The organism is Mucilaginibacter sp. FW306-07-L, assembly GCF_058782065.1.
This window is the reverse complement of sequence record NZ_JBYSXI010000001.1, coordinates 1,151,499-1,266,841: the sequence shown is the minus strand read 5'-3', so window position 1 is coordinate 1,266,841 and position 115,343 is coordinate 1,151,499. Positions and strand designations below refer to the sequence as shown.

The window sequence follows — 115,343 nt, the reverse complement described above, 5'->3', positions numbered from 1 at the left end:
TAAGCGGGTTGAAATGGTTTCGGCACCTATCATACGTAAAATATAAGGCACCTTTTGCTCATTGGTCAAGTCCTTAATATTATTGGGGTCAAGGCCGTCGGCCAAACCGTGCAGCACCGGCCTGTTTGGTTCCAGGTCAAAACGTTCCACATCAAGCATGCCACGGTCATTGGTATCCATTACCACCGGTATGTTCAGCTCGCGGGCTTTGTAGCGGCTTTGTATCTTAATGTCTAAGCCATCGCAAACCTCAATAAACAAATCGAGCTTTTGGTTGCCGATAAAAAAAGCATCCATATTACCCGCGTGCAGGCCATCGTTAAATATTTCTACCTTTAAAAACGGGTCGATCTCGGCAATCTCACGCGCGGCTATTACCGTTTTGTTGATGCCGAGGTTAAATAACGGCGTGCGTAGCCGGTTAAGGTTACTCAGTTCAGCCGTATCAAAATCAGCCAAACGTAACTCACCGCAAATGCGCTCCATGGCAATAGTAAGGGCTATGGAATGCCCTACCGATAAGCCCACAATACCAATTACTTTCTGTTGTAAGCTATGCTGCTCATCTAATGTAATTTTATAACGGTTACGGTTGGTACGTACTTCTATAAATTCTTCCTCATCCAACAGGTGGATCAGTTTTTTATTCCACGGAAAATACACCCATACCCCTTCCTCGTCCGGGTTTTTACCGGCATGGCGCTCGGCTATCAGGCGCTGGTAATCAGCCGGCATCAGCTTAATTGTTGGGTGCTGCATTTTAAGCAACTCCTTTAGCTGTTCCTCATAATTATCATGAACGTTGCTTACACTACCGCTTGCTACCAGTTCCGCAAGTTGTTGCTGATCCTGCGTGTTTTTTAAGCGGTAAAAAATCGGTTTACAGATCAACCGGAGTTCGGTAGTGGCTTGTAATAGTGGCAATAAATGGTTCATATAGATATGGGTAGCTGTTTTACGAATAAATGGTATTTAATGTTGGTTTAAAGGAAACTTATATCCTTTTCATCAACCTTTCCCTGTAAAAAATTCTTGCTGGTATGGGCTATGGCCTGCTCAAGGCTCCAGTTGCCCAGTGTTGGTATCTGTGTTTCATAATGTATGATGATCCTTTTACCACGAAGCTCTTCCTCGCGCACGGCATCAAAGCTGCCGCGAATTTGAAAAACGGCTTTTTTATCTTCTTCATAAGCCAAACTCATTTCGGGTACATCCTTTAACAGCATGGTAGTAGCTACCAGGTCAAGCTTGGGGTAATAAAATGTGCCGTTATTGCCAATGGTTGGCACCAGTTCCATGCCGATCCCCTTAACCGGTTTTACGGTATACGGGGCACATAAAGCGAATAACGATTGCAACCCTAACTGGTACGCTATAGCAGCCGATACACGTATCAAAAAAATGCTACCTACGCCATAGCCCGCTATCTCCCGCGAGTTCCAGAGGCCGCAAAGTTCGCCGGTGCCTTGTTGCGCGTAATGATAGACGGTTTCAAATATTTTGGCATCCATACCACCTGTGGCCTGCTCAATGGGTAGCGGCTGATGGCCGCCTGCAACGTGCACACGGGCCCCGCCATAAACACGCGAACCATCAAGCGATTCTACAACCATCACAAACGCGTCGGGGTTTTGGGTCCACTCATGTCTTGATGAAGTTACTTTGGTGACACCAATAGATGTTAACACATGGGTATGCCCCTCAATAAATGCCTCACAGGTTTTGAGGTCGTCAACCGCTCTGAAAGCCCTGAGCCTCACTTCGGGCCGCTCTTTGTTAATTGTAGATTCCATTACGTATGCAGATGGCAATAAAGAAATGCCCTTACCTATTATCTACTATCCTAACCCGCCGCGCTTTTATTGCTCAACAAATGTAGCAAAAGCAAGTTTAATGCTGCCCATGGCCAGTAATTGGCTTAAATATTACAACCAGATTATTGAGGTGGTATGAAACTGAGCTTATACGTTTTACAGTTAATCATCAGGCTTAAAGTTTTAATTGATTCACTTGTTATTAAACTTAAAATTTATTTAGCTTTATACCCTCGAATTTATAGCGCCAATTAGCAAACCGGTTTTGCATTTATTTACAATGTTTCAAGCAACGCAGCATCAATTGTGGCCTGACGGCAAGTTATTAGAGTTGATAAAACTTGATGACAAGGGCGCGTTTGAGATGTTGTACAACCGCTATTCGGCTAAGGTTTTCCATGTGGCCTATAACCTGTTTAGGGATAAGTATGTGTGCGAAGATTTAGTGCAGGAATTATTTACCGACCTGTGGTTTAAGCGGCATAACCTGCATATCAGCAGCTTGCCCGGCTATTTAAAAGTAGCCATTAAAAACAGGGTACTGATTTATATACGTACCCAAAAGGCAACCATTGATGTTGATACTATTGACACCATAATGGAGCAATACAGCACAGACAGCAAACTGGTGCAGAATGATATTGCCCGCCTGCTTGATGAGGGCATTGCCGGATTGCCCGAAAAATGCCGACAGGTATTTTTGCTCAGCCGTAAGGAATACCTTTCTAACAAAGAAATTGCTGAGCGGCTCAACATTTCAGTTAAAACGGTTGAAAACCAAATGACCATTGCCCTGCGCTACCTGCGTACCGGCTTAACCGATTACCTGCCGATAGCTGTATTGGTAGTACTATTGCAGGATAAGTTATAATCAAATAATTTTTTTTAATTCTCTTAGGGGGTAGATGCTTTTTATGCATCCTACTATATGTAAACCCAATGAGAAGATTTAATAAACCTAATGAACCCGGAAGGGTAAATGACGGCCGTTTGCAGGAAAAACTGGTGGAGAAGTACTTTCAAAACCTTGACCTTGATGATATGCAAACTGGCGCGCACGATGCTGAATTTGACAGCACAGGGGTTTACAATAATATTCTTAACGCTATTGATGCCGTACCCGAAGCGCCTAAACGCCGCTCATATACCGGCTGGATGGTAGCCGCGTCAATAATAGCTGGATTCATTTCTCTCTCCTACTTTTTCCGTTACGATATATTGAATTACGTATCACCTATTCATACCATGCAGGTGGCGGCTACCCGTGGCAGTGTTACCAGTATTGTTTTGGGCGATGGCACCAAGGTTTGGCTCAATGGCGGCAGCAAGATCAGCTACCCGGAAACATTCAGGGGTGAAAAGCGTGAGGTAACCATTACCGGCGAAGCCTTTTTTGATGTGGCGCATAAGGCCGGCCAACCTTTTATTGTACATACCGGCAACATTGCCATCCATGTATTGGGCACCAGCTTTAACATTAAAGCTTATGATGACGACCAGTTATTGCACGTTGATGTGGTAAGCGGCAAGGTTGGCGTTGTGCCGACCGAAGGAAGTGCCCTGTCATTCAGCACCATATACCTTACACCGGCACAGGGCATTACTTATAACAAAAAGGATAATTCCATATCAAAAACCGCCGAGGTTGATGTTGCTGCCCTGGCTAACTGGAAGGTAGGAAAACTCATATTTAAAAATACCGCCCTGCCCGAAGTTATAAAAACCCTTAACCGGGAGTTTGAAGTAAGCATTCGTGCGGATGCGAACCTGACGGCCTGCAATATATCGGCTGATTTTACCAACGTGCCTATTAAAGATATTATGGCTGTTATTGCCCGCCTGGTTAAAGGCAAGGCCACATTAAGCGGCACCGTGTACCACCTGAAGGGCAAAGGCTGTTAGTACTAACCAATAAATTATACTGTATATAAACCAGTTGTAAACTTAAAACTAAATTATGAATCAAGGATCTACTTAATTAAAACAAAAAACCCTGTACAAAAGGATTTGAACAGGGCAAAATTCAAAATGCAGGTTAATAAAAAGTGTGTTTGCGTCTGAGCTGCAATTCGTAGCAAATCACTTTAGTTTCTAACACTTTAATTTTCTCAAAATTATGAATAAATCTCTGTTTTATAATGGAGTGATTCGTCATGTGCTAATTCTAATGAAAATTACCTCGCTTGTTTGTTTTGTTGTTTGCCTGATGTGCTTTACAGCCATTGCAGGCAATACTTATGGGCAGCAGTTTTTAGAATCGCCGGTAACGCTCAAACTAAACAATATTAAGCTTACCAACGCGCTCGAAAAAATCGCCGCCGATAATAAGGTCCGTTTCGCGTATACCGATAATGTGCTTAAACAAAGCTACCGGGTAACGTTTAACGTACAGGGCAAAACCGTGCGTGAGGTATTAGATCAGCTATTGACGCCGTTTAACTTAACCTATAAAGTTATAGGCGATGTTATTGTGATCAGTGAACCATCGGCACAAACCATTACCTTCAGCGCGCAGGAAGCATCCGCGAAACAGGCTAAAGTAACCGGTAAAGTAACTGATGATACCAACTTTCCGCTGCCTGGTGTAACCGTAAAGGTAAAAGGCACTACCATAGCCGCCGTTACCGATGCCAACGGTGTGTTTACCATTGATGCACCTGCTGATGCCATCCTGGTGTTCTCGTATATCGGTTATACCCAGCAGGAAATAGCCGTAAGCGGGCAAACATCTATCAACGTAAAGTTAGTGCCGGCTCAAACCGCCCTTAATGAGGTAGTTGTTGTGGGTTATGGTACGCAAAAACGCTCGAGCGTGGTTGGCGCTATCGACCAGGTAACCTCTGAAGCCATAGAGGGTAAACCCGCAGTAAGCGCCATTCAGGCTTTACAGGGTACCTTACCAAACTTAACCATCCAGCAAAAAAACCTGGAGCCTGGGCAAACGCCTAACATCAACATCCGTGGTTTGGGTACGCTTAACAACAACTCGCCGCTGCTGGTTATTGACGGTATCATCAGTGAGGATGTTGGCGCTATCAACAACCTGAACCCGTCTGACATTGAAACGGCTACCGTGCTGAAAGACGCGGGCAGCGCGGCCATTTATGGTTCACGCTCGGCCAATGGTGTTATATTGATCACTACCAAAAAAGGCAAAAAGGACAGTAAAGCAACCGTTGCTTACAACGGCCTTGTTGGTACACAAGTGCCGCGCATAACGTACAGGCCGGTACACTCGTACGAAAATGCCATATTACGTAACGAGGCCGCCATGAATGCTAATCTGCCTGCGGTATACTCGCCTGCGCAGGTACGCCAGTTTCAGCAAGAGGGTGACCACGAGTGGTTTCTGGATGCTATCCTGAAAAACGCTTTACAGCAAAACCATAACGTAAGCATTACCGGTGGCAACGCTACCACAAGCTACCTGGTATCTGCCGGATTGTTAGATCAGCGGAGCAACCTGGTTGGGCCTGATTATGGTGCAAGACGTTATAATTACCGTATAAATTTAACTAACGAGATAGGCAAATTAAAGCTGACCAGCATATTGACGTACGCCCGAACCGAGCGTAAAGAACACTCGTACAGTACAGGTACCTTAATTGTGGATGCCGGCCGTACGCCTACTTATTATGACATAAAAGACGCTCAGGGTAATTACCTGACCAACGATGTACTATCAGAATTTAACCCGCTGGGTATTTTAGAAAAAGGCGGCTACCGTAAGTTTGATGATGATGTGATCACAGCTAACCTTAGCGCGGAATTCGCCGTTACCAAGGAGTTAAAATTACGCGGTGTTTTTGGTGCTAACCTGGGCAGCTATCACACGCTTGAACGTGTACAGCGTGTTAACTATCTGCCTAAAGGTATTTACGGTGCCGATGCCAATACAAATGACATCAGCTCAAAAAACCTGTTTCTGAACACCCAGTTGATAGCCGAATACAACAAGGTATTGGCCAAAAAACACTCAATCGGTATTCTTGCAGGTGTTGCCAACGAATCTGTTACCAACCGTGGTACCGCTTTGCGTTACAAATTGACCGATCCCGACTTAGGTACGCCTATGGATGGTACCATCATAGATGAAGCCAACACCAACGGTACATTAGGCAATACTAACGAAAGCAGCCTGAACTCTGTATTCGGCCGTGTATCGTATGATTACGATAACAAATATTATGGCGAGTTCAATTTTAGGATTGATGCTTCGTCAAAATTCGCCAAACAAAACCGTAACGCGTTTTTTCCTTCCATTTCAGCAGGTTATCGCATTAGTCAGGAAGACTTTATGGAAGACTACCGCGAACGTTTCGGTGATTTGAAGATCCGTGGTTCGTACGGTGTATTGGGTAACCAGAGTGTTGGCAATTACCAGTACTTAACTACTTACTTTAATATCCCGAACAATTACGTATTCAACAACCAGGCAACTTCGGGCACAGGCTTTAATATTGCCAATCCTGATATCCGTTGGGAAAGAGCGGCATCATTCAACATAGGCTTTGAGGCAACCTTGTTTAAAAATGCCCTTAGTTTAACGGCAGATTACTTTAACAAAACCACACGCGATATACTGGTACCACCGGCGGTGCCCGGCGCATTTGGTTCAGGCCTACCATCATTTAATGCCGGCGAGGTAAACAATAAGGGCTGGGAGTTTACAGCAACCTACCGTAAAAGCACCAAAAACTTTAAACATGTATTGAGCTTTAACATTGCCGACTCTAAAAACAAGGTTTTACAATTTGAAGGTAACCAGCAAATATCAAGCTATGATGAAATGCAGGTGTTGCTGAAAGTTGGCTTACCAATTAACTCCTACGTAGGCTACAAACGCGATGGTTATTTCCAAAATCTCCACGAAGTAAATAATGGCCCTAAGCCTACAGGCCTTAGCGTATTACCCGGTGATATACGTTATGTTGACGTAAATAAAGACGGTATAATTGATGAAAACGACAAGTTTGTTTTAGGCAACCCGTTGCCTCGTTATACCTTCGGTTTAACTTACGATATAACTTACAAGCAATTTGATGTTAATATCTTTTTGCAAGGTGTAGGTAAGCGCAGCATGTTTTTACGTGGTGAGCTGATCGAGCCTTTCCACTTTAACTACTCGCAGGTAATGTACCAGCACCAGTTAGATTACTGGACACCTCAAAACCCTAATGCCGAATTTCCGCGCCTTGCGGCAAACGGAAGCCAGTCAAACACCAACAACTTCCGTCGCGGATCCGACCTTTATTTGTACAATGCCGCTTATGTGCGCCTAAAAAATGTGCAGTTTGGTTATACCCTGCCAGTTAACATAGCTAAAAAGATAGGCATGAAAAAAGCACGTGCCTACTTCTCAGGCCAAAACCTGCTTACGCTGTCAGGTATCAGCTTTGTTGATCCGGAATCAACTGAGTTTGATAACGGACGCGGTGTTGGCGGTGCTAATAGCGGCCGCAGCTATCCGCTGCCGGTTTATTATGGTTTAGGTATTGATTTAACTCTTTAATAGTACCAATATGAAAAGATCGCAATTAACAAAAACCGCATTTTTGATCATACTGGTAAGTGTATTATCAGCATGTAAAAAGCTCGACCTGGTGCCTACCAATAATTTTACCGATACAAATTACTGGACCAGTGCATCTAAAGCAAACAGCGTATTAAATACGGCTTACTCGCAATTGTTTAACAGCAGCGTGTTCTTTTACAACGAGGGCTTGTCTGACAATGCTTACAATGGCCGCGGGGATAATGAAGGCGCGGCATCTTTAGCTGCCGGCACCTATGATTCATCACTGCCCCGACTTAAAAGCGAATGGGGAATGCACTATTCGGGCATAAAAACCAGCAATATTTTGTTAGAAAATATTGACCGTGTTGCCGGTATGGATGAAAATCTGAAAAATCGCATGAAGGCTGAGGCCCGCGTATTACGTGCATGGCATTACTTTTACCTTACCACTTGGTTTGGTGATGTGCCGTTTTTCACTAAAGACCCAAGCGTTGAGGAAACCAAAACCATTAGCCGTACACCAAAGGATCAGATAATTGATTTTATCCTGAAAGAGCTTGATGAATGTGCGGCTATTTTACCGGTAAACACCGCTTACCCGGCAGCAGATAAGGGCCGCCTGACCAAAGGTGCCGCTATCGCTTTAAAAGCCCGTGTGTTGCTTTACCAAAACCGCTGGGCCGATGTGGTTACCGAATGCGAAAAGCTGATGAACAGCAACGCTAACGGCACTTACAGTTTATTCCCTTCGTATGAGGGATTGTTCCTGCCCGACAATGAATACAATAGCGAAGTTATATATGATATTGGCTATGTTACCGGCGATAGAGAATATCAAACTTTTTATGACTTGGCACCACTATCAGTTGGTGGCCGCTTGAACGCCCTTGCGCCTACTCAGGAGTTGGTTGACAGCTACCTGATGCTAAACGGCCGTAAAATAGGCGATGCTGGTTCAGGGTATGATGAGAACAACCCTTACAACAACCGTGATCCGCGCCTTACTAATACGGTGGTTTACCATGAGTATAACTGGAAACTACCAAACGGAAGCACCAAGGTGATCTATACTAAACCAGGTACTGATCCGGTTCAGTTTCAAAATCCGCCGCTTGATCCGGTTGATGAATACAAATCAGGCAGTATTGCGTCGCCAACCGGTTACTATACGCGCAAGTATTATGACCCTAAATCACGCGAGAACTTCCAGGCAGCGCTTAACCTGATCATGATACGTTATGCCGATGTATTGCTGATGTATGCCGAAGCTAAAACCGAGCTGAACCAGATGGACGCTTCTGTTTGGGACAAAACCATCAAGCTTTTACGCCAGCGCGCGGGCTTTACAGCCCCTGAAGCTATCAACTTTAACGCCTCGGCCAATCAGCGCGAGGTGGTGCGTAACGAGCGCCGTACTGAACTGGCTATGGAAGGCCTGCGCATATTCGATATCCGCCGCTGGCGTATTGCCGAAGATGTGCTTAACGGTTGGGCACATGGTGCCAAATTCGGTCCGGCCAATGTGGACAATGGCTACATCCGTGCTAACGAACGCCGCTTTGACGCGGGCCGTAATTACCTGTGGCCTGTACCGCTTGATGAAAGGCTGCTTAACCCTAACCTTGGTCAAAACCCGGGCTGGTAATCTAATTTAGTTTGAAAATCAATTAAAGGATCAATCAACATGAAAAAAAATATATTCTGCATACTACTTGCAGGCATCGTAGCAATTATTTTTTCCGGCTGCAAAAAAGATAAGGAGCTTAGCCATACCAATGTAACACCGGTACAAGCACTGTACTTTCCGGAGAATGACAAATTTATTAAGCTTGACGGAAGCGGCACCGTAACCTTTGAATGGCAACAGGCAAAGGCCGCGGACAACGGTTATGTAAGTTATGAGGTAGCTTTCGCTAAGCCCGACGGAGATTTCAAAAACCCCATTTACACTGTAGCATCAGGCCGTAACGGTTTTGACAATACTATTGTAATGACCTACTCTGACCTTAACCGTGTAGCCACACTGGCCGGTATTAAACCTGCCGAAACCGGCAAACTTAAATGGACGGTAATATCCTCAAAAGGTATCAACCCCAATATCCCAACTGTATCAAACGTTATCGAGGTTGAAAGGCCCGACTCGTTTGTTACCCCTAATGACCTGTACATTACCGGTGCGGCTACCGAAGGTGGTACAGATTTAGCCGGCGGCAGGCATTTTAAAAACCTTGGGAATGGTAAGTTTGAAATTTATACCAAACTGAAAGACGGTGATTATCAATTCGCATCAGACAATAAAGGCACACCTTCTTTATTCTCGATCAACGCGGCAGGTAAACTGGCCGAAAATGGCACAACCGCATTTGCCGGTGAAAAAGTGGTGCGCATTGTGCTTGACTTTACTACCCGCGAATCGCAAATGACAGAGATCTCTTCGGTAGGTTTATGGTTCTCGCCGGAGGGTAAGGTATTGTTTGATTTGCCTTATACCGGTAATGGCACCTGGTTGGCTGCTGATAAACCAATCGTTTTCAGGCAGGAAAGCTGGGGCCGTGATGAGCGTTACAAGTTCCGTTTTACGGTTAAGAACGCTGAAGGAACCTCGGGTATTGAATACTTCGGCAGCAAGAACCGTGATAACAACAGGGCCGACGCGTCAAGCCCGGCATCTTACTTTGATGTGATACCGGTTGATAATTCGCAGTTTGATTATGCCTTTAAATTCAGCACCGGTGCTGATAACCATAATGTAGATATCAAGCTTGATTTTGGCGCTGCTACCTACACCCATTCAGTAACTGTAAAATAACACACCGATCTATCAACTATGGATGCCGCCATTAACCCGGCGGCATCCATAAATAAGATATAATATTTATGAAACTGAATAAACTAACCCTGATAAAGCTTGCCGCGGCAGCGGTGGTAGCGGTATCATTACCCGCCTGTAAGGATAAAGCCTTTCCGCTTTATGGTGCTGATAACCAGCGCCCGGTAGTTACCTACAATTGGGCTTTAACCGCCGATACTCTGCAGGAGAAATTATATAACACTTTCCTCTCTGCAAACGGGCGTTACTTTGTGCAAAATGATGCCGGCAATGCTACCTTTCATTACTGGCCCAATGCCCATGCACTTGATGTATTGGTTGACGGCTACCTGCGTACCGAAGATGATAAGTATGTGCAGCGCATGAAATCGCAACTGAACGGCATTATACAAACCAATGGTAACAGCCTGCTTAATGATTATTATGATGATATGGAATGGCTGGCACTATCAAGCCTGCGTGCTTACGAGGCGACCGACGACGTTGCTTACCTGAATGCGGCCAACACCTTGTGGGCTGATATTAAAACAGGCCTCAACAATAACCAGGGCGGCGGTATAGCATGGCGTAAAAACCAGCTCGACTATAAGAACACGCCGGCTAATGCTCCTGCCATCATTTTTGCGGTAAGGCTGTTTCGTGTAAACAATAACCCGGCAGATCTTGACGTGGCTAAATCCTTGTACACCTGGCTAAAAGGCAAACTGGTTGACCCTGCTACCGGGTTGGTATGGGACGGCATTAACGGCAACGGCGACGGGCAGATCAGCAAAAACCTGTTTACTTATAATCAGGGCGTATTTGTTGGCGCGGCGCTTGAATTGTACCACGCTACCAATGATGTAGCTTATTTAAATGATGCGGTACGCACTGCCAAAGCATCCCTTGCCAGCGGCGATATCACCCCGGGCGGCATACTTAAAGGCGAAGGCCAGGGTGATGGCGGCTTGTTCAAAGGCATCCTGATAAGATACTTTACCCTACTTGCACAAGAGGAAGCAGTGCCTGCTATTGACAGGAATACTCTGGTAAAATTCCTGAAATTTAATGCTGAAACGTTGTATACCAACGGTATTGCGAGGCCTGCACATACGGTTAGTCCGGATTGGAACAAGAAACCATCAGGCAGTACCGACCTTACTACCCAGTTGAGCGGCATGATGCTTATTGAAGCTGCGGCCACGCTGAATGAGGCAAAACTGTTTTAACTAAACCTAAACTTTATCAATATCATCCAAAGCACCGCATCAATTACTGATGAAGTGCTTTGGATTTTTTATTTCTGAGAGTTTATAGGGGTTACGAAATCAGGCTAAATTATTTACCTGATCTTTTGGATACGGGGATGGTAAACCAAAATGTACTCCCCTCGCCTAAAGTACTATCTATACCTACTTTACCATAGTGCCGCCTTACAATCTCGGCAGATATGTACAGGCCTAAGCCCAGGCCCGAAAATTGCTGCGATGATTCCTGCACGCGGTAAAAACGGTCGAATAAATAAGGCTGCTTTTCGGGCGGTATGCCAATGCCAAAATCCTTAACCTCTACCTTAAACATTCCGTTATCCATAGTACAGTTAATTACCACGGTATCGGCTAACGGCGAGTATTTGATGGCGTTAGTTAAAAAGTTATGCACTACCTGCTCTATTCGTGCGGGGTCGGCATTAATAATAATATCTTCTTTAGCGTTTAAAATGAGCTTATGCTTTACACCAGGCGCTTTAACATCATCTATACACTCCTTTACCATGTTCACGGCGTTAAACTCCTGGTAATTCAATATCATTTTGCCTTCCTGAATTTTGGTAACGTCCAGCAGGTCGTCAACAAGGGTGGTAAGCTTTTTGGTTTGATGGCTTGCCTTATCAATAAAACGCACCAGGGTTTCATTTCCGTCCAGTTTCTCCGTCATGCGCTGCACAATCTGCAAGGAACCTTTAATACTGGTTATAGGCGTTTTTAATTCGTGGCTGGCAATGCTCATAAACTCATCCTTACGGCGCATCAGCTCTTCAGTAGCAATGCGGCCAAGCACTATATCAGTTACCTCGAACCCAAAGAACGCGATGCCATCTATTCGGCTGCCATCGTAATTATATACCGGTGTTAAGGTAATATCCATCCAGCATTCGCTATTGCCTTTGTGGGTATCGTTATCCGTGTTTATTTTGATCTGTTTGCCTTCAAAAGTTTTGCCGGTATCAAATACTTCTTTTTCAATGTTTTCAAAATTCAGTTCGCTGTTACTAAATTTTAGTTTTGATGCTTTACCCGCCTGATGCCCGTCACCAAAAAAGGCAACGTAAGCTTCGTTCACAAAATCGTAAATTAATTTTTCACCCCGTTTAATAGCGATCAACGCCGGGGCATGGCTAAATATGTTTGAAAATTCCTGCTGTTGCTGGTTAAGCCTGGTTTGTAGTTCAAGCCGTTTTTGCTCGGCTTCCTTTTGCCTGGTGGTATCAATTATATAGCTAACCGCAGTATTACTTTCGTCCTGCTCCAGCAAAGCCGAACCCATTAAAACAGATACCAGGCTACCGTCACGCTTAATATATTGTTTCTCAAAAGGAGGACAAACGTTATCGTCTTTTAATTTTTGTACTGCCTGGTAACTAACGGGCATATACTCTTCCGGGGTGATCTTTTTCCAGTTAAGTTCTCCGGCCTGCAACTCATCTCGGCTGTAGCCTAACATATTCAAAAAAGCATCGTTAGCTTCCAGTATCGCGCCATCAAGGTCCGAGAAAATCATCCCGATCATGTTTGATTCAAATACCTTCCTGAACCTGGTTTCACTGCTGCTTAATTGCTTCTCGGTTTCAACAAGCTTACTGATGTCAATTATAGAACCTACCAGGCGGTAAGGCGTTTTCAGTTCATCCTCTAATATGCTGCCACGGTCTAAAATCGTAGCGTATTGCCCATCCGCCTTTTTAAAACGGTACTCTGCCGACCAGTTTCCCTGGTGGTTGTTAATAGCCTCGTATACACTTGATTCTACACGCTCCCTATCATCAGGGTGGATGTTATCAAACCAAAAATCAATGGTTTCCGTACCGGCAGACAGCTCATAACCAAACATGCCGGTAAAGTTTTCACTACGCCACATTTTGTTGGTCACCAGGTTCCAGTCCCATATCGTATCGTTGGTGGCCTTTGAAACAAACTTAAACCGCTCCTCGCTTTCGCTCAGTTCCTTGGTACGTTCGGCTACCTTTTCTTCAAGGCTTACGTTTAACTGCTTAAGGCTTTCGCGCACTTTAACCAGTTCGGTATAGTTGTTTTTAAGCTTCTGTTCGGCAAGTTTACGCTTGGTAATGTCGGTAAAGCTCATCACAAAGCCATCCTCCATATTAGCGATCACTAACTGATGCCAAAAGCCTTCGGCTATCTGCAATTCAGTTTGATAGGGCTCCTTATTAGCCCGTATTTTTTCGATGCTGCCTTCCTGGAACAACCTGTTCAATTGCGGGAAGTTCGCCAAACCGGGATGGCCCTGTAGCTCCTCATCCGTTTTATTAAACAGATCTTTAGCCGCGTTATTGTGCGATATACAATGATACCCGGTAACCGTACCTGCCTTGTCTTTCTCCACCCCGAATGCCAGTATAGCGGCTGAACTGGCATTGTATACACCGGATATGATATTGTTTAACCGGGTGATGGCCGTAATATCAATAAAGGTAATAACCACCCCATCAACCTTGCCACCCTTTTTAAGGTATGGCATAATACGCATCAGGTTGTTTGTACCGTTGTGTAAGGCAACTTCCTTTTCAATAACCGTATTGTTGGCTAATACGCTATGGATATCACTATTCAGGTTATCGTACTTAATGTTGTTGGATAAGTGATTGATAGGCCTGCCAATATCCGACTCGATAACGTTGAACATATTAACCGCGGCCGGATTAAACTTACGGATGTTCAGGTTGGCATCAATAAATATCTGCCCAATGGTGGTGCTCCTGAAATAGTTATCCAGATCCTCATTCAACTCCAGCAGTTCACGTATTTTTTGCTGATGCTCAGTATTAAGAGTATGGAGTTCCTCGTTTAAGGATTGTAATTCTTCATTACCGGATTGCAGTTCCTCATTGGCCGACATTAATTCCTCGTTAGAGGATTGCAGCTCTTCATTGGTCGTTTCCATCTCCTCCATGGCCAGTTGCAGGTTTGAGCGGGTTTCCGTCAAAGCTGTTTCCATTTCCATCAGGTATTCTTCCTGCGAGGATAAATGATCTATATCTGCCGATTGTACATTTTTAATTGGCGCATCTAACTGCAATTCGTTAAGCAGTACCAGCGTATAGCCATTAGGCGATTGCTCATCGGGCGGGTTGATGGTCATTTGCAGCACCTTGCCCTCATCCATTTGGCCGGTAATTACTTTTAACTCATTTTCTTTCCAGGCCTTGCGTATGCTGGTGCTCAGCATAATGGAGATCTCCCGGTTAACCATGTTAAGCAGGTTAAGTTCCAGTTTCTTTTTAGGCAGGGTTAAAAAGCGGCTAAAATCACCAATTGTTTCCCTGATGGTAAAGCCTTTATCAATAAACACACCCACATAACCCATTTGCGTGGTTATCAGGTTTTGAAACTCCTCCGCTGTCGACCGGTTGGCATCAGCCTGCTTAATTAAGGTTTTTTTTGTTGATGCCTGTACCGGTAATGGCGCTGCTGAATAACTGTGGTGTAAATTGTATTTAATATTGCCTGAGCGTTTATAGATCTTCAGCTTGCTGCTCACCTCGGTCAGCCCATCCATAATACTATTCGCGTTTTCGCTCGACCCTAAAAACAGGTAGCCGTCAGGCCGCAAAGAATAGTGAAAAGTGGTCAGGATCTTTTGCTGCAATACCGTGTTCATGTAAATGAGCATGTTGCGGCAGGAGATCAGGTCATTTTTTATAAATGGCGGAGATTTAATAACATTATGCACGGCAAACACTACCTTTTTCCTGATCTCAGGAATTACCGAATAGGTATTGTCTGTATTTTTAGTGAAGTATCGTTTCAGTATATCGCTGTCGATCTCCTTTACGCTTGCCGGCGGATAACAGTTTTTTGAAGCAATGCGGATGCTTTCCTCATCAAGGTCGGTAGCGAATATCTTGAGATCGATATCAAACCCGATACCCGCCAGTTTTTGATGGAACGCGATGGCTAATGAATAAGCTTCTTCCCCGGTACTACAGGCACAAACCCAAACCTTAATAGCCTCGCCCTCTTCCTTTGAGGCGATAATTTCGGGGATAGCCGTTTGCTGCACTTTTTCAAACGCGGGTTTATCCCTAAAAAATTTGGTTACCCCTATCAAAAAATCCTTGGCTAAAATTTTTGCCTCACCCGGATTTTTATTGATGTAATCAATATAGGCTTCAAGATTTGTAAGCTCAGTTGCTACCAACCGGCGGGCTATGCGCCTTAAAATAGTAGGGGTTTTATACAGGTTAAAATCCTGGCCGGTTTGTTTGGATACGATCTCGAAGATCTCCGTCAGGTGTTCATCTTCATATAACTCCTTTTCAAGCTCCGGAACATAGCCATGGTTAACATAGTTATAGATCTCCGTATGCATATTTTCAGGAGCCAGCACAAAATCGGTATTGCCGGATGCGATGGCGCTGTTAGGCATGCCATCAAACTTGGCGGTAGATGGATCCTGCGCTATAACCATGCCGCCGCATTCCTTTATCGCTTCAATACCCTTGCTGCCATCGCTGCCTGTGCCCGATAGGATAATGGCGATAGCCTTCTCCTTAACATCATTGGCAAGCGTAAGCAAAAAGGTATCAATTGCCGTATTGGGTGCTTTATCCTTAACCTTATCCGCAAGGCGCAGCTTGCGGTGCTTTATGGTCATTATTTTTTTGCTCGGGATAATGTATACACAGTTTTTTTCCAGCAGCATATCATTTCCGGCTTCCATCACCTTCATGTGGGTATGCTTGGCAACCAGCTCAACTAAAAGGCTTTTATAATCGGGCGATAAATGCTGAATAACAACAAAGGTAAAGCCCGAATTTGGCGGCATGTGATCAAAGAACTCATGGATGGCTTCTAAACCACCGGCGGATGCCCCTATGGTAATGATATAACGATCATTTACCATATTGCTCCGGATATCCTTAACTGCCTTAGTACTCAAAACTTACTTTTTTTTGTATTAAATTCGTAAATAAAACTTCTCAGCGTTTCGGCCGTGGCCAACTCCTGCTCAGTCCATGCGGCCGAAGTTTGATGCACCGTTTGCTGCCAAAGCTTAAATGAATTACGCGGATGGTAATTTTTTCCGTCAAGCTCAAAATTTATAGCCTGATCGGGATTACCGCCCCATTTGATCTCGCGCTTCAATTCACTCCTGAAACAAACGATATAATCACCCTGTTCCGTATCAACAGGCAGCACTAAAATACCACTTGCAATTTCGGCTACCGGTAGGGCATCCTCATACATTTCAGGCAGGCAATCCGTAGCGAAAACACGCTCTATTTGCCTGGTTTGCAGCCACAAAATCAGGTTCTCAACAAAATCCTCGTCCGGAATGTTTTTGATACCAGTAATATTGCCGTTAATAACGGCCACAGCACCGCTCGCGTTAAACAGATCGGCAATGTTAGGCTGTTCAGTGTTAAGTAAACCTTTTATCAGGTCATCTTCGGCATAAACCTGTGCCATAAGCAATGTTTGCCCGGTTTGAAGCTCCGTTTGCACATCAGCCTCTGATTTGTGCAGCAGCGATTCTATCCTTGCCGAAATGATGGACGACAGCAGCTCGCATATTGAGCAAATCTCGAGGCTAAGGTATTTGGATGTAATATTGTGGCAGGCGATCAATCCCCATAGTTCACCGTGATAAATTACCCGGATAGACATGGAAGCGGTTACCTGCATATTTTTTAAATACTCAAGGTGAACGGCGGCTACGCCACGCAAATTACAGTCAGACAGATCGGTAAAAGTACGGGTAACCGGGTTAACTATGGGGTACAGGCTAATGGGCTGATAAGTGCGGTTGGGTATTAAACGGTAAGGGTTTTTAAAGTATAACTGCCTGGCCTGGCGCGGAATGTCTGACGCGGGGAAGGTATGGCTCAGGTAATGTTCCAGTTCCTCTACTTTTTCTTCGGCTATTACCGTACCGTTCCAGTCCTCATCAAACCGGTACATCATCACGCCATCAAAACCCGTGATATTTTTTATTTCGGCTACCCCAACCTCGCTGATCTCCTGCACGGTAGTGGCGGCCTCTAAACGGGCTATGGCTAATTTTACTTCCTCAAAAGCCTGGGTAAATATGCGGTCGGTACCCACCTTTTTTTCCATTTCAAGGATCGCATAATCTTCCTTAACATGAACCAGCATTTCCATTTGATGCACTTGCAGGTCAAAGGTCATGGGTGATTTTGCCTGCACCTGGTCGTTCAAGCGTTGTTTAAGCTTCTCCAACTGGTCGGCAGCGGCAAGTTCAGCCAGGTTTTTACTAACCAGATCCTTAGGCTGTACGGCTAACAGTTCGGCCAGGTTTTCACTGCATTGTATTATCTGTAATGTTTCGGCATTCAGTACCAGCAAAAAGCCGTAATCCTGAATAACATTTATATGATTTAAGGGTAAACTACCGCAAAAATCTGAGTCATAGTTCTTCTTTTGAGCCATAAAAGCTTTAGCGTGTTTAACATAACTGATGATCAGGTGAAAGAAGCAGCGTACTTATCGGCTAAAACAGATCAGGCAGTAGATGCAACTGCTAAAATAGAATAAATACTTTACTATAAGCAATGCTGTTTACGAGGCACAACCTAAAGCTATATTATCAGTTTGAGAGGTAGTGATTTGAGAGGTATTGGCCGGCAATCTGCTCCAGCATTTGTTTTTGCATGGGCTTGCTGATAAACCCTTTAACTGATGCGAACGCTGTGGCGCGTTCTTTATCCTGATGATCAATTGACGAGCTTACGATAAAAATATCAGGCTGTTTGTGCAGGGCGGGCAACAGGCTTTCCAGATCGGCTAAAAACTGCCAGCCACTGTAAGGCATGTTCAGATCAAGAAATATCAGGTCGGGCAACACAGATAAATCATGATGGTTCTCTTCCAAAAAGCTGATGATAAGCGCCCCGTCCTGCGTGTGTATGGTATCCTGAAAAACGTCATAGCTATCGAACATTTTTTGCATAATTAAATGTTCTATGGGGTTATCATCAATCATCAGGGTTTTACACATGGCAGTAAGTTTTGTTTTACTTATGAGCAATAGGCATGCCAAAACACATTTACTGTATTTTAGACATTTATAAGCACTTTCTATTGCGTATCAAATACACTAACTGTCCATTATCGGGGAATTATGAGCAACACCCTACCCCACCTAAAAAGCGAATTACACTAAGTTTTTCAAATCACAAACAAGAGCTGTCTATAAGCAGCTCTTGTTTGGGGTCAGGTAATTACATCATGTTATTGATTAAAATAAGCATCGGAATCCATGTCTGCAAGCAGGCCACGGTGCGTAGGCTCCCAGTTTAGTGCTTCGCGGGTTTGTTGGCTCGCGGCGGGGCAATTTAATGAGGTGAAGTATGCAAACCAGCCGAAGTAGGCGGCAGCTTCTTCCGGAGTTTTACTTACTAACGAGATATTAAGATTTTTACTTATGATACCGGCAATATCAGCAAACGGAATACCCTCCTCACCTACCGCATGATATATAGCCCAGGATGAATTTTTTTCTAACGCCTGTTTGTACAGCAGAGCGGCATCAAGGCGGTGTACAGCCGGCCAACGGTTTTGGCCGTCGCCGTTGTAGGCAGCCTCTCCTTTATCTCGCGCGATATTGATAAGTATAGGCACAAAACCATGATCGCCGGCATCATGTACCGATGGCGGAAGCCGTACGATTGATACGTTCACCCCTTGTTGGGCTAAAGCTTCGGCGGCTTCTTCTGATACCCTTCGGGGATGGGGTGAAGTTTCGGCTGTAGCCCTGTCATCCTCTGTTATCAGGCGGCCGGGGCTTAACAACCCGATACCTGATGTTATGATGAATGGCTTGTTGGTACCCATAAGCACCTCACCTATCGCCTCAATAACCCGACGGTCAGTTTCGCAACTTTTCTCAAAATTACTGAAATCATGAATAAAGCCGGTGTGTATCACCCCATCAGCCTGCAAGGCACCGCTTTTCAGGCTCTCTAAGTTGTCCAGATCGCCCATAAGCACTTCGGCACCGGCGGCGATAATCTTTTCGGCCGATGAACTGGAACGCGCGAGACCAAGTACCTGGTGGCCTGCATTAATTAACTCGTTAACTACGGCCGAGCCGACGAAGCCCGAGGCTCCGGTTACAAATACACGCATGTTTTTCAATTTTGGTGTTTACTTTTTTCACTTCATCATCACATAGATCTGACGATGAAGTGTATTATTTAACTACACAAAATTGATGATCTATCGTGCGGATAAAGAGGACATTTGACGTTGTTTTGTTAGCGCTGAAGCTGCGCCTGCCTTATGCGGCTAAGGGTTTTTAATGATACGCCAAGATACGAGGCCACCATGCGTAATGGCACACGCAATAATATACCCGGATAGGTTTTGATAAAATCCTCATATTTTTCCTCAGTCGTGGCACTAATGGCTTTATACAGGCGGTTACGGCTGGCGTGGAGGTACTGGTTGATCAGGTTATCAGAGAACTTTTTAAGGGATGGAATTTTACTCACCAAAACGGCAAAGCTATCCTTGGTCCACATCATCAGGCGACTATCTTCTAAAGCCTCTATGTTGTAGTTTGATGGTGTACCGTTGCTGTAACTTTCGCCATCGGTGGTCCAGTTGGCAGCGGGCGAAAACTGCATTACATGCTCCTCGCCATCAGCGCCAATACCATAAGTGCGTAGAAACCCGTCCAGAATAAAAATTTTATAGCGACAAACATCGCCTGCCTGCAACAGCAGTTGCTTTTTACGAACATCAGTTACAATAGCCGCCTTAGCTATCATGTCTATTTCATCGTTAGTAAATTCAGCACCCTGCGCTTTTAAATATTCCTGGAAGTTGGTCGTCATCTGCAATACAAAAATAACTATAAACAGGGCAATAGGTACAAGTATTTTGTTCCCCGCAATAATATTATTTAGCGGTTAGCGCCTGGCCCTCAAAGGCTATACCCGCCCAGCCGTTAGCCATAAACTGCCTGATGTTTTGGTGCCCTTCGCCCTGCGGGTCATTCAATACCGATTGATAATGCTCGGCAAACAAATATAAGGTATTCTCCGCGCTTAACTCATTCAATTGAGCAAAGGCAAATACCTTGGCACTGCCCTGATTTTGTGTCGCCTCGTTATATACATCGCCATTTTTAAAAGCGGTTGGCTGATGCTGATAGTAGGTCTCAATAAATTCAATTACTTCTGCAAATGATGAGGTGTTATCCTTTAGTTTTTGCAGCAGTGTAGTCAGTTGATCTTTCATGATTATATACGTTTACCGGAGCCGCAAAACTACTATGGCATACATTATATTTAAAATTAAATAATGATCGTTACACCATGCTTTTTGTTTCTTACTATGTTCTATCATTTACGATTTACCGATGGTACAACCGGCAAGCCCTCATTACCATCAGCACTTACTGATTGTACCGCGAAAAAATAATTGTCTTTAGAGTATGGTAGTTTGATGCTGGTATGAACTGTAAAAATCTTTTTTTGCCAAACGGGACTTGTTGTTTCGCGTACCAGTACATAATAACCTGCTGCTTTACCTTCGGATGCCTGCCAGCTTAATTGCGTTGAATTGCTTAAAGCCACCACACTAATACCAACCTGCCGCGGCACCTGAGGCGATTTTGCAAGGTTTGCCAGGTTACTCAAGTTCATAGCGGTGTTTTTACGGAGGTATACAAAATCCATAAACTCAGGCAAGTCGCCATACTGAATGCCCTTTTCTATACGTACATCCTGGTGCTGGTGGTTAAAGTTCTCATTCATTTCTGTAATGCGTACGGCCGCATAACCCTGCTGCTGATAGGGTAAATGATCGCCCCCGCGCAAAAAGCGGTCAGGCCGGTAAACCATCACTACCTCTAAATTATCTACATAACGTTCGCCCACTTCCTTTACATAGCGGGCCAATTGTCGTGATGCTCCATCATTCTCTAAACCCATAGCGCGTATGGCCATGGCCTTTTGTTCTGTTAGTTCAAAGGCTGATAAACCTTCGCTAAACACCCGTACCCGGGTGTTGTCGGTGATATTGGTTTCGTTACTGTTGTTGCTGCCCATAATATCGTTATTCAGCACAGCTTCAATCTGCCATTTATTCCGTTTGGCATTGGCTGCCATAAAGCCCGCGCCTAACAGCCCTTGCTCCTCGCCGCAAACCGCCACAAACACAATGGTTGCCGAAAACTGATGTTTACTCATAATACGGGCACATTCTATAACCGCTGCAGTGCCGCTGCCATCATCATTAGCGCCGGGGGCAATGCCATTACGGTCCATTACACTGCTGCGCATGTTATCCATGTGCCCGCTGATAATGAATATGCGGTGATCATCCGGATCAGTACCTTTGAGGGTTGCCACAACATTGGTTAATATCACGGTGCTATCAATGCGTTTACCATCAGGCCTGTAAGTGCTTGTATCTAACTTGGCGGCAAGCCTGCCGCCTGATGTACGGGCAAAGCTTTTAAAGCGGCTCAATATCCAGTTGCGGGCAGCGCCTATCCCTTTTTGCGGGTTGGTAGCACTGCTTAATGTATTGCGGGTGCCAAAGCTAACCAGCTTATTAATATAGGTTTTTAACGAATCGGCCGAAACTTCCGTCACCATACCCGCTATCTCGGCATCTTTATGTATGATAATCGGCGATTGTGCCCAAGAAGCTCCGTAGGTAAAAAAAGCAAGTAGCAGGAATAAGATTTTTTTCATAGCATAATGAGTATCCGCTAAAATAAGCACGATAACCTTAGCGAACAATGTGTATGGTACGAAACCCTAATTTTGGCACTGAAAACTGTACCTGCGACCCACCATCAGCCAGTTTTTTTACTATTGCCATGCCTGCATTTCTGCCGTCAAGCTCAACCGATTGTGCTCTTTTAATGGCGAAGTTTAATTTTATAGTTTTTTTGCCGGATGTGCCTTCGGCATTGAAAAAGCGCAGGCGCAATCCTGCATCGTTAGCAATGGCGGAAGTTATGACCAACCCTGTTTGGTTAACATCAATTAAAGATTTACTTGCAGGATGCTTTTCAATACCTGAAACTGATGTAAAAAGCGGTTCGTTCCAACCTGCTGATGCCGACCAAACGCCCGCCTGATGCCATACTCCTTTATGCGGTAACAAGGCATAATGGATTGATGTTGGCCCTTCGGTATAGTAATCCCGTCCCCACAAGCCCATTCCCGAATATTGGGTAACCAAGCCAAGCGGGAAACCACCGCCATGTGTATAACTGGTGGTATGGTCGGTAAATAAGGCCACACCATAACTATTATCGCCCGCCATTACATCAACCCAGTTAAGGACGATGTTATTTTTGATGCTATCCCAACTGTTAAAAAAAGTATTTTTAAGTTTACTAACCGTTACTTCAAAGGGTGCGTTTTTGTAGATCTTTTGGTTTTTTAAGGCTAACGGAAATACGGTTAGTAACTTATTACTATCGTTATAAAACGGCTTTTTATAATCAGTCCATTTGTAATTATTTTTGTCGACAAACTCGCCTACCCTAACATTGCGCTTCCAGTCTATAGCTACCTGCATATCAATTACCGGATCACCGGCCGTAAGGCTTATATGCTGATTTACCTGCGTACCGGCAATATGGGTTACTATTAATAAAGTAGCCCTAACCGGCCCCTGTTCAACAACTGTTATTTCGGCAACACTATTTTTAGTGGTTTTAAAGCCCCCATCTTCATAAAAATTACCCCGTAAGGTATTAAAGCCGTTTGGGTTTTTGTTATCAACCAGTTCTGTTTTGTAGCGCTTATCATATAAACTGATAATGCTGCCGCCTTTGTTAGCGTCAACAACAAGTTTATATAGATCCGATTCGAGTGTGGTTTTATGGTTTAGCTGACTAACAACTTTTACAACTGCCGATGCCTTTGGCGTACCCTTTTCAAAATGATAAGTAGCGTAACCGAACGCCGGTACATTGGCTATAAACAAAGTTTTATCACTGTTTATTTGCGAAGGTATAACCCTACCCTTAGCATCCTTTATCACTATACCCGCAGGTATGGCCACGCTTACAGCTTGTTTACGTGCATACCCCTGCGTATTATAAACTGTAATGATATTATCGGCTTTTCCATTTTTTTTATAAACAGCGGCATTAATAATACTATCACTTTGTTTGATGGTGAAGGCTGTCCACCTTTTTACTTTGTCCGCCCAGGTATCGCCTTTTTCGCCGTTGTAAGGTACAATCCAGCTATCATGGTGTTGTGCAAGCATAAGATTACGCCAGGCTTCATCAAAATTTGCGGCTATCTTGTCGTTACCGGTAAGTGTAGCTATGGCAGTTAATTTTTCGGCCTGTAATACTTTGTTTTCAGCTCTACGTACATGCTGTGCTATTTGCTGCGTTACCTGCGAACCCCAAACCAGGCTTACTAAAATATCTTCCTGGCTAACTTGCCAGTCGATTGCTTTTTCGCCTTTGGCTATGCGCTCAAAATAGTTACACCAGGTAGTGTATTGCCTTTCGTTAGCCGGATTGTTCTTATCTAAAAATGGCCCGCCTTTCCAGCCTGCATCCTGTAAAGTCATTCCAACCGGATGCTTAATACCATGTTTTAAGGCTGCTTTAATATAGTCCGGATTATTGTTCCAGCCGATGGTTTGCCAGGTTGAACCAGGCTCAAGCGCTTCAATTGCATAACGGGGAACGGTTAATATGCTGCTGCCATCCGGGCCTATCCAGTTCGCCAACTCGCCGCCGAAAGCTTTTGTATACCCTCCAAAACAAGTATTTGGATTTTTAAGCGAGGCATACTTAAAACCAAAAGATTTTAATATACCGGGCAGCGCGTTAGTAAAGCAAGGTTCTTCGGACGAGTAAGTACTAAACTGAATGCCCGGAAAGGTTGCCCTCAGTTTTTCAATACCATAACCTAATTGCCTGATAATACTTTCGCCATCAATATTATACATATAGCTTTGGGCATAAGCAGGGTTAACATATTCTATACGCCCGTTAATAGATTGATCAGCCATTAGCGCCTTAAACTCGCTAAATGCCTGCGAATCAACCTTGGCCGCCCGGTCCCAGGTTTCGGGTTCAATCTCCAGGTTTATTTTCCAGTACGGATGCTGTTTAAGCATATCAACCATAAAGCGTGTGTTCCAATCGGGATAATGCCCCCAAACACCGCCATGGTATCCATCAATAAAGTAAGCTGTCTGAGCATGGCATGGCTTTACCTTACCTGACAGGATAATCAAAATGAGTATCACTTTGATAAAAACGCTTTTAAAACGCATTTATAATTTAATTATATTGGTTGGTATTTATAATTAACTCCTATTACTGAGTTGTTGCACCAAAAGTAAAAGAAAAGGTTGTTCCTTTACCCGGCTCACTGCTTACTTCAATAGTTCCGTTATTGGCCTGTATAAATTCGTACGACAGCATTAAACCCAGGCCGGTACCTTTTTCACCTTGCGTACCATGCTGGCTGGTATTCAACCGCCTGAATATAAAATCCACCTGCTCCTGCTCCATGCCTACGCCATTATCTTTTATGTAAAAACTGGGTTTTATCGAAGCGTTTTCGGCAATGCTGCCTATCATAACATAACCGCCGGTAGCGGTAAACTTTATAGCGTTTGATAACAGGTTACGCACTATAAAATCAAAATGATCGGCATCGCCATGTATCATCAAATCATCATCAACCCGGGTATTAATGATGATCTGCTTATCGGCGGCGGCGTTTTTAAATAAGCGTACGTTTTGCGCCACTATATCTGCCGGGTTAAAATTTACCGGATTTACCTTGTTGCCTTTTAGCTGCAATTGCCCCCAGCGCAATAGTTTGTTCAATACATCGAGCGAAACATCGCAGTTATGCTGCAGTTCGTGCACCACCTGGTTACGTTCGCTAACAGTAAGATCATCATCCTCAAGCAACAACAAAAAGTTTTTTACCGTGGCCAGCGGTGCGCGCAGGTCATGCCCTAAAACCGAGAACAGTTTGTCCTTACTTTCATTATTAGCCCGCAGGTCGGCGTTAAATTGCTTTAACTTTTCGTTGTAACTTTTTACACGGGCATAAAATATAATTACAATAACCAATATGATCATAACGCCGAGGGTTATAAAAGCAATCACCCATTTTTGGCCGCGTTGTTCATTGGTTAAGTATTTCAGCCTTTCTACATTGGCTTTTGATTTTTGCAGGTCATAACTTGCCTGTAAGTTGCCTATCTCGGTACTGCTGGCCAGACTGAAGATACTGTCGCTAATAGCCCGTTCACGCTTGGTCACCTTTAGGGCTTCGGCATATTTACCCTGCTGCTCGTACAGTGCAGTCATTTGTTTTAGGGTTTCAATAGCTACTTTGCTGGCGTGCTTTTGGTAAGCAAGCGTTAAAGCTTCTTTAAGATAGGCTAAGGCTTTACCGGGTTCTTGTTTACTGTAGGTACCGGCAAGGCCATTCAGGGTTTGCAGCTCACGCAGGTAATTTTTAATAAGCCTTGCTTTTTTGAGTGAGTTGAGCTGTAATTGAGCGGCATGTTTAATATCACCTTTGCGCGCATAGGCCATGCCGAGGCCGTTAAGCAGGGTTACATTGAGGCCCGCGTATTGGGGCTGATCACTCAATGCAATACCTTTTTCATAATAGGCAATGGCCTTATCAATTTCGCCGGTTTGCGCATATAACAGGCCCAGATTATTATACACATATAAGGTAAGCCCCATTACCGGCAACTTGCGAGATAGAGTCTCCGCAGTTTTAAGGTAGGTTAGCGCTATATCATATTCCGTTTGCCCCAGGTATGCCTCGCCCAATGTGATATTACACTCCATAATACCGCGGGTGTTTTTAGCGGCATCGTGCATGCGCAGCGCCTTGAAGAAGAACGAGGTGGCGGCATCAAAGTTGCCTTGCCGCATTTCAACCACACCCAGCCTGATGGTTTCGTCGGCAACGCCTACTTTATCATTCAGCTCTTCGTAAACCTGTATAGCTTTTAAATACTTTTGGCGCGCACCCGAAAAATTTCCCTGATTTTCATTTATGATGCCTAAGTGGTTCAGCATAACAGCTTCTCCTCTTGGCTGATGCAACTTTCTGCTTAATTCAAGTCCTTTTTTAGCATAAAAAATTCCGGAGTCGGGCATTGAAAACCGGTAATAAATAACCAGTTTTTCATAATCAGCTACTGTTTTGGGTTGTGCCGATACATATAATGCAGCAGATGTTATAAACACAATGGTTGTAACCAAACAACAAACTGCAAACCTCTTTATGGTAGCTATATATCGCATCAACATAATCGTGCTACAAAAATAGTTTTTTAACGCAAACTTTATTTTTCATACACAAAACACATCATAATGAATAATTTTCTATACACAACATATTGTTAACATAGTCAAAACACTGCTTAACATTAACTTAATCTATTGGCATAAATCTTGTATAATTTCAACTACCTATAAAAAATTATGAATGATGTTTTACCTTACATTTTTAATACCGGCTACATTGCTGGTAATGGCCTTTAGGCACTATCAAAATTTTAACGCTAAAATTGGTTCAGGAAAAGTGGTTGAGATCATTAGCGGCCGAAATAACTATCAGTTATACCTATGTTTAGGTTGCTTTTGCACATTGGCACTTATCATGTTCAAACTTTCGCAGTTACCTTCAGTTTATCAGCTTCCCTGATCATACTGAACATTGGAATAACGCCATGGTTAACAAATAACCATGGCGTTTTTATTTAAGCCCTAATTATTTCTAACTACCTCAGTATTTTGCGATTTTGGTGCAATATGAGCTAACAACCGATATAATATTGTTAAAAACAGGCAGTTATTATTAAATTTGCATTGATGACCGATCTGAACGAATACGAATGCGAGTTATTAGATGTTATGCTGGAATCATTCGGTGTACCGGATAGCTTAACCCGCCGGCAGATCTTGAGTCTTTTTGATCAGGATGAAGCTACCGCGTTTGCCATGGTACAGGCGCTGATACGTGAAGACCTGGTAGTAGCCTCGGGCAGTTATGGCGAATTTGAGTTACCCGAAAAGCTGATATTAAAGCCTAAAGGCGAAAAGTTTTTGAAGGACGGCGGTTTTACCCGCCGTTACCAGCAGGAACAACGGCGCACCAATGAGGTGGGCGGCACCCTTGCCAAACTGCAACAGCAAAACATGAAGTTACAGAACGAGCGGCTGGCCAATCAATCACAGGTTATAGATCTTCAAAAAAAAGCAGCGGCCATTCGCATTCAGCTTTACATCAGTTGGGTGCTTATCGTACTCGCTCTGCTAATCGGGTATTTTATAGGCCACAAATAAATAGCACTTTTCAGGCTATTCTCTTTATAAAATCCTGCAGGCTCTGCCCTTCTTCCAGATTTAGTTTTTTACGCAGGCGATAACGGGATATGCGCAAACTATCCTGAGAGATACCCAGCATGGTTGAAATATCCGCCGAGCCTAAATTCATTTTTAACAGGGCCAGCAAACGCATATCGGCGGAGTTTAAACCGGCAGGATGCTGTTTCAGGCTATCGAAAAAGTTTTCGTGCACCTGCTCAAACACCACCCGGAAATCTTCCCAGTTCTTATCATGACTACTGCTGATCTGGATCATGTTCATCAGCTTTTTAAGCTCACGCCGCTGGTCGCGCTTGTCGTCTTTGATCATTACATTGAGCTTCTCCTTCAACTCATCAAGCAGTTGGTTTTTTTGGATGATGTTTAGCGTATGCGTGGTAAGCTCCTTGGTTTTTAATTCGAGGGCGCTTTTAAAGCTTTGCTGGCTTTGCTCATTTAACCGCTGCTCATTTTTTATCTTGAGCCTTTGCCTGCTTATTACACTGGCGGCAAGCAACACCACCAAACCCATAATAACCGTAGCCCCGATAGCGATGATACGGTTGGTGATCTTTTCGCTTTCAAAGCGGCCAATGGCATTATCCTTTTGCTCTATCTCAAACAATGTTTGCAGCAAGGCTAACTGCTTCTCGTTATCCTCGGTATATATTTTAAGGAAGATGGTACGTCCTGCTTCGCTATAATAATAAGCGCTATCGTTTTGATTAAGTAGATTGTAGGCTTTTGAAAGATCACGATAGGCACTCCCCAGTTGATACTGATCGCTATGCTTTTTAGCCAACCCGGCAGCGGCATAGGTGTAGGGTAAGGATTGCCTGTACTTTCCTGATTTACGGTATACATCACCCAGGTTATTGAGCACCTCTATCTGCGCCAGCATATTGTTGCCCGCTTTGTTGATCTGCTCGGCCAGCCTGAAATATTTGAGTGCCGAATCAAGCTGTAACTTATCCTCGTGCAGGCTGCCCAGGTTCTCGTATATTTTAGCGATACCGCTTTTATTGCCAGCCAGCTTAAACTCGCGCAAGGCTAACTGCTGGTAGCTGACTGCCTTGGCATAAGCATTGGTTTTTTCAAAGGTTTGGCCTATAAAACCGTAAGTATTGGCCGTTCCGTTATGATGATTGAGTGCCTTATAGAGCTTTAACGACTCCATAAAAACCTTGGTAGCCGCCGCATACTGCCGGGCATGGTAATAGGTTTCGCCAATGCTGTTCAGGTTGTCGGCAAGTTTTAGCTTATCGCCAAAGGTGCGGAATACCTTATCGGCCTTATAATAATTATCAATAGCCTGCGAATAAGCTGTCTGGTAATAAAACAATTCGCCAATTTGCTGATAACATAATGCGGCACTCATCTGATCGTTAATGGCAAGCGCGTGTGTAAGTTTTGCTTTGATGGCGATAAAAGAGGCCTGCGGATTTTTAACAGATGCTATGCTCTTATTTTGAGGTGTATCATCAGTATGATCCTTACTGTAAGCATCAAAAACATTTATCAGCATAAAAATCAGCATTATGGTATAAGCCGAACTATTAAATACTAACCTGCTGATTTGCTTTTTGTACATTACCTCCGTGAGCGATATTCGCCTAAAGGTAGTTTAGCAGTATTAAGCTAATGTTAACTGTACAGTTTAAGCGTTAAAAACAAGATCATTCAGCGTAAGTAGGTTGTTTACCGCATCGCCAACAGTGTTGTTAAAGTAGGCATACACTGTTTTATCATGATCCAGCCATTCGTTAATATAGGAAGCGTATTCTGCCAGATACGCATCGTTGTAACTCCCCCGGTAACCCCCTTCCGGGCCATGGAAGCGCAGGTACACAAAATCTGTTGCCGGCTCTTGTAAGGGCGTAGCCGAAGCAGGCAGATCATGAATTACCAGGCTTGCGTTAAAGCTATCAAGCAATTCAAAAACGTTATCCGTATACCAAGATTTGTGCCTGAATTCAACCGCTACTTTCCAATCATTACCGCTTTCCTGTAACACACTTAACAGATATTGCAGCCGGTGTGTACTGCCAACCTGAAGTGAGGGCGGAAACTGGATCAGCAGGCACCCTTTTTTTTCACCGGCCTGTTTAATCACATCCATATAACGCACAACATCAGCCGGATCAAATTCCAGGCCTTTATTGTGCGTTATCTGCTTCCACAACTTGTAGGTAAAGCGAAATTCATTAGGTACGTCATCAGCCCATTTACGTACCGTTGAGGGCATAGGCAGCTTATAAAATGTACTGTTCACCTCTACGGTGTTAAACAGGCTGGCATAATAACATAACCGGCTCCTGTCCTTAAAATCGTCAGGAAACTGCAGCTTGTTCTTCACCGGCAATACCACATTACTGGTGCCCGAATAAAAATTTTTAAGCTTATTTGCCTGCATTATTTACGGAGTGCCTTGATGGTTAAAGCGGTAACTATGCCGCCAAACAGGTAGTAAGCTACCGTCATGCCGGTTGTTTTTGGGGTTTTGGTTACCGGCGCATCACTTAACCCTATCTTCTCAGGCAGGGTTACCGCGCCTAAACCCGCGGCAAGGCCTAATGCAGCCCCACGTACAAGCAGGTGTTTCTTTTTACCTAAGCCTATAGTACTGTAGTAAAGCGCATTGCTTATTAAATCACCCCCAAGGGCGGCTGCATAAAGCTTGTCTCCGCTTAATCGTTTGCCGTCTGCCGCTTCAATGGTTTTGTTAATACCTTCTTCGCCAACCAGATCAACGCGTGGTGCATCATGGTCAAAACGCTTTAGTGTTTCGTGTAAAATATTCAGAGCGACTGCGCCTGCTATACCGCCTATAATGTTTTTAATGTTATACATGATTATTTAAATATGGTTTGTGCTTTTTTTAATGTTTTTTCCAGATCAATACCTTTGCCTAACGCGCCTTTAAACAGGTCGCCGGTTTCCTTGAGCCGGTCAACGGCGTTATTAATATGAAAATCGCGCATGGTTAAGCCGGGCTTAACTTCATCCCAACTTAACGGCATAGATACGGTGGCTCCGGGTTTTGGACGTAAAGAATATGGGCAGGCAATGGTAGCGCCCGGCCTGTTCTGTAAAAAATCGAGATACATATTACCTTTCCGGTTGCTTATCATGCGTTCTAGACTGGTGTAATCGGGGATCTGCTCATGCACCAGTTGAACGATCAGCTTGGCAAACATTTGCGACTGATCGTAATCATATTTCGCATTCAGCGGTATATAAATATGTATGCCCGTTGAGCCTGATGTTTTCGGGAACGATGGCACGCCGATAGCGTCCAGCACCTTGTGTACCTCCTGCGCGGCCTCTATTACCTGGTCAAAAGTATTTTTATCCGGATCAAGATCGATCACGCAATAGTCCGGGTTATCGGGCGTTTTCACCCTGCTGAACCAGGGGTTCATTTCGATACATCCTAACGATGCCATCCACAGCAGGTACGATTCATCCGACCCTACCAGGTACTCTTTATGTTCGCCATCACTGGTTGTATACGGGAAAGTTTTGGTCACCCAATCTGGCGCTTTGCCCTTTACATCCTTTTGATAAAAACTTTTGCCATGGATGCCATTCGGGAAACGGTTAAGCGACATCGGCCTGTCAACCAGGTAAGGCAAAATATATTCTGCTACACGATAATAATAGTTAAACATATCGCGCTTGGTAATGCCATCTTCGGGCCAGTACACTTTACTCAGGTGGGTAAACTTAATATCGTGCCCGCAAATTTTGCGCACCTGCGTTTCATCCTTCGGGTTGAGCAGCGTTTTACGATCCTTATCCGCGGGCGGTTTTATAGCTTGATGCGATGACGCTTTAGGCTTATCATCGGTTTGTTCAACAGTTTCCCCGGTATCTTTTGGCATTTCAAGCACAACCTCTTTAGCTTTTTTGTCAACCCGCATACCTTTAAATGATGCCTGGCGAAAAACGCCCTCGCTGGTTACTTCGGCAAAGTTGATCTCGCAAACCAGTTGCGGTTTTAACCAGGTTGGCTTGGCCCCCAATCGTTGTGGCCTGAAACGCGATGGCTTATCTACATCCGGCTCCACATCAAACGGAACCTTGTCTGTTATCAAAGGTTTAAACTGCTCCATCATCTCTTTTTGCAGTTTATCCGAAAAGCCGGTGCCTACCTTGCCCGCATAGCGCAATGTTTTACCATCATATACGCCCAATACCAGTGCGCTAAACGCTTTTGAGGTGCCAGCGTTCTTGGTAAAGCCTGCTATAACCACCTCCTGACGGCGCTGTACTTTTATCTTTAGCCATTCTTTCGAACGAAGGTCAGAAGTATAAACACTGCTGGCTTTTTTGGCGATAATGCCTTCCAGACCGATCTTTTCAGCCGCCTCAAAAAACTCAACCCCATTTGCGGCGAATGATTTACTCTGACGAATGCGGTCATCATCCGCCGGAATAACAGACTGCAAGATAGCCAACCGCTGTTCTAAAGGCAGTTGGGTTAAATCCTTCCCCTCGTACCACAAAATATCAAACACGTAATACACCAGGTTGCCATCCGCCTCGCTGCGCCAGTTTTGAAGCGCGCCAAAATCGGATGTGCCCTTATCGTTCAACACCACTATCTCACCATCAATTACCGCATTGATCTTCCAGTCTTTTAACAGCTTATTGATCGGGTAATATTTATCGAACGGGATATTATTGCGTGATATCAATTCTGCACCCTTATCATCAATTACCGCGATAGCCCGGTAACCGTCCCACTTTACCTCGTACAACCAGTCTGGGTCATCAAACGGTTCATCAACCAGGGTAGCCTTCATGGGCTTGATCTTAACAGGGGCCTTTGATTTGGGGGCTGACTTTAGCAGATCATCAACATTCAGATCCGGCTTGGCACTCTCCTGTGTTTCTTTTTCCAACTTATCATCAGCCATGGCAGGTTGCTGCTTTTTGGCCGTAGACTTTTTGGCGGATTTTTTAGGTTGCTCTACATCTTCCTCATGCCCGTTCTGCCAAACCTTGTCGCTGGTTTTTTCCATCGCAGCTATGGTTTTGCCGGACAGTATCGACTTATCAAGTTTGGTAACATCCTTTTTTGAAGCGAATCCATCCTTATGCTTAATCAGCAACCAACCATTTTCGCCCATGCCATGCGTTTTTACCAGGGCAAACTCACCCTGCAACTTTTCGCCATGCAGTTTTATTTTTAAGGACCCTTCTTTAAGTTGTTTAAGTAAGTGCTTTTCCTGCGCTTTTTTTCCTTTTATTTCTTCAATAGGTTCGTAGGTACCCTCATCCCAAACAATAACAGTACCGCCGCCATATTCACCTTCGGGTATGATGCCCTCAAAGTTCCGGTAATCAAACGGGTGATCCTCCACCATCATGGCCAGCCGCTTGGTTTGCGGATCGGTTGAGGGGCCCTTGGGTACCGCCCAACTTTTGAGCACGCCATCCATCTCCAGCCTGAAATCATAATGCAGACGGCTGGCATCATGCTTTTGTATCACAAACATCAGGTGGTCTTTATCCTTGCTGCGGCCGGCTTTTGGCTCGGCAGTTTTGTTGAAATCCCGTTTTTTGGCGTACTCTTTAAGGCTCATGGCTTATTTACCTTTAATTGATTTATTTTCTGAACAATTAAAAAGGGCGTTAAGTTTTGGCGCATCACAAGGCTTCATTAATTAATACAATTTTTTAACTAGGTATAAATACAGGCACGATTAGTTATTAGTCTGTCTACCCCATAAAACATCGCAAATGTTAAAACTATCCTAACCTACCCTTAACGTAAACTTAATGGCTTGATATTTATATTTATAACATTGAATATCAGGTAATTATTTTGTTTTGTTAACGCTTGTACACGCTTTGTTTACGCACCCAAAAAGCATGTATACGTTTTGTAACATCCATAATATTACAAATGCGCTTTGGGCAGATAATCTTTGCTGCATCAACTCACAGCGATAATTTATGGAATTTAAAAAACTACTATTTTTAGTGCTTTTAATATGCGGCAGCAGCATGGCTATGGCTCAGCGCGGTATTATTAAGGGCAAGATCAGCGGGCAGGCCGGCGAGCCGCTTGCGGGGGCAACGTTACTGGTAAACGGCACAACCAGCAGTGCCGCTGCCGACCTTAATGGCGAATACCAGTTTTATGTAAACTCGGGCAACCTTGCCGTTACCGTTCGCTACCTAGGCTATAAGGATACGGTGGTAAATGTTACCGTAACTGCCGGCCAGTTAAAGGTGCTTAACATTATGATGCAAAGCCGCCAGGCAACCTTGCAGGATGTGGTGGTTACCGGTTATACCGAAGGCCAGGCCAAAGCACTTAACCAGCAAAAAAATGCCGACAATATTAAAAACATCATCGCGGCAGATCAGATAGGCAAATTCCCCGACCCTAACGCCGCCGAGGCCTTGCAGCGTGTACCGGGTGTAAATATCGAGCGCGATCAGGGTGAAGGCCGTTATGTATCCGTACGTGGTTTGGCACCGCAATTTACCAATACCAGCATCAACGGTGAGCAGATCCCTTCGCCGGAGGCTGACGTACGTTATGTTGCGCTGGACGCGATCCCGTCAGATCAACTGGCATCCATCGAGGTTACCAAAGCCCTTACTCCTGATATGGATGGCGACGCGATAGGTGGCTCCATCAACCTGATCACCCGTACCGCCCAAACAAAAGCTCCGGCTATTTCGGGCGTTATTGGCGGTGGTTATAATAACCTGATGAAAAAGGGCAATGTACAGGGCCAGTTGCAATACGGCCAGCGTTTTGGTAAAAACGAAAAGCTGGGCGTGTTGTTCAATGGCAACTATTATCAAAATAACTTAGGCTCGGATGGGATAGAACGTGCCATTAATGACAATGAAGTTGAACTGCGCGATTACGAATTGACACGTACCCGTTTGGGTTTAAGTTCTTCGCTTGACTATCGCTTTAATAATCATCACGAAGCCTATTTCCGCACCATTTACTCACGTTTTACCGATCGTGAGTGGCGCCGCCGTTATGTTTTTAAACCCAGCGACGAGGAAATTGAAAAGCTGACCAAAGACAGGTTCGAGGCGCAATCGGTGCTGTCACTAAACGCCGGTGCGAAGCATACCTTTAAAAACTTTTTGCTGGATTACGAAGCACAATACAGCTATGCTGAACAAAACACCCCCTTTGATAACGAAGCGGCATTTGTAGCAGGCATCCCAAGCACGCTAAACTATACCGATACCCGTTATCCATCCATCAGTACCGATGAGGATTACACCAATAACTCACGCTACGAATTTGACGAACTGGGCATGGGCAACACCCTCGCTAAAGACAAAAACCTGACCGCTAAATTTAATGTAGGCATCCCCTACAAAATTAACAACAGCGCGGGTTTGATAAAATTCGGTGCCAAAGTCCGCTCTAAAGATAAAAGCTACAGCATAGTACAAAACACATTTGAAAACCTGGGCGGTGTACCTAACCTTAATGAATTTGAAGGCAAACCGGTTAAGGATAAATTCGCATCAGGCAGGTACGCGATGGGCAACCCGCTGGATGTTACAAGCCTGATACGCTATTTTAATGCCAACCCATCACAATTTGAATTGCAGATTGCTGACAAGGCGGCTGATGAAGCGCTGGAATCATTCAAAGCATCAGAAGATGTATTTGCCACTTACCTGATGGGCCGCCAGCAGTTCAATAAACTGATGGTGCTGGGCGGTGTGCGTTACGAGCGTACCAAAGTTGGTTACGATTCAAAAGACGTGATCATAGCAGCTAACGGCGATCTGGAAGCGATAAGGCCGGTGACGGGCAGCAGCGTGTACGATTTTATATTGCCGCAGTTACACCTCAAATATGAGCTGGATAAATTCAGCAATCTGCGTGCAGCGGTAACTTACTCGTATGCCCGTCCTAACTTTTCGGAGATCATCCCCTCGCAGGAAATTAACCGCGAAGACCGTTTGGCGACCATTGGTAATGCCGATCTTAAACCCGTTAAGGCCATCAACTATGATCTAATGGGTGAGCATTACTTTGGTTCGGTTGGTATCGTATCGGCCGGCTTGTTCTACAAAAAGCTGGATAACTTTATCTACCGCCGCACCATATTTAATTCGCCTTACCCAACAACCGGTACGCCTATCATCCAGCGTATTGATATTACCCAATCGCAAAACGGTAATGATGCCGATGTGCTGGGTGCCGAGATCGCTTTACAACGCAGGCTCTCGTTTATTCCTTTTCTGCGCGATTTCAGCATATACCTTAACTACACCTATACCCACTCTAAAGCCCGCATCCAAAGCCGTGAGGCTAACGAGGATAATGCCAACGCGCAAGAAGAGATCAGACTGCCGGGGCAGGCAAACCATGTAGGTAACGCCTCGCTGGCCTATGAGGGTAAAAAATTCTCGGCCAGGCTATCAATGAACTTTAACGGTAGTTACCTGTCTGAACTGGGCGGCGTTTCAAGCGAGGATATCTTTATCAACAAACGTATGCAGTTAGATGCTACAGCGGGTTATGCCATCACCAGCAAGTTCCGTTTGTTTGTTGAGGCGCTTAACCTAACCAACCAGCCATTGCAGGCTTACCAGGGCACTCCTAACCAGTACATACAACGCGAGTTTTACTCGTACTGGATGCGTTTTGGCCTCAAGTTCAATTTATAATACAGCTATCATTTTCAATAAATATTACCGATAATGAAAATATTAAGATATTTCATATTGCCTGCGTTTTTAGTAGCATTAAGCGCTTGCGATAAACGTAACGATAACGTGGTTGACCCTAACGTGGGCGATGCCTTTCCGCAGATCATCAACTTTGCCGATGAGGGCGATGGTGGCCTGGAGGACGGAGATAAATTCAGCTTTAAACTGGCGCTGATTGACCGGGTTGACCCCACAGGCGAAAACCTGGATGGCACGGTAGTTCCGCTAAGTAAAGGCGTAAGGGTAAACTTTGAGGTAACCGGCTTTGAGGGTTTCAGCAAATTATCTGATTATATAAAGGATGCTACCGCTTTTTACGAGATTGACGATTGCACCACATCTGAAGATAAGGATATAGACCTTAACCTGACTTTTGATGTGAATACGGGTAAAGGCAGTGTTGATTTTCCGGCGGGCGTTGAGGAAATTGAGATCGAGTTTGAAACCGATGATAAACTATTTGATGATGATGTACTCAACACCACCAACCGTAAAATTGAGATACAACTAACCGGCATTAGCGACGATAGCAAAAAAGTAGTAGTAAACACTGCCAACAAGTTTGAATATATGGTATTGGATGATGAAACGATACACGGCGAATATGAACTTGATGTTGATGATGCCGCGCAATTCGGCAGGTTTGTAGCTTTGTTTGGCCTGATAAACGAGGATGTAAAGGGCCTTAAAGCAGCAGATGTTGATGAGATAACCATTGAGTTTGCCTACGATAAGTTTAAAGCGGTAGTTAAGCTGAAAGAAACAGAAGAAGTTGATGATTGCGGCGAGGTAGAAACCGTTAACAAGGAGATAGAAATTGAAGGCGGCCTGGAAGAACTGGACACCCAAACGCTTGCGGGCGCTATTGAATTTGCCGATGATATGGAGCAGGAAGATGGCTCGGAAGCGGAATTCAAATACAGCGGCGATTTTAAAATAACCGGTAAAACGCTTGCACTTACCTTAACAGGTGAGTACAATGATGAGGAAACCGAAGAGATCACCTTAAACCTGAGCAAATAATATGAAGAGTTATATAAACAGCATAATATTGGCAGGCGGCCTGGTGGCCATAACATCATGTGGAAACAATGCTTCAAAACAAGCTGCCTCGCAAGCAACCGATACAATAATTAAGCCTCTGTATGTAACCGAAAAGGTGATGTATGATACCGACGACCCGGCGATATGGATAAATCCGGCCGACGCGTCGAAATCGCTGATAGTAGGTACCGATAAGGATGAGATAGGCGCGTTGTATGTATTTGACCTGAAAGGAAAGATCATAAAGGACAAAGTAGTAAAAGGCCTCAAGCGCCCTAACAATACGGATATAGCCTATGGGCTGATGCTCAATGGCAAGCTGACAGACATTGCCGTGGTTACCGAAAGAATGACGCATAAGCTGCGCGTATTTTCCCTGCCGGATATGAAACCGGTTGACAATGGCGGCATCCCTGTTTTTGAGGGTGAGGATGAGGCGGCAGGCTTTCGTGATTTGATGGGGATAGCCCTTTACACCAACAAAGCAAAAGAAATTTACGCCATTGCAGGTCGTAAAACAGGCCCCACAACCGGTGGCTATTTGTGGCAGTACCTGCTGACCGATGATGGTACCGGCCATGTTAAGGCTACGCTGAAACGCAAGTTTGGTAAGTACAGCGGTAAAAAGGAAATAGAATCCATAGCGGTAGATAACGAGATGGGCTACATCTACTATTCTGACGAACAATTCGGCGTGCGCAAATATTACGCGGATGCTACCAAAGGCGATCAGGAACTTAACTTGTTTGCCCAACAAGGCTTTACCGAAGACCACGAAGGCATCAGCATTTACAAAACGGGCGATACTACGGGCTACATCCTGGTGTCTGACCAGGCAGCCGGACAGTTCAAGGTGTTTGACCGCGCGGGTAATAATGCCTTTATAAAAAGCCTGCATGTATCAACCAGCAACAGCGATGGGTCTGACGTGGTATCCGTACCCCTGAATGCCGACTTTAAGCATGGCCTGTTTGTAGGCATGAGCGATGATAAAACCTTTCAGCTCTACCGTTGGGAAGATTTGGCGGGGAAGGATTTGAAAGTGAATGATTGATTTTTAGTTTGACCATAATTATGATACTGGTCAAACTCATATAAAAACAAAAAACCCGATCAGTTGATCGGGTTTTTTCATGTATAGGTTTCGACTCAATCTCTTAAACAATGTCGATATTATGCGAGATGCCTGCCATTTAAAAGCGTTTGATAAACACAGAATATCCCAGGGAAAGTCGATCTGGTTTTATTTAGCTTTTGACAATTCACTTGGCGTAAAACCGAATTGTTTTTTAAACGCATGTGAAAAATGTGAGAGATTTTCAAACCCCGTTTCTAAATATATTTCAGAAGGTTTGCGCTTCTTTTCAGCCAATTGATATCGGGCAAGTTCAAGCCTCTTTTGTGTGAGCCATTTTTGAGGCGTGGTGCCATACATTTTTTTAAAATCACGCTTAAATGTTGTCAAGCTTCGCCCCGTTAAATAACTAAATTTTTCGATTGGCATATTAAACATATAGTTACGCTCCATAAACTCAACCAGGTTAATTTTATGTGGCTCAGAAAAATCGGATAAAATATGATCCATATCACTTTTTATGGATCTCAATATGGCTATCGCCTCCTGTATTTTCAACTCCGAAAGTTCGCGCGGCAACTTATACTCCAGGTCAAAGTAAGGAAGCATAGAGGCGAAGAAACTGTTTAATAATGGCCCTTGGGGCAACGGAATAATGGCATCACTTTTAAACACTGTAACAGCATCAATTTTTTTATGCTCGTAAAACACTTTCAAGACATCTTGAGTCAGCTTTACAATAATGGCCCTGTAGGGCAAACCGTCTTTTTCGGTTTTGATAAGCCTGGCCAAGCGGTTTTTAGGGAACAAGAATGTTTCCCCTGCTTCAAAAAGGTAAGCTTTGTTAGATTCGATTACTTTCAATTGGCCTGATAATACCCGAACAATAGAATGCTCCTCCGCAATCAGTTCACTATTTTGGTGTACTGCTTCGCTGCAGGTAAATACAATTTCTGCATAATTATTTATTTGCCGTACTGCCATAATACAAAATTAACAAATAAGGCTCAACAGTATGAGCCCTATTTGTTTTGTTTATTGAATATTAAATTTTGTATCAGTAAGTTCCTCACTCAAAACCCAAAGCTTTTGTGCAGCATCCGGTTCCAGGGCAAAACGTGCCACACCGAACGTACCGCCAGGGCTGCTCTTCCCTACACTATTGTCGTAGGCATCGGGATTGTAATCGGCAACTTCAACATCTTGCAGATAAACACCGCCTATATTTTGCAATAACGGACTTGTAGCAGCCCATACTGTGGTGGCAGCCCCCTGCTCTTTAGTTTTAGACATTTTTTGCATTGCTGCCTGGGCTTCTTCATTGGGTGTGCCGTCAGCATTTACGGCACCTAAAGTAACAAAATCTTCAAAGGTCAGGTGCCTGCTGAGATTGGTCTCCAATATTAAACCGGGATGCAGCGCATATGCACGGACACCGAACGGACGTGCTTTTTTATCTAATTCAACAGTAAACAGCACGTTAGCCGTTTTAGACTGGCCGTACGCCTCAAATTTATTGTATTCCCTTGTCTGATAATTAACATCATCAAAAAGTACAGGAGAATAATGGTGTGCCGAAGAGGAAACCGTCACCACCCTTGCTCCTTCTGTCTTCTTGAGGGCTTCCCAAAGTTCTGCTGTCAGTTGAAAATGCCCCAAGTGGTTGGTAGAAAACTGTGCCTCATATCCACGGTTGTCACGTTGTAAAGGTGTCCACATGAGGCCCGCATTATTGATTAATATATTCAGCGGCCTACCTGATGCCAGGAATTTTTCAGCAAACGAAATAATAGAAGCAGGTTCCATTAAGTTCATTGGCTCCACTTCTACATTAGCAACTCCCTGAAGATTTAATTTTGCTTTTTCAGTATCCCTGGCCGGTACAATTACTGTAGCACCTGCCTTAGATAACGTTTTGGTGATTTCCAGGCCAAGACCTCCGTCGCCGCCTGTGACAATAGCAATTTTTCCATGAAGATCCACTCCTTTTATAACGTCAGATGTTGTAGATGCTGCGTTGAAGCCTGAACCTACCGGTTTTTGTAAAGCTCCATTATAATTGTTTTGTTCCATTTTATTAAAATTTATGAAAGCAAAATTAGCCGGTAAAGCATTAAGGTGTTTTGTTATAAAGACCGAAAAACTTTGTTTTAAAGACCATGGAATTAAGTCAGTGTGGTACTGGAATTGCGATGTATAAAAAAGACTTTTGAACTTTTAATAATTGGCTATCTGAAATCGAGCCCATAAGTTTTTAGAATATATTATTTAAAACCAGAAGCAATTAGATAACCAAATGCTATTAAATTAAAAAACCCTTCAAAAATAATATTGAAGGGTTTTACTTTTAAGTGCGGAAGAAGGGACTCGAACCCCCACGCCTCGCGGCGCCAGATCCTAAGTCTGGTGCGGCTACCAATTACGCCACTTCCGCATTAGGATTTTAACAGGCTGCAAAGATAGCTTTATTTACCTATTATTAAAATACAATTTTAACTTTTACGGTAACTTACTTATTATCTTGCTATTATTTTTTTGTACAAGTTAGTAGGCATTCTCTTCTCCCCTTACCGCATTCCAAAAGGTAAGGAAGATAATCTTCAGATCAAGCAGGAACGACCAATTTTCCAGGTACCATACATCAGCTTCAACACGGGCCATCATATCCTCAGTGGTCTTGGTTTCGCCGCGCAGGCCCCTAACTTGTGCCCAGCCGGTAATACCCGGTTTTAAAAAGTGGCGTACCATAAAACGGTCTATCAGTTCAGAGTATTCTTCGGTATGCTTTAACATGTGCGGGCGTGGCCCTACTACAGACATGTTACCGATCAACACATTGAAAAACTGCGGCAGTTCATCCAAACTGGTTTTGCGCATAAACTTACCAATCTTGGTTATGCGGTCATCATCCTTGGTGGCCTGGCGCTTGTCCGAATCGTTATTCACCTTCATACTGCGGAATTTATAGCAGTTGAATGATTTATTATCACGCCCCGAACGTGCCTGCACAAAAAATACCGGCCCCTTTGATTGCATTTTGATAATGATAGCCAGTATGGGGAACAGCCAGCTAAACACAAACAAAATGATGAATAATGAGAATCCAATATCAAAAAACCGTTTGATAGCCCGGTTCAGGATGTTCTCCAAAGGCTCCGGGCGTATAGATATTACAGGGATATGCCCAAAGCTCTGTATCAGCGTAGGTTTGATACCGTAATCATGATAATCCGGTATAAACTTAAAGCGGATCAGGTTTTTATCGGCCTCGAGCATCAACTTTTCAATTTTTTGCGCTTCGCTGCTGGGCAGGGTACAAAATATCTCGTCGACCTGGTTACTGATGGCGTAGTTTATAGAGTCGTTGGTGCTTCCTAAATACAGTGCTTCGTCACGCAGTTTATTGGGGTTATCATCAAAAAAACCTACCACACGGTAGCCACGGCTTGGGTTGAGGTTAAAAAAGTTAGCCAGATCATTACCGATACGCCCGGCACCTATAATTATGGCACTGCGCGAATCAAGCAGTAAAGCACGATCGCTGCGGCGTATGCTCAAAAATATCAGCTTCCAAAATCCTAATAAAAAGCCAAATAAAGCAAGCGAGTAAAATAAATATTCGCGGGTAATAAAGTAAGCCTTTGTACCGATGAGGATAATGATGGTGAAGCAAATAAAGCTTACAAACAAAAAATAGGTTTTGATCAAGCCTCGGTATGTGCGTATAGAATCCTTGTTTAGCACGTGCTCATACAAGCCGGTTATATTGGCGGAGAGTAACCAGATCAGGTTAAATACCAGTACAATTGGCAGATAATTTTTATTACTGATCCACGAGATGTATGATTTATCCTCTATCAGATATGCGATAACCATACTCAGATTCAATATAATGTAATCAATGGTCAGGTTGATCGCTTTAATAAAAGTAGTATACCTATGAATCATAGAAACGGATAACTGTAAATTAGACAGCTAAAAATTATTAACTTTTTAATATATAAATACTAATATTATGAATTTTTAGCCGTTATGCGAACAAAATTAAGAAAATTAAATTCACGTACTAATAAAATGATAGAAATTAACCTTATCCATATAAGCACAATGTTTAATTAATATTTAATCAACATACACTGCTTTAAACAATTGAATTAATTTACTATAAATATAATTATTTATGAAATAATATAATTAACGCTACAACCTACCACTGATGATATTTCTGTCCAGCAAGCCTTTCAGGTCATACAAAACAGCATGTTCATTCCGTTTCAAATCATTATAATCAAGCGTTAAAAACTCGTTGTGCGCAACGGCCACTATAATGGCATCATATTTTTGTTTTAACTGCTGTTTATCGGCAATGGTTTGTATGCCGTATTCGGCTTTCACGTCAGCCGGGTTGGCCCATGGGTCATACACCTCATAAGCCGTTTCAAACTCATCCAGCACCTTAACAATATCAATTACACGGGTATTGCGTACGTCCGGGCAATTTTCTTTAAACGTAAAGCCTAACACCAAAACATCCGCGTTTTTTACAGGGATATTGTTCTTTACCATCAGTTTGATCACCTCCAGTGCCACGTAAGTACCCATGCCATCGTTGAGCCTGCGACCGGCCAGTATTATTTCAGGATGATAGCCCACCTCCTGTGCTTTTTGAGCCAGGTAATATGGGTCAACACCGGTACAGTGTCCCCCTACCAGCCCGGGTTTAAACTTCAAAAAGTTCCACTTGGTACCGGCGGCTTCAAGCACATCATTGCTATCTATTCCTAATAAATTAAATATTTTAGATAGCTCGTTCACAAAGGCGATGTTGATATCACGCTGGGCATTTTCAATCACCTTACTGGCCTCGGCAACTTTAATGCTGGGTGCTTTGTGCGTACCTGCCGTAATAATGCTGCGGTACAGCTCATCAATAAAATTCGCAACTTGAGGTGTCGAGCCTGATGTTATTTTGAGGATATTGGTCAGCGTATGCACTTTATCGCCCGGATTAATACGCTCCGGCGAATAGCCGGCAAAAAAGTCCTGATTAAATTTCAATCCCGAAACGCGCTCAAGTATCGGCACACAAACCTCTTCGGTTACGCCGGGATAAACGGTTGATTCATAGATCACCACATCACCCTGCTTTAACACCCCTCCAACGGTTTCGCTGGCTTTTTCTATCAGGCTGAGATCCGGGCGGTTATGTTTATCAGTTGGAGTGGGTACGGATACGATATATACGTTGCAGTTACTTATGTTCGCACTATCCGATGTAAGCTGTAAGGCATCATCATCTTTATTTAATACCGATTGAAGCTCATTCGGGTTGATCTCCAACGTACGGTCATGCCCCCTGCGCAGCTCGCTAATGCGCTCGGCACTGATATCAAACCCCCAAACCTCGTATTTTTTAGCAAACTCCACGGCAAGCGGCAACCCTACGTAACCTAAGCCAATAATAGCTATCTGTACCTTTTGCGGGGGCGAAAAAATAGATGCTGTAGTAACGGTATCTGTCATTTACAAAAAAACTATACTGCGATAACAGTATTCAGGTTGAATAAAAAAGTAACTAACCCATAAATACGGGTAGCGTATATTTTGTTTTACTGGTTGTATATTTGGTATACCCCCTCGATAGCGCGGCTTACGGCATCGCCTACCAAAACCGTGGTGATCTTTTTATCGATCATTAACTGCTCGGCATTGCTCATCAGTTCGTCGCTGCTGATGATGATGGGCGATGTTGTCATGATATCCGCTATCTTTAAGGTTGTGGTATCGCTGTTCCTGATCAGCGCACGCCGCAAGTCGCCATCGGTAACAATACCCTCAATAGTCGCGCTGCTGCCTACCATTACCATACCCAAACGCCCTGCCGACATGCGCATCAGCAGATCGGTAAAGGATGCATCCTTATTAATATAAGGCAGGTTATCCGTCCGCATAATGTCTTTTACCTTGGTTAATAACTTTCTCCCCAAGCTACCGCCGGGATGAAAGCGGGCGAAATCCTCATGCTTAAAGTTACGTGCTTCCATCAGCGCTATGGCCAGGGCATCGCCCATAACCAGCATGGCCGTGGTAGATGAGGTTGGTGCCAGTTCAAGCGGACAAGCCTCGCGGGTTATTTTAACGTTAAGGTGATGGTGGCTGTTTTTGGCAATGGTTGATGCAGGGTTACCCGTGATACCTATAATGATATTGTTATGCCATTTCAGGAATGGTATGAGCTTCAGCACCTCGTCCGACTCGCCGGAATAAGAAATCAGCAACACCACATCGTGCTCACTGATCATCCCCAGATCGCCATGAAAAGCCTCTGCCGGGTGCATATAAAAGCTCGGCGTACCTGTGCTGGCCAGCGTAGCCGCTATTTTTTTACCGATGAGGCCGGATTTACCTATGCCGGTAACAATAGTTTTGCCACTGCTGCCGAGTATGGTGGTAATAGCCGCGTCAAAAGCGTCATCAAGCAAACCGCCTACATTCGTAAGCGATTCTATTTCGATATCAAATACTCTTTTGGCGATGTTTTTCATTCGTCTTGAACCAGTCTTGAACCGGAATTTATAGAATTATGGAATTCACAGATTTTGCTTTGCGGATTGTATCTGTATTATTTATACCAGTGTTGACATTACTTTTTCCAGGTCTTGGAGTTTGAGCATGTTGGGGCCGTCGCTTAGGGCATTGTCCGGGTCGGGGTGTACTTCCATAAAGTAACCATCGGCACCAAATGCTTTTGAGGCAAGGGCCATCATGGGTACAAAGGTACGGTCGCCGCCGGTTTTGCCGCCTGCACCGCCCGGGCGCTGTACCGAGTGGGTACAGTCCATACAAACGGGGTGGCCAAAAGCCTTCATGTCATATATATTCCTGAAATCAACCGCGAGGTTATTGTAGCCGTACATATTACCACGCTCGGTCAGTATTACCTGGTTATTACCGGCCTCAATTACTTTTTGGGCAGGATAAAACATATCGGCACCCGAAAGAAACTGTGCTTTTTTAACGTTCACAATTTTACCGGTTTGCGCGGCTGCAACCAGCAGATCGGTTTGGCGGCATAAAAAGGCGGGGATCTGCAATACATCAACTACCTCACCTACTACTGCTGCCTGGTGGCTTTCGTGAATATCGGTCAGTATCGGCAAACCAAAGCGCTCTTTTACATTATTCAGCATCTCCAAACCCTTCTCCAAACCCGGACCACGGTAAGAATGGATGGATGTACGGTTAGCCTTATCAAACGATGATTTGAATATTACTGGTACATTGAATTTTTGCCCTACCTCGGCAACCTTTTCGGCAACGGTATACAGCAGTTCCTGGTTTTCCATAACACAGGGACCTAATATAAAGAACGGCTTTTGCCGTATTTGTTCAAACAACATAATATTATATTAATATTAGCAAAGATGATAAAATTCGGGCCAATTATAAATTTTTGCCAATTTGGCTTACAATGCCTGCGCTATAACAAAACCGCTTGCCCATGCCCACTGAAAATTATAGCCACCCAGCCAGCCGGTTACATCAACACATTCGCCGCCAAAATACAGGCCGGGTACTTTTTTAGCCTCCAGCGTTTTGGATGATAATTCATCGGTTGATACACCGCCGCGCATCACCTCGGCTTTATCATATCCCTTGTCTCCTGCAGGTTTTACCTTGAAATTATGCAGCAGGTTTTCTATCAGATCAAATTCCGCCTTGCTTAACGATGCCAGATTTTTTTGCACCGGCAGCCTGTCGGCCAATGCATCAGCAAACTTGCGGGTAAACAGCCCGGATAGTAAGGCCAGCAAAGTTTTTTTACCGTTGGTTACACGTTCCTGCTGTATCAGTTCTGTTATGTTTTGAGTAGGCAGCAAATCGATATAGATAAACTCACCGGGTTTCCAGTACGATGATATTTGCAGTATAGCCGGGCCACTTAATCCCCAGTGGGTAAACAGAATGTTCTCCTCAAAGCTTGCCTCATCATTCCATACCCGGCAGAAAATACTGTTGCCTGATAGTTTCTCATACCAGGGCTGATCCTTACCGGTAATGGTTAACGGTACCAGCGCGGGTGCCGTTTCAGTTACCATCATGCCAAACTTGCGTGCTACGCGCATCCCGATATCCGTAGCACCCAGCTTAACAACCGGCAAGCCGCCCGAAGCCATAACCACTTTTGATGCGGATATTTTTTGCTCACGCGCATGGCGTTCATAGGTTATTTCAAAGCCACCATCTTTTGTTTGCTCAATGGTTTTTACGGTAGTATCATACCATACCTGCTGCTCTAAATCGGCACAAAGGTTGGCAAACACGTTCACCACATCTCGGGCTTTATCGGTTTCCGGAAATAGCTGGCCAAGCGTTTTTTCTTTTCCGCTGATGCCGTAAGCCTCAAAAAAACTGATAGTATCATCCACCGTCCATTGCGCGAAGGCCGATTTGCAGAAGTGCGGGTTTTGCGAGATGAACTGCTGCGCCGAGGCGTACAGGTTGGTATAATTACACCTGCCGCCGCCGCTGATGAGTATCTTGGCACCGGGGCGGTCGTTTTTTTCCAATATCAATACACGCTTGCCTAAAAAGCCGGCTTGCACGGCACACATTAGTCCGCAGGCGCCCGCTCCAATTATTATAGCGTCAAAATCTGTTTGTTTTATTAAATTTGCTGTCATGCACGAGGTTTCGCAAATATCCGAATTTGGCAAGATACTGATATTTTTAATTGTCGGTTTTTTAGCCGTTGGCTTAACCTTTTTTTTGAACAAGTTGCTGTCAAGGCAAAATCCGAACGATTTAAAGCTGTCATCCTACGAGTGCGGCGAAGAACCAACCGGCAGTGCCTGGCTGCCCTTTAACTCCCGCTTTTACGTTATAGCCCTCATATTTTTGCTGTTTGATGTGGAGATGGTGTTCGTTTTTCCCTGGGCTACGGTATTCGGCAACCATGAGCTGATAGCCGCTGATAGCCGCTGGGGATGGTTCGCGCTTGCTGAAATGTTTATATTTTTAGGCATACTGATATTAGGCCTGGTTTATGTTTGGCGCAAAGGCGACCTGGAATGGATAAAACCCAAAGTCACTCTGCCAAGCAGCGGTGTAAACATCCCTGCCGCTTTGTACGAAAAAATAAACCTTGAACAAAGTGTTTACCAGGTAAAGCCATTTAGTATCGAACCCATAGCTGCCGAACCTGCCATTGTTGCTGCACCGGCCGCTGCTACCGCAACTACTGCCGAAGCCCCTGTACGCAAACCTATGTTTAAACCAACTTTTAAAAAGCCCGGAAATGACGCCTGATTTAACGAACGAAAGTGGTGGTTTAGTAGTAACCAAAATGAACGACCTGCTCAACTGGGCACGTATGTCATCCCTATGGCCGTTGAGTTTTGGTATTGCCTGCTGCGCAATCGAAATGATGGGCTCCATGGCATCAACGTACGATCTGGACAGGTTTGGCGTATTCCCACGCCCATCGGCACGCCAGGCAGATGTAATCATTATTGCGGGCACCGTTACCTTTAAAATGGCCGAGCGCATTAAACGCCTTTATGAGCAAATGCCCGACCCTAAGTATGTTATTTCCATGGGTTCATGCTCCAACTGCGGCGGCCCCTATTGGCAGCATGGCTACCACGTAGTAAAAGGTGTTGACCGTGTGATACCCGTGGATGTTTACGTACAAGGCTGCCCCCCAAGGCCCGAAGCTTTGATTGGCGCTATACTGGAGTTACAGAAGAAGATTGAAACCGAGCAGTTGGTTAGGATATAAAACATTGTTGCTGACCTAAAACCAAATTCGGTTGTAAGGGTTATATGCGATAACATGTATTTAGCTTTAACCATCACAAGTTTTTTGCTTGTATTTATAGTTTTTTTGCCGCTCATTAAACACAGTTACTGGATTTTCCGTTCGCTGGAGTATCCCCGTTTTCAAAAATTCATAATCTGTTTGGCAGTTTTTGTTGGCTGGGGCATTCTGTACTCAACCACCAGGCAAATTAATATTTATGCCTTTGGGGCACTGTGTGTTGCCCTTATCTATCTCATTATAAAAATTTATAACTACACCGTTTTCGCGCCTAAAGAGGTGCGCTCCATAAAAAGCCGCAATCCTAAAAATGAGATCAAGGTATTATCCGCCAATGTATTGCAGGATAATACCGAATACCAAAAACTGCTCGACCAGATAAAGAATGCCGATCCGGACATTATCTTCCTGCTGGAAACCGATGCCAAATGGGAAAAGGCGATGGAAGAACTTGAAACCGGCTATCCGCATACGTTAAAAGCAGCCTTGCCTAATACGTACGGCCTATTATTTTACAGCCGTTTCCCGCTGAGTGATGCTAAAGTAAATTATTTGATCAAAAACGATATTCCATCTATAGAAGCAGTGGCTAATTTGCCTTCGGGGCAAAAGGTTCAGCTATGGGGCTTACACCCCGAGCCACCGGTACGGGGCGAAAGCCTCTACTCTACCGCCAAGGATAAGGAGTTGATGAAAATAGCCTTTAAAGCCCGTGACTGCGAATTACCCATACTGGTTTTTGGTGATTTGAATGATGTGGCCTGGAGCTATACCACCACCCTGTTCGGCAAAGTGAGCGACCTGCTGGATGTGCGCAAGGGGCGCGGCTTTTACAGTACCTTTTCGGCTAAACACTGGTTTCTGCGCTTTCCGCTGGATTATATTTTTTGTTCGGCGGAGTTTGGCCTGGTTGAAATGCGCCGCCTGCCCTATAACGGATCAGACCATTACCCGATATTTACTCACCTGATATTTAACAAGCGCCTTGAACGTGTGCAGGATGGCCCCGATGCCGACAATGAAGACATTGAGGAAGCTAAAGAAATACTCGAGAAGGAAGTAGAAAAAGACTAAACAAAAACGGGGTTAAGCGAATATCACTTAACCCCGTTTTTATATTTATCAGACAGGTATTAATATGCCCTGGCAAACAATACCCTTTGGGTTGATGGCTTGCCGGTCAGTATACATTTACCTTCTTCCTGCGCATTATTTAAAGGTATGCAACGGATGGTTGCTTTGGTTTCTTCCTTAATGCGCTGTTCCGTTTCTGACGTACCATCCCAATGAGCTGACAGGAAACCCGGTTTTTCATCAAGCAAACGCTTAAACTCCTCGTAGGTATCTACCTTGGTAGTATTTTCCTCACGGAAAGTATAGGCTTTACTGTAGATGTTGGTTTGTATTTCTTCCAGTAATCCCTCAATCACGTTAGCCAAACCATCCTGATTAACCGTTTCTTTGGTTTTGGTATCGCGGCGGGCAAGTTCTACGGTACCGTTTTGCATATCGCGGCTGCCTATAGCTACACGCAGCGGCACACCCTTCAACTCATATTCTGCAAATTTAAAGCCGGGGCGCTGCGTATCACGGTTATCAAACTTAACCGAGATGCCTTTTGCCTTTAATTCAGTCGTTAGGGTTTTAACATAGGCACTGATATTTTCCAGCTCTTCATCATGTTTGTAAATAGGCACAATAACCACCTGGATAGGTGCCAGCTTTGGTGGCAATACCAAACCCGCATCGTCAGAGTGCGCCATGATTAACGCACCAATTAAACGGGTTGATACCCCCCATGAGGTAGCCCAAACGTAATCCAGTTTACCTTCTTTATTGGCAAACTTCACATCAAACGCTTTGGCAAAATTTTGCCCTAAAAAGTGTGAGGTACCAGCCTGTAAAGCCTTACCATCCTGCATTAAAGCTTCAATGCAATAGGTATCTAATGCGCCTGCAAAACGCTCGTTAGCCGTTTTACGGCCACGCACTACAGGTAGTGCCAGCCAGTTTTCAGCAAAGTCGGCATATACATCCAGCATTTGCTCAGTTTCGGCAACAGCTTCTTCAGCGGTTGCATGGGCGGTATGCCCCTCCTGCCATAAAAACTCGCTGGTACGTAAAAACATACGGGTACGCATTTCCCAACGCATAACGTTGGCCCATTGATTAACCAGTATGGGCAGATCGCGATATGATTGTATCCAGCCTTTGTAGGTATTCCAGATAATGGTTTCGGATGTCGGGCGGATGATCAGTTCTTCCTCCAGTTTCGCTTCCTCATCTACAACAATTTGTCCGTTCTCATCGTTCTTCAGGCGATAATGAGTTACCACCGCGCATTCTTTGGCAAAGCCTTCAACGTGGCTCGCCTCTTTGGAGAAGAATGATTTTGGGATCAATAGTGGAAAGTAAGCGTTGCTGTGGCCGGTATCTTTAAACATTTTATCGAGCACGGCCTGCATTTTTTCCCAGATCGAATAGCCGTAAGGCTTGATGATCATGCAGCCGCGCACGGGCGAATACTCGGCCATGTCAGCTTTTATTACTAACTCATTAAACCATTGCGAATAATCTTCGTCTTTACTAATAATGCCTTTGCTCATTTTATATTTGTGGAATGAAATTTGACCGTTAGATTAATATATAATGCCGCCAAATTTATACATTTAAAATTTATCCGGGTTCGAACTTTTTACCAAACATATACATGAAACTTCATATAACATTAGGAATTGCCTTGATCAGTGCTGCAGCGCTGAGTTCCTGTTCTACAACCAAGCTAGCCTCCAACCAGAGTATTGCCGACGATGATGTGTATAACACAGTTGCCAAAGCAGGCGACGCGCCGGTATATGCCGCGCGCCCTGTTTACCGTAATGAAGACCCGGGCGTGGGCGGCGATGGATACGAGGATGATTATTACACTACTGATGATGAATATTATTACTATGATGATTATTCGTCACGCATAAACCGCTTCGGTTATTTTTCGCCGTTCGGTTATTACGATAATATGTACTATGGTTATTCGCCTTATACATCAGGCTTTGGTTTTGGCCTGGGCTATGGTTATGGTGGCTGGGGTAGCGGCTGGGGCCTTGGTGCAGGCTATGGCTGGGGTGGCTACGGCTACTCGCCATGGGGTTACGGCGGTTTAGGTTATGGTTACGGCGGCTATGGGTACGGACTTGGTTATGGCGGCTTAGGTTATTCATACTGGGGTACCGGCTGGGGTGGCTCACCATACTGGGGTGTTTATTCGGCCTACCGTTCATCAGGTAATGCCCGCCCTATCAGGGGTTCAGGTAATCCGCGCAGCGGCTTAACCGCTGGCCGTAACAGCATAGGTAATAATGGCAACACCGGTTACTACCCTAACAGGCCAAACAGGCTTAGCGGCACCGGGTCATCAAATAATGGCTCATACACAGGCCGTGGCAATAATGGTGCAGGCCGTGATGTTAGTGGTGACAGCCGCGTTTCAAGGCCAACACGTGATGCACAACCATCTTATCAACCACAACCAACTTCACGCCCATCTTCGTCGCCATCAAGCTTTGGTGGTGGTTCATCAGGCGGCGGCTCACGCGGTGGTGGCGGTGGTGGCCGTCCTTCACGTAACTAATTTTAATCTAACCATCATACAATCTATAACACATGAAATTTAAACATATACTAAGTGCAATGGCTATGGTAGCCATTGCCAAAAGTAGTTTTGCCCAATATTCGCAGGATGCATTACGCTTTTCAACCACACAACCTGGCTCAACCGCCCGTATCAAGGCAATAGGTAATGCTAACGTTGCCGTAGGTGGCGACCTTACCTCGGTAAGTGGCAACCCGGCAGGTCTGGGCTTTTTCACCCGGTCTGAGATCAGCGCTACTCCGGAGTTCAACATGTTTAAATCTAACAGCAGTTACCTGGGCAACACAACAAATGATAGTAAGAATAACGGCAACCTAAACAACGCAGCTGCTGTTTTTTACTCTCAACTAAATACCTCGCGGGGCGCGAGTAAAACCGAAGGATGGTTAAGCTTAAATTTTGGTGTAGGGTATAGCCGTACTAATAACTTTTATGACAATACAACCTTTGGTGGCAACAATAATTCAAGCTCAATAAGTGATTATTATGCAGGCAGGGCGAATGATAGCGGAACAGATTTACTGGCGGATTGGGCGTATGCCCATAAACTCATAGATTTGTATGGACCTACCGGCAATCAGTCTTACCAAAGCAATGTTATCTTAAACAACAGTACTGATGTAGTACAGCGCAATGTTATTACACGTACGGGCGGTCAATCTGAAATCAATCTTGCGCTTGGAGCTAATAATAGCAACAAATTTTACATAGGTGCAAGTTTGGGTATAGCGTCTATAAATTATAATTCCACTCAAATTTTTTCAGAAAGCGGCGATGTATCACTACTCGAAAATAACGCAAACGTCACTCGTGGCTTTCAATCCGCTTTTATGCAGGATCAGGCAACTCGCGGTACGGGTGCAAATGTGAAGTTAGGTATGATATACAAGCCTGTTGAAGCATTACGCTTAGGCTTTAACTTCACCTCACCTACCTGGTACAACATGGAGGACACTTATCGAGAAACTTTGGCAACAGATGTAAGCGGTAATAACAGTTTCCGTAATTCAGAGGTATATACATTAAATTACGACCTGCGTACACCTTTAAAAGTAGCGGGTGGTATAGCTTACTTCTTTAAAAACTATGGTTTTATAACCGGCGATGTGGAGTATGTTGATTACAGCTCGGCCAAGTTAATGAGTAACGACAGCTATGATGCGGATTTTGAAGATAACCCTAACATCCGTACGCTTTACAAAGGCGCGGTAAATACCCGTGTTGGTGCCGAAGCCCGCTTAGGTAAATTTGCTTACCTGCGTGGTGGTTACAACATTTTTGGCAACCCGATGAAAGATAATGGCAGCAACATTAAAACCGCATCAGGTGGTTTAGGTTTCCGCTCAGGCCATTACTCGGTTGATGCTACTTACCTGCACAGCACCGGCTCAAACACTGTATTCCCTTATGAAGTTGGCGACCTAAGCCCATCAGCTTTGGTAAAACGTACCAACGATAATTTATATCTGACGTTGAGCTACAGGTTTTAAATTATTGTCTTGAACCTGAATTTTCAGAATTCGGGAATTAACAGAATTTTGAATTACATTTTTTTTATAAAAAAGAGAAGCCATACTGATCAGCATGGCTTCTCTTTTTTATATTGACTTATGAGTTAGTCTGATAGTTCAAATCTGACAGCTCATATCTAATACTAGTTAGTCTGCGTTCACGAATGAGCGGAGCATCCAAGTGTTTTTCTCTTTGAACTGCATAAAGCGGTTTACCATGTCATTGGTACCATCGTCGCCGGCATCGGCGGTAACATCCAATATCTCGCGCTCAAGCTCTATTAGGGCAGCCATATCCTCAATAATGGCGTGTACCATATCGGTATCTTTCATACCAATGGTGTTTATTTCCTTAATGCTTGATTCTTTAATGTAATTGGCAAAGGTGCTGTGCGGCGGTTTGCCCAGGGTTAATATCCTTTCAGCAAGTTCGTCAATCGTAGTTAATGCCTCGGTGTACAGTTCTTCAAATTTAAGGTGCAGAGTAAAAAAGTTTTGTCCTTTGATATTCCAGTGGCAGCCTCTTAACTTTTGGTAGTGAATGTGGTAGTTAGCCAGCAGATCGTTAAGCAGATCTACCACAGGTTTAACTTTACGTTCCTCGAGGCTTATTTCTTTAGCGTCCATAAGATTTAAATGTTGTTTTGAATTGTTTAACAGGTTTAATAGTTCAATGTTTGTACCAAAGCTAAGCACATTTTTAATAATTATAGGATATTTGCAAACTTATGACAGCGTTACGACCCATCCTGCAAAAAGAGTTTAAAGGCACTATATGGCGCATGGATATTGATGAGGTTACCTCAACCCTCGCACTTGAAATACGAAACGAAGCCGACAGAACGGCGAGCTTTGCTGCGATCAACCTGCCAAAGACGCAAGTAAACTTTGAGGCTTATACCACGGATGAACACTGGCTCACCGGTATGGAAACCGCCCATAATGGGGTGCTGCTGCTGCATTATTTTCAAAGTGAGAGTTCGCCGGTTCATAAAGGCGTGGTAGCTATCAGCCTGGCCAATGCCAACGCGCTATGGAGTAATTACGCCCTGGCCTTTGACCACTTGAGTACATACGGCCCTGTGATGTTTAACACCCAGATGTTGCCTAAAAAACTGTATGTGCACAATATAGAAACCGGCAAGGCTTTAAGTGCTTATAATAGTATTGTTGATGCTGAATTGATAAAAGATATACGTTTGCCCCAATACGTTACAGCACAGCAATTACCTGCCAACCTGCTGCCTGTTGAGCCTGCCGACGATTTGATACATTACATGGAACTCAATAGCTACAGAATTGTATCTTTGCACACCCGTAACAGTCGGGGCTTGCGGCAACAATTGTATGTGCTGAACAACGATGGCATTTGTTACGAAGAAATATTAATGAACGATATACAAAAATTACAACCCGAGGCGTTTGTATTACATAAAAATTGGCTTATCTGCCTGAAAAACAGAACCGAATTGTTGGTTTTGGAATTATAATTTATTGTATTATAAAATATTATGAAATTAAAACTCCCTTTTCTATTGATATCAACCTTTACCTTTTCAGTCCCTGTATTTGCCGGTAACGTAATTGATTCAATAGGCGTTGAAAACCAGAACGGGAAAAAGATCATCCTGCATAAAATAGATCCGAAAGATAATTATTACGCGATAGGCCGCCGTTACAACGTAAAACCAAACACCATCATCAAGTTTAACAACAACGCGCCCATGCGCATAGGTAACGTAGTTAAAGTACCTACCGAAATTGATTATACCGAAGGCCAGCAGCAGGTAGCTACTACTACCGCGCCTGTAACTCAGCAGCAAACACAAACCAAACCGGCCAACCAGCCTGTACAGCAACCCGTAACACGCCCGCAAACAAATACGCCCGTTACCCAACAACCAAACCAGCAACAGCCAACACAACCCGTTGCTGATGCCGGCAATGTGCCCGAGTACCAGGACTATAAAGTTTCGGCAGGTGAAACGTTATTTGCCATTGCACGCCGTTTTAACACCACCGTTGATGACATTGTGAGCATTAACAAACTGACCAAAAAATCGCTTACCGCGGGGCAGATCATTAAAGTACGTGCTAACAAATCAACAACACCCGCACCGGTTATAGCTGCTGTACCAGACAGTACTAAAGTTGCTGCTGTACGCGATTCAACCGAGCCGATGCCGGTTACAACAATTGATTCAGCAAGTGCAGGTGTAAGGCCAAACCGCTATGGCTTGTACGAAAAAAATGAAAAAGGCGTAGCCACCTGGATGGAAGAAGCCGGCCTCGATCCTAATAAAAAACTGGTATTGCATCGCACAGCGCCTATAGGCACTGTAATTAAAATTATTAACCCGATGACCAACCGTACCACCTTTGCAAAAGTGGTTGGCCGCTTTACCGATAACGAATCAACCAAGGACGTTATCATCGTAATGACAAAAAACGTAGCCGAATCATTAGGCGCGCTCGATAAACGCTTTCATGTAAATTTAAGCTACGGTACTACGAATGAATAGACCATATATTGTTGGCATAGCCGGTGGCAGCGGCTCCGGCAAAACTTTATTTTTGAAATGTTTTTTAAAGCATTTCAGCAGTAATGAAGTAGCGCTTGTTTCTCAGGATGATTATTACTTCCCGGTAGCACAAAACATGACGGCCGAAGAGAACAAGCTTTATAACTTTGACCTGCCCGATACCATCGACCATACGCATTTTGAGAATGATATTGAGGATCTGCTGAATAAAAAAAGCATTACCAAGCAGGAATACACGTTTAACAATCCGCTCGCGGTGCCTAAAACCCTCGAAATAAAATCGGCGCCGATACTGATTGTTGAAGGCTTGTTCATTCTGCACTTCCGTAAGATTGCCGACATGCTGGACCTCAAGATATTTATAGATGCCGATGAGGATGTTGCCCTGCAACGCCGCCTAAAACGCGACCTTACCGAGCGGGGCTACTCCAATGATGATGTGCATTACAAATGGGTAAACCATGTGGTGCCTGCTTATAAGGAATATTTATTGCCCTATAAAGATGAGTGCCACAAGGTAATTACCAACAACAGCCACGTAGCCGAAGACATTATTTGCGTAACCGAAGCCATCGCTAAGGAACTGCATGAGAAAGTGCTGTAGTTAGTCGATGGTCGATAGTCCATGGACGATGATAGGGAAAAGCATAAATCTGTATTATGGATTATTGATTAAGACTTTTGGCCGGCCGCTATGGACAATCGTCTATGGGCTATGGACTAAATTCTTAAAACAATTTCATCATACAAGAGCTTATAATACAGTACCAACAGCAAAAATGTTATGACTGCATATAACGATGATGAACTGAAAAACAATGAAGCCGCCAAGCCTAACGCTTATCCGGTTGACGATGATAACTTGAACGAGGAAAGCCTGAAAAAGACCTTTTTAGGTGGCGAAGTTAAAGATGCTGACGCCCCCGGTATGGAAAGCCACGGCGCAGGCGGACATAAATTTGGTGAGGATAATCCAACGCCATCGGGCGATGCACCTAATAACCCGTCACAAAACGCGGGTTACACAAACGCTTATTTCGCACGTACCGAACCGTCTGACGAAAAAAATGATAAGGTTAACTTTAAAAGCGAAGAGCAGAATGGTGAGCCGGATTATGAAGCCTCACGTTCTGATCAGGATGCATCACCGGACGAACCTGCTGACTAAAAAGCATATCTTTATAATAATACAAAAGGGTTACTAGTTGCTGATAACCCTTTTTTGCTTACCCACTAACCTTAGTATTATCAGGCTTACAAATACTATCACGAAGTAGGGTGTCTAATTGATAATGTATTAGTTTCATTTTAATAGAATTAGTGTTTTTAAGATGTGCTTGTTACATTTGGTAATATGAACACCATGAAACGCACTACCCTAACCTTCGGGCTGATGCTTACCGCTGCAATGTGGTTTAGCTGCAACCAAAAAAAAGGCGACACTCAGGCTATAACCGGCCCGATTACCGATAACGATATTCGCGGATATTTATCGGCCCTGGCCGATGATTCGCTTACCGGCCGCAAACCTTTTACCGAGGGCGAAACCAAAACGATAAATTACTTGGCTGCCCAGTTTAAGCAAATAGGTTTGGAGCCGGTTAACAAGGGCAGTTACTTTCAGGATGTGCCTTTGGTTGAAATTACTGGTACCCCAACCGCCTTACAGTTGAGTGGTAAAACATCGGCAACACTTAAAGCGGGTACTGATTTTGTGGCATCTACCCGGCAGGAATTGCCATCCGTAGAAATAAAAAACTCGCCATTGGTATTTGCGGGCTACGGTGTTGTAGCGCCTGAATATGGCTGGAATGATTATAAGGGCTTAGATGTTAAAGGCAAAACGGTGGTGGTGCTGGTAAATGATCCGGGTTTTAAATCAGGCAACCGCACTTTGTTTCATGGCGATACCATGACTTACTACGGCCGTTGGACTTACAAATATGAGGAAGCTGCCCGCCAGGGTGCAGCGGGTGTGCTCATTGTGCATCAAACTGAACCGGCAAGTTATCCGTGGACAGTAATACAAACCAGTTTTTCTGGGTCGAAACTATATTTGCAACAAACCGATAAGCACCTTTCGCGCTGTAAAATGGAGGGTTGGATAAGCGAAGAAACCGCTAAAAAGCTAATGGCCAACGCCGGTATAACTGAGGATATGCGTGCCTACGCCCGTAAAAAGGATTTTAAAGCGGTACCACTTAATACATCGGCAACCATCAGCATCAGCAATAAGTTAAAATACTCTACCTCGCATAACGTGGCGGCGGTTTTAAAAGGTAGCACAACACCTGATGAATACATTATTTACACCGCCCACTGGGATCACCTGGGCATCGGTCAGCCTGATGCCAAAGGCGACAGTATTTATAACGGCGCGGTTGATAATGCCAGCGGCACAGCCGCACTGCTGGCCATGGCCAAGGCTTTTAAAAATGCTAAGGAACAACCTAAAAGGTCGATACTGTTTTTATCTGTTACGGCCGAAGAACAGGGACTGTTAGGTTCGGAGTACTATGCTACGCACCCATTGTTCCCGCTTAATAAAACGGTAGGCAACTTGAATATGGATGCCTTATCGCCAAATGGCGAAAGCAAGGATATCCCGATCACCGGTAAGGGACAAAATGACCTTGAAGATTATGTAGAAGCGATAGCCAAAGAACAGGGCCTTACTGTTGAAGCAGACCCGACACCGGGAGCAGGCGGCTATTACCGGTCGGACCATTTTAACTTTGCCAAGGTTGGTGTACCTGCTTTGGATATGCACACCGGTCCGGACACTAAAGCACACGGCCGTAAATGGGGCGAAGAACAGGATAAAATTTATACCGATGAGCATTACCACCAGGCATCAGATAATTATACGGCTGATATGGATTTGAGCGGCATGACGCAAACCGCAAATATCCTGTACCAGATCGGTACTAAATTGGCCGGCGAAACCACCTTTCCGCAATGGAAAAAGAATTCGGAGTTCAGGGCGATCCGCGAAAAATCAATGGCTGGCAAATAATAGGGTGCATGGAAAACTACAAAACCGTTGCCGCATCACAAACCACCCTTACCGAACTGATGATTCCGGCCTACTCCAACTTTGGCGGTAAGATACACGGCGGCATTATTATGGGGCTGATGGATAAGGTAGCCTATGCCTGCGCCGCTAAACATGCGGGTGCCTATTGCGTTACCGCGTCGGTAGATACGATTGACTTTTTGGCTCCTGTTGAAGTGGGCGAACTGGTCTCCTTACTGGCATCGGTTAATTACGTGGGTAAAACCTCGCTGGTTATCGGCATCAAGGTGATCTCCGAAAGCGTTACAACCCAGCAGGTAAAGCATACCAATACCAGCTACTTGACCATGGTAGCGATGGATGAGCACCGTAACACGCTGCCCGTGCCCGGCCTGATTTTACAAACAGACGATGAAATACGCCGCTTTTACCAGGCCTACCACCGTAAGGAACTGAAAAAGTATTACAAGACCGAAGAAAAGCGCATGAAATCGGTTTATGAAATAGCCGAATCGGAAGAATTGTTAAAGAACGAGCGGTGTATCATTCAAAAGAAAGATTGACACACATAATGCGTAAGAATAAAGCAAGCTACTTATCGGCTTGCTTTATTTTTTTTAATTTTGTCCCGTGCCTCCCCGTAAACTACCTGCAACTACAAAGCCACAAACGGTAAAACGCAAACCATCCCCTAACGCTAAAAAAAAGAAAAAGAAAGGCAGTACCTTTAACTGGTACCCGTACGCTATTGGTTTGGGGCTGATATTACTATCTCCTTTTTATTATGGGTACGTCATTAAATTCTTTTCGTCAACCTGGCGCTGGATGTGGGATAGCGGTAAACCCGCCACGTATCGTACTTATAAAAGCTTCGCTATTGATATCCCTGTAGCTTATAAAATTCATGGCATCGATGTATCGTACGCACAGGGGCAGATAAACTGGCAGCAGGTTAGCAAAATGGAAGAAGACAGCGTGCGCGTCCGATTTGCTTTTATAAAGGCTACCGAAGGCCTACTCACCGCCGACCCATATTTTAAACGCAACTGGCGCGAAGCTCCTAAATTCGGTATCGTTTGTGGCGCGTATCATTACTTTCATCCTAAAAAGGATGGCTTGTGGCAGGCGCGTTTCTTTCTGCAAAATGTAAAACCCGAAAGCGGCGACCTGCCCCCCGTGGTTGATATTGAGGTTACCGATGGCATATCGCCTGAAAAACTGCGCCGGGAACTGAACGCCTTTATTGATCATGTGGAGAAGAAAACACATGTAAAGCCTATCATTTATACCAACATCAGTTTTTATCATCAATACCTGGATGGTTATTATGACGACTATCCGCTATGGATAGCGCATTATTATAAGCATGAGCTTAATCTATCAAAAAGCACCAACTGGTGGTTTTGGCAACATTCAGATAAAGCCAGGGTGAATGGTATTAATCACTCGGTAGACTTTAATGCCTTTAAAGGCGATAGCCTGCAATTTAAACAGCTACTTATACCCTGATCTTGCCGACTTGAGGGTCAGGTTGTGGAGCATTTCCACAATCTCAATTATATACAAAATAAATCAAATAACTGAATATTAGCGTTTTATTTATATACTCATCTGCTGGCACAGTTATGTATCATAGTCTATCATAATTATTAATAACATATATCTATATATTATGAAAAAGATCATTTTGTCAGCAGCCTTTTTAGGCTTAATAGGAGTAGTTAACGCAAACGCCCAAACAACGTCTCCAACGCAACAACCGGCAGCATCGCAACAAACAACCCAGCAAACACAGCAGGATTCAACCAGCGCCGGTGCTGCTAATACTACAGCCGCTACCACTACAGGTACCGCTCAAGAAGTAAAAACTCCGGTAAAAGTTGAAGAATTACCTGAAGCAATTAAAACCACTTTGAAAAGTGATGCGGTAAAAGAGTATACCGCGGTTGATGCTTCATTAGTAAAATCGGGCACCAGCGAATATTACGTTATCAACCTGAAAAAAGGTGATGACCTGCGATTTGTAAAGCTTGATAAAGACGGCAGACCCGTTAAGCAATAAGTAAAGCACTCATAAATCACAATATACCTCAACATCAAAGGCCGGAATTCGTTCCGGCTTTTGTATTTTTACACCTTATTGCAATAATTACCTATGGCAAAAATATTACTGGTTGAGGACGATTTAACTTTTTCGCAAATTTTACAGGGCTTTTTGCCACGAAACGGACATGAAGTAATTGCTGTTAACAACATTAAAACAAGCTTAAAGCAATTAGACGACGATCAGTTTGACCTGCTATTGCTTGATTACCGTTTACCTGATGGTACCGGCCTTGAAGTAATGGCCCACGCGCATGACAAAGGTTTGAAAATTCCGGCCATCATCATGACAAGCTTTAATGATGTACGTACTGCTGTAAAAGCCATACAATCCGGCGCAGCCGATTATATTACCAAACCGGTTAACCCGGATGAATTGCTGATGATCCTGAAATCGGCACTATCAGCCAAAGGCGAACAAAAAACCACAGCATCAAAACAGGACAAACCCGTAGCAACTGCTAACACCAGCTACCCCGGTTTTATAAAAGGCACCAGTGCCGAATCTGATAAACTTTATGAATACATTGACCTTGTAGGGCCAACTGATATGTCGGTTGTGATACAGGGAGAAAGTGGTACCGGTAAAGAACATGCCGCACGCTTTATACACGAGCGCAGCAAACGCGCCGGTAAACCGTTTATAGCTATTGATTGCGGTGCCCTTTCAAAAGATTTGGCAGCCAGCGAACTGTTCGGACATATTAAGGGTGCGTTTACCGGAGCGTTAACCGATAAAAAAGGCCTGTTTGAAGTGGCCGACGGCGGTACCCTATTTATGGATGAGGTCGGCAACCTGAGCTATGATGTACAGGTAAAACTGCTCCGTGCCTTGCAGGAAAATACCATACAGCCGCTGGGCAGCACCAAACAAATTAAGGTGGATGTTCGCATAATTGCCGCTACCAATGATGACCTGCTGAGCAGCGTAAGCAACGGCGATTTCAGGCAGGATTTGTACCATAGGATTAATGAGTTTAAGATACAGCTCCCAGCCTTACGTGAGCGCGGTAAAGACTTACAATTGTTTATAACCCACTTTGTAAAAATAGCCAACGAAGAGTTGGGGCGCAATGTGCAAACCATCTCGCCGGAAGCGATGGAACTGCTTACCCGTTACGATTGGCCGGGCAACCTGCGCGAATTGAAGAATGTGATTAAACGCATGGTATTGCTTACGCCGGGTGAGGAAGCCGGTGCCGAATCATTACCTGATGAAATGCGCACTTATATTACCCACCTGCCAACCGTACCTGCCGATGCCGACCTGAAAGCCATTAACGAGGCAAATGAAAGAACGGTTATTCAGCAAACACTACAAAAGGTAAAGTACAATAAATCAAAGGCGGCCAAGCTTTTAAATATCGACCGCAAAACCTTGTACAGTAAAATAGAACGCTACGGTCTCGATTCCTAAACCTCGGCGCTGTGCAGATATTCGCGCCGAATTTGCTCGCGTAACTGCTGTAAGCGTACAATAAGCGCAAGTAATTTACCGGAGTGTGCATTGGTCAATGTATCTGCCTGGTTCAATTCAAGCTCAGCAGCGCGGAGATCGGCTGCCAGGCCTTTAGCGCCTATTTGCGCTGTGCGGCCTGCCATACGGTGTACAGTAATGGCTACCTGCTCCAAAACATCGTCGTTGTAATTTTCAAGCAGCTCTTTAAGGCTGGTAATATCTTTTAGCGTATCATCAGTAAACAGCTCAAGTATGCGGGCCAGTTGTTCTTTATCGCCAAAGGTCATTTGCTCCAGGCTGCGCAGGTCTATCTCTTCGTATGTGGCTTCATCGGCATCAAAATCAAACAACTCGATCAGTTCATGCTCTTTAAACGGCTTTTTAACAATACCGTTAAAACCGGCAGCCAGTATGCTCTCCCGCTCCTGCGGAATTACCTGTGCTGTAAGGGCGAATAACTGAACATCCTCAGTTAATTTTAATCGCAGTGCTTTACATAACTCAATACCGCTCATACCCGGCATGCGTATATCCATCAGGATGTATTTTACATCTTCCGTCCAGGCGGCATCCAATACCTGCTGTGCCGAATTAAAGCTTCGGTGGCTGATGTTATGCTTGGTCAGCATCAGCGAACACATTTCGAGGATAAAGTTATCGTCATCCACGATCCACACAGTTTCGGTACCGGCATTTAATACCGGCAATGTATTATGCTGATGATGCTTTTCGGGAGCATTGGCCAGCGGGAAACTCAGATGAAAAATAAAATTAGAGCCTTTACCCAATTTGCTGTTTACATGTATGCTGCCCCCCTGAGCCTCAACCAATTGCTTACTGATGGTTAAACCAAGGCCTGTACCTATTTGCGTACGATTATTATCGGCTTGCTCAAACTCGTTGAATATCTTTAACAGGTCGGCCGGAGCCATACCAATACCTGTATCAGCAACCCTGAAAGTAAGGTTAGCCCGTTCGCCCTGGCGTATGCAGGTCACGATCAACCTTACCGATCCCTGCTGTGTAAACTTAATGGCGTTACCTAATAAGTTATATAAAACCTGTTTAAGCCTAAAAGCATCGCCATCTACATAAGTTTGTGGCGAAAAATCAGCTTTAAGTTCAAGCGTCAGCTTCTTTTTTTCTGCCTGAAAACGAACTACTGATGCCACCTCATTCAACACCTCCAATACATTAAACACGGCGTTGGTAAAAGTAAATTTGCCGGATATGATGCGGTTGTAATCCAGCACCTCATCCACGATCTGCATCAAATGCCCCGATGATTGGTAAATGGCCTCGATATGGTTACGCTGCGGATGTTCCTGCTGCCTGATCAGCTCGGCATAACCAATAATGGACTGTAACGGCGTACGGATCTCATGGCTCATGTTAGAGAGGAAGCGCTGCTTGGCCATACCGTGATACTCGGCAATTTCCTTAGCTTCTTCCAGCTCTTTTCGGTAGCGGTTACTGCGCGAAATATCGGTTAATATTAGCGCAACCAGTATCAGCGTAATAAAAAAGAAGGCCAGCATAATCATGCTGATATTTTTCACACTGGTGTTAACCACCGTTTTGGCATGGGTGTTATTATATTCAATTTGCGATACCACCTCATTTTCCACCTGTTTAAGTATAGTGAGTATCTGCGTAATAAGTTTAGTGTTGGCGTTAGCCAGTACGGCCTCCTGGTTAATAAACTGCGCGCTTTTACGTAACTGATTTTTTTCGATACGTGCCACAGCCTGGGTCATGCTTTCCATGATGCTGTCCTTTATGGCTTGCGCAACCGTATCTTTTTCAATATTGAGCTGCTCGCTCACTACCTTATAAGCCGTATCAGCAGGTTGCTTTTTTTTGCCGAAAAGTTTGCCGAAAAATCCACGCTTATCCTCATTGTTTTGCGGATAAATAATCGTGGTGGATGTTTTTTTCTCCGTAGTAATCGCGGCACTATCAGCTTTGGCATTTTTGTCAACCAATTCATTAAGTACTTCAACCTGCGCCGAGAACAGCCTGTTATTCACCAGCTTTTCTCGCACTTGCAGGTAGTTCATAAACAGTTTATCGCGTTCGCGTAACAGCTTACGTAACGATTTTAAACGCCATAGCTGCACCCTGTCATTTAAATAATAGCCCTGTAGGGTATCAATGGATTTATTGATGCGCCGTGTTTCCTTAAAAAAATTGTCGTGCTCGCCGCCGTTACGCAGTACCTGCATCCGCTGCATCTGGTCGAGTTGTGATACCCGGCGCGAAAGATCATTCACAATGCGCAGCTTATTGTTAGGTGCCGAAATATTTTCGACCGCCCCAAGCATCTCATTAAAAGCCACCTTGCTAACACTCCAGGCCAAAAAAAGCGCGATACAGCCCATTAAAAAGGCGAAAACCACCTTTCCTTTAATTGAGCGCATAAAACGTTTCCACTGATTATCAGCCATTCACCTGATCAGATTTTAACAAAACTTTATAACGTACATAATGGCCGCTTAGTTTACCGCGGCATTACAGCACAGCTTTTACATAGATAGCCTAACAACTAATAAGTGTACGCAAATGTTTGTTTGTTAAACAGGGCTTATTTGCGGATGTTTATAAGTAATGCAAATGATAATACCGCGCTGGCTGATTATTTGCTTACTTTGATATGTAAAAATGATTTTTATTGAATGTATTGGTACGAAGAAGACGTTAAGGAATTAGAAAAACGAAGCCAGCAGTTAGCCTACGAGCCCGAAACACTGTTTTACGGCAGTTCATCCATAAGGCTATGGGATAGCTTGTATACTGATTTTGCCGATTTGAAACCTATCAACCTGGGTTTTGGCGGTTCAACACTGGCCGCGTGTGTATGGTTTTTTGAACGTATTATGCTCACCTACAACCCTAAGCGCCTGGTAGTATATGCCGGCGACAATGATCTGGGTGATGGCCGTACGCCCGAAGAAGTATATATATTTTTTATGCAGTTGATGGCCGAGGTAAACCACCGCTTTGGCGATATTGATTGTTATTATATCTCGCTGAAGCCAAGCATCAACCGCCGCAATATTATCGACAGGTTTAAATACACCAATAATTTAATTGAAACTGAAATAGTTAAAAACGCTAAAAACTGGCATTTTATCAATATATTTAGCCATATGGTTGATGGCGGCGACTATCCCAAAGGCAAATACTTTGTTAATGATGGATTGCACCTGAGCAAAGAAGGGTATGAATTGTGGAAGCAGGTAGTGTCTGAACATTTATACGTTCATCATTAATTATTTATTCACAATTAAGTAACATGCGCTGCTGATATTCACTACCTAAACATCTATGCCTCAATGAACAGGGAATATCATAATTGGTATAGTACCAGGTTGCAGCGCAACATGGAACTGTTGGTATTCGGGCATAGCGGCCGGGTAGTGCTCTTCTTCCCCACCCGAATGGCCCGGTTTTATGATTACGAGAACTGGGGTATTATTGAGGTTTTGCGGGATCAGCTTGAAAATGGCCATATCCAGATCTACTGCGTAGACAGCATTGACAGCGAAAGCTTTTATAACCAGCAAATACCTCCCTCAGCACGCATTAGCAGGCATTTACACTACGAAGATTATATTTTGTACGAGGTGATGCCCTTCATCCGGTCAAAAAACAATACTGATTTATTTGAAGTAGCGGGTTGCAGCATGGGTGCCTTTCATGCGGCTAACATCGCGTTAAAACATCCGGGGACCTTTAAAAAGGTAATCTGTATGAGTGGCCGGTATGACCTTACCCGCGTAATCGGCGACTTTAAGGATCTGTTTGATGGCTACCGCGACGATGATATTTACTATAACTCACCGCTGCAATTTATAGGCAACCTGCAACAGGGCGACCTGCTCGATAAAATGCGTGGTTCGGAATACATATTCGCTATTGGCGAAACTGATCCGTTTTTAAGCAACAACTACGAATTTACCCAACTGCTTTGGGCTAAGGGGATAGCGAATAATCTGTACGTTTGGGATAATTACGCCCACCGCCCTCGTTACTGGCGGCAAATGGTACAGCTGTATTTTTAAAAAATACTTACGGGCAGCACAAATTCAAACCGATCGCGGCCAGTACCGCCAAATATATCCGGATCAAGCAAACGGCTGTACCTCAGACCAAAGGATATGGATGTTTCATTAAATACTTTAGTATCAAAAAATACCGCGCCGCCTACACTTTTGAAGTTGGCCTTAAATATATTGCCGGTGGTATAAAAGTCGGACGCGCGGGTGTATTCGTAAAAAGCGTTACCACGTATACGCATCAGGTAAATGGTATTGGCCAGGCCTGCATCCGGGTAAGCGATCGGGAAATGATAGTTGGCCCCCAGCTCATCCATCTTATATAAATTCTCAACCGAGTAACCTTTTGAGAACGGAAAGTTATTAGAGAAGCTTACCGCGTTGTTACGCCCATGCTCCTGGTGGGCTACGTTAATAACCAAACTATGGTTTGGCAATAACCCCGGCAAATAAAACGTACCCGATGCCAGGTATTGATTGGCCGAGAGGCTTACGCCGTTTTTATAGATAAAGGTAAACGATTGCCCCCAACGCGGATTGATATGCTGCCTGGCCTGCTGCACACGTGTAGAGAAGCTGAGGTAATTATTAAGGTAAGTAAAATGCCTGTTCAAAGCCTCAAAGCCGTTTTGATAATTGGTTTGCGCGTAATACAGATCGCTGCCTATGCTTAACCCGGTTATGTGCTTACCACGCGTAAAACTAAACGGCAACTGTACGCCGGCGTGTAAGTTAAACTCATTCCAGTAAATATCACTGCCCCGGTATATGCGGCGGCGCTCATAAATATAATCGGCACCGGCAGATAGGTAAGGGAACAACGCGCCATACACCGCGTTAAAACCGGCTTGCTTATAGCCCTCGTTACGGTTATAATTAAAATAGATTTCAGACTCAAAGGTATTCAATATGTTTTGCCCTGATATGGAGAGGCGGTAATCCGGGTCACTGATCTCGGGGATAAGGCTATGAAAGTTGAACAGGTTATAGCCTTTTTTGTAGGTGGTAACAGGGTAATTGTAAACAGTATCCTCAACCCGCTCAATCAAACCTGAGGCCGTATTTTTATTGAGTGACGCGATTTGGTACGCCGGTAAACTGCCCGGCAAATTACCGGTTGATACGGCTTCCCATTTTACGTTACTTTTATCAACCTGAGTGATCTGATAACCATTTGCTGTAAAACCAACCCAGGCCAGCCTGTTCGCTGATACGGCAGGTTGATAATTACCGATGGTTTTAATGTCACTTTGGAGCCTGAACAGTTTTTTATCCGTTATCGCTAAGGCAAATAATTCATCGTTAATACCCGATGTGGCGGTAAAGTAAACCGTATCCTGCTTAACGGCAAGGTAACCTATCGGCTGATGGCTAAACGGCAGCAGGTTCTCCTGCTGCCCGTTAACGGCATCTATCTTCACCAAAGCCATTTCACCTCGGCTATTACGAACAGCCGCCAGTACCTCATCACCATAAAATTTGGGGTAAGTGTAAAACAGGTGTTGGTTATTGGGCAAGGCTGCTATCATTTTACCGGTTTTAGCATCCAATATATGCAAGGTAGCCTTACCATCCGGGTTTACCTGCACGGCTACAATACGCCTACCATCAGCACTAAATGATGGTGAAAAGTACTTGGTTTTGCGGGTAATAGTACGCTCATGGCCGGTGCTTGTAGCAACTACACGTATTTCATGGTAATTGCGGTAACCCCAGCGCAGGTCGCGGCGGTATGACGCGTATACTATTTTGCCATCGTTATAATCAAAATAGCTATCCTGTGATATCCCACGGGTGGTAATCTTTCTTTCTTTATCGCCTGTACGTACTACAAAGCTCGCTATATGGTTGTAGGGGCTTTTTAGGTAGATGATCGTGCTATCGTTAACATAAGCCGGAAATTCCTCATCAGCAATAAAATGTTTGGCCTGCTTTTGCGGAGCGGCATCATTAAACTGCTGCCTGAAATAGCCTAATGCTTCCGTGCGGAAATTAGTAAAATCAAACCCTGAATGCTTTTTTAAACTGCTTTGAAACGGGTAGAACAAGCTTTTATAAGCGGCTGCGTCATGCGTAACGCCACGCCAAAAATCGTCGCCATATTTTTCACGGCCGTAGGCTACCATCATGTAGCCCAGGGGATAATGGTTAGGCACATAATCAATGTATGAGCCATTGCGCAGTTTCATCCAGCTATAATCTTTCCCGGCCGCCCATAATCCCCTGAAGCCATTATAAAAGTACGGCAAGCGTCCCCTGCCCTGCGCGTTAACCAGGGTTTCGTTATATACGGCATCGCCCTCAAAAAACCAGTTGGGTACGCTAAGCGCATTACCTAAAGCCTGGCCGCCCTCGCCAAACAATACCTTTAGTACATGCGACAAGCCTACATTAAAGTTATTATACTGCTGCACATGCCTGAACTCGTGCACGGCCAGCATATCAGCCCAAGGTATGCTGCCCAGTTCAAAGCTGTTTTGCTGCGGGGTAAGGTAAAATTCGCTGCGAAAGGGTGCCAAACCTACATAGCCATTGCTCTCGGTAGTTTGATTTTGCAGCACAATGTTTACCTGCTTTTGCTTTACGCCGATGGTTGGCTTCACTACGTTATTTATACGATTGATGAGCACGGCTACCCGTGTTCCGGTGCTATCCATCCCGGCAGGAAAGATCACCCTTGCAGCCTGCGTATTGATTTGCTGCCATTTAAGCTCCGGCGGATTACCGCCAAAGGTTTGCGCATCAGCATTTTCACAGGCTGATAAAGTAAGTGTAAGAAATATAATCGCGGGCAGATTTCTTTTTATAAAACGACCTGTGTAACTGATAAAACGCCTGCCCATCCGTAGTTAATAATAGCATGCTAAAAATATAAATAAATACGCACCGGCAATCAGAATTAGAGATTAAAAAGACATTCGGCCTGTTAAATCTTGCTACATTTGCCCTGTTATGGCTAAAGTTTCTATAAACCTGGCAACAGGCTCGTTACAAAAGGAAGAAATTATTGTAGGTATCGATCTGGGTACCACCAATTCGCTGGTGGCCTTTATCAATCCGGATAAAAACGCGCAGGTGATCAACGATGCCGGCAAGGGCGTATTGGTTCCATCAGTAGTTCACTTTGGCCAAACGGGCGATGTTACCGTGGGCAACGATGCCAAAAACTACCTGGTTACCGACCCGCAGAATACCATCTTTTCGGTAAAGCGCCTGCTGGGCCGATCATACCATGATATTGAAAATTATAAAGACTTTTTCTTGTACAAGGTAATTGACGATAATACCGAAAGCCTGGTTAAAATTAAGGTTGGCGATAAGTTTTATACCCCGATAGACTTATCGGCATTGATATTAAAGGAACTGAAAGAGCGTGCCGAACATGCACTTAAAACCCCGGTTAACCGCGCGGTAATTACTGTACCGGCCTATTTTAATGATTCGCAGCGCCAGGCCACTCGGGATGCGGGTAAGCTTGCCGGCTTGGATGTATTGCGCATTGTAAACGAGCCTACAGCAGCGAGCCTTGCATACGGTATAGGCCTCAACCCCGAAGAAACAAAGACCATTGCCGTGTATGACCTGGGCGGCGGCACATTCGACGTATCCATACTGCAAATACAGAACGGCATTTTTGAAGTGCTGGCCACCAATGGCGATACCTTTTTAGGCGGTGACGATTTTGACCGCACCATTATAGACTACTGGATAGAAAAAAACAATATTGACAAAGCCCAACTCGTAGAAAACCGCGAGCTATCGCAGCAATTACGTTTGAAGGCCGAGGAAGCCAAAAAATCATTCGCCCACCAAAGCCTCTTTAATGAGCAACTGGGTGATATATGGTGCACGCTGGATAAGCAAACTTTTGAGCAACTGATATTGCCTAAAGTACAGCAAACCATTACCTGCTGTCAAAACGCCTTAAAGGATGCCAAACTAAGCGTTGAGCAGATTGATGAAGTAGTGATGGTGGGAGGATCAACCCGCACGGCGCTGGTAAAACAAAAGGTGGCCGACTTTTTTGGTCGCCCGGTGCATGATGAGGTTAACCCGGACGAAGTGGTTGCCCTGGGTGCCGCCATTCAGGCTGATATTATGGCCGGTAACCGTAAGGACATTTTGCTGCTGGATGTTACCCCGCTATCGTTGGGTATTGAAACTATGGGCGGTTTAATGGATGTGATCATCCCACGGAACGCTAAGGTGCCTACCAAGGCAGGCAGGCAGTACACTACCTCTGTCGACGGGCAGGTAAACATGAAGGTAGCCGTATATCAAGGCGAACGCGACTTGGTGAAAGAGAACCGCAAACTGGCCGAATTTAACCTGAAAGGCATCCCGGCAATGCCGGCAGGCTTCCCCAAAATAGATATAAACTTTTTGCTTAATGCAGACGGTATATTAAAGGTACAGGCCATTGAGTTACGCTCGGGAGTTAAACAAGAAGTTGAGGTAAAACCTACCTATGGCATTACCGACGATCAGGTTGAACAAATGCTGATGGATAGCATTACACACGCTAAAGACGACGTTAGCCAGCGCATGATCATTGAGGCGCGTACCGAGGGCGAACAGATGATCTACACCGTTGAACGCTTTTTACAAAAACACGGCGCATCAGTAACCGCTGAAGAAACTACGCAAACAAACGGGTACGTTGCAGCACTTAAACAAGCTTTAAATAGCGGCGATAAAGATCTCATCCATAAACGTATTGACGAGCTTAACGAGTTTACCCGCCCCTTTGCCGAGCGCCTCATGGACCAGGCCATAAGCCATGCCATGAAGGGCAAAAGCATCGAATAAGCAAATAAGCCATGAAACTTACCTCTCTGCGCCCGGTATTATGGACTGAAAACATCAATAAAACCATCGCCTTTTATGTTGATGTACTTGGCTTTGCCGTGAGCGAAAAGAACGATGACTGGGGTTGGGCATCTCTCAACAAAGATAAGGTGGCCATTATGCTGGCTAAACCCAACGGGCATTCATCGCACACCAAAATAAGCTTTACAGGCTCTTTTTATTTTAATACCGACGATGTTGAAGCCTTTTGGCTGGCTGTTAAGGATAAGGCAGCCATTTGTTATGGCATTGAAACCTTTGAATGGGGCATGCGCGAGTTTGCCATTTATGATAACAACGGTTATATATTGCAATTTGGCCAGCAGATTAGTGAATAACTAAAGCCCCGTTCGCTGGTGGTAAACGAGACTTATTATCAAACTTAATTCATTACTTGTCCTAAACTTCTTTTGTACGAACAAAAGAAGCAAAAGTCGCCGGCTGTTTAATTTTCTGTGAAAGGCAGTGCATACACTTGCTACCCGAAAATTAAAAGGCCGGAATTATAAGATATTTGAGGTTTGTGCTTTTGCTTGATTTGTTTTTTCAATTACGTCATTGCGAGGGTACGAAGCAATCTCTTTAAGCTAATCATATCGGAATATCCTAAAGAGATTGCTTCGTACCCTCGCAATGACGTATGTTTTATTATTTCCTTTTTAAGCTGTCATCTCGGCGAAGGAGAGATCTGTCTTCGTTTATAATCATGCGAAAGATTTCTCCTCGTACCTCGGTCGAAATGACATATATCTATTAGCGAATGCGTCTGATTATTTGATCGAGACGCCAACACTCGCGCGGGTTTCATCATAAAACAGGTTAAGTGTTTTAGGCTTTGCACCGGCAGGAATGCGGTAAGTGATATCCTCTGATTCGTTAGTTGATTCTGGTTGTACAGAAACATAAGTTCCGTTAGACTCACTGATAGAATTGTTGTTATCCAATACCAACCTAAAGTTGTTTGACGCGATGCCAATTCTATTGCCACCTATTTTTTGCTTGTTGGTAGCACTCAGTTTAAATTTCAGTTCGATACCCTGCGATTTACCATCCGGATCGCTCAGGTCCGTAGCGCTAACAGGAATTACTTTTAAATAAGCTTCTTTGCTTTTACCTAAAATAGCACTATCCGGCGCAAAGGTAACGGTGTACGTTTTGGTTTCGTTTGCGGGCTGTGAGGTTTCGGTAGATGAGGCTGCGGGTGCTTCTCCTGTAGCGGCATTTGCTGATTCAACAGCGGCGGTGCTGTCGGCGGCATCTTTGTCTGCCTTTGATTTGCACGAATAAACTACGGTAGCTACGGCTAAAACAGCCATCAAAGTGATTTTCTTCGTAGTGATATTAGTTGATGTGGGCACTAAATTATAGTATATAAACAAGTTAAGAAATAATTTTTTCGGGTTATTGTTTTCAAACACTTGCTGTTTTTTAAACAATAAGGCAAAAAAATATCCCCGCCTTATGGGGACGGGGATATTTCAATTTCAAATTGTGCTAATTACACATTGTTTATCGCTTCCTGCTCTTTTAGCGCGGCAATGTTATTGCTGTTGCTAAACTGGTCAGTTTGTTGCGCAAAATCATCCAGAATACCTGCAATGGTATCCAGGTTATCGGCTACACGCTGGTGCATATCAGGCAGGTCTTTTTCTAACCTTTTATCGCCAAGTTCAATGTTATCCACTTCAATCTTAGCGATCTTTTGTATCAAAGCCGTTTGGCTGTTTTTTAAATCTTCAAGCTCATGGACAATTTTTTCCATTAGCGCGAACTTCTTTAACTTATCCATAGTTTTTTATTTATGATGTGCAACACATAAAACAATAATGCTGCCAAATTTGGAATTGTCAATATCAACTAATAAATTAGTTGATATGAAAAACCTTTTAACCTTGATATGTATAATGTGCCTTTTAACTACTGTTAAAGCACAAAATGCGGCAAAACATGATGCCACTACCCTGCTTGAATTTTATCAGAATCAGCGTTTTGGGGATGCCTATACTTACCTGCAAGGCATATATGGCGATGATGTAGCAGATATTAAAATACTGTCTGCACTGGCATACACTGCGCAAATGAGCGGTAAGCTACCACAGGCTGAAAAATATTATCTCCGTATACTTGAAACCGATTCGCTGAATGTACCCGTGCTGTTTAACTTAGGTAATATCAATAACCGCCGCGGCAATAATGCCAAAGCTATCATCTACTATTTAAAAATATTAAAAAAGGATAGTACCAACTTTAACGTATACCGGCAGTTGAGCACACTGGCTAAAAATGTAGGCGATATGGGTTCGTCCATTTATTACATGCAGCAGGCTAACAAAATAAATCCGATGGATGGCGATGTTGCCTTTGATCTGAGTACATTTTACCTTGCCATTAAGCAGTTGGATCAGGCTGAAAAAGTACTCTCGCCCGCCTTGGCGGCTGATAGCACCAATCTTACACTGGTATTGGGTAAGGCAAAGATCACCTACCAGCAAGGCAAAACCGCTGAAACCATTGCCTTATGTAATAAATTAATTCAGGAGGGCGATCAGTCTGGCGCGGTGATCAGTATGCTGGGCACCTCGTACTATCTCGAAAAAAAGTATCAGTTATGTATCGACACCTATAAAAAACTAACTGACGATACGCAAACCGAGGCCTCATTTTACTATACCGGCATGGCTTATAAAGGTTTAAAAGATCAGCGTAAGGCTATAAAGTACCTGGAAGACGCGATTGACAAGGCCATCTCTCCTACCGTGGATACTTATTACGGCGAAATAGCCGAAAGCTATAGCAGCCTGAACAAAACCAAGCTATCATTAGCCGCTTACCAAAAGGCGCTGCAATATAACGAGCGGCCTGTAACGCTGTACGCTTTGGCCGTTTTGTATGACGATAAGCTGAAGAATAAGAAACAAGCTATCAGATACTACAAAAAGTACCTGGCATCAAAACCGCCAAAAAACCATCAGCAATATATGGCTTACAGCAGTTCACGCATTGAGGCGCTTAGCCGTTAACGCTGCATCAGGCGGGCAACGTATTTACCGATGATATCAAACTCGAGATTGACGACCGAGCCAACACGTACGTGCTGCAAATTGGTATGCTCGTAAGTATAAGGGATAATAGCTACCGAAAAACTGTTTGCCTTTGAGTTAACTACCGTAAGGCTGATGCCGTTTACACAGATCGAGCCTTTTTCGACCGTTACGTTACCTGTAGCGGCATCGTATTCAAAAGTGTATTCCCAGCTACCGTCGTGTTCGGTAAAGGCGGTGCAGATGGCGGTTTGATCAACATGGCCCTGTACAATGTGGCCATCCAAACGGGCATTCATTTGCATGCAGCGTTCCAGGTTTACCAGGTCGCCGGTTTTAAGGTGGCCGAGGCTGGTTTTGCTCAGCGTTTCGTCAATAGCGGTTACCGTATGCAAGCCATCGGCAACAGCCACAACCGTAAGGCAAACACCGTTATGCGCAACCGACTGATCGATCTTCAACTCATGTGCGATGGCCGACTCAACCGTGATGTGCAGATTGCTTTGCTCTTTTTCGAGCGTTACTATTCTACCAAGCGTTTCAATGATACCTGTAAACATGAGGCAAAACTAAATATAAAAGCAATGGTTTTAATAGCAAATCAAAATATTGACCATGCCACAACAAAGCGCCGGAATTTTATTGTATAAGATGCTGAATAACGAGCCGATGATATTCCTCGTCCATCCCGGCGGGCCGTTCTGGAAAAACAAGGATAAAGGCGCATGGTCTATCCCCAAAGGGGAGCTTGACCCGGATGAAGATACCCTTGTGGCTGCGAAACGTGAATTTGAAGAGGAAACCGGGCAAAAAATTCACGGTGAGTTTATACCCCTGCCACCGGCAAAGCAGCGCAGCGGTAAAATAGTAAATGCCTGGGCTGTTGAGGGTGATGTAGATACCACCAAAATAGTCAGCAATACCTTTGCCTTACCCTGGCCGCCCAAATCAGGGAAAACCATAATAATACCCGAGGTTGATAAGGGTGATTTTTTTACTGTTGATGATGCCCGTATCTATATTAACCCCGGCCAGGTACCTTTAATTGAGGCTTTGCTGGAAATATTGGCCGGTAACAAATAATCCAATTACACATTCCCCCAACCATTAGCCAGTACATCGGCCAGGTGGTACGTTTTTACAGGTAGGTTATTCTTGTTGATATAGGCTTGCAAGTGCAGCAGGCATGAAGCGTCAGTTGAGATAATATAATCGGCCCCCATGGCAAGGGCGTTATCCACCTTTTGCTGGGCCATGGCACTGGCAATGGCCTCAAACTTTACAGCGAATGTACCGCCAAACCCGCAGCAGGTTTCGTTATCTTTAATTTCAACCAGCTCTAAACCATACACCTTTGATAGCAGTTGGCGGGGTTCGTCCTTAATGTGGCATTCGCGTAAACCGCTGCAACTATCATGGTAAACCGCACGGCCATCCAGCTCTGCGCCAAAATGATCAAACTGCAGGATGTTTACCAAAAAATCCGACAGTTCATAAATATTGCCCTGTATATTACGGCATTTATTGTGCTCAATGGTATTGGTGAACAGATCGTTATAGTAATTTTTCACCATACCGGTGCAGGATGCTGATGGGGTTACGATTATGCTGTCCTGATCAAAATCGTTCAGAAACTTGGTGCCTACTTCTTTAGCTTCATCCCAAAATCCGGCGTTAAAGGCGGGTTGCCCGCAACAGGTTTGGTTAGGGTTGAACGCCACATTACAGCCAGCCTTTTCAAGCAGCTTTACGGTGTTAAAAGCCGTTTCGGGGTATAACTGGTCAACAAAACAGGGTACAAAAAGCTCAACCTTCATCAGCACAAATAAAATTAAACGGCGCTAAAATCAACATTTTTACTGTGTTTTTTCTCTGCTGACAGTAAAACAAATAAAAGTATTAGTCCGATAGCGAAGTAAATGCAAAGCGCCAGTGTTGAATTACGCATACTCCCGCTAAGCTCCTCAATGAAACCAAAGCTGAACAAACCGCCTACAATAGCCAGCTTTTCGGTAACATCAAAAAAACTAAAAAACGATGCCGTATCAGGAATGTTTTGCGGCAGGTATTTGGAATAGGTGGACCGCGAAAGGGATTGTATGCCGCCCATTACTAACCCAACCAGTACAGCCAGTATGTAAAACTGTGTTGCCGTAGTAATAAAGTAGGCCGATACACAAACCACTATCCATAGCATAACTACAATAAGTAAAATGCGCACATTGCCAAACTTAACCGCCAGCCGCGACATTAAAATAGCCCCTCCAATGGCCACCAGTTGGATGATAAGGATGATGCCAATCAATGCCTCCTGCGGTAAACCCAACTCTTTGGCACCAAAACTGGTTGCCACCAGCATAACGGTTTGCACGCCCATGGAATAAAAAAAGAATGCCGGCAAAAACTTTTTAAGCAGCGGCATCTGCCCTATCTTTTTCCAAACCTTGCCTAACTCGGCAAAGCCACCTTTGATGATATTTTTATGCTGAGCCGTGGTATTTGGCTCTCCTTTCGGGAGAATGGTAAACGGTATCTGCGCGAAGGCTATCCACCAAACGCCTACCAATAAGAATGATAACCGCGGCGGTAAGGATTCATCAGTTATGCCAAACCAATCGGGCTTTAGTACAAACGCGAAGCAAATGAGTTGCAGCAACACACTGCCGATGTAGCCGTAAGTAAAACCCTTGGCGCTCACCTTATCCTGCATTTCGATACTGGCAATTTGGGGCAGGTATGAATTATAGAACACAAAGCCCCCACAATAACCAATGGCCGCCATCGCGAAGCAGATGATACCCATTTCGATGTTATCTTTATTAAAAAAGAACAACAGCCCGCAGCTTATTGCACCTATCATGGTAAAAAACTGCATGAATACCTTTTTATTACCCCGAAAGTCGGCAATAGCGGTTAGTACCGGCAGCATAAGGGCGATAACGAGGTAGGCCGCTGCAAGGGCATAATCAGCCAGGGCGGTATTGATAAAGGTATGGCCAAAAAAATTAACCTTATGGGTGCCGTTATTGGCGGTAATAGCGGTATAGTAAGCCGGGAAAATGGTTGTAGTGATCACCAGGTTGTAAGCCGAGTTGGCCCAATCAAACATAGCCCACGACCAAATGGTGCGTTTATTGTCTTTCAGTTGCATTGATGAAAATCAACGAAGTTTTTGTTATGGTTCAAAATCTTTCAAATATGCTTTAAATGCTTTTAATATCAATTCTTTTAATTGATTATCATTAACAAACATCAAAAACTTGTGACATCAACACAGAAAGGTAGCTTGCCCTTATATAATCATTTAATAACTCAATAATTCAGTAATTCAGTAATTCTATAATTATCATCAATCATCATCCACATCAATCACCAGCTTGCTCCAGCCTTTGTGGCCGGCGTTGCGCAGTTCTTTCTTTTTGGTTTCCATTACCTTTTTTATGCGCGAACTGTAGGCCCAGCAGGTGCTTTGGCGAATGTCCAGCACTTCAGATAGTTTGTGCGATGATATTTTGCCTTTGGTAGAGTACATCAAAAATATCATATAAAAAGCCTTGTTGATGGGTATACGGGTATTTTGCAGAATGGTATAGGATATCACCGACTCCTCATAACCGCATTTGGAGCAACGCCTGCTGTATGGCAAATGGCCGCCGCTGTAATGGGTGTGTTCGCAACGGCGACAAGCGTAGCCCTTCTCCCATTTCAGCTTAGCTAAAAAGCCAAAGCAGGTTTCACGGTCAGGGTAAATGCGGCTGAACTCCTCAAAATCCACCTCGGCAGACATCACCCTGTCGTGAGTTACTTTTTCAATATCGTTGTGCAGGGTAATATTATCCTTTTCGAGCAATACATTTATGCGTGATATTTCTTCTGCCTGTTCTTTCAGCAACAAGTTCATGGCTTTGAGCTCATCGTTCTGTTGCTCAATCACTTCCGACTTAATAGAGAGTTCACGCGTGCGCTCCTTTACCTGGTGCTCTAACTGGCGGTTAATGTTGTCCTTCAGCTCTTCGTTCTGCTTCATCTGCCTGATGATGCGGCGCTGCACATAGTCCTTTTTCTTTTTAAGCGCACGCACCTTTTCCGCTATCGCGAAGGAAATAAACAGCATCTCCATAATAAAGCAAAAGCTTAAACTGTAATGTGTTACCGGCCCGAACGGCAACCAGGGCACATCAAGAGCTATGAGTAGTTTGATGATAAAACCCACGAACAAAAAGCTGTAGCCCACCACAAAAAACCTTGCCGGCCAGTAGCCTTTCCGCATTACATAAAAGCCGGTATAGCAAGCCATCAACAGCGGAACGATCTCGATGATCTTGTAGTTGAACCAACATTTATCAATAAATAAACAGCCTAAAAAGAAAAACGAGCGCAACGCTATCGCCCAAACAAATATTTTGTACATCTGCGGGGCACGCGCTTTTACGTGCAGCAGGCTTAGCGTAAACAACATGCCCGATACACTTGCAAAATACAGAGCAATACCATAAGCGTACTGATTCCAATTCGGGGAGTTAGGCCATACATACTGGTAGGCAATGCCATCGGTACACATTTCGTAAAAACCGATGCTTACATTATACAGCACATAGTACAGGTATTGCTTTTGCCTGATAGCGAAGAACATCATCAGGTTATACAAGCCGAATACGGTGAGCATACCGTAAAACGCGCCAAAAAACAGGTATTCATCCAGCGCGTAATGAATAAACCAGCTTACCGACCGCAGCACCACAATAACATTTACCGGCTGATGCGAAACAATGCGGATGTAATACGTTTGGGTACCTTGCAGATCGCTGCTGATGTTGTGCGTAAAGTTTTTATGGTGATAAAGCCGCTCGCCGAAGTGATAAGCCGCGCCGAATGAGGTTTTATTATAGCCTCCCTCCTTTCGTGGTGAGTATACCGTAATGCGGTCAATGGTTTGATCCATAAATTCCAGCAGCCAGTTGTTACGGGTATTAGCTGTGTTGCTTATGCGAATACGATACCAGTAAGCCCAGCCCGGTTCACCGGTTTTGGGTGATGACAACTTACTTGGCCTAAATTGTTGTGCGTATTGCTTGTTCAGCACCTGCCCAAAGGTGAGCGACGCGGTTGAGTCGGGCAGTGCTTCTATCTCATTAAAAGTAAAAAAGCGCTGGTTCTGCCCGTCGTTCAGCAGCAGTGGTACCTGGGCCGAAACACGCAGGCACAGCGGCAAAAAAAACGCAATAAAGAAAAAACTCTTTATCCAGGTTTTTGGCATACAGGTCAGTTAAAAGCTTAATCAAGCTTCGCTTGAAAACGAAGCTATGTTTATAATGGTTTACAATACAAACATAGCTTTTTTATCGCCACAATTAAAAACTATTGCCCTGCTGTTAAGCCAAGCGCTTCAATATACCCTTTGTTGGGTTTGGTGTTGATAAACTTACTGTTCTCTAGCACCTTAAACAGTACCTCTTTTATTTTCTTCCGGTCTTCAGGCGTAGCCTTCCTAATGTCCTCAAAGGTCTGGCGGTTTTTCTCGGTATACTCAATTACCTTATCATAACCATCAGGCTGGGCAAACGTGCGGAAACCGCGCTCGTTATCCATCTTTTTATATGGCCAGTAATGCCAGCCAATATTGTTTTTCTCCAGCAGGATACGAAAATCGCGCACCCATTCATCGGTGTTTTCACCGGTTTCGCCAACGTAGATGGGCACGTTGTATTTATCCCTGAAATCAATGTAATCTTTAATTACATCAATAGTAGCAGGCGTCCAGTACTTATGGAAGGTATACACCAACTTGCTATCAAACGGCTGTCCGAAAGGTTTAAAGTTGCTGTCCCACTGTGCGCCGCCTAAAAATATCAGGTGATTCTTGTCAACCGTGCGTACAGCCTGTGTGATCTCTTTATACAGCGGCTCCAGGTAAGGGTTCAGGCTATCTACTTTAAAATAATGCGCAATGGGTTCGTTCAGCAAATCATAACCCAAAATAATGCTTTCATTTTTATAACGAGTGGCAATCTCCTTCCATATCTTCATGGTAAGCAACTGGCTCGGCCTGTTTTCAAACAGAAAGGGGTAGCCATAACCATCATCAATATTATCACCGGTTTGGCCACCGGGCGCGCAGTGCAGATCCAGTATCACATACAGGTTTTCCTTTTTGCACCAGGCAATCACCTTGTCCAAGTACTTGAAACCACGGGTGGCATCGTTATCGCCCATGTAATCCTCGTTGGTAAAAAGCTTGTAGTTAAACGGTATGCGGATGGAGTTCATGCCGGTGGTTTTCAGGTAATGAATATCCTCGGCAGTAATGTAGGTATCTAAAAACTGCTTCCAGAAAACGCGCATATCATCCGGACCGATCATCTCAGCAAAGGCCTGGTTGATCAATCGTGGCGAGTTGATGCCTTTCAGCTTAAACATGTAACCCTCGGGCACAAGCCAGTTGCCCAGGTTGGTTCCGCGTATTAAAAACGGCTTGCCATCGGTACCGATGATCTCTTTGCCTTTAACCGATATAAACTTATTTTGCGCTAATGATGGCACATAAAACAAGGCCCATAGCATAGTAAGGACTAACAATATTTTTCTCATAAATAAGGATATTAACTGGTGCTTAAATATGTAAATTTTATTCGGAATATTAATTCTTGTTTAAGTACGATAATACTTTTTTTACCTCCTGCGGATAGATTGCGATACGGTGCGTACGCACAAAATATGGGGCAGCCCGGCCCTGCGCTGAGGTTTGCACCGCTATAATAGCCGACGGACGTTCGGGCATATGGCAATCCACACAATTATTTTTTATTGAAATACCAATTTTCGACGCCATTTTGCAAAAATTGTGTCCATCAGCCTTATGGCAGTTCATGCAGCGCTGCGAGTACAGGGCTATGTTGCCCCTATCTTTTACATGTGTATTGTGACAGGTACCGCAATCCATTTTACTTTGAATAAAACATTGACTGGCACCCAGCATCTGGCTTTGATTGCCGTGCACATCAAGTTGTGCTGCATCGGTACGTACTGTTGGATAATAATCCGTTTCGATAAAATTTGACAGCGTATCGCCGGGTTTAAAAGCAAACATAGGCCGCACCGTCATACTATTATTACCCGAGTGGCACGAGGCGCACATATCTATTTTTTGTTGCCGGGTGAGTGATGAAACAGCAGTGATATATTGCGCCTTTTTTTGCTCCAGATAATCGGTATGAAAATTAACGTGGTTTGCGGCGGGCCCGTGGCATCTTTCGCAATCAATACCGTTGATCAGCGTGGCCTGATCGAACTTAACTACCGATGCGAGACTTTGCTGTGGCGAGGGCAACTGTTTGATGTATGAACTATGGCACTCAAAACACCGCTTGCCTATCATCCGTCCAAAATCAATACGGGTAGTATCATAACCGGGGCTATTCGTCCAGTTGTGCAGTCGTTTAAAGTACGATATGGGTAGCTGATAGGTAGTACTATCCTTCCAGTATAAATAAGTTTCGGCCTTTACTCCGCCAAAAACTATGTCAAAACGCTGTTCCTGCTGTTTTTTGTTGTTGATATAACCTACCTGGTACAAGCCATCTTTACGCTTTTCCATCACCACCTTCAGGCTATCGTTAAAGGTAAAGCTGTTATGGCCTGCGCTAAAATCGCCCTGAATTACACTATCGGCCGCGTTGCGTGTACTTTGAAAATGCGCGGTGTGCAGGTAGTTTTTTGCCACATCGCTATGGCATTTCATGCATGATGCACTGCCCGCGTACAGGTTGCCGCGCGGGTCGGCCTCCTCCTTGTCAAACAGATTGCTGCATTGCGAGAATATAAAAATGAGGGGCAATAAAAATATCCCCGAAAAAAGAATGATCCTTTTACCCCTCATGTTTATTTTATACGATTTACCGGTTGCTTATAATGGTTATCAAATTTAACGATTATTGTACCACCAGGGTTGTGATAGAATGCGGCAAACTTTTTGTTTTCGCGGCATTGCCGGCTATCCATAATTGGTATGGCATCTCATCATCGCTCAGGTTTAGCACCACCACTACCAACCTGCCCTCCGGACTTACAAAGGCCGTAGTTTGCAATTTATCCCTGTTTGATGAGCTGATGATACGCTTAGCGCTCGGCTTAACAAATTTGGAGAAATGACCGATATAATAGTACGAATTCATGTACGTGATCTCGGCGGTCTTGGTATTGGCATGTACCGGCGCGTAGCAAAAGTTACCTACATGGTTAGGGCCACCGGTCTGATCCAGAAATATGTTCCAATCCGTCCAGCCTACTACGCCGTTATTAAAATCGTTAATCATTGATTTACCATACATTTCGCCCCATTGCCATTCGTTAATGCGCTCGTTGCTGTAGCGTTCGCTGCATCCCTCGGTAAATATCAGGTTCTTGTCAGGGAAGGCTTCCTTAACACGTTTAACGTTATCAAAAACATCATGCACATACCAGTGAAAGCCTGTGCCCCAAACATACTTAGCCGCTTCCGGGTCAGAAAGGATAGTGCTGGCGCGCTGGTATAACAAATCGCGATTATGATCCCACACGATCAGGTTTTTATTGGCCATGCCGCTTTTATGCAGGGTCGGTCCTAAAAAATTCTTCACAAAGTCGCGCTCCTCCTCGGCCGTGTACATGCACGATTCCCAGGTTTGTTTGGCCATTGGCTCGTTCTGTACTGATAGGCCCCATACCGGGATGCCCTCTTTTTCGTAGGCGTTGATGAACTTCACATACATATTAGCCCAGGGCTGGTAAAACTCCGCTTTGAGCTTTCCGCCTTGAAGCATGTTGTTATTATCCTTCATAAACGCGGGCGGGCTCCACGGACTAACATACATGGTCAACTTACCACCCGCCGCAGCAATAGCTTGTTTTATGAAAGGTATACGGTATTTTTTATCATGCTGTATGCTGAAGGTTTTAAGCTCTGCATCACCCTCTTTTACGTAGCTATAGCTCCCGCTCGAAAAATCGCAGCTTTGTATGTTGGTACGGGCAATGGTATAGCCAATGCCCTTTTCAGGATCATAAAAATCAGTCAGCAGTTGTTGCTGCTTGTCTTTCGGTAGCTTGTAAAAAGTTTCTGCCGAGGCATCGGTAAGTGCCGCACCTATCCCCAATACCGACTGGAATGTTTTACCCGGATCAACAAAAATGCAAGCCTCGGTTTCAAAAGGCTGCGGATTCGGGGTGAAATTCAGCGTTTCCGTTTCGGAAAGGCGGAACTTGGTATCCTTGGCCGTGGTATAAACCTTTACCGTTTTTCCCGCCACCGGCGATGCCGCCGTTTGCGCCAACGCTTGCTGCCATAACTGTTGCGATATAAGCAGCATGGCGGCTAATTTATGTATCTTATGCATGTATAAATGTTTTTATAGTATTTGTTTACCAGACGTAAGTACCAACCGAACCACCTGCAAGTGTGCTGGCAGCTATTTTGTTATTGTACTTGATGTTGAATGTTAGTGTGCTACCGGTATTGTTAAGTACGATCAGCACCTTTTTGCCTGATGGCGTTTTATAAGCCACGCTTTGCAGATCATTTATAGAAGTTGAACCGATACGCACCGAGCCCGGCCTCACAAATTTGGAGGCGTGCGCTATAATGTAATACGACACATTGCGCGCCACCGAATTACCTACAGTTATAGCTCCCTGGCAGGCATCGCAGCCGCCAACGGTATGCGGGTCGAATTTTGGATCGGAGGCCAGGTTCCATTCTATTACGTTGCGGCTCCAGTTGCGCATAGCACCGATAATAAGGTTACTGGTATGCCACTTCAGGTCGCCATCAAAACTACCGTTGCCAAAGGTGGCCTGCTCGGTAAAGTACACGTTCTTGTTGGGCGCGGCATCATGTACCCCACTCATGGCGTTGATGTTACCGCCATATAGGTGAAATGCCGAGCCATCAATGTATTTAGCCGCGGCGGCATCCTTTAAAATATCGGTAGCATACTCCGGGTGATCGAGGTTATGGTCGTAGATCAGTATTTTGGTACTGATGCCTGCCGATTCGAACGCCGGGCCCAGGTTATCGCGCACAAATATTTTCTGATCTGCCGACGACATGAACATGCTCGGATTGTTGTAGGCATTCAACGGCTCGTTTTGCGGGGTAATGGCATCAATGGTAATGCCTTCGGCTTTCATAGCGTTAATGTATTTTACAAAATATTGCGCGTAAACACCGTAAAGTTCCTTTTTAAGGCTGCCGCCATAGTAGCCTTGGTTATCTTTCATCCAGGTTGGAGCGCTCCAAGGGCTGGCTAATATTTTTATGTTAGGATTAACCGCCAGTATCATTTTCAATACCGGTATTAAATCCTTTTTTTCCATATCGATGCTAAACTGCTTCAACTCCGTATCGCTTACACCGGTAGTAATTTCATCGTAAGTAAAAGGCGCAAGACTCAGGTCTGATGCTCCCAGCGTTACCCGCAGGTAGCTGATACCTATGCCATCACCCTCGGTACCAAAAAGTTCTTTTATTAAAGACGTTTTACGTTCATTTTCTAAACTATTGATCAGCATGGCGCTGCCACCCGTTAGCGCGAAGCCGAAGCCATCCACCGTTTGATAGGTTTGGGTGCTATCCACCTCAATCGTAGCATTATTATTGGTTTCCTGCTTAAACAGGATAGCTGTATTCTGTTTTGCGAATAGCGATGTACGGTCGCCTTTGGTCAGCCAAAACTCTACATCCGTTTTCGCTGGTGTAACAGGCGGCGGCACTACCGGATCTACCGGGTCGGGTTTGGTTGAGCCTGATTTACTGCATCCACCGGCAATACCGGCCAGCAATAACAGGACGTAAAATGGGTAGGAAACTCTTTTTATCATAGGGGGTTGTTTATCGTGGTAATGTTTTGGGGCAAGCCGATGGCTGTTGTTACAGCTTCCGGGCTTTAACAATAGGAGTTTTAGTAATATTTACAGTTATCTTATTAAGCGGTGGTGCAGCCTTTATTTATCTATCATTTTATAGAACCGTACATAATCAACCTGCATACTGGCCGGAAAAACGCTGTCATCAACGCCCTGTACACCGCCCCAGTTGCCACCAACGGCAACGTTAAGCAGCAAGTGGAATTTCTGATCGAACGGCCAGGTTGAAGAACCTTTGCCCTCGTTTACAAAAGTGAATACCAAGGTGTCGTCATAATAACCTTTAATGGCATAAGGTGTCCAGTCTACCCGGTATTTATGGTAAGCGGTAAGTGCCGTTTCTATCATCCGGCCTGATGTTTTGGAGTTACCTGCATTGTTTACCGAGTTATGAACGCTGAAGTGAACATTATTCGGATCGTAACCTACGTGCTCCATAATATCGATCTCGCCTGATGCGGGCCAGCTACCATATTTATAATCATCAGGCAGCATCCATATAGCAGGCCATGTGCCACGGCCGGCGGGTAACTTGGCGCGTACCTCTATACGGCCATACGTAATGCTATGCTCAAATTTGGATATCATGCGGGATGAAGTGTATTTCATACCCTGCATAGCCTCTTTTTTAGCGGTAATGGTAAGTATGCCGTTTTTTATGGAGGCATTATTTTCGGTATTGGTGTAGTATTGCAACTCGTTGTTGCCCCAGCCGCTGCCACCGGTGTCATACATCCATTTAGCATCGCTGGGTTTGCCATCAGTATCAAACTCATCCGCAAATGATGCCTTAGTTTCAAAATCCCAACCCTTGTCAGTAGGCGGTTCGGTTTTTATGGGGCCAATGTTTGGCGCAGGATCGCTTTTTTTGCTGCCGCAGGCTATCAGCACCAGGCCGGTAAAGGCACAAAGTAATATGGTAGTATTAATTTTTATCATGGGCAAATTCAAATTAATTTAAGAACCGCCCCTTGCGGGCGGTTCTTAAACAGCATGTGTGTTTATTAATTAATAACCTGGATTTTGTTTCAACTGCGTATTCTGCATATCCTGTAATGGTATAGGCAATATCTCGTTAGTACCGGTTTTAAATCCATCCGCGCCTAATACGGCAGGTGCCTGCCCGGTACGTACTAAATCAAACCAACGGTGCCCTTCGGTAGCCAGTTCTAAACGGCGTTCGGTATAAATATTTTGTAATGTAGCCGGTACCGGTGCCAGGCCTACCCTGTCGCGCACTGCACTAAGCAATGCCAATGCACGGGCAGCATTACCACCGCCCTGCAACAGGGCTTCAGCTTCCATCAGGTAGGTATCAGCCAGCCTGATCTCAATATAATCATTAGGGAAGTTAAGCTCGGCAGTACCTGTAGGCGCTTTGTATTTTTGCAGTGGCGCATACTTTTGAATAAAGTAGCCGGTATTTTGATAACTGGCCTCGTATTTACTACCGGTAGCCTTTGTTAAGCTATCAATATTGGCAACGGTATAACCATAACGCGGGTCGCCTTTCATGGCATTAGCCAGGCCGGTAGTTACCGGGGTAAAGCCCCAGCCACCCCAATATACGGGGCCGTTATAACCACGCGGGCCAACCATCTGAACATAAACGTTTGATTTAAATTGATTCCAGTTGCTCCAGCTATAGCTTTGTGAGCCGGTATAGTTCAATTCAAAAATAGATTCGCTGTTAAACTTATTATCCGGACTAAATATTTGCCCGAAGTTGCTTTGCAGCTTGTAACCATAAGTGGCTGTTGTGCCGCCTGGCGTAGCACCATTAACCTGGGCAAGTTGTGCCGCGGCTTCACTCCATTTTTTCTCGTACAAGTAAACCTTACCTAACAGCGCAATGCCCGCGCCTTTGGTAACCCGGCCGTTTTCGCCGGTTGGTATGGTTACCGGCAAATCAGGAATAGCGGCATTCAGGTCAGCCTCAATCTGGGCGTAAACAGCCTCGGGGGCTACCTGGGTTTGTGTGTAAACATCCTTAGGCTCTAAGGGCTGCAAAATAAGCGGAACGTTTTTAAATAAACGTACCAGCCAAAAGTAATAGTAACCCCTTAAAAATTTAACCTCGGCAATGTAGCGTTTCTTAGCATTCGCATCCAAAAAAGTAGCCGGTTCCATTTTTGAAAGGATGATGTTGCAACGGCTTATCCCTTTAAAATTACGCGACCAGTATTCACCCTGCGGACCTACAGCCGGTGTTAAAGTATAGTTATTCCATACCTGCCAGGTACTCATATCGGTAGGGCCACCACCACCGGCCACACAATCATCAGATGCAGCGTTAAGCGGGCCAAGCGGACCTGAATAGGTATTGTTTAATCCACCTGTTTCGGTTACCAGCGGATCATAGGCTGCCACCACACCGGTAAATATTTCTTCAGGTGTACTGTAATAATTAGCTTCGAGTGTCTGGCCTGCTGGAGTTGTTTCCAGGTACGACTTTTTACAGGATACAAAACCGGCTACACCCATCAATACCACTGAGCCGTATATAATATATTTTCTTTTCATGACGATAATTTTAAAATTCAGTTTATAATGTAAAATCTAAACCAACCATAAAGGTGCGTGCCTGCGGATAGATACCACGGTCAATGCTGCCTGCAATCTCCGGGTCAAAGCCATCATACTTGGTAATGGTAACCAGGTTGTTGCTGCTTACAAATATCCTCGCCCTTTTAATATCCAATTTACTTAATACCGCTGTTGGCAAGGTATAACCTACCTGAAGCGTTTTGATGCGGAAATAAGCACCGCTTTGCAGGTAAAAGTTTGATGGATTTTTGAAGTTATTGTTCGGATCCTGATCGCTCAAACGAGGGTAATTGCTACCTGAATTTTGAGGAGTCCAGGCATCAAGAGCGGCTGCCGAATAATTGGCTGTAGCTACATCCAGCCTGCGGTATCCCTGGAATAATTTATTACCCCAAACACCCTGACCAAATAACAGGAAGTCAAGATTTTTATAATTACCATGAAGATTGATGCCATAAGTCCATTTAGGTAATTGGCTACCCAAAAAAGTACGGTCACCCTCGTCAATTACACCATTATCATTGTTATCAGCCCATTTAAAATCACCGGGTTTTGCATTTCCTTGAATTTTAGTACCGTTTTTGGTGTAAGCGTCAATTTCGGCTTGTGATTTAAATGTACCCAACTCCTGGAAACCATAGAATGATGCCACCGGCTGACCTGTTTGCGTACGGAACAATGGGTAGCTTGATGCCTGAAACGAGCCATTATCAATATACGGTTTTGAACCCAGGAAGGTAACTTCATTTTTATTGTATGATATATTACCACTTACATTATATTTAAAATCCCCCGATTTGCCGTTATAACCAACCTCTAACTCGATACCTTTATTTTCCAAGTCGCCAATGTTATCATAAAACAATCCATTATAACCGGCATAGCCTGGCAATGGGAAACTTTGTAACAAGCCAGATGTTAGCTTGCGATATACATCAACAGTTACATTCAAGTTTTTGAACAATACGGCATCAAAGCCAATGTCAGTTGTTTTAGTCGACTCCCATTTCAGGTTAGGGTTTTGAGGACCTTGCGGTGAGTTACCAATGATTAAACCACCCGGGCCGAACACAGCGTTGCTACCGCCAGTAACTACAGATGTGTATTGAAATGGGATTAATGACATTTCATTACCAACTAAACCATAAGACGCCCGCACTTTTAAGAAATCAACGAATGAATCTTTAGGGAAAAAGTTTTCACGTGTAGCTACCCAACCAACTTGTGCTGAAGGGAAGGTACCGTAAACATTATTCGACCCAAATTTCGATGATCCGTCACGGCGGATAATACCGGTGAACAGGTATTTTTCGTCATAGCTATAATTAACACGGCCGAAAAGTGATGTTACACGATAAGGCTGATTTTCATAAGATGAAGCAATACGGTTCTCATTTGGCAACGCGTAGTTAAATGATACCTTACGATAATCATCAACAGGCAGGTTGTTATAAGTGCCGCTCAAGCCTACTTCACTTTGTTCCTGCGCGCTGGTACCTACCAAAGCAGTAAAATCATGCATTCCGATCTGGCGGGTGTACGATGCCGTATTGTCCCAGTTCCAGGTAAGATTACGGTTACTTCCGCGAGATGCACTACGGTTAGTGGTATTGTTATTTTGAGTAGTTAAGTAATAAAGCGGCGTGTATGACTGGCTGCCCCAAAACGCTTGTTTACCATTGATCTGGGTTTTGATCCGCAAACCTTTAATTGGTTGTATTTCAACAAAGGCATTACCTAATAAATTATGAGACCAGCCGTAGTTACCACGCTGTGTTTCAAGGTAAGCTAACGGATTACTCATCTCCTGCCCTACGTATTTTGATATGGCATACGGCCGGCCTTGTGCGTCCCTCACAACCGGTTTGTCGGTATAGGGTGTGCTGTTCAGGTCTTCCTGAGCGGCCAAGATCGGCGTGATCGGGTCAAGGTTTAGTGATGAACTTAAAGGGCCACCAAACTCATTGTTGGTACTAAAGTTACTTTGGTTGCGGGTGTAAGTGTAAGCGAAGTTTTGTCCTACATTAAGCCATTTTTTAGGTTGAAAGCTGGTATTAGCCGTAAAGTTATACTTCTTGAAATTTGAAATATCAGAGAAGATGATGCCTTGCTGATTCAAATAACCGAAGGACACGTAGTATTTGCTTGCCTCTGTACCACCCTGAATCATCAGGTTATGGTTTTGGATAGCAGCACTCTCACCAAAAATAACATCCTGCCAGTTGGTGCCGGTGCCAAACTGTGCCGGATTAGCAAATGGCGCTGTACCACCATCATTAGTAACCGCTTGGTTACGCAGGGTAGCATATTGAGTAGCATTCACCACATCAAACTGCTTGGCTGCCTTTTGAGTACCATAATAACCATTATATGATAATGTCGGCGGGCCTGATTTACCCTTTTTAGTAGTTACCAATACCACACCATTTGATGAACGCGAACCATAAATTGCAGCCGAAGCATCTTTTAAAACCTCGATTGATTCAATATCATTAGGGTTAAGATTTTCAAGGCCGCCGTTAAGGCTAACCACCCCATCAATTACGTAAAGCGGGTCGGTATAGTTGATAGATGTGATACCACGTACACGAATGATAGGTGCCGCGTTTGGCGCGCCCGAGCCTGCTACTACAGTAACACCTGATGTACGGCCCTGCAAAGCCTGATCAAAACGGGTTACCTGCTGGTTTTCCAGGTCACTTGCTTTAACGCGCGAAATTGAACCGGTTACAACGCTCTTTTTTTGCGTACCGTAACCTACTACCACCACTTCGTTAAGGCTCTTAACGCCTTCGGCCATCGTCAGATTAATTTCGGCACGGCGGGATACGCCTACTTCCTGCGTATCAAAACCAATGTAGGAAAATACCAGCGTCGCATTTGAGGCCGCGTTTAGGGTATAGTTACCGTTGGCATCAGTAAGGGTACCGGTTTGTGTGCCTTTTACCGCAACGGATACTCCCGGCAGCGGCTGTGCATTTTGATCAACCACTTTGCCGCGTATAGTGCTTTGCGCCATGGCTGCTGTAATTCCGGCAATAAGCAGGAACAATAAAAAAGTAATTTTTTTTCTCATGGATAATAAGTTAATAATTGTTGGATTTTGGAGTTAGGTAAGGTGTACGGCTGTAGGTCAGCCCTTGCAACCGCTCAGCCATAGGCGAGCCTTGGGTACATTTTTCTGCACATAGATTGTATTGGTTTATAAAAGTTAATGGTTAGCTAACGGCTCTATAATTGGTTAAAGAATAGCCGTTCAACACACCAAAGGTATCAAAGTAAAAAAATAAAAAACAAATAAATTTTTCATAAACAACTGATTTTTAGTTATTTACATTTAATTTGAAACGCTTTAATACCAAGTGTTAAGATTGCAATGTGTGCTAATTATCAGCGAGAAACACTTATCAGAATGCCATAATTAAAAAAAATTGATACGCTTTGTTCCAGCAATCAATTAGCGAGTATTTTTAGATAGATATTGACTGATTTGAGCAGTTTTTGAAGTAATGTTTTTTTGACACTTATTGCGTTTACGATGCAGAAACGCCTGTTTAGTGTTAAATTATTTAAAGTACTTTTCGAGCGTTAGCCCGTAAGTAAACAGCAGGTTTTCACTGTTTGTACGGTTTTGGCGATTGTAATTTAGGGCTGTAGTAAGTGCCAGCCATTTATTCAGTTTAAATGATAACGAGTTGGTTGACCGTATAATATAATCATCTCCCTTACTTAATGAGCTCTGTAAAAAGCTGCTGCTTTCTAACACAATAAAGCTCCTGATATTGAATTTGAAAGCCAGCCTGAATGAGTTAAGGAATGTATGATAATTCTCGCGCGTTGTATCGTTAACCATCAGGTCGCTCCTATCATACAAAATACCATTGCTGATGTTGAGCCAGGCATTTTGTTTATCAACCAGGTTGTAAGCCAAACCGGCACCGGTAAGTAGCTGGTTATTTATTTTTAAGGAATAGCTGGTATTGTAATTAGCCAGGCCCCAATAAAAAAAATGCGGAAAGGTTTTATACAGATTAAAATCAAGCGCGGTCGAAAAATCATTATTGGTCAGGTCGCCCTGTTGGCGGCCATAGATCCAGCTATTAGTAAAATTCAGGGAGATATCCTTCTTTTTTATATTGAGCTGCGCACCGTTATTAAGCAGGTAGGCGGTGCCGTCGCCAGTTTTATTGATAGAGCCAGATGAGGTGTAGTTTAACCGGTAATGGGTACTGTCTGAAAACTGGGCGTAACCTTTACCCGCTGTCATCATTAAAATTACAGCCAGGTATGTCCTGATATGTTTTAAATGCATATCACTAAAACACAATCGGCATATAAAAAAGGTTTTTAACAAACAAGGCGCACCTTTTTAAGGATGCGCCTTGTTTGATAGCTGGTTTGCCTTAGGCTGATAATTGCTCAAACTCTTCGTCAGTCAGCTCAATAGTGGCTGCCTGCAAATTCTCGGTCAGGTGGCCTACTGATTTAGTGCCGGGGATCAGCAATATATTTTCGGCACGTTTAAGCAACCATGCCAGCGCAATTTGCGCGGTAGTAGCATTATGGCTTGCGGCGATCTTCTCTATCTTGTTAGCCAATGATGATGGCCCAGATGCCAGCGGAAACCACGGAATAAAGGCCAGGTTGTTTTGTGTGGTATAATCCAGCACATCCTCCCATTTACGTTCGCCCAGGTTGTACAGGTTTTGTACAGATACTATAGGCAATACCTTTTGCACACGCTCTATCTCGGCAATACCCACTTCTGATAAACCTACGTGTTTAATTTTACCTGCTTTGACGGCATCAACAACCGGTGCAAGGGTATCTTCAACAGGTACTTTCGGGTCAATACGGTGTAACTGCCAAAGGTCAATGGTATCAACCTTTAAACGTTTAAGGCTGCCTTCAATATTTTCGGCAATAAATTCGGGCTTACCATTAGGTACCCAATTGTTAGGCCCCGGGCGGTTAAAGCCACCTTTTGTAGCAATGATCAGTCCTTGCTTGTACGGGTGTAATGCATCCGCGATCAGGCTTTCATTAAAATGAGGGCCATAAGCATCGGCTGTATCAATAAAGTTAACGCCTTGCTCAACCGCGGCCTGTAATACTTTAATGGCGTTATCCCTATCGGCAACCTCGCCAAATACGCCATGGCCTGTAAGTTGCATGGCACCATATCCTAAACGGTTAATTTGTACGTCGCCGCCTAAATTATAGGTCAGGCTTGTTTTTACTTCTGTCATGTTTAGTGTATTTAAGTTTCATCTGCCAGGCAGATACCTTACCGCAACATTTATCATACCAACCAATGCCGTAATTTAACCCGCTATTTGATTTGATACTGGCATGACTAAACGAGCGATCTTTGTTTTACATTTTACGGATGTTACTTAAAATACATTGCCAATGATTTATATTAGTTTTGCAGTAAACAACACCGCTTTTACTTAGGCTATGCTTTCAGAACCAACGTACCTTGCCGCGCGCATGGTAGCATCAACCATTGAGGCTCATTTTGATAAACATATATACGCTGCCATACTTGCAGGTGAGGCTAATGTGGCTACCAACCCCGGCACGCAAATTATCGAGGCTGTAATTGACATCGCCTTTTGGTCGAGCCTGCGCCGTGAGGAGGGCCGTCCGCCTAAAATATCACTGGCATTGCTGCATCCCAAACAGTGCGATCAGCCGTTGATGTTTGGCACGCCATTGCGCCTTACGCCACAAAGCCTTATTAAACTGGCACCGGCGGTTGAACAGCCCGGCATACACCTTGGTGTTTGGTTTGATGATGATAACCTGTATATATGGGGCACCACACATATTATACCGGGTATTTGTTTTGTGCTTGAAGTGGCCGAGCCCGGTTTGCTGGTTGTTAAGCACAAACGTATTGATGGTTTTGGCAAGTTTGTTAATGTGGCCGTACTTAAAGGTGATGATGTAAAGATCGTAGATGAAGAAAGTTCGGGCTTGAATGGCTGCCCGCAGTTACTCAAATCACTACTGGGTTTACCGCTGCCCTACCGTACGGGTAAAAGTGTAAATATACTGGTGCAATTAGCCGCTGTTATGCGCCTGCATGGGCGTGGCGGTATTGTATTGGTGGTACCTCCCGGAACTAATAGCTGGCGCGAATCTATCGTACAGCCGGTAACTTACCCGGTTGACCCGCCTTATACCGTTATTAATGAACTGATGCAGCGCGAAGAAGAGGATGGCGAAACCCTGGAATGGCAGGAGGCTATATTGCAGGCCGTGCAACTTATAGGTGGCTTTACCTCAGTTGATGGGGCAACCATCATTACACAAAACCATGATTTGCTGGCCTTTGGTGCTAAAATATCCCGGTCAGAGAATAGCTTGCCTATTGAGCAGATCATACTGAGCGAGCCTGTGGTTGATGGCCGTGCCGAACGCAGGCATCCCAGCCAAAATGGCGGTACACGCCACCTCTCGGCAGCGCAGTTTGTTTATGACCAGCATGATGCCATTGCCCTGGTAGCTTCACAGGATGGGCATTTTACCATCTTTTCCTGGTCAGACGATCTGAACATGGTACACGCTCACCGTATTGATATTCTGCTATTATAATTACAGTTGCTATATTTGGCCTGATGACAAAAGACCCGTTAAGTGCTTCGTTGTTTGAGATGCGTTTAGAAGAGATACACCAAAAGCACCCATGGCTTAAATATGATATTTCGCAAGCCGATTTTGTCGCGCTGTTTATACCGCTAAAATATAAAAACGGCATCCCGATACGCCCGGATCAGCCGCCTGAATTTCCGCTGGAAAGAAATATCTACCTATCGGTACTAGTAGCTTTTAAGCAATCATTCAACTGATGCTTAGCCCATCAGTTCCTTCATCAGCTTATTAAATTCTTCCTTTAATTCGGCCAACTCCTGTTCAAGCGTAGCAACCCTTGCTTCAAGAGCGCCGGACGACGAACGTGTTGATGATACTTCGGCTTCTTCATAAGCGGTAACGTCAAGCTCTCCGCCCAGTAAATGCGCGTAGCGTACTTCCTTTTGCCCGGCACGTTTGGCTAGTTGCTGTATGTATAGGGTATCGCCTGATGATAGCTTGTCCAGTATCTCCTGCACTTCCTCTAACGATTCAAACTCATACATCCTGCCTGAATTGGTGTTGATCTCGCCGGGGGTTTGCGGGCCGCGTAATATCAGCAAACCAATTACCACCACTTCGGCAGGTATCAGCGGGTATACTACCGCGAAGTTATGCTTGTACTTGGTAGCACGGCTTGAGCCGCCAACTACGGTTGCTATCAGTCCACGCTTTTTGAGTGAATCTAACGCGGCTATAACAGTTGCATCATCATACTCAACCACCGGCTTGCGTGCGGTCTTTTGGTTACAGGCCGTGGTTAGGCTGTTCAGCGTTAAGGGATAATATTCGGGCGTAGTGCGCGATTTTTCAATCAAAACGCCTAAAACTCTCAGTTCGGTATCGGTAAGTACAGGTAATGTTTGGGGTTGCTCCATGCCTCAAATATAGTAAAGGCAAGCAATGTGTGTAAATAAAAAACCCGGCCGCTTGTTGAAAGCGCCGGGTTATGTAATATGGTACTAAGGTGATGGTGCTTTAGTTATAAACTTTGACCATGAATATGTAGTTGCGCAACTTTTTAATTTGCTGCGGACGGTTTAAACCGGCTAAACCATTACGGGTGTTCAGGTTAAGCGGTTTCACTAATGAATCCGACGGTATGTTTTGGATCGCCTTTAATAAATAGCTTGACTTTTTGGCGAATGATATGCCCTCATAAGAAGTTTGCTTACCGCTGATGATACCGATCAGGTTACCCTTGCTATCAAGCAACGGGCCACCGCTGTTACCCGGACGGGCCAGTACTGATAATTCGTAAGAAGAACTGTCGCCATTAAAACCGGCGGGTGATGTTAAGGCACCTTCACTGAAAGCGATCGCGTCAGCCGGATAGCCTACGGTAAATACTTCTTCTCCTAAATCGCTTTTAGCACGCTTAAAGTTATACGGTACGGCACCTAATGATTTAAATGAGGCATCGTTGATCTGCAAAAAGGCAATATCCTGCGCAGGCTCGGTATAGATCACTTTGGCATGAAACGAGTCGCCATCTACATTTTGCACATAAACCGAATCGGCATCCTTAACTACGTGATAGTTGGTTACCAGGTAACCGTTGGCTGTAAGGGCAAAACCTGTACCGCTGAATTTACCGGGATTAGCTATTACACTGCCACTTTTGCCAGTTGATGATAATTGCTTTTTAATATTATGGCTTTGCTCGTTAAGTAATACGGTAGAAATACGCACTTTGGCGATCTCCTTTTTCAATTCTACATAAGCGGTATCATGCTTTTTAAATCCGCCGGTGATGAGCAGCGTAGTTAAAACAGCGAATATGGCGATAGAGGCCGCCACAGATATTTTAGAGTGATGATGGCGCCACAGGCTTACAATCCATGATGGTTTTACCATCATTTCTTCTTCCAAAGTATGCACGTCGATCTCTTCGTGAATGGCGTTAAGGCGCGTTTCAAGGTCAAGGCGTTCGCTGTAATGCTTTAGCGCGCCTAAAAAATTACGGTGCTCGCTTATCTGGCTGTTAATAGCCGGGTTGTCTTTGCGCAATTGCTCAAAGGCAGCCAGCTCTTCACCGCTCATTTCACCGTTTATATAACGGTCAATTTGTTCCAGTAATCGGTAATCACTCATCACACTCTGTTTAGTTTTGCTGAAAGAACAGCTTTTTAAGCCTTTGCAGACATTTGTATTTTTGTGTTTTAGCGTTATCGGCATTGGTATAACCAAACCGCTCGCATATATCCTGCATAGACCGGTTATGGATGTAAAAATCTTCCATAATGGTTTTACAGGGTTCGCCCAGTTGCCCTAATGCAGCCTGCATCTTTCCAAATTGCAGGTCGCGGTCGGCATGTTTTTCGGGATCATCCTCCTCAAGCGGCAAATGCTCCTCAAAATCTTTCAGATCGCCTCCGTAGCGGTTCATCTGTGTTAACCTTTTAAGCCACAGCCTGCGGCTTACTGAATATAAATAGGTCTTCAGCTTACTACTCAGCTCAAAATTGCCGGCCTTAACTTTATTATAAAGAACGATAACGGCTTCCTGGTAAATATCCTTCGCATCATCAGCGCTGCCGTTATTATTGATGATGAGCTGTAATACCATCGGAAAATAAGCCAGGTATAAACGCTTTAAAACTGCATCGGAGTTATTAAGTATTCCTAATATTACTTCGTTATCCGTTGGAATTGAACTATTTGGTTTGCTGCTCACTATTTAATACGGTTTATGCGAAAATGTAACCCATTATTCACAAAAAAAAATTAAATGTGATAATGTTACAGCCAATTTTAATACAACATAACGGCAAAGGTAACCCTGTATTAATCAGATTAAAGGAAAGTTCATTCCTCAATATGTTAAATATCAGTATATTATAAGTATAAATTTAAACAAAATGCAATTTTGTGGGTTACCTTTTTAATTTTTAAGTATTAACCATTAAACAAACAGAAACACAATCATGAAAAACGCTTTCAAATTTGGCTTTTTAGCCTTAGCCATCTCTATCGCAGTTTCAGCTTGCGGTAGCTCATCAAGCACTGTAGGTTCTGATACTACTGCAACAGATTCAAGCGCTGTAGCAACTGATACTGCCGCTGCAACTGATACTGCTGCTACTACAGATACTACAAAAACTGACACAACTAAAATGTAATTGCGTAAAAGCAATAAAACTCACTAATAATGAGGCACCTGAAAAGTTAAAATCGTAATTTTTTAAATTTTTTTCAAAATTGTGGGTTACCTTTTAAACATTCAGGTATTAAAGTAAAACTATTAATCACTATTAAAAAGATTTTAAAATGAAAAATGCATTCAAATTCGGCTTTTTAGCCCTTGCTATCTCTATCTCAGTTGCTGCTTGTAAAGGTTCTGGTTCATCAGAAGGTGATTCAACTGCTACTGATACTACAGTTGTTGATACTACCGGTACTGATACTACAGTTGTTGATACTGGCAAAACTGACACAGTTAAAACTGACACTGCTGCTAAAATGTAATTCACATTTTCAGAGAAATAATAAAGGCTGCACCTTACCGGTGCAGCCTTTATTATTTTATAGTGATCTGTTACCTATATAAAGGCGACATTTTTATCCACCAGTTCATTGATCGCCTCAACTGAGGCTGCAGAGGTAAGCCCGTCTTCCGGTGTGTTGATAGCATAATCCAGCAATTGTTCAATACTTGAAACGGCCACATGCATCCGCGTGTCCGACGAGGCGTAGTAAATATAAACCTTGCCATCCCCATCAACTATCCAACCGTTTGAGAATACTACGTTTGATACATCGCCCACCCTTTCATCACCTTCGGGCGCTAAAAAATATCCGGATGGTTTATGTGTTATTTTGGTCAAATCATCAATCGCGGTAATAAATACATAGAGTACATAGCGCAATCCGGCAGCCGTGTTACGTACGCCATGCGCCAGATGCAGCCACCCTTTATCAGTTTTTATAGGATGCGGGCCAAGGCCGAGCTTTGCCTCATTGATGGTATGATAAACCTTACGGTCAATCACATACTCTTTCTCTACTACAGCATTCTTAATATCGGCAGCCAGGCCATAACCAATGCCGCCACCGTTACCGGCCTCAATAAAACCATCCTGCGGACGGGTGTAAAAGGCGTATTTACCTTCCACAAATTCCGGGTGCAAAACCACGTTGCGTTGTTGCGGCGATGGTGTTTTCAGGTCCGGCAGGCGCTCCCAATTGAGCATATCCCTGGTGCGTACAATACCACATTGCGCTACCGCGGCTGATTGATCGCCTTCGGCTGCATCCGGATCACGGCGCTCGGTACAAAACAGTCCGTAGATCCAGCCATCCTCATGCTCCGTGAGGCGCATATCATATATATTGGTATCAGCCTCCTGGCCGGGGTGTTGTGCCACATAGATAGGCTTATCCCAAAAACGAAAATTATCAATACCATTCGGACTTTCAGCCACCGCGAAAAATGATTTACGATCATTACCCTCAACCCTTGCCACTAACAAATACTTACCGTTCCACTTTATAGCGCCCGCGTTAAAAGCCGCGTTTACGCCAATACGCTCTAATAGCAACGGGTTTGTCGCCGGATTAAGGTCATATTTCCAAAAGTAGGGCGCGTGCATGCCGGTAAGTATAGGGTACTTGTAGCGTTGATAAATGCCGTTGGTTTCGGCAACCGGTTCATTAGGACGTGTTATCAGTGCTTCGTACTCGCTGCGTATATATTGCAAACGCTCGTTAAAAGATATATTCATCGTATTGATCATTTCAATTTTTTAGTCTTCCAGTTTGTCCCACCAGGTTTTTTTCAGGATGAGGATAATAACAGCCAGTAAGCCAATAGTTACCAGCAGCGGCAACTGCATCCACAACACAAAATACATAGGCAGCAGGGTTAACAGCAGTTGGGCTATAATGCCCAGCACCACGTTAAACATATCCAGCTTAAAGCGTTTATTGGGCACAAACTCCGGGTTGAGCAGCATCACCTTATCATGCACCGGTTTCCAGAACCCCCAGGGGCGTACAGTGCTGTAAAAGCTGACAAGCACTTTTTCATCAGTAGCCGGGGCGGCATAAGTACCAGCTATTGACCCGATGACAGAGATCAAAAACAGCAGGGGCCAGTTGTAAAGCGGCAAACCCATAAATATATATGGGAATACCAGCGCGGCCGCAATGCCCGATACCATGCCCCAAAAAAAGCCGCTGGCATTAAAGCGCCACCAATACCATTTAAGCACATTGGCCGCGATATATCCGCCATAAAGCGCGCCTACTATCCATTGTAAAATGGAGTTTACATCCTTGGCAAAGAAACCCAGTACCACGCCTATTACAACAACCACAATACCTGTGATATAATTGGTGGTGATTATTTTTTTGGTAGATGCATCGGGGTTAATATATTTTAAATAGATATCATTCACCACATAGGCCTGCGCAGCATTCAGGGTACCCGAAAAGGTACCCATAAAAGCGCCCATTAAGCCTGTTACTACCAAACCGAGTATACCTACGGGTAAAAAATTATTAATGGCGGATGGCAAAATGCGTTCAAAGTCGGTACCATTAGCGGTGCTAACATCCAATTGGTTATAATACAATAAAGCTAAAACCGTAAGTCCGATGATCATGCTGTAGCGGATAGGCAACAAAATGATACTTACAAAGCCCGTCATTTTTGAAGCATCCTTTGGCGAGCGCGACGACAATACCTTTTGCATATCGTAGGTTGGTGCCGGGCCGGCCATACTGGCAAAAACGCCTTTAAAAAGCATCATCATAAAAAATATACCAAACATGCCAAAGCCGTCTTCCGCGATCTTTTTGTTAGCATCGGGCACTATGCCGCTCCAATCTAAAGAGAGTTTCCAGTCAAATAAGGGCTCGTTCCAGCCGTGGGGTACATTTAATTGTTTTCCGTTTAAATGCTGCATAGCAATTACACCAATGGAAATACAGCCCACCGTCATGATAGCGTACTTGATCACATCGCCCAGCACAATACTGTGCATTCCGCCTAAAATGGAATAGAACATAGCGAAAAGCGTAAATACGATGCCGTAAAAATGAGCTACATATTCAGGCGGTACGGTGAACGGGATGTAAGGTTCAACCACATTCCAGGGTATAAATATCTCTACAAACTTACCAAGCCCAACAAAGCCGTAAGCCAGGTAACCTAAACAGCCAATAAGCGCGAATACCACCATAATAGCGTGAGATGATTTTACACCTGTACCGCTTATGCCAAAACGGGTTGCCATCCACCCGGCACCGGTATCGGCGTTGGAGCGGCGCAGCCATTTGGCCATAAACATCATATTAAAAACCTGGTTAAACACCGGCCATAGCCAGGGTATCCAAATGCTTTTAAAGCCATACACAAAACATAAGGATACCATCCACATGGTGCCGCTTATATCAAACATATCTGATGCATCACTCAGCCCCAGCATGTACCAGGGCAGTTTTTTGCCACCCATGAGGTAACTGTCCTTATTTTGACGAGCCTTATTGCGGTAGTACCAGCCAATAAGTAACATCATTACCAGGTAAACTACCAGTATTAATACATCAAGTAATTGTAACTTCATTAAAATTGTAATAAGCGATTTATAAATTGGTCATGCCCGGCACGCGCGGGCATTGTTAGCGGTAATTTATCGCTTTGGGGCCGTAATAAAAAACTCTTTTTATCCGGCTTTAACCTTTCTCAAAATTAGCCTGGCACCGGCAATCATTTTAATAGTATTTTAACCAAAGATGATATTAACAGTTCAATTGCGGTTAAGCGCATTCCTTGATGCTAAAACGAGAACTTTAAGATTTACTTATTAAAGCGTTTACCATAAGCAAATATCACATTAGCGGCTATTAGATACGTTTAAGCCGAAGTAATATCGTTGGTTGAATACGCGCGAAAAAATTCAGGCATCAAAAATTTAATTAATAGTTTTTTAACTATATTGCCATTCAATTATAACCGATTACTATGTTCAAAAATGTTTCGAGGGAAATTACTCCCCTGACTCAGAACGACTGTTTTACCATTTTTACCCGCGAAAAACAGGAGTTCAACTTCCCGCTGCACAACCACGAGGAGATGGAGCTTAACCTGATTTTGAATGCCGCCGGGGCCAAACGTATTGTTGGCGACCATATTGATGAGATAACTGATATGGAACTGGTACTGGTAGGCCCTAACCTGCCGCACGGCTGGTTTACGCACCATTGCAAAAGCGAACTGATTACAGAAGTAACCATCCAGTTTCATAAAGATTTGATGGACGACCGGTTTTTGAAACGGAACCAACTCAACTTTATACGTAATATGATAGAGGCGGCCAAAAAAGGCATCATGTTCTCACGTAGTACTATTGAACACATTGCACCTCGTATACTGGCGTTGAATAAGCAGGCGGGGTTTGACTCAATACTGGAGCTATTTGCCATATTTAACGAGCTCTCCATAGCGCGGGATTATCGTACCCTATCCGACTCTACCTTTCTGCATAAACAGGATAACTATAACAGCCGGCGTATAGAGCGGGTGTTTGAGTATATGAATGCCAATTTTAATAAGCAGATCACGCTTGATGAGGTATCAAAAATAGCCAATATGCCAAGCGCGTCATTCAGCAGGTTTATACGTAAGCGTACAGGGTCAACGTTTATATGCAGCCTTAACGAGATCAGGCTGGGCCATGTATCGCGCATGCTGATCGATACCACACATTCAGTATCAGAAATAGCGTATAAATGCGGCTTTAATAATATGGCCAACTTTAACCGCACTTTCAAAAACAAAAAGGGATGCACTCCAAACGAATTCAGAGATAATTACTCAGACAACAGGGTGTTTGTATGAGTGTAAGCCAACAAAAAAGCCCGGTAATTGCCGGGCACTTATTATGCTGTAACTCTTTTTAAACGGAGCTCTTCAAAAAGCTCGATCACTTTTTTCTGAAGGTCAATAACTTCCGTTTCGCGCTCGGTAAGTTTTTTATGGATGTTTTCAAGCTCACTTGCAAACTTTTGCTCTTCCTGCGTATCGTTAAATGTTAGCAGTTGCACTACTGACATTTCAAACAAAGTTGAGATTTGCTCAAGTCTTGAAAGGTTAATATCGGTAATACCGGTTTCAATCTTTGAAAATGCTGGAATTGATATATCTAATTTCTTTGCAACATCTTCCTGGCTCCAACCCTTTTGATGGCGTAACAGCCTGATTTTTTTTCCCAGTGTTTTCATTTTTTTAAATTGTTCAAATTAAAGGTGCGGATTTCTCAATAGTTAATAAAGTTATAATAATTTTTTATAAAAGCTAAGAAAAATATTATATTTTTAATAAACCATCGTTTAACTTCACCAGATCCACTCCGCCAAAGTTGCCCGAACTCATTAACAACAGGTTAGCGTTTATTATACTTATATGTTGTAAGTATTTTAATAACTCTTGCGGGTCGTTAAAAAATAACAGATCGGGACGGGCGAATGCCTCTTTTACGGCATCCTCGCTATAAGGTTCCATATTTTTTTGCGCGAACGTTCGCTTATCAATAAATACGATGGCCGTATCAGCCTGATCCATGGTACCGCTATACTCTGCTAAAAAATCCTTATTTAAACTACTGAAGGTATGCAACTCAATTACGGCTGTTAGTTCACGATCGGTAAACTGAGCCTTAACTGCCTGTATGGTAGCTTTTAATTTTGATGGCGAATGTGCAAAATCTTTATAAATGTTTGTGCTTTCGTTTTTACCCAACAGCTCCAGCCTGCGTGCCGCCCCTTTAAAGGTGCTGATGGCCGCATAAAAACTTGCCGGCGCTATGCCAAGCTGTGCACAAACCTGTTGCGCAGCCTGAATATTCAGCAAATTGTGCTCACCAAAAACCTGTAGCGGATAAGTATTATCTTCAAAAATAATATTTGTCACGCCGTTTTCAATATTGAATTGCGGTAAATTGTATGGATACTTCTTAACACCGGTTTCCGTTTCGGCAACGATTTCTTTCAATACCTCATCGGCATCGCAGTATATAAGCGCACCGCCGGGCTGTATGGTTTCAATAAATATCTTAAACTGATCGGTATAGCTTTTAAAGGTTGGAAAAACGTTGATATGATCCCATGCGATACCACTAATAACACCGATATTGGCCTTGTAGATATGAAACTTAGGCCGCCTGTCAATCGGCGAAGCCAGGTATTCGTCGCCCTCTATCACAATCAATGGCGCATCGTCGGTTAAACCAACCATGGTTTCAAAACTTTCCAGTTGCGCGCCTACCAGGTAGTCGAACTTCATACCCTCATGCTGCAATGCATGCAATATCATAGAGGTTATGGAGGTTTTACCGTGACTGCCGCCGATAACTACACGTAGCTTATCCTTTGATTGCTCGTATATATAATCGGGATACGAGTAAATAGTGATGCCGAGTTCCTGGGCTTTAAGCAATTCAGGATTATCAACACGGGCATGCATACCTAATATTACCGCGTCAAGTTCGTTAGTGATTTTTTCGGGATACCACCCTTCCTGCTCAGGTAGCAGGCCATATTTTGACAGGCGCGAAGCTGAAGGTTCAAATATATGATCGTCAGACCCGCTGACCGTGAAACCCTTTTTATGCAGGGCGATGGCGAGGTTATGCATGGCGCTTCCCCCTATCGCTATAAAATGAACCCTCATTTATTAATATTTAAGATGGCCTGCAAATAAACAAAATATGTTTGTTCAGCCCCGATTTTATAAAAATTTTTAACAAAACTTAACGCTTAACAAACCGGGCGGCAACCCAGTTATTGCGGTTAAGGTGGCGTACATACACTAAATTATATTCAGCCGCCGCTTCTTTAATGATATCAAGATCAGGCGATTCATAAAACCCACTGAAAAATATCACACCGCCGGCCTTTAACACTTTTGCATAGCCGGCCATTTGATCAAGCAATATATTACGGTTGATATTGGCTAATATTATATCATATTGCGTTTCAGGTATCACTTCCTTTGAGCCGCAAAGTGCCGTTATATTATCCGCGTTATTAAGGGCAGCGTTTTCAACCGTACTATCATAGCAAACCGGGTCGTAATCAATGGCCATAATATCGGCGGCACCAAGTTTGGAAGCCATGATGGCCAGTATGCCGGTACCGCAGCCCATATCAAGTACCTGTTTATCCTCAAACGCTTCATCAAGCATCAGTTCCAGAATCATGGAGGTGGTTTGATGGTGCCCGGTGCCAAAAGCCATTTTCGGGTCGATCACTATTTCGTATGGAAACTCCGCACGCGGCTGATGAAAGGTGGCCCGTACAAATATTTTATCCTGGATCTCTATCGGCTCAAAGTTACTTTCCCAAGCTTCGTTCCAGTTTTTTTGAGGGATGAGGTTTATCTGGTAAGTATAATCAACCATACCCTCGTAAGCGGCAAGCTGCTCAACAAGCACATCCTCACTGAACTCATTTATTGGAATGTATGCCTTAAAACCGGTTTCCGTTTCCTCAAAGGTATCGCAACCCAAACCTGCAAGGGCATCTATCAGCAAATCTCGCTGATAATCCGCTGACCCGGTTAGGGTAAAATCTATTTCGTAATAATCCATGCTGTAAAACAGATGTGAGATATGAGATTTTAGATATGAGATCAGGAAAACACATACTTAGTTCTCTCAAATCTCATATCTAAAATCTCACAGCTAAATATTAATTGAACACCTTAACAATGTCTGCAAAGTCGCGCGATTTAAGGGATGCGCCGCCGATCAAACCACCGTCAATATCTGCCTGGGCAAACAATTCGGCAGCATTTTTAGGGTTACAGCTACCACCGTAAAGTATGGTAGTGGCATCGGCAACAGCCTGGCCGTATTTAGCGGCGATCTCCTGGCGGATAAAAGCGTGTATCTCCTGCGCCTGATCTGATGTAGCGGTTACGCCTGTACCAATGGCCCAAACCGGCTCATAAGCGATAACCAGTTTGCCGAATGAGGCTTCATCTAAATGAAAAACACCTTCAACCAATTGCGATTTGATGATTTCGAAATGTGATTCAGCTTCACGCTCCTGCAAAGTTTCGCCAATGCAAAAAATGGGGGTTAAGCCGTTAGCCAGGGCAGTATCTGTTTTTTTAGCCAGCAATTCATTGGTTTCACCAAAATACTGGCGGCGCTCTGAGTGGCCCAGGATAACATATTCAGCACCTACTGATTTAATTTGCTTGGCAGAGGTCTCGCCGGTATAAGCACCGCTTTCGGCCTGGTGTGCATTTTGCGCGCCTACCGAAATTTTATCATAACCTTTAGCCAGTTGTACCAGGCTATGCAGGTGGATGAACGGGCTGCAAACAACCGCTTGCTGGGTACCGGTCACCTCATCTTTTACAATATTGATAACTTCCGAAAAAAGGCTTAAACCCTCGTTATAATCCAGGTTCATTTTCCAGTTACCGGCAACAATTTTTTTTCTCATGATAATTTACGTTATGTATTACAATTAAAAACGCCTGAACTTTTCTGTCAGCTCAAATACGTTCGTTAGTATATCTTTTTCAATCTGGTTAAAACTACGTCCCTCTTTACGCTCAAACACTTTCTCTGTAGTTTCAAACGCCTTTTTAATGCTGTAGGTTTCAAAACCATGCGCGCCGCCCCAGGCAAAATCAGCCACGTAGTTACGAGGGTAACCCGCGCCGAAAACATTGGCACTAACCCCTACAACGGTACCGGTATTAAACATTGTATTAATACCGCATTTAGAATGATCGCTCATGATGAGGCCGCAGAACTGCAGCCCGGTTTTACGAAAACGCTGGCTGGTATAATCCCACAACTTTACCTCTGCATAATTATTTTTAAGGTTGGAGTTGTTGGAGTCGGCACCGATGTTGCACCACTCGCCTAGCACCGAATTACCCAGGTACCCCTCATGCCCCTTTGAGGTGTAGCCCCATATAACGGCATTGTTAATTTCGCCGCCCACACGTGAGTGCGGCCCGACGGTAGTTGCACCATATATCTTAGTACCCATTTTAACCTGCGAATGGCTGCACAGTGCAAAGCCACCGCGTATGTTGGTGCCCTCCCAAACTTCGGTATCGGCAGCCAGGTATATCGGGCCGTTATTGGTATTAAACGTAGAGCATTCAGCAACCGCACCTTCTTCGGCAAAAAACTGATCGTTAGCACCAATCAGGGTGTTGGTACTGCTTATCGAGGCACTTGTGCGTCCTTTAGTTAACAGTGCGAAATCCTTTTTAAGTTCGGACGCATTATTCCTGAAAATATCCTCAGGGTGCTTAATAAAGTTAAAGCGCTCGGTATATTCCGTAACTCGTTCAAAAACACCTGTGGATGTAAAGCTTTTGGCGCCTGTTTCGTTCAATTTAACAGCAATAAATAATCCGGCACCACGCAAAGCTTCCCCTTCGGCAAGTTTGTCAATGGCTTCGGCAAGCGCCTCATCCGGGCAAACAGATCCGTTAATAAATATATTTTCGCTTTCCACAGCAAGCGGAAACTTAGCCTGTAAATATGGGCGGGTTAGGTACGAATAGGTTTTGCCAAAATATTTGCCCCACTTTTCGTCAATAGTGAGTATGCCTATGCGCAGGTTGGCAACAGGGCGTGTGTAGGTTAACGGTAATAGGGTGTTTTGAGCGTTATCGTCAAACAGGATGATTGCCATGGCGCAAAAATAAAAAAAGTCCCGACTGCAAAGCCGGGACTTATAAATATTTATAAATAAGCGATTACTTTTTAGCGTAACGCGTACGGAACTTATCGATACGACCGGCAGTATCTACCAACTTCATTTTACCTGTGTAAAAAGGGTGTGAAGTGTGTGAGATCTCTAATTTAATTAATGGATACTCGTTGCCATCTTCCCATTTAACTGTTTCACGGGTATCGATGCATGATTTAGTGATGAAAGAATAGTCGTTAGACATATCTTTAAAAACCACTAATCTATAGTTTGACGGATGCAGATCTTTTTTCATTACTTTATACTTTCCTTATAAAAGAGGCGCAAATATAGTGATCTTATTTTGATTATAAAACATTAAGGCAAAAAGTTTTCCACCGTCTCTTAAAACAGCACTTTATATATTAGGATGAGCAATTAAGTACATCATCGAACCAAAATTTACTATAAACCATTACCCAAAGTTCAATTTTAGCGGCTGCCTTATCTTCTATTTCAATTTTCTTTAGTTTTGCCTTTGGTGCTATATATTGCATACCAACTACTACAATGGCGGTGATTAATAAATAATACCCAATGAAAACATATATTTTGGCGTTCTGCATGATATCAATGTCCCAAAATAACCTTGCCAGTAAACGAATCTGCATTACATGAATAAACAACATAAACCCTATAAGAATTATCAGGTTAAAGTAAGGAGTACCACCCGGCCGGCGTTTATAAATTCTTTGATACATAGCGGAGCAAATGTACTGGAAGCTTCGGAGCATATTTTATATCGGTTTAGTATAATAAATTGCCTACCTGCGCACTCGTTTATGACAGTGGGCGAACAATTTTAAATAAATTATTTGTATATCTTTGTATTGTTAAACTGATACAATGAACTTACCGATTTATTTAGATAACAACGCTACAACGCCTATGGATCCCAGGGTGCTTGAAGCTATGATACCATATTTTACCCAAAAGTTTGGTAACGCCGCAAGCCGTAACCACCACTTTGGCTGGGTAGCCGAAGAAGGTGTGGATTATGCCCGCGAGCAGGTGGCCAAACTGATTGGCGCTACCGAGAAAGAGATCATCTTTACTTCAGGCGCTACCGAGTCAGACAACCTGGCTATCAAGGGTGTTTTTGAGATGTACAAGGAGAAAGGCAACCACATCATCACCGCCGTTACTGAGCATAAAGCTGTGCTTGACGCTTGTAAACACGTTGAAAAGCTGGGCGGCAAAGTTACTTACCTGCCTGTTAAAGAGGACGGCCTGATTGACCTGGAATTGCTTGAGCAAAGCATTACGCCTGAAACCATCCTGGTATCGATCATGTACGGTAATAACGAGATCGGTGTTATACAACCCATAAAGGAAATTTCAGCCATCGCCCACAAGCATGGCGCTCTGTTTATGACTGACGCGACACAAGCGGTAGGTAAAATTCCGGTTGATGTTAATGCTGATGGTATTGACCTGCTGGCTCTTTCAGCCCATAAAATGTACGGCCCTAAAGGTGTAGGCGCTTTATACGTACGCCGTAAAGGCCCGCGTGTTAAGGTTACCGCCCAAATGGACGGTGGCGGCCATGAGCGCGGTATGCGTTCGGGCACGTTGAATGTACCGGGTATTGTTGGCCTGGGTAAAGCCTGCGAAGTTGCCCGTTTAGACATGGATGCTGAAGCAAAACGCTTGTCAGCCATGCGCGACAGGTTGGAAGCATCATTAAGCGAACTGGAAGAAAGCTATGTAAATGGTAACGTACAACACCGTTTGCCGCACGTAGCTAACATCTCGTTTAAATATGTTGAGGGCGAAGGTTTGATGATGGCCATGAAAGATCTGGCGGTATCATCAGGTTCGGCTTGTACTTCGGCATCACTTGAGCCATCTTACGTACTGAAAAGCTTAGGTTTGTCAGACGATCTGGCACACTCTTCGATACGTTTTGGTTTAGGCCGCTTTACAACCGACGAGGAAGTTGATCACGCTATAGAAGTAACTAAAAAAGCGGTTACCCATCTTCGCGAACTTTCACCGCTATGGGAAATGTTTAAAGAAGGCATCGACCTTGACTCAATTGAGTGGGCAGAACACTAAGATTGATTTGAGATGTTAGATATGAGATTTGAGATTTTGTATCTGACAGATCAGCATAAAATAAACAAAACATATTGATTTGAGTATTTAAGAAAGAGTTTTATCTCATATCTAACATCTAAAACATAATACAATGGCATATTCAGATAAAGTAATTGATCATTACACCAACCCGCGCAACGTGGGTACATTAGATAAAAGCAGCCATAAAGTAGGTACCGGCCTTGTTGGTGCCCCTGAGTGCGGCGACGTTATGCGTTTACAAATTGAGGTTGATGATAACAACGTTATTACCGATGCTAAATTTAAAACATTTGGCTGTGGTTCAGCTATCGCGTCGTCATCATTGGCTACAGAATGGCTTAAAGGCAAAAGCATTGATGATGCCATGGCGATCGACAATATGGATATTGTTGAAGAGCTGGCCCTGCCACCTGTTAAAATTCACTGCTCAGTTTTAGCAGAGGATGCCATTAAAGCCGCTATTAACGATTACCGCGTTAAAAACGGCTTAGAGCCCATCGAATTAGAAAAATCACACCATTAATAAAGATGTGAGATTATAGATGTGAGATTTAAGATGCCTTCCTCATAGAATTCTCTCATATCTCACATCTCAATACTCATATCTAAATATTAAAATCTATATAAAGACAATGGTAACCGTAACTGATAAAGCTAAAAGCAAAATTGATGACCTGATACAAAACGCGGGGCTCGATGAGTCGTATTTCCTGCGTGTATCGGTACAGGGTGGCGGCTGTTCAGGCCTGTCATACAACCTTGATTTTGACAACGAGGAGAAAAAAGGCGACCAGTTTTTTGAAGATAAAGGCGTACGCATGGCCCTGGATATGAAATCCTTTTTATACCTGGCCGGCACCGAACTTGATTTTACAGATGGATTGAACGGCAAAGGGTTCAACTTTCATAACCCTAATGCTACCCGCACCTGCGGTTGCGGCGAAAGCTTTTCTGTTTAATTATTCATACAAAATATTACAAACAAGCGAGGCGCTCCATTGAGCGCCTCGCTTGTTTGTTTACGATACTACCTCATCACCATAACATCTACCTCACATCACCTTACCATGTATCGTAACAATAACAATGTCACCGTCGGTTGCCGGAAAATCCTGCTTACACAAATCATCCTCAACATCACATTATCCGGCACTATACCGGGGTGACAATACTTTAATATATAAACGAGATTTTGTAAATAGAATTTAGGCGCTTTTCAGGTTATTGATATCAGCAAACAACTCAGATGCTTTTGCAATACCAGCATCAATAGCTTTGCTTTTAACGGACTCTATAAGGTAATTATTTTTAAGTTCTTTTTCTGATACCATCACGCTAAAATCAGTAAACATTACCCCTTCCTCAAAAGGGTAAACAGTGTACCCGCGTTTGTTTGGATCATAGTGGCCAAGCTCAAATACTTCGTCCTGATTTTTACCTTTTATTTTTGCGCCTTTAACCAGTTGGTAAGCGTCGTTTATATTTACAAAATCGTTGTTCTTCATAGTGATAGAAGGGATACAATAACTTTGCCAAGTTTTTTAACGCTCACGAAAACCAGTTAAATATATCACTTTGTGATAAGTTGAGTTTATCGGCTGTAGGGAGATCTCGTAATACTGCACCCTCACCCATTTGGATAAGCCGGGTACCGTACTGGTAAGCGTCCTTTAAATTATGCGTTATGAGTATTGCAGTGAGCGAAAAATCACGGATCAGTTGATCTGCCGTACGCATCACCGTTTCGGCGGAACGTGGGTCGAGCGCCGCGGTAGGTTCATCCAGCAGCAATACCTTGCAGTTATCCATCACACTCATAACAAGTGTAAGTGCCTGCCGCTGCCCGCCGGAGAGGGTGCCCATGGACTGCTCTAATTTATTTTCGAGGCCCATTCCTAAGGTAGCGATGTGCTGCCTTACCTTTTCGCGAAAGGCCGCCGTTACCCCTACTGATAAACCTTTAGGTTTAGTGCGTACAGCCGCCAGCCTGAAGTTATCAATAATACTCAAATCGGGCGCGGTACCGCTAAGCGGGTTTTGAAATACACGGGCTACCCATTTGCTGCGCTGATGATCGGCCATCCGGGTAACATCAGTACCATCAATATGCACACTGCCTGCATCGGCAAACAGGCTACCGGCAACCAGGTTGAGCAAGGTGGATTTACCCGAACCATTAGAGCCTACAATTACCACAAACTCGCCGGTATTAATATTAAGAGACACATTGTTAATAGCCGTCACCGCGCTGGCCTTACCTTTATTAAATATCTTATGTACCGTATTAAGCGATATCATGATGAACTTTTATTGAAAGATAAACGAGGCAGGCTCACAATCAACAGCACAAACAAGGCCGTAACCAGTTTAAGCAGGTTAGCATCAACCCCAATGCTCAACGTTACCGCCAACACCATCTGGAATGCTATGGCACCGGCAATAACCAATGCCAGGCTAAGCCATGCCGAAGTGACGCGCAGCCAGTTAATAATAGTTTCGGCTATAATAACGGAGCCAAGCCCGGTAATAACGATGCCTATGCCCATGTTAATATCGGCAAAGCCCTGGAACTGCGTCATGAGGTAGCCGCTCAGGGCAATTAGTCCGTTAGCCAGGGCGAGGCCTGCTATTTTCATGCGATCGGTATTTACGCCCAGGGCGCGTATCATGGTCTCGCTGTTACCTGTTGCCCGCATGGCGAGTCCGAAATCGGTTTTGAGCAAATAACCAATCAATAAGGTAATCAAAAGTACAATCAGCGATAAGATGATACCGGTATTCTGATTTGGATCGGCCAATAACGGCAGCTTATCAAATATAGTAGTTGTGCCTACCAGCGGAATATTTGAGCGCCCCATCAGGGTAAGGTTTACAGAGTAAAGAGCCGTCATTACTAATATCCCGGCAAGCAGCGGGTTTACCTTTAAGCGGGTGTGTATTAACCCGGTTACAGCACCGGCTAAGGCTCCGGCTAAAATTACCGCGGGTAGTACAACATACACCGGCTGTTGGTGGGTTAACAGCAATGCAGTTACCACACCGCCTAAGGTATAGCTGCCATCGGTAGTAATATCAGGAATGTTAAATATCTTCATGGAGATGTAGATACCCAGCGCGATGCCTGAGAAGCACATACCCTGCAATAAAGCGGTAAGGTAAAAATCCATTTATTTTATCGCTTCAAAGTTTGATGGCAGGGTGAGCTTGTATTTTTTGGCTACATCAGCATTATACACTCTCTTCCTTATTTTTACCAGTTCAGGTTTCAGGCCATCCGTTTTATGTGTTTTTAAATATTGTACCGCCTGCTCACCTGCCTGGTATCCCCATTGATAAATATCGGCGCCAAAAGCGGCTACCGCGCCGCGTTGTACCAAACCAGCCTCGCTGGTAAATATGGGTACATTTTTAGCATCACAATTCTTTTTAATGGTTTCAAAGGCGGCGAACACGGTATTATCCGGATTAGCGAAAAAGGCATCGATGCCCTTGGCTAATAACGATTGCGTTACCAATGGCGCTTCGGATGAATTATTAAGTGGTAAAGCCACCAGGTTAACGTTCAGCTTGGCAGCCAGGCCTTTTATGCGCTCCATCGCGTCAGCCGATTGAGGTTCAGCCTGATTATAGATCATGCCAATAACCAGCTTCGCTCCTGTTTTGGGCTTTAATATTTTAGGTATGATAGAGAATGACGTATCAATATAATTCAGATCTTCCAGCGCGCCGAAAAGATTGGCCGGCGCTTTGCCGTTAGCATCAAGCACCTTCATGCGTTCGGGTACGGGTGATACCATGGCGAATACGGGAATGGTCTTGCTTTTTTGTAAGGCTGTTACTGTTGATAGTGTTGTGGATGTAGCCAGCACATCTACCTGCTCACTAACGTAATAATTCACAATCTGCGTTAACTGGGGTATATCGCCCTGCGCGTTTCGGTATTCTATTTTTACGGTGTGCGCATCCTCACTAAAGCCGCCTTTTTTAAGGGCATCGGTAAAACCTGTACGGGCCTGGGCAATGGTAGCATCCTCAAAGGCATCCACAAAACCCACTACGGGTACATCATTCTTTTTAGTTTTTTGCTGGCACGATATAATAGCTGCAACCACCGCGATGGCCGCCAAAAGTTTAACAGGCTTCATAACCACTAAAGTAGGTATTAAACCTTAAAGCTGAAACATTACCAACCTGTGGTTGTAGTGCCCTGCCGGTTATTACGGCTTACTGACAATTAGGCCATTCAATGTGTAAAACAAACACACTATTTTTCAACAAATAAGCAAATAATTTAGTTATTGCGGTATTTTAGCCCTTAATGATACCTATAATATCAAAGCTCCCGCAAACGGGCACTACTATATTTACCACCATGTCTGCATTGGCGGCCGAGTTGGGCGCCATTAATCTTTCACAGGGTTTTCCGGATTATGATTGCCCTGCCGAACTGAAGGAACTGGTTAACCACGCCATGCATAACGGCCATAACCAGTACGCCCCCATGGCCGGTTTAACGAGCCTGCGTGAAGTAATTGCCGCTAAAACTGAAAAGCTATACGGCGGCGTATATGATCCTGAAACGGAGATCACCATTACCGCCGGTGGCACACAGGCTATTTATACGGCTATCAGCACCGTAATTAACCCTAACGATGAGGTAATTATTTTTGAACCCGCGTATGATGCTTATGCCCCGGCTGTGCGCATGATGGGTGGCCTGGTAAAATCATTACAACTGGAACCGCCCGATTACCGCATTAACTGGGAGATGGTAAAAAGGCTGATCACCAACCGCACGCGGATGATCATCCTGAATTCGCCGCATAACCCTACAGCTACCATTTTGCAGCAGGATGATATTGACCAGTTGATTGGCATCATCAGCAACCGGGATATATTTATTTTGAGCGATGAGGTGTACGAGCACCTGATTTTTGACGGCCAGACCCACCACAGCATGGCCCGCTACGCCGAACTGCGCGACCGGAGCTTTATCATAGCATCATTAGGCAAAACCTTCCATGTTACCGGCTGGAAACTGGGCTATTGCATTGCCCCGGCTTACCTTACCCGCGAATTCAGGAAGATACACCAGTTTCTGGTATTTAGTGTAAACACACCTATGCAATTCGCGGCAGCGGAATATCTTAAAAACGAGGAGCATTACAACTACCTGCCAGGCTTTTTTCAACAAAAGCGCGACCATTTTAGGGCCGGGCTTGAGCAAAGCCGTTTTAAGTTGTTACCTTGCCACGGATCATACTTTCAATCAGCATTATATGACCAGGTAAGCGATGAAAAAGATACTGATTTTGTGATACGCCTCACCAGGGAATTTGGCGTGGCGGCTATACCTACCTCTGCCTTTTACAGCAAGGGTACCGATTATAAGGTGATACGTTTTTGTTTTGCCAAAACACAAGAAACTTTAGATAAAGCCGTTGATAGGTTAATTAAAGTTTAACTGAAATTTAACAAATTGCGTTTACTATTAGTCCGTACGGGCTAAGCTATACTTGCCTATGGACAATTTGAAAATTACCGTTTTCCAGGGATACCTATTTTGGGAAAATGCCGATAAGAACCTGCATAACATCAGCCTGCGGTTATCAAATATTCGTGAAAAAACAGACCTGATCATTCTGCCCGAAATGTTCAATACCGGCTTTACCATGAATGTTGAACCATTAGCCGAAGAGATGGACGGCAAAACCATACAATGGATGGCCGCTACGGCTAAAAAATATGATTGCGTAATTACGGGCAGCCTGATTGTTAAGGAAGATAACCACTATTATAACCGCCTGATATGGA

General features: G+C 44.1%; 97 protein-coding genes and 1 tRNA gene (2 of these 98 cut by a window edge). 40 read left to right on the top strand and 58 right to left on the bottom strand.

The annotated features are described in order from the left end of the window. On the bottom strand, window positions 1-936 hold the 5' portion of the coding sequence (locus AC3WJC_RS05695; protein ID WP_492398106.1) for an Rv1355c family protein. 1,374 nt of this gene lie to the left of the window's left edge; the window shows 936 of its 2,310 coding nt (coding positions 1-936); the start codon lies at window positions 934-936; the stop codon falls past the left edge of the window. Window positions 937-983: 47 nt separating this feature from the next. After that, a complete protein-coding gene (locus tag AC3WJC_RS05690) occupies window positions 984-1,793 on the bottom strand; it encodes a hypothetical protein (protein ID WP_492398105.1) in 810 nt (269 codons plus the stop codon). Between the two features lie 301 nt (window positions 1,794-2,094). On the opposite strand from AC3WJC_RS05690, the gene AC3WJC_RS05685 reads away from it, so the two are divergent. From AC3WJC_RS05685 to AC3WJC_RS05660, 6 genes are all read left to right on the top strand, one after another. Continuing rightward, entirely contained in the window at window positions 2,095-2,685 is a 591-nt protein-coding gene (locus AC3WJC_RS05685; RefSeq protein WP_492398104.1) for an RNA polymerase sigma-70 factor, read from the top strand. 68 nt (window positions 2,686-2,753) lie between these two features. Beyond that, window positions 2,754-3,716, top strand: a complete 963-nt coding sequence (locus tag AC3WJC_RS05680; RefSeq protein WP_492398103.1) for a FecR family protein — start codon at window positions 2,754-2,756, stop codon at window positions 3,714-3,716. A 265-nt stretch (window positions 3,717-3,981) separates the two neighbouring features. After that, window positions 3,982-7,326 carry a TonB-dependent receptor gene (locus AC3WJC_RS05675; RefSeq protein WP_492398102.1) on the top strand — a complete coding sequence of 1,115 codons (3,345 nt, stop codon included), beginning with the start codon at window positions 3,982-3,984 and terminating at the stop codon, window positions 7,324-7,326. Between the two features lie 10 nt (window positions 7,327-7,336). Beyond that, on the top strand, window positions 7,337-8,977 hold the full coding sequence (locus tag AC3WJC_RS05670) for a RagB/SusD family nutrient uptake outer membrane protein (RefSeq protein ID WP_492398101.1): 1,641 nt from the start codon (window positions 7,337-7,339) through the stop codon (window positions 8,975-8,977). A gap of 39 nt (window positions 8,978-9,016) precedes the next feature. Further along, entirely contained in the window at window positions 9,017-10,141 is a 1,125-nt protein-coding gene (locus AC3WJC_RS05665) for a SusE domain-containing protein (protein WP_492398100.1), read from the top strand. 68 nt (window positions 10,142-10,209) lie between these two features. After that, window positions 10,210-11,370 carry a glycoside hydrolase family 76 protein gene (locus tag AC3WJC_RS05660; RefSeq protein WP_492398099.1) on the top strand — a complete coding sequence of 387 codons (1,161 nt, stop codon included), beginning with the start codon at window positions 10,210-10,212 and terminating at the stop codon, window positions 11,368-11,370. Window positions 11,371-11,479: 109 nt separating this feature from the next. On the opposite strand, the gene AC3WJC_RS05655 is transcribed toward AC3WJC_RS05660, so the two are convergent. The 9 genes from AC3WJC_RS05655 to AC3WJC_RS05615 form a co-directional block, all read right to left on the bottom strand. Next, a complete protein-coding gene (locus tag AC3WJC_RS05655) occupies window positions 11,480-16,321 on the bottom strand; it encodes a chemotaxis protein CheB (RefSeq protein ID WP_492398098.1) in 4,842 nt (1,613 codons plus the stop codon). Continuing rightward, window positions 16,318-17,832, bottom strand: coding sequence for a GAF domain-containing protein (locus AC3WJC_RS05650; RefSeq protein ID WP_492398097.1), 1,515 nt, complete (start codon window positions 17,830-17,832; stop codon window positions 16,318-16,320). Before AC3WJC_RS05650 ends, AC3WJC_RS05655 begins: the two co-directional genes overlap by 4 nt. Before the next feature lie 157 nt (window positions 17,833-17,989). Further along, entirely contained in the window at window positions 17,990-18,400 is a 411-nt protein-coding gene (locus AC3WJC_RS05645; RefSeq protein WP_492398096.1) for a response regulator, read from the bottom strand. Window positions 18,401-18,633: 233 nt separating this feature from the next. Beyond that, on the bottom strand, window positions 18,634-19,530 hold the full coding sequence (locus AC3WJC_RS05640) for an SDR family oxidoreductase (protein WP_492398095.1): 897 nt from the start codon (window positions 19,528-19,530) through the stop codon (window positions 18,634-18,636). A gap of 128 nt (window positions 19,531-19,658) precedes the next feature. After that, entirely contained in the window at window positions 19,659-20,240 is a 582-nt protein-coding gene (locus AC3WJC_RS05635) for a Crp/Fnr family transcriptional regulator (RefSeq protein WP_492398094.1), read from the bottom strand. 64 nt (window positions 20,241-20,304) lie between these two features. Continuing rightward, window positions 20,305-20,646, bottom strand: a complete 342-nt coding sequence (locus AC3WJC_RS05630) for a HopJ type III effector protein (RefSeq protein ID WP_492398093.1) — start codon at window positions 20,644-20,646, stop codon at window positions 20,305-20,307. 104 nt (window positions 20,647-20,750) lie between these two features. Continuing rightward, the gene (locus AC3WJC_RS05625; protein ID WP_492398092.1) at window positions 20,751-22,109 is read right to left on the bottom strand and encodes a M20/M25/M40 family metallo-hydrolase; all 1,359 of its coding nucleotides are present in this window, start codon (window positions 22,107-22,109) and stop codon (window positions 20,751-20,753) included. A gap of 37 nt (window positions 22,110-22,146) precedes the next feature. Next, window positions 22,147-24,675: a glycoside hydrolase family 38 C-terminal domain-containing protein gene (locus tag AC3WJC_RS05620; protein ID WP_492398091.1), complete on the bottom strand. Its 2,529-nt coding sequence runs from the start codon at window positions 24,673-24,675 to the stop codon at window positions 22,147-22,149. 43 nt (window positions 24,676-24,718) lie between these two features. After that, window positions 24,719-26,629: a tetratricopeptide repeat-containing sensor histidine kinase gene (locus AC3WJC_RS05615; protein WP_492398090.1), complete on the bottom strand. Its 1,911-nt coding sequence runs from the start codon at window positions 26,627-26,629 to the stop codon at window positions 24,719-24,721. A 627-nt stretch (window positions 26,630-27,256) separates the two neighbouring features. Between AC3WJC_RS05615 and AC3WJC_RS05610 the strand changes: the two genes are divergently transcribed. Further along, entirely contained in the window at window positions 27,257-27,730 is a 474-nt protein-coding gene (locus AC3WJC_RS05610; RefSeq protein ID WP_492398089.1) for a hypothetical protein, read from the top strand. Between the two features lie 10 nt (window positions 27,731-27,740). On the opposite strand, the gene AC3WJC_RS05605 is transcribed toward AC3WJC_RS05610, so the two are convergent. The 4 genes from AC3WJC_RS05605 to ligD form a co-directional block, all read right to left on the bottom strand. Continuing rightward, window positions 27,741-29,342, bottom strand: coding sequence for a tetratricopeptide repeat protein (locus AC3WJC_RS05605; protein ID WP_492398088.1), 1,602 nt, complete (start codon window positions 29,340-29,342; stop codon window positions 27,741-27,743). Between the two features lie 66 nt (window positions 29,343-29,408). Next, complete coding sequence (locus AC3WJC_RS05600) at window positions 29,409-30,164, bottom strand: DUF72 domain-containing protein (RefSeq protein ID WP_492398087.1); 756 nt, start codon at window positions 30,162-30,164, stop codon at window positions 29,409-29,411. Then, window positions 30,164-30,601 carry a hypothetical protein gene (locus tag AC3WJC_RS05595; RefSeq protein WP_492398086.1) on the bottom strand — a complete coding sequence of 146 codons (438 nt, stop codon included), beginning with the start codon at window positions 30,599-30,601 and terminating at the stop codon, window positions 30,164-30,166. The genes AC3WJC_RS05600 and AC3WJC_RS05595 overlap by 1 nt, the downstream gene beginning before the upstream one ends. 2 nt (window positions 30,602-30,603) lie before the next feature. Next, entirely contained in the window at window positions 30,604-33,342 is a 2,739-nt protein-coding gene (gene ligD / locus AC3WJC_RS05590) for a DNA ligase D (RefSeq protein WP_492398085.1), read from the bottom strand. A gap of 373 nt (window positions 33,343-33,715) precedes the next feature. On the opposite strand from ligD, the gene AC3WJC_RS05585 reads away from it, so the two are divergent. Genes AC3WJC_RS05585 through AC3WJC_RS05575 form a run of 3 tightly spaced genes read left to right on the top strand, consistent with a single transcriptional unit; the run spans window position 33,716 to window position 38,564 of the window. Further along, window positions 33,716-36,424, top strand: a complete 2,709-nt coding sequence (locus AC3WJC_RS05585) for a TonB-dependent receptor (protein ID WP_492398084.1) — start codon at window positions 33,716-33,718, stop codon at window positions 36,422-36,424. A 33-nt stretch (window positions 36,425-36,457) separates the two neighbouring features. Next, a complete protein-coding gene (locus AC3WJC_RS05580; RefSeq protein ID WP_492398083.1) occupies window positions 36,458-37,489 on the top strand; it encodes a hypothetical protein in 1,032 nt (343 codons plus the stop codon). 1 nt (window position 37,490) lies between these two features. Further along, the gene (locus AC3WJC_RS05575; RefSeq protein ID WP_492398082.1) at window positions 37,491-38,564 is read left to right on the top strand and encodes a phytase; all 1,074 of its coding nucleotides are present in this window, start codon (window positions 37,491-37,493) and stop codon (window positions 38,562-38,564) included. 189 nt (window positions 38,565-38,753) lie between these two features. Here AC3WJC_RS05575 and AC3WJC_RS05570 read toward each other — a convergent pair whose 3' ends face one another. The 8 genes from AC3WJC_RS05570 to AC3WJC_RS05535 all read right to left on the bottom strand — a co-directional run bounded on the left by AC3WJC_RS05570 (window position 38,754) and on the right by AC3WJC_RS05535 (window position 47,269). Further along, window positions 38,754-39,569, bottom strand: a complete 816-nt coding sequence (locus AC3WJC_RS05570) for a helix-turn-helix domain-containing protein (RefSeq protein ID WP_492398081.1) — start codon at window positions 39,567-39,569, stop codon at window positions 38,754-38,756. A 51-nt stretch (window positions 39,570-39,620) separates the two neighbouring features. Continuing rightward, on the bottom strand, window positions 39,621-40,658 hold the full coding sequence (locus AC3WJC_RS05565) for an SDR family NAD(P)-dependent oxidoreductase (protein ID WP_492398080.1): 1,038 nt from the start codon (window positions 40,656-40,658) through the stop codon (window positions 39,621-39,623). 279 nt (window positions 40,659-40,937) lie between these two features. Continuing rightward, window positions 40,938-41,019, bottom strand: a tRNA-Leu gene (locus tag AC3WJC_RS05560). A gap of 110 nt (window positions 41,020-41,129) precedes the next feature. Next, window positions 41,130-42,533: an undecaprenyl-phosphate glucose phosphotransferase gene (locus tag AC3WJC_RS05555; protein WP_492398079.1), complete on the bottom strand. Its 1,404-nt coding sequence runs from the start codon at window positions 42,531-42,533 to the stop codon at window positions 41,130-41,132. 252 nt (window positions 42,534-42,785) lie between these two features. After that, complete coding sequence (locus tag AC3WJC_RS05550) at window positions 42,786-44,108, bottom strand: nucleotide sugar dehydrogenase (protein ID WP_492398078.1); 1,323 nt, start codon at window positions 44,106-44,108, stop codon at window positions 42,786-42,788. 86 nt (window positions 44,109-44,194) lie between these two features. Continuing rightward, window positions 44,195-45,130 carry a KpsF/GutQ family sugar-phosphate isomerase gene (locus AC3WJC_RS05545; protein WP_492398077.1) on the bottom strand — a complete coding sequence of 312 codons (936 nt, stop codon included), beginning with the start codon at window positions 45,128-45,130 and terminating at the stop codon, window positions 44,195-44,197. 81 nt (window positions 45,131-45,211) lie between these two features. Next, the gene (gene kdsA / locus AC3WJC_RS05540; protein ID WP_492398076.1) at window positions 45,212-45,985 is read right to left on the bottom strand and encodes a 3-deoxy-8-phosphooctulonate synthase; all 774 of its coding nucleotides are present in this window, start codon (window positions 45,983-45,985) and stop codon (window positions 45,212-45,214) included. A 66-nt stretch (window positions 45,986-46,051) separates the two neighbouring features. Further along, a complete protein-coding gene (locus AC3WJC_RS05535; protein ID WP_492398075.1) occupies window positions 46,052-47,269 on the bottom strand; it encodes a BaiN/RdsA family NAD(P)/FAD-dependent oxidoreductase in 1,218 nt (405 codons plus the stop codon). Between AC3WJC_RS05535 and AC3WJC_RS05530 the strand changes: the two genes are divergently transcribed. The 3 genes from AC3WJC_RS05530 to AC3WJC_RS05520 all read left to right on the top strand — a co-directional run bounded on the left by AC3WJC_RS05530 (window position 47,268) and on the right by AC3WJC_RS05520 (window position 49,479). After that, window positions 47,268-47,894 (top strand): NADH-quinone oxidoreductase subunit A, encoded by a 627-nt coding sequence (locus AC3WJC_RS05530; RefSeq protein ID WP_492398074.1) that lies wholly within the window; start codon window positions 47,268-47,270, stop codon window positions 47,892-47,894. The two genes, AC3WJC_RS05535 and AC3WJC_RS05530, sit on opposite strands and share 2 nt — an antisense overlap. After that, on the top strand, window positions 47,884-48,366 hold the full coding sequence (locus AC3WJC_RS05525) for an NADH-quinone oxidoreductase subunit B (RefSeq protein ID WP_194102738.1): 483 nt from the start codon (window positions 47,884-47,886) through the stop codon (window positions 48,364-48,366). Before AC3WJC_RS05530 ends, AC3WJC_RS05525 begins: the two co-directional genes overlap by 11 nt. A 180-nt stretch (window positions 48,367-48,546) precedes the next feature. Further along, window positions 48,547-49,479: an endonuclease/exonuclease/phosphatase family protein gene (locus AC3WJC_RS05520; protein ID WP_492398073.1), complete on the top strand. Its 933-nt coding sequence runs from the start codon at window positions 48,547-48,549 to the stop codon at window positions 49,477-49,479. 59 nt (window positions 49,480-49,538) lie between these two features. Here the strand turns inward: AC3WJC_RS05520 and proS are convergent, their stop codons facing one another. Continuing rightward, window positions 49,539-51,011, bottom strand: a complete 1,473-nt coding sequence (gene proS / locus AC3WJC_RS05515; protein WP_492398072.1) for a proline--tRNA ligase — start codon at window positions 51,009-51,011, stop codon at window positions 49,539-49,541. Window positions 51,012-51,115: 104 nt separating this feature from the next. Here proS and AC3WJC_RS05510 point away from each other — a divergent pair, with 104 nt between their 5' ends. Together AC3WJC_RS05510 and AC3WJC_RS05505 are read left to right on the top strand one after the other, a co-directional pair. Then, entirely contained in the window at window positions 51,116-52,033 is a 918-nt protein-coding gene (locus AC3WJC_RS05510; RefSeq protein WP_492398071.1) for a hypothetical protein, read from the top strand. Between the two features lie 32 nt (window positions 52,034-52,065). Further along, the gene (locus AC3WJC_RS05505; RefSeq protein ID WP_492398070.1) at window positions 52,066-53,544 is read left to right on the top strand and encodes an OmpP1/FadL family transporter; all 1,479 of its coding nucleotides are present in this window, start codon (window positions 52,066-52,068) and stop codon (window positions 53,542-53,544) included. A gap of 168 nt (window positions 53,545-53,712) precedes the next feature. Here AC3WJC_RS05505 and AC3WJC_RS05500 read toward each other — a convergent pair whose 3' ends face one another. After that, entirely contained in the window at window positions 53,713-54,192 is a 480-nt protein-coding gene (locus tag AC3WJC_RS05500; RefSeq protein ID WP_492398069.1) for a Dps family protein, read from the bottom strand. A 101-nt stretch (window positions 54,193-54,293) separates the two neighbouring features. Here AC3WJC_RS05500 and AC3WJC_RS05495 point away from each other — a divergent pair, with 101 nt between their 5' ends. The 9 genes from AC3WJC_RS05495 (at window position 54,294) to AC3WJC_RS05455 (ending at window position 62,644) form a co-directional block, all read left to right on the top strand. Then, a complete protein-coding gene (locus AC3WJC_RS05495; protein WP_492398068.1) occupies window positions 54,294-55,055 on the top strand; it encodes a DUF4905 domain-containing protein in 762 nt (253 codons plus the stop codon). Between the two features lie 21 nt (window positions 55,056-55,076). Further along, on the top strand, window positions 55,077-56,087 hold the full coding sequence (locus AC3WJC_RS05490; protein ID WP_492398067.1) for a LysM peptidoglycan-binding domain-containing protein: 1,011 nt from the start codon (window positions 55,077-55,079) through the stop codon (window positions 56,085-56,087). Next, window positions 56,080-56,712, top strand: a complete 633-nt coding sequence (locus AC3WJC_RS05485) for a uridine kinase family protein (protein ID WP_492398066.1) — start codon at window positions 56,080-56,082, stop codon at window positions 56,710-56,712. The genes AC3WJC_RS05490 and AC3WJC_RS05485 overlap by 8 nt, the downstream gene beginning before the upstream one ends. A gap of 180 nt (window positions 56,713-56,892) precedes the next feature. Further along, on the top strand, window positions 56,893-57,276 hold the full coding sequence (locus AC3WJC_RS05480) for a hypothetical protein (RefSeq protein WP_492398065.1): 384 nt from the start codon (window positions 56,893-56,895) through the stop codon (window positions 57,274-57,276). A gap of 195 nt (window positions 57,277-57,471) precedes the next feature. Then, window positions 57,472-59,124 carry a M28 family metallopeptidase gene (locus AC3WJC_RS05475; protein ID WP_492398064.1) on the top strand — a complete coding sequence of 551 codons (1,653 nt, stop codon included), beginning with the start codon at window positions 57,472-57,474 and terminating at the stop codon, window positions 59,122-59,124. Beyond that, window positions 59,067-59,687: an acyl-CoA thioesterase gene (locus AC3WJC_RS05470; protein ID WP_492398063.1), complete on the top strand. Its 621-nt coding sequence runs from the start codon at window positions 59,067-59,069 to the stop codon at window positions 59,685-59,687. Before AC3WJC_RS05475 ends, AC3WJC_RS05470 begins: the two co-directional genes overlap by 58 nt. A 67-nt stretch (window positions 59,688-59,754) precedes the next feature. Continuing rightward, a complete protein-coding gene (locus AC3WJC_RS05465) occupies window positions 59,755-60,633 on the top strand; it encodes a glycoside hydrolase family 25 protein (RefSeq protein ID WP_492398062.1) in 879 nt (292 codons plus the stop codon). 163 nt (window positions 60,634-60,796) lie between these two features. Further along, entirely contained in the window at window positions 60,797-61,186 is a 390-nt protein-coding gene (locus AC3WJC_RS05460; protein WP_492398061.1) for a hypothetical protein, read from the top strand. 93 nt (window positions 61,187-61,279) lie between these two features. Further along, window positions 61,280-62,644, top strand: coding sequence for a sigma-54-dependent transcriptional regulator (locus AC3WJC_RS05455; protein ID WP_492398060.1), 1,365 nt, complete (start codon window positions 61,280-61,282; stop codon window positions 62,642-62,644). On the opposite strand, the gene AC3WJC_RS05450 is transcribed toward AC3WJC_RS05455, so the two are convergent. After that, a complete protein-coding gene (locus AC3WJC_RS05450) occupies window positions 62,641-65,133 on the bottom strand; it encodes a hybrid sensor histidine kinase/response regulator (protein ID WP_492398059.1) in 2,493 nt (830 codons plus the stop codon). The two genes, AC3WJC_RS05455 and AC3WJC_RS05450, sit on opposite strands and share 4 nt — an antisense overlap. A gap of 228 nt (window positions 65,134-65,361) precedes the next feature. Here AC3WJC_RS05450 and AC3WJC_RS05445 point away from each other — a divergent pair, with 228 nt between their 5' ends. Together AC3WJC_RS05445 and AC3WJC_RS05440 are read left to right on the top strand one after the other, a co-directional pair. Continuing rightward, window positions 65,362-65,958 (top strand): GDSL-type esterase/lipase family protein, encoded by a 597-nt coding sequence (locus tag AC3WJC_RS05445; protein WP_492398058.1) that lies wholly within the window; start codon window positions 65,362-65,364, stop codon window positions 65,956-65,958. Between the two features lie 63 nt (window positions 65,959-66,021). Next, window positions 66,022-66,750 (top strand): esterase family protein, encoded by a 729-nt coding sequence (locus AC3WJC_RS05440; protein ID WP_492398057.1) that lies wholly within the window; start codon window positions 66,022-66,024, stop codon window positions 66,748-66,750. Here the strand turns inward: AC3WJC_RS05440 and AC3WJC_RS05435 are convergent. Continuing rightward, window positions 66,747-69,587: a TolB family protein gene (locus AC3WJC_RS05435; RefSeq protein ID WP_492398056.1), complete on the bottom strand. Its 2,841-nt coding sequence runs from the start codon at window positions 69,585-69,587 to the stop codon at window positions 66,747-66,749. The two genes, AC3WJC_RS05440 and AC3WJC_RS05435, sit on opposite strands and share 4 nt — an antisense overlap. Window positions 69,588-69,696: 109 nt before the next feature. On the opposite strand from AC3WJC_RS05435, the gene hscA reads away from it, so the two are divergent. Both hscA and AC3WJC_RS05425 read left to right on the top strand, forming a co-directional pair. Next, on the top strand, window positions 69,697-71,553 hold the full coding sequence (hscA, locus tag AC3WJC_RS05430) for a Fe-S protein assembly chaperone HscA (protein ID WP_492398055.1): 1,857 nt from the start codon (window positions 69,697-69,699) through the stop codon (window positions 71,551-71,553). Between the two features lie 11 nt (window positions 71,554-71,564). Beyond that, entirely contained in the window at window positions 71,565-71,930 is a 366-nt protein-coding gene (locus tag AC3WJC_RS05425) for a VOC family protein (protein WP_492398054.1), read from the top strand. Between the two features lie 432 nt (window positions 71,931-72,362). Here the strand turns inward: AC3WJC_RS05425 and AC3WJC_RS05420 are convergent, their stop codons facing one another. Then, the gene (locus tag AC3WJC_RS05420) at window positions 72,363-72,908 is read right to left on the bottom strand and encodes a hypothetical protein (RefSeq protein ID WP_492398053.1); all 546 of its coding nucleotides are present in this window, start codon (window positions 72,906-72,908) and stop codon (window positions 72,363-72,365) included. A 182-nt stretch (window positions 72,909-73,090) separates the two neighbouring features. After that, a complete protein-coding gene (locus tag AC3WJC_RS05415) occupies window positions 73,091-73,381 on the bottom strand; it encodes a hypothetical protein (protein ID WP_492398052.1) in 291 nt (96 codons plus the stop codon). An 85-nt stretch (window positions 73,382-73,466) separates the two neighbouring features. Between AC3WJC_RS05415 and AC3WJC_RS05410 the strand changes: the two genes are divergently transcribed. Then, window positions 73,467-74,612 carry a tetratricopeptide repeat protein gene (locus tag AC3WJC_RS05410; protein ID WP_492398051.1) on the top strand — a complete coding sequence of 382 codons (1,146 nt, stop codon included), beginning with the start codon at window positions 73,467-73,469 and terminating at the stop codon, window positions 74,610-74,612. Here AC3WJC_RS05410 and AC3WJC_RS05405 read toward each other — a convergent pair. Beyond that, complete coding sequence (locus AC3WJC_RS05405; RefSeq protein ID WP_492398050.1) at window positions 74,609-75,193, bottom strand: riboflavin synthase; 585 nt, start codon at window positions 75,191-75,193, stop codon at window positions 74,609-74,611. The two genes, AC3WJC_RS05410 and AC3WJC_RS05405, sit on opposite strands and share 4 nt — an antisense overlap. Window positions 75,194-75,248: 55 nt before the next feature. On the opposite strand from AC3WJC_RS05405, the gene AC3WJC_RS05400 reads away from it, so the two are divergent. Beyond that, window positions 75,249-75,716 (top strand): NUDIX hydrolase, encoded by a 468-nt coding sequence (locus AC3WJC_RS05400; protein ID WP_492398049.1) that lies wholly within the window; start codon window positions 75,249-75,251, stop codon window positions 75,714-75,716. A 5-nt stretch (window positions 75,717-75,721) separates the two neighbouring features. Here the strand turns inward: AC3WJC_RS05400 and AC3WJC_RS05395 are convergent, their stop codons facing one another. The 12 genes from AC3WJC_RS05395 to AC3WJC_RS05340 all read right to left on the bottom strand — a co-directional run bounded on the left by AC3WJC_RS05395 (window position 75,722) and on the right by AC3WJC_RS05340 (window position 93,328). Next, the gene (locus AC3WJC_RS05395; protein WP_492398048.1) at window positions 75,722-76,450 is read right to left on the bottom strand and encodes a (Fe-S)-binding protein; all 729 of its coding nucleotides are present in this window, start codon (window positions 76,448-76,450) and stop codon (window positions 75,722-75,724) included. Window positions 76,451-76,464: 14 nt separating this feature from the next. After that, entirely contained in the window at window positions 76,465-77,784 is a 1,320-nt protein-coding gene (locus tag AC3WJC_RS05390) for an MFS transporter (RefSeq protein ID WP_492398047.1), read from the bottom strand. A gap of 198 nt (window positions 77,785-77,982) precedes the next feature. Then, window positions 77,983-79,890, bottom strand: a complete 1,908-nt coding sequence (locus AC3WJC_RS05385; RefSeq protein WP_492398046.1) for a 7TM diverse intracellular signaling domain-containing protein — start codon at window positions 79,888-79,890, stop codon at window positions 77,983-77,985. A 101-nt stretch (window positions 79,891-79,991) separates the two neighbouring features. Next, on the bottom strand, window positions 79,992-81,221 hold the full coding sequence (locus AC3WJC_RS05380) for a glycoside hydrolase family 5 protein (protein WP_492398045.1): 1,230 nt from the start codon (window positions 81,219-81,221) through the stop codon (window positions 79,992-79,994). Between the two features lie 49 nt (window positions 81,222-81,270). Continuing rightward, window positions 81,271-82,509, bottom strand: coding sequence for a multiheme c-type cytochrome (locus AC3WJC_RS05375; RefSeq protein ID WP_492398044.1), 1,239 nt, complete (start codon window positions 82,507-82,509; stop codon window positions 81,271-81,273). Window positions 82,510-82,561: 52 nt separating this feature from the next. Beyond that, window positions 82,562-84,004 carry a glycoside hydrolase family 30 protein gene (locus tag AC3WJC_RS05370; RefSeq protein ID WP_492398043.1) on the bottom strand — a complete coding sequence of 481 codons (1,443 nt, stop codon included), beginning with the start codon at window positions 84,002-84,004 and terminating at the stop codon, window positions 82,562-82,564. Between the two features lie 25 nt (window positions 84,005-84,029). Next, window positions 84,030-85,487: a glycoside hydrolase family 30 protein gene (locus AC3WJC_RS05365; protein WP_492398042.1), complete on the bottom strand. Its 1,458-nt coding sequence runs from the start codon at window positions 85,485-85,487 to the stop codon at window positions 84,030-84,032. Window positions 85,488-85,610: 123 nt separating this feature from the next. Further along, on the bottom strand, window positions 85,611-86,471 hold the full coding sequence (locus AC3WJC_RS05360; RefSeq protein ID WP_492398041.1) for a glycoside hydrolase family 16 protein: 861 nt from the start codon (window positions 86,469-86,471) through the stop codon (window positions 85,611-85,613). 69 nt (window positions 86,472-86,540) lie between these two features. Next, window positions 86,541-88,055, bottom strand: coding sequence for a RagB/SusD family nutrient uptake outer membrane protein (locus AC3WJC_RS05355; RefSeq protein WP_492398040.1), 1,515 nt, complete (start codon window positions 88,053-88,055; stop codon window positions 86,541-86,543). 22 nt (window positions 88,056-88,077) lie between these two features. Continuing rightward, window positions 88,078-91,155, bottom strand: coding sequence for a SusC/RagA family TonB-linked outer membrane protein (locus tag AC3WJC_RS05350; RefSeq protein ID WP_492398039.1), 3,078 nt, complete (start codon window positions 91,153-91,155; stop codon window positions 88,078-88,080). A gap of 489 nt (window positions 91,156-91,644) precedes the next feature. Beyond that, the gene (locus AC3WJC_RS05345) at window positions 91,645-92,391 is read right to left on the bottom strand and encodes a DUF481 domain-containing protein (protein ID WP_492398038.1); all 747 of its coding nucleotides are present in this window, start codon (window positions 92,389-92,391) and stop codon (window positions 91,645-91,647) included. A 91-nt stretch (window positions 92,392-92,482) separates the two neighbouring features. After that, window positions 92,483-93,328, bottom strand: a complete 846-nt coding sequence (locus AC3WJC_RS05340; RefSeq protein ID WP_492398037.1) for an aldo/keto reductase — start codon at window positions 93,326-93,328, stop codon at window positions 92,483-92,485. 211 nt (window positions 93,329-93,539) lie between these two features. Between AC3WJC_RS05340 and AC3WJC_RS05335 the strand changes: the two genes are divergently transcribed. Continuing rightward, complete coding sequence (locus AC3WJC_RS05335) at window positions 93,540-94,682, top strand: putative sensor domain DACNV-containing protein (protein ID WP_492398036.1); 1,143 nt, start codon at window positions 93,540-93,542, stop codon at window positions 94,680-94,682. Between the two features lie 23 nt (window positions 94,683-94,705). Then, the gene (locus AC3WJC_RS05330; protein ID WP_492398035.1) at window positions 94,706-94,936 is read left to right on the top strand and encodes a hypothetical protein; all 231 of its coding nucleotides are present in this window, start codon (window positions 94,706-94,708) and stop codon (window positions 94,934-94,936) included. Window positions 94,937-94,939: 3 nt separating this feature from the next. Here AC3WJC_RS05330 and AC3WJC_RS05325 read toward each other — a convergent pair whose 3' ends face one another. From AC3WJC_RS05325 to AC3WJC_RS05315, 3 genes are all read right to left on the bottom strand, one after another. Then, complete coding sequence (locus AC3WJC_RS05325) at window positions 94,940-95,596, bottom strand: YceH family protein (protein WP_492398034.1); 657 nt, start codon at window positions 95,594-95,596, stop codon at window positions 94,940-94,942. 100 nt (window positions 95,597-95,696) lie between these two features. Then, window positions 95,697-96,812 carry a S1C family serine protease gene (locus AC3WJC_RS05320; protein WP_492398033.1) on the bottom strand — a complete coding sequence of 372 codons (1,116 nt, stop codon included), beginning with the start codon at window positions 96,810-96,812 and terminating at the stop codon, window positions 95,697-95,699. A gap of 10 nt (window positions 96,813-96,822) precedes the next feature. Beyond that, window positions 96,823-97,395 carry an RNA polymerase sigma factor gene (locus tag AC3WJC_RS05315; RefSeq protein ID WP_492398032.1) on the bottom strand — a complete coding sequence of 191 codons (573 nt, stop codon included), beginning with the start codon at window positions 97,393-97,395 and terminating at the stop codon, window positions 96,823-96,825. Between the two features lie 250 nt (window positions 97,396-97,645). Between AC3WJC_RS05315 and AC3WJC_RS05310 the strand changes: the two genes are divergently transcribed. Continuing rightward, window positions 97,646-97,840, top strand: coding sequence for a hypothetical protein (locus AC3WJC_RS05310; protein WP_492398031.1), 195 nt, complete (start codon window positions 97,646-97,648; stop codon window positions 97,838-97,840). A gap of 148 nt (window positions 97,841-97,988) precedes the next feature. Further along, the gene (locus AC3WJC_RS05305; RefSeq protein WP_492398030.1) at window positions 97,989-98,186 is read left to right on the top strand and encodes a hypothetical protein; all 198 of its coding nucleotides are present in this window, start codon (window positions 97,989-97,991) and stop codon (window positions 98,184-98,186) included. 74 nt (window positions 98,187-98,260) lie between these two features. Here the strand turns inward: AC3WJC_RS05305 and AC3WJC_RS05300 are convergent, their stop codons facing one another. Both AC3WJC_RS05300 and AC3WJC_RS05295 read right to left on the bottom strand, forming a co-directional pair. Continuing rightward, window positions 98,261-99,442, bottom strand: coding sequence for a glycoside hydrolase family 130 protein (locus AC3WJC_RS05300; protein WP_492398029.1), 1,182 nt, complete (start codon window positions 99,440-99,442; stop codon window positions 98,261-98,263). A 21-nt stretch (window positions 99,443-99,463) separates the two neighbouring features. Then, window positions 99,464-101,287, bottom strand: coding sequence for a sodium:solute symporter family protein (locus AC3WJC_RS05295; protein WP_492398028.1), 1,824 nt, complete (start codon window positions 101,285-101,287; stop codon window positions 99,464-99,466). 398 nt (window positions 101,288-101,685) lie between these two features. Between AC3WJC_RS05295 and AC3WJC_RS05290 the strand changes: the two genes are divergently transcribed. After that, window positions 101,686-102,561: an AraC family transcriptional regulator gene (locus tag AC3WJC_RS05290; protein WP_492398027.1), complete on the top strand. Its 876-nt coding sequence runs from the start codon at window positions 101,686-101,688 to the stop codon at window positions 102,559-102,561. A 41-nt stretch (window positions 102,562-102,602) separates the two neighbouring features. Here the strand turns inward: AC3WJC_RS05290 and AC3WJC_RS05285 are convergent, their stop codons facing one another. The 7 genes from AC3WJC_RS05285 to AC3WJC_RS05255 form a co-directional block, all read right to left on the bottom strand. Beyond that, on the bottom strand, window positions 102,603-102,944 hold the full coding sequence (locus AC3WJC_RS05285; protein WP_492398026.1) for a helix-turn-helix domain-containing protein: 342 nt from the start codon (window positions 102,942-102,944) through the stop codon (window positions 102,603-102,605). A gap of 85 nt (window positions 102,945-103,029) precedes the next feature. Then, the gene (locus AC3WJC_RS05280) at window positions 103,030-104,391 is read right to left on the bottom strand and encodes a UDP-N-acetylmuramate--L-alanine ligase (protein ID WP_492398025.1); all 1,362 of its coding nucleotides are present in this window, start codon (window positions 104,389-104,391) and stop codon (window positions 103,030-103,032) included. Window positions 104,392-104,470: 79 nt separating this feature from the next. After that, the gene (gene prmA, locus AC3WJC_RS05275) at window positions 104,471-105,310 is read right to left on the bottom strand and encodes a 50S ribosomal protein L11 methyltransferase (protein ID WP_492398024.1); all 840 of its coding nucleotides are present in this window, start codon (window positions 105,308-105,310) and stop codon (window positions 104,471-104,473) included. A 100-nt stretch (window positions 105,311-105,410) separates the two neighbouring features. Continuing rightward, complete coding sequence (gene tpiA / locus AC3WJC_RS05270; protein WP_492398023.1) at window positions 105,411-106,175, bottom strand: triose-phosphate isomerase; 765 nt, start codon at window positions 106,173-106,175, stop codon at window positions 105,411-105,413. Window positions 106,176-106,199: 24 nt separating this feature from the next. Beyond that, entirely contained in the window at window positions 106,200-107,390 is a 1,191-nt protein-coding gene (locus tag AC3WJC_RS05265; protein WP_492398022.1) for a putative sugar nucleotidyl transferase, read from the bottom strand. A 64-nt stretch (window positions 107,391-107,454) separates the two neighbouring features. Then, window positions 107,455-107,703: a type B 50S ribosomal protein L31 gene (locus AC3WJC_RS05260; protein ID WP_255678832.1), complete on the bottom strand. Its 249-nt coding sequence runs from the start codon at window positions 107,701-107,703 to the stop codon at window positions 107,455-107,457. A 109-nt stretch (window positions 107,704-107,812) separates the two neighbouring features. Next, the gene (locus AC3WJC_RS05255) at window positions 107,813-108,013 is read right to left on the bottom strand and encodes a hypothetical protein (RefSeq protein ID WP_492398021.1); all 201 of its coding nucleotides are present in this window, start codon (window positions 108,011-108,013) and stop codon (window positions 107,813-107,815) included. Between the two features lie 280 nt (window positions 108,014-108,293). Between AC3WJC_RS05255 and AC3WJC_RS05250 the strand changes: the two genes are divergently transcribed. From AC3WJC_RS05250 to AC3WJC_RS05240, 3 genes are all read left to right on the top strand, one after another. Beyond that, window positions 108,294-109,505, top strand: a complete 1,212-nt coding sequence (locus AC3WJC_RS05250; protein WP_492398020.1) for an IscS subfamily cysteine desulfurase — start codon at window positions 108,294-108,296, stop codon at window positions 109,503-109,505. A 133-nt stretch (window positions 109,506-109,638) separates the two neighbouring features. Next, window positions 109,639-110,052, top strand: coding sequence for a Fe-S cluster assembly scaffold IscU (gene iscU, locus AC3WJC_RS05245; protein WP_194102048.1), 414 nt, complete (start codon window positions 109,639-109,641; stop codon window positions 110,050-110,052). Window positions 110,053-110,161: 109 nt separating this feature from the next. Continuing rightward, window positions 110,162-110,488 carry a HesB/IscA family protein gene (locus AC3WJC_RS05240; protein ID WP_492398019.1) on the top strand — a complete coding sequence of 109 codons (327 nt, stop codon included), beginning with the start codon at window positions 110,162-110,164 and terminating at the stop codon, window positions 110,486-110,488. 246 nt (window positions 110,489-110,734) lie between these two features. Here AC3WJC_RS05240 and AC3WJC_RS05235 read toward each other — a convergent pair whose 3' ends face one another. The 4 genes from AC3WJC_RS05235 to AC3WJC_RS05220 are packed head-to-tail and all read right to left on the bottom strand — an operon-like array spanning window position 110,735 to window position 113,674. Continuing rightward, window positions 110,735-111,034 (bottom strand): hypothetical protein, encoded by a 300-nt coding sequence (locus AC3WJC_RS05235; protein WP_492398018.1) that lies wholly within the window; start codon window positions 111,032-111,034, stop codon window positions 110,735-110,737. Between the two features lie 43 nt (window positions 111,035-111,077). Next, window positions 111,078-111,827 carry an ABC transporter ATP-binding protein gene (locus AC3WJC_RS05230; protein WP_492398017.1) on the bottom strand — a complete coding sequence of 250 codons (750 nt, stop codon included), beginning with the start codon at window positions 111,825-111,827 and terminating at the stop codon, window positions 111,078-111,080. Beyond that, complete coding sequence (locus AC3WJC_RS05225; protein ID WP_492398016.1) at window positions 111,824-112,696, bottom strand: ABC transporter permease; 873 nt, start codon at window positions 112,694-112,696, stop codon at window positions 111,824-111,826. The genes AC3WJC_RS05230 and AC3WJC_RS05225 overlap by 4 nt, the downstream gene beginning before the upstream one ends. After that, window positions 112,697-113,674 (bottom strand): ABC transporter substrate-binding protein, encoded by a 978-nt coding sequence (locus AC3WJC_RS05220; RefSeq protein WP_492398015.1) that lies wholly within the window; start codon window positions 113,672-113,674, stop codon window positions 112,697-112,699. A 173-nt stretch (window positions 113,675-113,847) separates the two neighbouring features. Between AC3WJC_RS05220 and AC3WJC_RS05215 the strand changes: the two genes are divergently transcribed. Both AC3WJC_RS05215 and AC3WJC_RS05210 read left to right on the top strand, forming a co-directional pair. Continuing rightward, a complete protein-coding gene (locus tag AC3WJC_RS05215) occupies window positions 113,848-114,993 on the top strand; it encodes a methionine aminotransferase (RefSeq protein WP_492398014.1) in 1,146 nt (381 codons plus the stop codon). Between the two features lie 58 nt (window positions 114,994-115,051). Beyond that, on the top strand, window positions 115,052-115,343 hold the 5' portion of the coding sequence (locus tag AC3WJC_RS05210; RefSeq protein WP_492398013.1) for an amidohydrolase. Its footprint extends 488 nt past the window's final position; only the first 292 of its 780 coding nucleotides appear in the window; it begins with the start codon at window positions 115,052-115,054; its stop codon lies off the right edge, out of view.

Coding starts and splice junctions, on each gene's coding strand:
- AC3WJC_RS05690 (WP_492398105.1), bottom strand. CDS start 1,793: ATGGAATCTACAATTAACAAAGAGCGGCCCGAAGTGAGGCTCAGGGCT.
- AC3WJC_RS05685 (WP_492398104.1), top strand. CDS start 2,095: ATGTTTCAAGCAACGCAGCATCAATTGTGGCCTGACGGCAAGTTATTA.
- AC3WJC_RS05680 (WP_492398103.1), top strand. CDS start 2,754: ATGAGAAGATTTAATAAACCTAATGAACCCGGAAGGGTAAATGACGGC.
- AC3WJC_RS05675 (WP_492398102.1), top strand. CDS start 3,982: ATGAAAATTACCTCGCTTGTTTGTTTTGTTGTTTGCCTGATGTGCTTT.
- AC3WJC_RS05670 (WP_492398101.1), top strand. CDS start 7,337: ATGAAAAGATCGCAATTAACAAAAACCGCATTTTTGATCATACTGGTA.
- AC3WJC_RS05665 (WP_492398100.1), top strand. CDS start 9,017: ATGAAAAAAAATATATTCTGCATACTACTTGCAGGCATCGTAGCAATT.
- AC3WJC_RS05660 (WP_492398099.1), top strand. CDS start 10,210: ATGAAACTGAATAAACTAACCCTGATAAAGCTTGCCGCGGCAGCGGTG.
- AC3WJC_RS05650 (WP_492398097.1), bottom strand. CDS start 17,832: ATGGCTCAAAAGAAGAACTATGACTCAGATTTTTGCGGTAGTTTACCC.
- AC3WJC_RS05645 (WP_492398096.1), bottom strand. CDS start 18,400: ATGTGTAAAACCCTGATGATTGATGATAACCCCATAGAACATTTAATT.
- AC3WJC_RS05640 (WP_492398095.1), bottom strand. CDS start 19,530: ATGCGTGTATTTGTAACCGGAGCCTCGGGCTTCGTCGGCTCGGCCGTA.
- AC3WJC_RS05635 (WP_492398094.1), bottom strand. CDS start 20,240: ATGACGACCAACTTCCAGGAATATTTAAAAGCGCAGGGTGCTGAATTT.
- AC3WJC_RS05630 (WP_492398093.1), bottom strand. CDS start 20,646: ATGAAAGATCAACTGACTACACTGCTGCAAAAACTAAAGGATAACACC.
- AC3WJC_RS05625 (WP_492398092.1), bottom strand. CDS start 22,109: ATGAAAAAAATCTTATTCCTGCTACTTGCTTTTTTTACCTACGGAGCT.
- AC3WJC_RS05620 (WP_492398091.1), bottom strand. CDS start 24,675: ATGCGTTTTAAAAGCGTTTTTATCAAAGTGATACTCATTTTGATTATC.
- AC3WJC_RS05610 (WP_492398089.1), top strand. CDS start 27,257: ATGACCGATCTGAACGAATACGAATGCGAGTTATTAGATGTTATGCTG.
- AC3WJC_RS05605 (WP_492398088.1), bottom strand. CDS start 29,342: ATGTACAAAAAGCAAATCAGCAGGTTAGTATTTAATAGTTCGGCTTAT.
- AC3WJC_RS05600 (WP_492398087.1), bottom strand. CDS start 30,164: ATGCAGGCAAATAAGCTTAAAAATTTTTATTCGGGCACCAGTAATGTG.
- AC3WJC_RS05595 (WP_492398086.1), bottom strand. CDS start 30,601: ATGTATAACATTAAAAACATTATAGGCGGTATAGCAGGCGCAGTCGCT.
- ligD (WP_492398085.1), bottom strand. CDS start 33,342: ATGAGCCTTAAAGAGTACGCCAAAAAACGGGATTTCAACAAAACTGCC.
- AC3WJC_RS05585 (WP_492398084.1), top strand. CDS start 33,716: ATGGAATTTAAAAAACTACTATTTTTAGTGCTTTTAATATGCGGCAGC.
- AC3WJC_RS05580 (WP_492398083.1), top strand. CDS start 36,458: ATGAAAATATTAAGATATTTCATATTGCCTGCGTTTTTAGTAGCATTA.
- AC3WJC_RS05575 (WP_492398082.1), top strand. CDS start 37,491: ATGAAGAGTTATATAAACAGCATAATATTGGCAGGCGGCCTGGTGGCC.
- AC3WJC_RS05570 (WP_492398081.1), bottom strand. CDS start 39,569: ATGGCAGTACGGCAAATAAATAATTATGCAGAAATTGTATTTACCTGC.
- AC3WJC_RS05565 (WP_492398080.1), bottom strand. CDS start 40,658: ATGGAACAAAACAATTATAATGGAGCTTTACAAAAACCGGTAGGTTCA.
- AC3WJC_RS05555 (WP_492398079.1), bottom strand. CDS start 42,533: ATGATTCATAGGTATACTACTTTTATTAAAGCGATCAACCTGACCATT.
- AC3WJC_RS05550 (WP_492398078.1), bottom strand. CDS start 44,108: ATGACAGATACCGTTACTACAGCATCTATTTTTTCGCCCCCGCAAAAG.
- AC3WJC_RS05545 (WP_492398077.1), bottom strand. CDS start 45,130: ATGAAAAACATCGCCAAAAGAGTATTTGATATCGAAATAGAATCGCTT.
- kdsA (WP_492398076.1), bottom strand. CDS start 45,985: ATGTTGTTTGAACAAATACGGCAAAAGCCGTTCTTTATATTAGGTCCC.
- AC3WJC_RS05530 (WP_492398074.1), top strand. CDS start 47,268: ATGCACGAGGTTTCGCAAATATCCGAATTTGGCAAGATACTGATATTT.
- AC3WJC_RS05535 (WP_492398075.1), bottom strand. CDS start 47,269: ATGACAGCAAATTTAATAAAACAAACAGATTTTGACGCTATAATAATT.
- AC3WJC_RS05525 (WP_194102738.1), top strand. CDS start 47,884: ATGACGCCTGATTTAACGAACGAAAGTGGTGGTTTAGTAGTAACCAAA.
- proS (WP_492398072.1), bottom strand. CDS start 51,011: ATGAGCAAAGGCATTATTAGTAAAGACGAAGATTATTCGCAATGGTTT.
- AC3WJC_RS05510 (WP_492398071.1), top strand. CDS start 51,116: ATGAAACTTCATATAACATTAGGAATTGCCTTGATCAGTGCTGCAGCG.
- AC3WJC_RS05505 (WP_492398070.1), top strand. CDS start 52,066: ATGAAATTTAAACATATACTAAGTGCAATGGCTATGGTAGCCATTGCC.
- AC3WJC_RS05500 (WP_492398069.1), bottom strand. CDS start 54,192: ATGGACGCTAAAGAAATAAGCCTCGAGGAACGTAAAGTTAAACCTGTG.
- AC3WJC_RS05495 (WP_492398068.1), top strand. CDS start 54,294: ATGACAGCGTTACGACCCATCCTGCAAAAAGAGTTTAAAGGCACTATA.
- AC3WJC_RS05490 (WP_492398067.1), top strand. CDS start 55,077: ATGAAATTAAAACTCCCTTTTCTATTGATATCAACCTTTACCTTTTCA.
- AC3WJC_RS05485 (WP_492398066.1), top strand. CDS start 56,080: ATGAATAGACCATATATTGTTGGCATAGCCGGTGGCAGCGGCTCCGGC.
- AC3WJC_RS05480 (WP_492398065.1), top strand. CDS start 56,893: ATGACTGCATATAACGATGATGAACTGAAAAACAATGAAGCCGCCAAG.
- AC3WJC_RS05475 (WP_492398064.1), top strand. CDS start 57,472: ATGAAACGCACTACCCTAACCTTCGGGCTGATGCTTACCGCTGCAATG.
- AC3WJC_RS05470 (WP_492398063.1), top strand. CDS start 59,067: ATGGAAAAAGAATTCGGAGTTCAGGGCGATCCGCGAAAAATCAATGGC.
- AC3WJC_RS05460 (WP_492398061.1), top strand. CDS start 60,797: ATGAAAAAGATCATTTTGTCAGCAGCCTTTTTAGGCTTAATAGGAGTA.
- AC3WJC_RS05455 (WP_492398060.1), top strand. CDS start 61,280: ATGGCAAAAATATTACTGGTTGAGGACGATTTAACTTTTTCGCAAATT.
- AC3WJC_RS05450 (WP_492398059.1), bottom strand. CDS start 65,133: ATGGCTGATAATCAGTGGAAACGTTTTATGCGCTCAATTAAAGGAAAG.
- AC3WJC_RS05445 (WP_492398058.1), top strand. CDS start 65,362: ATGTATTGGTACGAAGAAGACGTTAAGGAATTAGAAAAACGAAGCCAG.
- AC3WJC_RS05440 (WP_492398057.1), top strand. CDS start 66,022: ATGAACAGGGAATATCATAATTGGTATAGTACCAGGTTGCAGCGCAAC.
- AC3WJC_RS05435 (WP_492398056.1), bottom strand. CDS start 69,587: ATGGGCAGGCGTTTTATCAGTTACACAGGTCGTTTTATAAAAAGAAAT.
- hscA (WP_492398055.1), top strand. CDS start 69,697: ATGGCTAAAGTTTCTATAAACCTGGCAACAGGCTCGTTACAAAAGGAA.
- AC3WJC_RS05425 (WP_492398054.1), top strand. CDS start 71,565: ATGAAACTTACCTCTCTGCGCCCGGTATTATGGACTGAAAACATCAAT.
- AC3WJC_RS05420 (WP_492398053.1), bottom strand. CDS start 72,908: ATGGCTGTTTTAGCCGTAGCTACCGTAGTTTATTCGTGCAAATCAAAG.
- AC3WJC_RS05415 (WP_492398052.1), bottom strand. CDS start 73,381: ATGGATAAGTTAAAGAAGTTCGCGCTAATGGAAAAAATTGTCCATGAG.
- AC3WJC_RS05410 (WP_492398051.1), top strand. CDS start 73,467: ATGAAAAACCTTTTAACCTTGATATGTATAATGTGCCTTTTAACTACT.
- AC3WJC_RS05405 (WP_492398050.1), bottom strand. CDS start 75,193: ATGTTTACAGGTATCATTGAAACGCTTGGTAGAATAGTAACGCTCGAA.
- AC3WJC_RS05400 (WP_492398049.1), top strand. CDS start 75,249: ATGCCACAACAAAGCGCCGGAATTTTATTGTATAAGATGCTGAATAAC.
- AC3WJC_RS05395 (WP_492398048.1), bottom strand. CDS start 76,450: ATGAAGGTTGAGCTTTTTGTACCCTGTTTTGTTGACCAGTTATACCCC.
- AC3WJC_RS05390 (WP_492398047.1), bottom strand. CDS start 77,784: ATGCAACTGAAAGACAATAAACGCACCATTTGGTCGTGGGCTATGTTT.
- AC3WJC_RS05385 (WP_492398046.1), bottom strand. CDS start 79,890: ATGCCAAAAACCTGGATAAAGAGTTTTTTCTTTATTGCGTTTTTTTTG.
- AC3WJC_RS05380 (WP_492398045.1), bottom strand. CDS start 81,221: ATGAGAAAAATATTGTTAGTCCTTACTATGCTATGGGCCTTGTTTTAT.
- AC3WJC_RS05375 (WP_492398044.1), bottom strand. CDS start 82,509: ATGAGGGGTAAAAGGATCATTCTTTTTTCGGGGATATTTTTATTGCCC.
- AC3WJC_RS05370 (WP_492398043.1), bottom strand. CDS start 84,004: ATGCATAAGATACATAAATTAGCCGCCATGCTGCTTATATCGCAACAG.
- AC3WJC_RS05365 (WP_492398042.1), bottom strand. CDS start 85,487: ATGATAAAAAGAGTTTCCTACCCATTTTACGTCCTGTTATTGCTGGCC.
- AC3WJC_RS05360 (WP_492398041.1), bottom strand. CDS start 86,471: ATGATAAAAATTAATACTACCATATTACTTTGTGCCTTTACCGGCCTG.
- AC3WJC_RS05355 (WP_492398040.1), bottom strand. CDS start 88,055: ATGAAAAGAAAATATATTATATACGGCTCAGTGGTATTGATGGGTGTA.
- AC3WJC_RS05350 (WP_492398039.1), bottom strand. CDS start 91,155: ATGAGAAAAAAAATTACTTTTTTATTGTTCCTGCTTATTGCCGGAATT.
- AC3WJC_RS05345 (WP_492398038.1), bottom strand. CDS start 92,391: ATGCATTTAAAACATATCAGGACATACCTGGCTGTAATTTTAATGATG.
- AC3WJC_RS05340 (WP_492398037.1), bottom strand. CDS start 93,328: ATGACAGAAGTAAAAACAAGCCTGACCTATAATTTAGGCGGCGACGTA.
- AC3WJC_RS05335 (WP_492398036.1), top strand. CDS start 93,540: ATGCTTTCAGAACCAACGTACCTTGCCGCGCGCATGGTAGCATCAACC.
- AC3WJC_RS05330 (WP_492398035.1), top strand. CDS start 94,706: ATGACAAAAGACCCGTTAAGTGCTTCGTTGTTTGAGATGCGTTTAGAA.
- AC3WJC_RS05325 (WP_492398034.1), bottom strand. CDS start 95,596: ATGGAGCAACCCCAAACATTACCTGTACTTACCGATACCGAACTGAGA.
- AC3WJC_RS05320 (WP_492398033.1), bottom strand. CDS start 96,812: ATGAGTGATTACCGATTACTGGAACAAATTGACCGTTATATAAACGGT.
- AC3WJC_RS05310 (WP_492398031.1), top strand. CDS start 97,646: ATGAAAAACGCTTTCAAATTTGGCTTTTTAGCCTTAGCCATCTCTATC.
- AC3WJC_RS05305 (WP_492398030.1), top strand. CDS start 97,989: ATGAAAAATGCATTCAAATTCGGCTTTTTAGCCCTTGCTATCTCTATC.
- AC3WJC_RS05300 (WP_492398029.1), bottom strand. CDS start 99,442: ATGAATATATCTTTTAACGAGCGTTTGCAATATATACGCAGCGAGTAC.
- AC3WJC_RS05295 (WP_492398028.1), bottom strand. CDS start 101,287: ATGAAGTTACAATTACTTGATGTATTAATACTGGTAGTTTACCTGGTA.
- AC3WJC_RS05290 (WP_492398027.1), top strand. CDS start 101,686: ATGTTCAAAAATGTTTCGAGGGAAATTACTCCCCTGACTCAGAACGAC.
- AC3WJC_RS05285 (WP_492398026.1), bottom strand. CDS start 102,944: ATGAAAACACTGGGAAAAAAAATCAGGCTGTTACGCCATCAAAAGGGT.
- AC3WJC_RS05280 (WP_492398025.1), bottom strand. CDS start 104,391: ATGAGGGTTCATTTTATAGCGATAGGGGGAAGCGCCATGCATAACCTC.
- prmA (WP_492398024.1), bottom strand. CDS start 105,310: ATGGATTATTACGAAATAGATTTTACCCTAACCGGGTCAGCGGATTAT.
- tpiA (WP_492398023.1), bottom strand. CDS start 106,175: ATGAGAAAAAAAATTGTTGCCGGTAACTGGAAAATGAACCTGGATTAT.
- AC3WJC_RS05265 (WP_492398022.1), bottom strand. CDS start 107,390: ATGGCAATCATCCTGTTTGACGATAACGCTCAAAACACCCTATTACCG.
- AC3WJC_RS05260 (WP_255678832.1), bottom strand. CDS start 107,703: ATGAAAAAAGATCTGCATCCGTCAAACTATAGATTAGTGGTTTTTAAA.
- AC3WJC_RS05255 (WP_492398021.1), bottom strand. CDS start 108,013: ATGCAGAACGCCAAAATATATGTTTTCATTGGGTATTATTTATTAATC.
- AC3WJC_RS05250 (WP_492398020.1), top strand. CDS start 108,294: ATGAACTTACCGATTTATTTAGATAACAACGCTACAACGCCTATGGAT.
- iscU (WP_194102048.1), top strand. CDS start 109,639: ATGGCATATTCAGATAAAGTAATTGATCATTACACCAACCCGCGCAAC.
- AC3WJC_RS05240 (WP_492398019.1), top strand. CDS start 110,162: ATGGTAACCGTAACTGATAAAGCTAAAAGCAAAATTGATGACCTGATA.
- AC3WJC_RS05235 (WP_492398018.1), bottom strand. CDS start 111,034: ATGAAGAACAACGATTTTGTAAATATAAACGACGCTTACCAACTGGTT.
- AC3WJC_RS05230 (WP_492398017.1), bottom strand. CDS start 111,827: ATGATATCGCTTAATACGGTACATAAGATATTTAATAAAGGTAAGGCC.
- AC3WJC_RS05225 (WP_492398016.1), bottom strand. CDS start 112,696: ATGGATTTTTACCTTACCGCTTTATTGCAGGGTATGTGCTTCTCAGGC.
- AC3WJC_RS05220 (WP_492398015.1), bottom strand. CDS start 113,674: ATGAAGCCTGTTAAACTTTTGGCGGCCATCGCGGTGGTTGCAGCTATT.
- AC3WJC_RS05215 (WP_492398014.1), top strand. CDS start 113,848: ATGATACCTATAATATCAAAGCTCCCGCAAACGGGCACTACTATATTT.